The organism is Pedobacter sp. Leaf41 (genome assembly GCF_001422545.1).
Lineage (GTDB): Bacteria > Bacteroidota > Bacteroidia > Sphingobacteriales > Sphingobacteriaceae > Pedobacter.
In genome coordinates this window covers 115627-230969 of the sequence record NZ_LMLE01000008.1, presented here as the reverse complement: position 1 = coordinate 230969, position 115343 = coordinate 115627, and the positions used below count along the sequence as shown (strand labels likewise).

113 protein-coding genes (2 of these 113 only partly in view) are annotated in these 115343 nt (G+C 36.9%); 51 read left to right on the top strand and 62 right to left on the bottom strand.

Features of this window, described 5'->3' with window-relative positions; translation table 11 throughout:
- A protein-coding gene (locus tag ASE92_RS13385) for a hypothetical protein (protein WP_056850615.1) crosses the window boundary here: on the bottom strand, window positions 1-44 show its beginning. It extends 268 nt beyond the left edge of the window; only the first 44 of its 312 coding nucleotides appear in the window; it begins with the start codon at window positions 42-44; its stop codon lies off the left edge, out of view.
- Between the two features lie 676 nt (window positions 45-720).
- On the opposite strand from ASE92_RS13385, the gene ASE92_RS13380 reads away from it, so the two are divergent.
- From ASE92_RS13380 to ASE92_RS13370, 3 genes are all read left to right on the top strand, one after another.
- Window positions 721-2583, top strand: coding sequence for an ABC-F family ATP-binding cassette domain-containing protein (locus ASE92_RS13380; protein ID WP_056850614.1), 1863 nt, complete (start codon window positions 721-723; stop codon window positions 2581-2583).
- A 161-nt stretch (window positions 2584-2744) separates the two neighbouring features.
- Entirely contained in the window at window positions 2745-4607 is a 1863-nt protein-coding gene (gene mnmG / locus ASE92_RS13375; protein ID WP_056850613.1) for a tRNA uridine-5-carboxymethylaminomethyl(34) synthesis enzyme MnmG, read from the top strand.
- 121 nt (window positions 4608-4728) lie between these two features.
- Window positions 4729-6372: an Ig-like domain-containing protein gene (locus ASE92_RS13370; RefSeq protein WP_056850612.1), complete on the top strand. Its 1644-nt coding sequence runs from the start codon at window positions 4729-4731 to the stop codon at window positions 6370-6372.
- Here ASE92_RS13370 and ASE92_RS13365 read toward each other — a convergent pair whose 3' ends face one another.
- Window positions 6373-6888: a gamma carbonic anhydrase family protein gene (locus ASE92_RS13365; protein WP_056850611.1), complete on the bottom strand. Its 516-nt coding sequence runs from the start codon at window positions 6886-6888 to the stop codon at window positions 6373-6375.
- 103 nt (window positions 6889-6991) lie between these two features.
- Entirely contained in the window at window positions 6992-8578 is a 1587-nt protein-coding gene (gene nadB, locus ASE92_RS13360; protein ID WP_056850610.1) for an L-aspartate oxidase, read from the bottom strand.
- 407 nt (window positions 8579-8985) lie between these two features.
- Here nadB and nadA point away from each other — a divergent pair, with 407 nt between their 5' ends.
- The 5 genes from nadA (at window position 8986) to ASE92_RS13335 (ending at window position 13309) form a co-directional block, all read left to right on the top strand.
- Window positions 8986-10026, top strand: coding sequence for a quinolinate synthase NadA (nadA, locus tag ASE92_RS13355; RefSeq protein ID WP_369817424.1), 1041 nt, complete (start codon window positions 8986-8988; stop codon window positions 10024-10026).
- Window positions 10027-10109: 83 nt separating this feature from the next.
- Complete coding sequence (locus ASE92_RS13350) at window positions 10110-11348, top strand: dicarboxylate/amino acid:cation symporter (protein WP_200926421.1); 1239 nt, start codon at window positions 10110-10112, stop codon at window positions 11346-11348.
- 181 nt (window positions 11349-11529) lie between these two features.
- Window positions 11530-12570: a thiamine-phosphate kinase gene (gene thiL, locus ASE92_RS13345; RefSeq protein ID WP_056850893.1), complete on the top strand. Its 1041-nt coding sequence runs from the start codon at window positions 11530-11532 to the stop codon at window positions 12568-12570.
- A gap of 4 nt (window positions 12571-12574) precedes the next feature.
- Complete coding sequence (locus tag ASE92_RS13340) at window positions 12575-12919, top strand: hypothetical protein (RefSeq protein WP_056850609.1); 345 nt, start codon at window positions 12575-12577, stop codon at window positions 12917-12919.
- Window positions 12920-12949: 30 nt separating this feature from the next.
- A complete protein-coding gene (locus ASE92_RS13335; RefSeq protein ID WP_056850608.1) occupies window positions 12950-13309 on the top strand; it encodes a hypothetical protein in 360 nt (119 codons plus the stop codon).
- Between the two features lie 43 nt (window positions 13310-13352).
- Here the strand turns inward: ASE92_RS13335 and ASE92_RS13330 are convergent, their stop codons facing one another.
- Window positions 13353-14729 (bottom strand): DNA recombination protein RmuC, encoded by a 1377-nt coding sequence (locus tag ASE92_RS13330; RefSeq protein ID WP_056850607.1) that lies wholly within the window; start codon window positions 14727-14729, stop codon window positions 13353-13355.
- Between the two features lie 222 nt (window positions 14730-14951).
- Here ASE92_RS13330 and purU point away from each other — a divergent pair, with 222 nt between their 5' ends.
- Both purU and ASE92_RS13320 read left to right on the top strand, forming a co-directional pair.
- Window positions 14952-15791: a formyltetrahydrofolate deformylase gene (purU, locus tag ASE92_RS13325; protein WP_056850606.1), complete on the top strand. Its 840-nt coding sequence runs from the start codon at window positions 14952-14954 to the stop codon at window positions 15789-15791.
- 17 nt (window positions 15792-15808) lie between these two features.
- Window positions 15809-16648, top strand: coding sequence for a hypothetical protein (locus tag ASE92_RS13320; RefSeq protein WP_157255748.1), 840 nt, complete (start codon window positions 15809-15811; stop codon window positions 16646-16648).
- Here the strand turns inward: ASE92_RS13320 and ASE92_RS13315 are convergent.
- Complete coding sequence (locus ASE92_RS13315; RefSeq protein ID WP_056850604.1) at window positions 16645-17784, bottom strand: FAD-binding oxidoreductase; 1140 nt, start codon at window positions 17782-17784, stop codon at window positions 16645-16647. The genes ASE92_RS13320 and ASE92_RS13315 overlap by 4 nt on opposite strands.
- An 85-nt stretch (window positions 17785-17869) precedes the next feature.
- On the opposite strand from ASE92_RS13315, the gene ASE92_RS13310 reads away from it, so the two are divergent.
- Window positions 17870-18565, top strand: a complete 696-nt coding sequence (locus ASE92_RS13310) for a zinc metallopeptidase (protein WP_056850603.1) — start codon at window positions 17870-17872, stop codon at window positions 18563-18565.
- A 239-nt stretch (window positions 18566-18804) separates the two neighbouring features.
- On the opposite strand, the gene apaG is transcribed toward ASE92_RS13310, so the two are convergent.
- Together apaG and dusB are read right to left on the bottom strand one after the other, a co-directional pair.
- Window positions 18805-19191, bottom strand: coding sequence for a Co2+/Mg2+ efflux protein ApaG (apaG, locus tag ASE92_RS13305; RefSeq protein WP_056850602.1), 387 nt, complete (start codon window positions 19189-19191; stop codon window positions 18805-18807).
- Between the two features lie 34 nt (window positions 19192-19225).
- Complete coding sequence (dusB, locus tag ASE92_RS13300) at window positions 19226-20233, bottom strand: tRNA dihydrouridine synthase DusB (protein WP_056850601.1); 1008 nt, start codon at window positions 20231-20233, stop codon at window positions 19226-19228.
- 44 nt (window positions 20234-20277) lie between these two features.
- Here dusB and ASE92_RS13295 point away from each other — a divergent pair, with 44 nt between their 5' ends.
- The 3 genes from ASE92_RS13295 to ASE92_RS13285 are packed head-to-tail and all read left to right on the top strand — an operon-like array spanning window position 20278 to window position 22249.
- A complete protein-coding gene (locus ASE92_RS13295; RefSeq protein WP_056850600.1) occupies window positions 20278-21204 on the top strand; it encodes a CPBP family intramembrane glutamic endopeptidase in 927 nt (308 codons plus the stop codon).
- Entirely contained in the window at window positions 21185-21391 is a 207-nt protein-coding gene (locus ASE92_RS13290; protein WP_056850599.1) for a DUF2007 domain-containing protein, read from the top strand. Before ASE92_RS13295 ends, ASE92_RS13290 begins: the two co-directional genes overlap by 20 nt.
- 48 nt (window positions 21392-21439) lie before the next feature.
- On the top strand, window positions 21440-22249 hold the full coding sequence (locus ASE92_RS13285; RefSeq protein WP_056850598.1) for a phosphatidate cytidylyltransferase: 810 nt from the start codon (window positions 21440-21442) through the stop codon (window positions 22247-22249).
- Window positions 22250-22530: 281 nt separating this feature from the next.
- On the opposite strand, the gene ASE92_RS13280 is transcribed toward ASE92_RS13285, so the two are convergent.
- Both ASE92_RS13280 and ASE92_RS13275 read right to left on the bottom strand, forming a co-directional pair.
- On the bottom strand, window positions 22531-23190 hold the full coding sequence (locus tag ASE92_RS13280; protein WP_056850597.1) for a class I SAM-dependent methyltransferase: 660 nt from the start codon (window positions 23188-23190) through the stop codon (window positions 22531-22533).
- Window positions 23191-23232: 42 nt separating this feature from the next.
- Window positions 23233-23619, bottom strand: a complete 387-nt coding sequence (locus ASE92_RS13275) for an acyl-CoA thioesterase (RefSeq protein WP_056850596.1) — start codon at window positions 23617-23619, stop codon at window positions 23233-23235.
- 127 nt (window positions 23620-23746) lie between these two features.
- Between ASE92_RS13275 and ASE92_RS13270 the strand changes: the two genes are divergently transcribed.
- Complete coding sequence (locus tag ASE92_RS13270) at window positions 23747-26437, top strand: M14 metallopeptidase family protein (RefSeq protein WP_056850595.1); 2691 nt, start codon at window positions 23747-23749, stop codon at window positions 26435-26437.
- A 46-nt stretch (window positions 26438-26483) separates the two neighbouring features.
- Here ASE92_RS13270 and ASE92_RS13265 read toward each other — a convergent pair whose 3' ends face one another.
- Entirely contained in the window at window positions 26484-27128 is a 645-nt protein-coding gene (locus ASE92_RS13265; protein ID WP_056850594.1) for a hypothetical protein, read from the bottom strand.
- 122 nt (window positions 27129-27250) lie between these two features.
- Here ASE92_RS13265 and ASE92_RS13260 point away from each other — a divergent pair, with 122 nt between their 5' ends.
- Window positions 27251-27967 (top strand): DsbA family oxidoreductase, encoded by a 717-nt coding sequence (locus ASE92_RS13260; RefSeq protein WP_056850593.1) that lies wholly within the window; start codon window positions 27251-27253, stop codon window positions 27965-27967.
- A gap of 130 nt (window positions 27968-28097) precedes the next feature.
- Here the strand turns inward: ASE92_RS13260 and ASE92_RS13255 are convergent, their stop codons facing one another.
- Together ASE92_RS13255 and mfd are read right to left on the bottom strand one after the other, a co-directional pair.
- Entirely contained in the window at window positions 28098-28316 is a 219-nt protein-coding gene (locus ASE92_RS13255; RefSeq protein WP_056850592.1) for a DUF3820 family protein, read from the bottom strand.
- Window positions 28317-28476: 160 nt separating this feature from the next.
- Window positions 28477-31815, bottom strand: a complete 3339-nt coding sequence (gene mfd, locus ASE92_RS13250) for a transcription-repair coupling factor (protein WP_056850591.1) — start codon at window positions 31813-31815, stop codon at window positions 28477-28479.
- A gap of 183 nt (window positions 31816-31998) precedes the next feature.
- On the opposite strand from mfd, the gene ASE92_RS13245 reads away from it, so the two are divergent.
- The 4 genes from ASE92_RS13245 (at window position 31999) to xerC (ending at window position 35491) form a co-directional block, all read left to right on the top strand.
- A complete protein-coding gene (locus tag ASE92_RS13245; protein ID WP_056850590.1) occupies window positions 31999-32301 on the top strand; it encodes a DUF2752 domain-containing protein in 303 nt (100 codons plus the stop codon).
- Between the two features lie 5 nt (window positions 32302-32306).
- On the top strand, window positions 32307-32678 hold the full coding sequence (locus tag ASE92_RS13240) for a TM2 domain-containing protein (protein WP_056850589.1): 372 nt from the start codon (window positions 32307-32309) through the stop codon (window positions 32676-32678).
- Between the two features lie 380 nt (window positions 32679-33058).
- The gene (locus ASE92_RS13235) at window positions 33059-34156 is read left to right on the top strand and encodes a Nif3-like dinuclear metal center hexameric protein (protein ID WP_056850588.1); all 1098 of its coding nucleotides are present in this window, start codon (window positions 33059-33061) and stop codon (window positions 34154-34156) included.
- A gap of 117 nt (window positions 34157-34273) precedes the next feature.
- Entirely contained in the window at window positions 34274-35491 is a 1218-nt protein-coding gene (xerC, locus tag ASE92_RS13230) for a tyrosine recombinase XerC (RefSeq protein ID WP_056850587.1), read from the top strand.
- A 37-nt stretch (window positions 35492-35528) separates the two neighbouring features.
- On the opposite strand, the gene ASE92_RS13225 is transcribed toward xerC, so the two are convergent.
- The 4 genes from ASE92_RS13225 to ASE92_RS13210 all read right to left on the bottom strand — a co-directional run bounded on the left by ASE92_RS13225 (window position 35529) and on the right by ASE92_RS13210 (window position 38489).
- Complete coding sequence (locus ASE92_RS13225) at window positions 35529-35990, bottom strand: RadC family protein (protein ID WP_056850586.1); 462 nt, start codon at window positions 35988-35990, stop codon at window positions 35529-35531.
- A gap of 181 nt (window positions 35991-36171) precedes the next feature.
- The gene (locus ASE92_RS13220; protein ID WP_056850585.1) at window positions 36172-37452 is read right to left on the bottom strand and encodes an NERD domain-containing protein; all 1281 of its coding nucleotides are present in this window, start codon (window positions 37450-37452) and stop codon (window positions 36172-36174) included.
- Between the two features lie 206 nt (window positions 37453-37658).
- Window positions 37659-38042: a hypothetical protein gene (locus ASE92_RS13215; protein ID WP_056850584.1), complete on the bottom strand. Its 384-nt coding sequence runs from the start codon at window positions 38040-38042 to the stop codon at window positions 37659-37661.
- A 30-nt stretch (window positions 38043-38072) separates the two neighbouring features.
- A complete protein-coding gene (locus tag ASE92_RS13210) occupies window positions 38073-38489 on the bottom strand; it encodes a hypothetical protein (RefSeq protein WP_056850583.1) in 417 nt (138 codons plus the stop codon).
- A gap of 636 nt (window positions 38490-39125) precedes the next feature.
- Between ASE92_RS13210 and ASE92_RS13205 the strand changes: the two genes are divergently transcribed.
- Window positions 39126-40043: a site-specific DNA-methyltransferase gene (locus ASE92_RS13205; protein ID WP_200926420.1), complete on the top strand. Its 918-nt coding sequence runs from the start codon at window positions 39126-39128 to the stop codon at window positions 40041-40043.
- Here ASE92_RS13205 and ASE92_RS13200 read toward each other — a convergent pair.
- Entirely contained in the window at window positions 40018-41031 is a 1014-nt protein-coding gene (locus tag ASE92_RS13200) for a MamI family restriction endonuclease (protein ID WP_056850581.1), read from the bottom strand. The genes ASE92_RS13205 and ASE92_RS13200 overlap by 26 nt on opposite strands.
- Window positions 41015-41239, bottom strand: coding sequence for a helix-turn-helix domain-containing protein (locus ASE92_RS13195; protein WP_056850580.1), 225 nt, complete (start codon window positions 41237-41239; stop codon window positions 41015-41017). The genes ASE92_RS13200 and ASE92_RS13195 overlap by 17 nt, the downstream gene beginning before the upstream one ends.
- Window positions 41240-41546: 307 nt before the next feature.
- Here ASE92_RS13195 and ASE92_RS13190 point away from each other — a divergent pair, with 307 nt between their 5' ends.
- Window positions 41547-42170 (top strand): hypothetical protein, encoded by a 624-nt coding sequence (locus ASE92_RS13190; protein ID WP_056850579.1) that lies wholly within the window; start codon window positions 41547-41549, stop codon window positions 42168-42170.
- Window positions 42171-43334: 1164 nt separating this feature from the next.
- Here the strand turns inward: ASE92_RS13190 and ASE92_RS13185 are convergent.
- Window positions 43335-43754 carry a hypothetical protein gene (locus ASE92_RS13185; RefSeq protein ID WP_157255747.1) on the bottom strand — a complete coding sequence of 140 codons (420 nt, stop codon included), beginning with the start codon at window positions 43752-43754 and terminating at the stop codon, window positions 43335-43337.
- A gap of 73 nt (window positions 43755-43827) precedes the next feature.
- Window positions 43828-44967 (bottom strand): hypothetical protein, encoded by a 1140-nt coding sequence (locus ASE92_RS13180; protein WP_157255746.1) that lies wholly within the window; start codon window positions 44965-44967, stop codon window positions 43828-43830.
- 94 nt (window positions 44968-45061) lie between these two features.
- Between ASE92_RS13180 and ASE92_RS13175 the strand changes: the two genes are divergently transcribed.
- On the top strand, window positions 45062-45310 hold the full coding sequence (locus ASE92_RS13175) for a helix-turn-helix domain-containing protein (protein ID WP_056850576.1): 249 nt from the start codon (window positions 45062-45064) through the stop codon (window positions 45308-45310).
- 101 nt (window positions 45311-45411) lie between these two features.
- Here ASE92_RS13175 and ASE92_RS13170 read toward each other — a convergent pair whose 3' ends face one another.
- Together ASE92_RS13170 and ASE92_RS13165 are read right to left on the bottom strand one after the other, a co-directional pair.
- Entirely contained in the window at window positions 45412-45927 is a 516-nt protein-coding gene (locus ASE92_RS13170) for a hypothetical protein (RefSeq protein ID WP_056850575.1), read from the bottom strand.
- A 564-nt stretch (window positions 45928-46491) separates the two neighbouring features.
- Window positions 46492-48318, bottom strand: coding sequence for a hypothetical protein (locus ASE92_RS13165; protein WP_056850574.1), 1827 nt, complete (start codon window positions 48316-48318; stop codon window positions 46492-46494).
- Between the two features lie 485 nt (window positions 48319-48803).
- Here ASE92_RS13165 and ASE92_RS13160 point away from each other — a divergent pair, with 485 nt between their 5' ends.
- The 4 genes from ASE92_RS13160 to ASE92_RS13145 all read left to right on the top strand — a co-directional run bounded on the left by ASE92_RS13160 (window position 48804) and on the right by ASE92_RS13145 (window position 52188).
- The gene (locus ASE92_RS13160; RefSeq protein ID WP_157255745.1) at window positions 48804-49400 is read left to right on the top strand and encodes a hypothetical protein; all 597 of its coding nucleotides are present in this window, start codon (window positions 48804-48806) and stop codon (window positions 49398-49400) included.
- A 49-nt stretch (window positions 49401-49449) separates the two neighbouring features.
- The gene (locus ASE92_RS13155; protein ID WP_056850572.1) at window positions 49450-49647 is read left to right on the top strand and encodes a hypothetical protein; all 198 of its coding nucleotides are present in this window, start codon (window positions 49450-49452) and stop codon (window positions 49645-49647) included.
- A gap of 160 nt (window positions 49648-49807) precedes the next feature.
- A complete protein-coding gene (locus tag ASE92_RS13150; RefSeq protein ID WP_056850571.1) occupies window positions 49808-50551 on the top strand; it encodes a zinc ribbon domain-containing protein in 744 nt (247 codons plus the stop codon).
- A 152-nt stretch (window positions 50552-50703) separates the two neighbouring features.
- Window positions 50704-52188, top strand: a complete 1485-nt coding sequence (locus ASE92_RS13145) for a tetratricopeptide repeat protein (protein WP_056850570.1) — start codon at window positions 50704-50706, stop codon at window positions 52186-52188.
- Here the strand turns inward: ASE92_RS13145 and ASE92_RS13140 are convergent.
- The 4 genes from ASE92_RS13140 to rsfS form a co-directional block, all read right to left on the bottom strand.
- Window positions 52185-53264: a 3-oxoacyl-ACP synthase III family protein gene (locus ASE92_RS13140; protein WP_056850569.1), complete on the bottom strand. Its 1080-nt coding sequence runs from the start codon at window positions 53262-53264 to the stop codon at window positions 52185-52187. The two genes, ASE92_RS13145 and ASE92_RS13140, sit on opposite strands and share 4 nt — an antisense overlap.
- Window positions 53265-53335: 71 nt before the next feature.
- Window positions 53336-53980 carry a lactate utilization protein gene (locus tag ASE92_RS13135; RefSeq protein ID WP_056850568.1) on the bottom strand — a complete coding sequence of 215 codons (645 nt, stop codon included), beginning with the start codon at window positions 53978-53980 and terminating at the stop codon, window positions 53336-53338.
- Window positions 53981-54137: 157 nt separating this feature from the next.
- Window positions 54138-56243 carry an ATP-dependent zinc metalloprotease FtsH gene (gene ftsH / locus ASE92_RS13130; protein WP_056850567.1) on the bottom strand — a complete coding sequence of 702 codons (2106 nt, stop codon included), beginning with the start codon at window positions 56241-56243 and terminating at the stop codon, window positions 54138-54140.
- Window positions 56244-56270: 27 nt separating this feature from the next.
- The gene (rsfS, locus tag ASE92_RS13125; RefSeq protein WP_056850566.1) at window positions 56271-56645 is read right to left on the bottom strand and encodes a ribosome silencing factor; all 375 of its coding nucleotides are present in this window, start codon (window positions 56643-56645) and stop codon (window positions 56271-56273) included.
- Window positions 56646-56689: 44 nt separating this feature from the next.
- Between rsfS and ASE92_RS13120 the strand changes: the two genes are divergently transcribed.
- The 4 genes from ASE92_RS13120 to pfkA all read left to right on the top strand — a co-directional run bounded on the left by ASE92_RS13120 (window position 56690) and on the right by pfkA (window position 60745).
- Window positions 56690-57466: a biotin--[acetyl-CoA-carboxylase] ligase gene (locus ASE92_RS13120; protein WP_056850565.1), complete on the top strand. Its 777-nt coding sequence runs from the start codon at window positions 56690-56692 to the stop codon at window positions 57464-57466.
- A 7-nt stretch (window positions 57467-57473) separates the two neighbouring features.
- Window positions 57474-57923, top strand: coding sequence for a protein-disulfide reductase DsbD domain-containing protein (locus ASE92_RS13115; protein WP_056850892.1), 450 nt, complete (start codon window positions 57474-57476; stop codon window positions 57921-57923).
- Between the two features lie 142 nt (window positions 57924-58065).
- Entirely contained in the window at window positions 58066-59757 is a 1692-nt protein-coding gene (locus ASE92_RS13110) for a protein-disulfide reductase DsbD (protein ID WP_056850564.1), read from the top strand.
- Window positions 59758-59761: 4 nt separating this feature from the next.
- Window positions 59762-60745: a 6-phosphofructokinase gene (gene pfkA, locus ASE92_RS13105; RefSeq protein ID WP_056850563.1), complete on the top strand. Its 984-nt coding sequence runs from the start codon at window positions 59762-59764 to the stop codon at window positions 60743-60745.
- Between the two features lie 81 nt (window positions 60746-60826).
- On the opposite strand, the gene ASE92_RS13100 is transcribed toward pfkA, so the two are convergent.
- On the bottom strand, window positions 60827-61150 hold the full coding sequence (locus tag ASE92_RS13100) for a heavy metal-binding domain-containing protein (protein ID WP_056850562.1): 324 nt from the start codon (window positions 61148-61150) through the stop codon (window positions 60827-60829).
- A gap of 255 nt (window positions 61151-61405) precedes the next feature.
- On the opposite strand from ASE92_RS13100, the gene ASE92_RS13095 reads away from it, so the two are divergent.
- The gene (locus tag ASE92_RS13095) at window positions 61406-64483 is read left to right on the top strand and encodes a VIT domain-containing protein (protein WP_082455061.1); all 3078 of its coding nucleotides are present in this window, start codon (window positions 61406-61408) and stop codon (window positions 64481-64483) included.
- A 193-nt stretch (window positions 64484-64676) separates the two neighbouring features.
- Here ASE92_RS13095 and ASE92_RS13090 read toward each other — a convergent pair whose 3' ends face one another.
- Window positions 64677-65195, bottom strand: a complete 519-nt coding sequence (locus tag ASE92_RS13090; RefSeq protein WP_235527371.1) for a 5'(3')-deoxyribonucleotidase — start codon at window positions 65193-65195, stop codon at window positions 64677-64679.
- Window positions 65196-65397: 202 nt separating this feature from the next.
- Here ASE92_RS13090 and ASE92_RS13085 point away from each other — a divergent pair, with 202 nt between their 5' ends.
- The 6 genes from ASE92_RS13085 (at window position 65398) to ASE92_RS13060 (ending at window position 69922) form a co-directional block, all read left to right on the top strand.
- Window positions 65398-65952 carry a 30S ribosomal protein S16 gene (locus ASE92_RS13085; protein WP_056850560.1) on the top strand — a complete coding sequence of 185 codons (555 nt, stop codon included), beginning with the start codon at window positions 65398-65400 and terminating at the stop codon, window positions 65950-65952.
- A gap of 207 nt (window positions 65953-66159) precedes the next feature.
- Window positions 66160-66687 carry a ribosome maturation factor RimM gene (gene rimM / locus ASE92_RS13080; RefSeq protein ID WP_056850559.1) on the top strand — a complete coding sequence of 176 codons (528 nt, stop codon included), beginning with the start codon at window positions 66160-66162 and terminating at the stop codon, window positions 66685-66687.
- Between the two features lie 45 nt (window positions 66688-66732).
- Window positions 66733-67344 (top strand): hypothetical protein, encoded by a 612-nt coding sequence (locus ASE92_RS13075; RefSeq protein WP_056850558.1) that lies wholly within the window; start codon window positions 66733-66735, stop codon window positions 67342-67344.
- Window positions 67345-67518: 174 nt separating this feature from the next.
- Window positions 67519-68193: a tRNA (guanosine(37)-N1)-methyltransferase TrmD gene (gene trmD, locus ASE92_RS13070; RefSeq protein ID WP_056850557.1), complete on the top strand. Its 675-nt coding sequence runs from the start codon at window positions 67519-67521 to the stop codon at window positions 68191-68193.
- 137 nt (window positions 68194-68330) lie between these two features.
- Window positions 68331-68678, top strand: coding sequence for a 50S ribosomal protein L19 (rplS, locus tag ASE92_RS13065; RefSeq protein ID WP_056850556.1), 348 nt, complete (start codon window positions 68331-68333; stop codon window positions 68676-68678).
- Between the two features lie 71 nt (window positions 68679-68749).
- Window positions 68750-69922: a mechanosensitive ion channel family protein gene (locus ASE92_RS13060; protein ID WP_056850555.1), complete on the top strand. Its 1173-nt coding sequence runs from the start codon at window positions 68750-68752 to the stop codon at window positions 69920-69922.
- Between the two features lie 86 nt (window positions 69923-70008).
- On the opposite strand, the gene ASE92_RS13055 is transcribed toward ASE92_RS13060, so the two are convergent.
- From ASE92_RS13055 to ASE92_RS13045, 3 genes are all read right to left on the bottom strand, one after another.
- On the bottom strand, window positions 70009-70668 hold the full coding sequence (locus tag ASE92_RS13055) for a phosphatidylserine decarboxylase family protein (protein ID WP_056850554.1): 660 nt from the start codon (window positions 70666-70668) through the stop codon (window positions 70009-70011).
- A gap of 55 nt (window positions 70669-70723) precedes the next feature.
- On the bottom strand, window positions 70724-71266 hold the full coding sequence (hpt, locus tag ASE92_RS13050; RefSeq protein WP_056850553.1) for a hypoxanthine phosphoribosyltransferase: 543 nt from the start codon (window positions 71264-71266) through the stop codon (window positions 70724-70726).
- Window positions 71267-71380: 114 nt separating this feature from the next.
- Entirely contained in the window at window positions 71381-73528 is a 2148-nt protein-coding gene (locus ASE92_RS13045; RefSeq protein WP_056850552.1) for a transglycosylase domain-containing protein, read from the bottom strand.
- 131 nt (window positions 73529-73659) lie between these two features.
- Between ASE92_RS13045 and ASE92_RS13040 the strand changes: the two genes are divergently transcribed.
- From ASE92_RS13040 to ASE92_RS13030, 3 genes are read left to right on the top strand one after another with little or no spacing between them, the layout of a single operon-like run.
- Window positions 73660-74736, top strand: a complete 1077-nt coding sequence (locus ASE92_RS13040; RefSeq protein ID WP_056850551.1) for an Mrp/NBP35 family ATP-binding protein — start codon at window positions 73660-73662, stop codon at window positions 74734-74736.
- A 34-nt stretch (window positions 74737-74770) separates the two neighbouring features.
- Window positions 74771-75016 carry a NifU family protein gene (locus ASE92_RS13035; protein WP_056850550.1) on the top strand — a complete coding sequence of 82 codons (246 nt, stop codon included), beginning with the start codon at window positions 74771-74773 and terminating at the stop codon, window positions 75014-75016.
- 53 nt (window positions 75017-75069) lie between these two features.
- Window positions 75070-75708 (top strand): hypothetical protein, encoded by a 639-nt coding sequence (locus tag ASE92_RS13030; RefSeq protein WP_056850549.1) that lies wholly within the window; start codon window positions 75070-75072, stop codon window positions 75706-75708.
- A 111-nt stretch (window positions 75709-75819) separates the two neighbouring features.
- On the opposite strand, the gene def is transcribed toward ASE92_RS13030, so the two are convergent.
- From def to ASE92_RS13010, 4 genes are all read right to left on the bottom strand, one after another.
- Window positions 75820-76380: a peptide deformylase gene (gene def, locus ASE92_RS13025; protein ID WP_056850548.1), complete on the bottom strand. Its 561-nt coding sequence runs from the start codon at window positions 76378-76380 to the stop codon at window positions 75820-75822.
- A gap of 135 nt (window positions 76381-76515) precedes the next feature.
- Entirely contained in the window at window positions 76516-77748 is a 1233-nt protein-coding gene (locus ASE92_RS13020; protein ID WP_056850547.1) for a pitrilysin family protein, read from the bottom strand.
- A 26-nt stretch (window positions 77749-77774) separates the two neighbouring features.
- The gene (locus ASE92_RS13015) at window positions 77775-78227 is read right to left on the bottom strand and encodes a hypothetical protein (RefSeq protein WP_056850546.1); all 453 of its coding nucleotides are present in this window, start codon (window positions 78225-78227) and stop codon (window positions 77775-77777) included.
- A 103-nt stretch (window positions 78228-78330) separates the two neighbouring features.
- Complete coding sequence (locus ASE92_RS13010) at window positions 78331-80409, bottom strand: S9 family peptidase (protein ID WP_235527370.1); 2079 nt, start codon at window positions 80407-80409, stop codon at window positions 78331-78333.
- Window positions 80410-80828: 419 nt separating this feature from the next.
- On the opposite strand from ASE92_RS13010, the gene proB reads away from it, so the two are divergent.
- Window positions 80829-81908: a glutamate 5-kinase gene (proB, locus tag ASE92_RS13005; protein WP_056850545.1), complete on the top strand. Its 1080-nt coding sequence runs from the start codon at window positions 80829-80831 to the stop codon at window positions 81906-81908.
- Window positions 81909-82004: 96 nt separating this feature from the next.
- Window positions 82005-83252 carry a glutamate-5-semialdehyde dehydrogenase gene (locus ASE92_RS13000; RefSeq protein ID WP_056850544.1) on the top strand — a complete coding sequence of 416 codons (1248 nt, stop codon included), beginning with the start codon at window positions 82005-82007 and terminating at the stop codon, window positions 83250-83252.
- 193 nt (window positions 83253-83445) lie between these two features.
- On the opposite strand, the gene ASE92_RS12995 is transcribed toward ASE92_RS13000, so the two are convergent.
- A complete protein-coding gene (locus ASE92_RS12995) occupies window positions 83446-84828 on the bottom strand; it encodes an MBL fold metallo-hydrolase (RefSeq protein WP_056850543.1) in 1383 nt (460 codons plus the stop codon).
- 299 nt (window positions 84829-85127) lie between these two features.
- On the opposite strand from ASE92_RS12995, the gene ASE92_RS12985 reads away from it, so the two are divergent.
- Entirely contained in the window at window positions 85128-85385 is a 258-nt protein-coding gene (locus ASE92_RS12985; protein ID WP_056850541.1) for a hypothetical protein, read from the top strand.
- Between the two features lie 60 nt (window positions 85386-85445).
- Here the strand turns inward: ASE92_RS12985 and ASE92_RS12980 are convergent, their stop codons facing one another.
- The 12 genes from ASE92_RS12980 to ASE92_RS12920 form a co-directional block, all read right to left on the bottom strand.
- Entirely contained in the window at window positions 85446-86126 is a 681-nt protein-coding gene (locus tag ASE92_RS12980; RefSeq protein ID WP_082455060.1) for a type 1 glutamine amidotransferase domain-containing protein, read from the bottom strand.
- A gap of 82 nt (window positions 86127-86208) precedes the next feature.
- Complete coding sequence (locus ASE92_RS12975; RefSeq protein WP_056850539.1) at window positions 86209-86778, bottom strand: Crp/Fnr family transcriptional regulator; 570 nt, start codon at window positions 86776-86778, stop codon at window positions 86209-86211.
- A gap of 72 nt (window positions 86779-86850) precedes the next feature.
- Window positions 86851-87222 (bottom strand): hypothetical protein, encoded by a 372-nt coding sequence (locus ASE92_RS12970; protein ID WP_056850889.1) that lies wholly within the window; start codon window positions 87220-87222, stop codon window positions 86851-86853.
- Between the two features lie 288 nt (window positions 87223-87510).
- On the bottom strand, window positions 87511-88305 hold the full coding sequence (locus ASE92_RS12965; RefSeq protein ID WP_157255744.1) for a hypothetical protein: 795 nt from the start codon (window positions 88303-88305) through the stop codon (window positions 87511-87513).
- Window positions 88302-88973, bottom strand: a complete 672-nt coding sequence (locus ASE92_RS12960) for a vancomycin high temperature exclusion protein (RefSeq protein ID WP_200926418.1) — start codon at window positions 88971-88973, stop codon at window positions 88302-88304. Before ASE92_RS12960 ends, ASE92_RS12965 begins: the two co-directional genes overlap by 4 nt.
- 307 nt (window positions 88974-89280) lie before the next feature.
- Complete coding sequence (locus ASE92_RS12950) at window positions 89281-90090, bottom strand: hypothetical protein (RefSeq protein ID WP_056850536.1); 810 nt, start codon at window positions 90088-90090, stop codon at window positions 89281-89283.
- Between the two features lie 31 nt (window positions 90091-90121).
- Entirely contained in the window at window positions 90122-90874 is a 753-nt protein-coding gene (locus ASE92_RS12945; RefSeq protein ID WP_056850535.1) for a hypothetical protein, read from the bottom strand.
- A 3-nt stretch (window positions 90875-90877) separates the two neighbouring features.
- Window positions 90878-92815 carry a WG repeat-containing protein gene (locus tag ASE92_RS12940; RefSeq protein ID WP_056850534.1) on the bottom strand — a complete coding sequence of 646 codons (1938 nt, stop codon included), beginning with the start codon at window positions 92813-92815 and terminating at the stop codon, window positions 90878-90880.
- A 146-nt stretch (window positions 92816-92961) separates the two neighbouring features.
- Window positions 92962-94914 carry a sensor histidine kinase gene (locus ASE92_RS12935; protein ID WP_056850533.1) on the bottom strand — a complete coding sequence of 651 codons (1953 nt, stop codon included), beginning with the start codon at window positions 94912-94914 and terminating at the stop codon, window positions 92962-92964.
- A gap of 267 nt (window positions 94915-95181) precedes the next feature.
- A complete protein-coding gene (locus ASE92_RS12930) occupies window positions 95182-96120 on the bottom strand; it encodes a hypothetical protein (RefSeq protein WP_157255743.1) in 939 nt (312 codons plus the stop codon).
- Complete coding sequence (locus tag ASE92_RS12925; RefSeq protein WP_056850531.1) at window positions 96117-97112, bottom strand: hypothetical protein; 996 nt, start codon at window positions 97110-97112, stop codon at window positions 96117-96119. The genes ASE92_RS12930 and ASE92_RS12925 overlap by 4 nt, the downstream gene beginning before the upstream one ends.
- Window positions 97113-97167: 55 nt before the next feature.
- The gene (locus ASE92_RS12920; RefSeq protein ID WP_056850530.1) at window positions 97168-97371 is read right to left on the bottom strand and encodes a hypothetical protein; all 204 of its coding nucleotides are present in this window, start codon (window positions 97369-97371) and stop codon (window positions 97168-97170) included.
- Between the two features lie 261 nt (window positions 97372-97632).
- Here ASE92_RS12920 and ASE92_RS12915 point away from each other — a divergent pair, with 261 nt between their 5' ends.
- Window positions 97633-97878: a redox-active disulfide protein 2 gene (locus ASE92_RS12915; protein ID WP_157255742.1), complete on the top strand. Its 246-nt coding sequence runs from the start codon at window positions 97633-97635 to the stop codon at window positions 97876-97878.
- A 7-nt stretch (window positions 97879-97885) separates the two neighbouring features.
- Here the strand turns inward: ASE92_RS12915 and ASE92_RS12910 are convergent, their stop codons facing one another.
- The 5 genes from ASE92_RS12910 to ASE92_RS12890 all read right to left on the bottom strand — a co-directional run bounded on the left by ASE92_RS12910 (window position 97886) and on the right by ASE92_RS12890 (window position 101203).
- Window positions 97886-98692 carry a hypothetical protein gene (locus ASE92_RS12910; protein WP_056850528.1) on the bottom strand — a complete coding sequence of 269 codons (807 nt, stop codon included), beginning with the start codon at window positions 98690-98692 and terminating at the stop codon, window positions 97886-97888.
- A gap of 33 nt (window positions 98693-98725) precedes the next feature.
- A complete protein-coding gene (locus ASE92_RS12905) occupies window positions 98726-99571 on the bottom strand; it encodes a hypothetical protein (RefSeq protein ID WP_056850527.1) in 846 nt (281 codons plus the stop codon).
- Between the two features lie 40 nt (window positions 99572-99611).
- Complete coding sequence (locus ASE92_RS12900) at window positions 99612-100103, bottom strand: hypothetical protein (RefSeq protein ID WP_056850526.1); 492 nt, start codon at window positions 100101-100103, stop codon at window positions 99612-99614.
- 184 nt (window positions 100104-100287) lie between these two features.
- Entirely contained in the window at window positions 100288-100707 is a 420-nt protein-coding gene (locus tag ASE92_RS12895; RefSeq protein WP_056850525.1) for a VOC family protein, read from the bottom strand.
- Window positions 100708-100780: 73 nt separating this feature from the next.
- Entirely contained in the window at window positions 100781-101203 is a 423-nt protein-coding gene (locus tag ASE92_RS12890; protein WP_056850524.1) for a helix-turn-helix domain-containing protein, read from the bottom strand.
- 180 nt (window positions 101204-101383) lie between these two features.
- Here ASE92_RS12890 and ASE92_RS21385 point away from each other — a divergent pair, with 180 nt between their 5' ends.
- The 4 genes from ASE92_RS21385 to ASE92_RS21515 all read left to right on the top strand — a co-directional run bounded on the left by ASE92_RS21385 (window position 101384) and on the right by ASE92_RS21515 (window position 103070).
- Entirely contained in the window at window positions 101384-101920 is a 537-nt protein-coding gene (locus tag ASE92_RS21385; RefSeq protein WP_200926417.1) for an SDR family NAD(P)-dependent oxidoreductase, read from the top strand.
- A gap of 312 nt (window positions 101921-102232) precedes the next feature.
- Window positions 102233-102541: an alcohol dehydrogenase catalytic domain-containing protein gene (locus ASE92_RS21525; protein ID WP_235527369.1), complete on the top strand. Its 309-nt coding sequence runs from the start codon at window positions 102233-102235 to the stop codon at window positions 102539-102541.
- Window positions 102511-102909: a zinc-binding dehydrogenase gene (locus ASE92_RS21520; RefSeq protein WP_235527368.1), complete on the top strand. Its 399-nt coding sequence runs from the start codon at window positions 102511-102513 to the stop codon at window positions 102907-102909. Before ASE92_RS21525 ends, ASE92_RS21520 begins: the two co-directional genes overlap by 31 nt.
- Window positions 102906-103070, top strand: a complete 165-nt coding sequence (locus tag ASE92_RS21515) for a zinc-binding dehydrogenase (protein ID WP_235527367.1) — start codon at window positions 102906-102908, stop codon at window positions 103068-103070. Before ASE92_RS21520 ends, ASE92_RS21515 begins: the two co-directional genes overlap by 4 nt.
- A gap of 33 nt (window positions 103071-103103) precedes the next feature.
- Here ASE92_RS21515 and ASE92_RS12875 read toward each other — a convergent pair whose 3' ends face one another.
- From ASE92_RS12875 to ffh, 9 genes are all read right to left on the bottom strand, one after another.
- The gene (locus ASE92_RS12875) at window positions 103104-104333 is read right to left on the bottom strand and encodes a PQQ-binding-like beta-propeller repeat protein (RefSeq protein ID WP_082455059.1); all 1230 of its coding nucleotides are present in this window, start codon (window positions 104331-104333) and stop codon (window positions 103104-103106) included.
- A 50-nt stretch (window positions 104334-104383) separates the two neighbouring features.
- Window positions 104384-105010, bottom strand: coding sequence for a hypothetical protein (locus ASE92_RS12870; protein ID WP_056850522.1), 627 nt, complete (start codon window positions 105008-105010; stop codon window positions 104384-104386).
- Window positions 105011-105333: 323 nt separating this feature from the next.
- On the bottom strand, window positions 105334-105996 hold the full coding sequence (locus ASE92_RS12865; RefSeq protein ID WP_056850521.1) for a hypothetical protein: 663 nt from the start codon (window positions 105994-105996) through the stop codon (window positions 105334-105336).
- A 10-nt stretch (window positions 105997-106006) separates the two neighbouring features.
- Window positions 106007-107806: a tetratricopeptide repeat protein gene (locus tag ASE92_RS12860; protein WP_056850520.1), complete on the bottom strand. Its 1800-nt coding sequence runs from the start codon at window positions 107804-107806 to the stop codon at window positions 106007-106009.
- A 156-nt stretch (window positions 107807-107962) separates the two neighbouring features.
- Window positions 107963-109096 (bottom strand): MBL fold metallo-hydrolase, encoded by a 1134-nt coding sequence (locus ASE92_RS12855; protein WP_056850519.1) that lies wholly within the window; start codon window positions 109094-109096, stop codon window positions 107963-107965.
- A gap of 24 nt (window positions 109097-109120) precedes the next feature.
- On the bottom strand, window positions 109121-109873 hold the full coding sequence (locus ASE92_RS12850) for a LytTR family DNA-binding domain-containing protein (protein WP_056850518.1): 753 nt from the start codon (window positions 109871-109873) through the stop codon (window positions 109121-109123).
- Between the two features lie 9 nt (window positions 109874-109882).
- Window positions 109883-110293: a GxxExxY protein gene (locus ASE92_RS12845; RefSeq protein WP_056850517.1), complete on the bottom strand. Its 411-nt coding sequence runs from the start codon at window positions 110291-110293 to the stop codon at window positions 109883-109885.
- A 396-nt stretch (window positions 110294-110689) separates the two neighbouring features.
- Complete coding sequence (locus ASE92_RS12840) at window positions 110690-112228, bottom strand: YifB family Mg chelatase-like AAA ATPase (RefSeq protein WP_056850516.1); 1539 nt, start codon at window positions 112226-112228, stop codon at window positions 110690-110692.
- Window positions 112229-112714: 486 nt separating this feature from the next.
- Window positions 112715-114055 (bottom strand): signal recognition particle protein, encoded by a 1341-nt coding sequence (gene ffh, locus ASE92_RS12835; RefSeq protein WP_056850515.1) that lies wholly within the window; start codon window positions 114053-114055, stop codon window positions 112715-112717.
- Between the two features lie 437 nt (window positions 114056-114492).
- Here ffh and ASE92_RS21510 point away from each other — a divergent pair, with 437 nt between their 5' ends.
- A complete protein-coding gene (locus ASE92_RS21510; RefSeq protein ID WP_235527366.1) occupies window positions 114493-114729 on the top strand; it encodes a hypothetical protein in 237 nt (78 codons plus the stop codon).
- A gap of 6 nt (window positions 114730-114735) precedes the next feature.
- Window positions 114736-115343, top strand: the beginning of a protein-coding gene (locus tag ASE92_RS12830) for a DUF5916 domain-containing protein (RefSeq protein ID WP_235527365.1). It continues 1573 nt past the right edge of the window; only the first 608 of its 2181 coding nucleotides appear in the window; its start codon is at window positions 114736-114738; its stop codon lies off the right edge, out of view.

Here is a 115343-nt window from a genome sequence, read left to right as displayed (position 1 = left end):
TTAAAATTTACTGGATGTGCCCTTCTTCCTTGAACTTTATCCATTGTGGCAAATATTTGGGAGCCATTTTTTACAAAATATAGTATTCTAAGGCTGTTACTTCATTAACTATGATCGTAGAATAAACTCGTAAAAGCTCTCCGGGCTTTATAAATTTTGATGGTCGGTTCATAATATGATAGTTGTTGGTTTTTACAATTTACCGAAAATTTAGAATAAAATAAACATCTACTGTTGGCCCAGGAAAGAAGCGTGAAGACGCACTCCCTTTTTGACAGCAACCATTTTCAAATAATTTTTTCTGTTCGTCTGATAGTTAACAGTGTTGGTCGATAAATTACCCATGCTGGTATATTTCTGGCTATTCAGCTGCAACAATACAATCAGAATGTAGTCTTATATTAAAATGAAAGCTCAGGATTTTCAATATAAAATATAAGATAAGGAATTAATCCTTTCAAAAGATAAAGTTTAGTTTTAGTTAATGATTGAAGCAGCGGCGGAGCGATTCCAGTCGCTGTTTTCGTTTTTTGCAATTCATGTAGCAACTCCTTTATGATCTCTTATTTCATCGGTTTGCAATTCACCAGCTAATTACATATCAATATTTTGCCATTTTTGATTGATACATAGCTGCTTTGAGATATCTATACAACCTACCAAATATTTTATCCTTACTTTTGCACTAATTTTCCTTTATAAAACCGAAATACAAAAAAATTGAGCACACTAATTGCGGCAGAAGGCTTAGGTCATGGTTATCATGATGAATGGCTATTTAAAAATTTAACCCTTGGTATCAACTCTGGTCAGCGGGTAGCGTTGGTTGGAATTAACGGCGCTGGTAAGAGTACACTTTTAAAATTATTAGCAGAAAGGTTCCCTCCGCTCGAAGGCAAAATTGTTAAAAATAAAGCAGTTAAAATCGGCTTTTTGGATCAGGAACCACAGTTCACTGAAGGTTTCTCTATAAGCGACCATATTTTTTCTCTAGAAAATAAACAGCAACAGCTGATTAAGGAGTATGAGGAATTAATTGAGGATCCAAATCCCGACGAGAAAACGCTTAATCGTTTATATGAAGAACTGAGCGAACACAATGCCTGGGAATATGAACATGAAATAAAAACCATTTTGAATAGAATGGGGATTACTCATCTTCAACAAAAAATAGCAACTCTTTCTGGCGGACAAAAGAAACGTTTAGCTTTAGCAAAGCTATTAATTGAAGATCCTGAAATTTTAGTGTTAGATGAGCCAACCAATCATTTGGATATTGACACGATTGAATGGTTAGAAAAACTCCTAACTACAGGACAAAAAACCATCCTTCTGGTTACACACGATAGGTACTTTCTAGATAATGTGTGCAATACAATAGTCGAATTAGACCGGGGTAAGATTTTTAATTATAATGGGAATTATGCTTACTATCTGGAGAAGAAATCAGAAAGAGAAGCGCTTGATGCTACTGTTCAACATAAGAATCAGCAGCTATTGAAGAAAGAATTAGAGTGGATGAGACGCATGCCACAGGCTCGTGCAACGAAGTCTAACGCTAGGATTAATGCTTTTTATGATTTGGAGGAAAAAACAAAGAAAAAGTCTGACAATCAGACTATTAACCTCCAAATGAAAATGTCTCGTCAGGGTGGTAAAATTATCGAGATCGATCACATAGCTAAGTCTTTCGATGGTCGTCCAATTATTAATGATTTTAGCTATACCTTTAAAAAAGGAGACAGAATCGGTTTAGCAGGTAAAAACGGCACTGGAAAATCTACTTTATTAAATATAATTACTAGCCAATTAGCACCAGATGCAGGAACAGTTGATACTGGTGAAACGACAGTTTTTGGTTATTACAAACAAGGAGGTTTAGCTTTCGATCCTAAAGAACGGGTAATTGATATTGTGAAATCAGACGCTGAGTATATTAAGATGGCTGATGGATCTGTTATTACTGCTTCTGCCCTACTAACGCTTTTCCTCTTCCCGCCTAAGAAACAACATGGCATGGTTGAAAAATTAAGTGGTGGTGAGAAGAAGCGTTTGAACTTGATGAAGGTTTTAATGCAAAATCCTAACTTCTTAATTTTGGATGAACCAACAAACGATCTGGATATTGATACTCTAAATGTACTTGAGGAATTTTTAGAAAACTTTCCTGGTATTCTAATGCTAGTTTCTCATGATAGATACTTGTTAGACAAGATGAGTGATCAGCTATTTATTATGGAAGGTGAAGGGGTAGTAAAAATATATAATGGCAACTATTCTGAGTATCGTTTAAGTTTAGAACAACCTAAAACAAAAATCGAAGTCAAAAAAACCTCCAGCCCTATCGCTGCTGAAGTTCCACTTAAAAGCGTCAAAAAATTGAGTTTCAAAGAACAAAAGGAACTTGATGAATGCGAAAAAGGGATGGCAGATGCAGAAATTAAAATAGCTGAATTGACAAAAAGTTTACTAAAAATAACTGCTTCAGATTATGTTAAAATTCAGGAAATTTCGGATGAAATTGAAAAGCTAAAAATTAAGCAAGATGGTTATACAATGCGTTGGTTAGAATTATCAGAGTAAAAAAGATAATTTTATAGTCGTTCCTTCAGTATGTTTCACGTGGAACATTTTGATCGCTGCTGATACGATAATGGTTAATTCTTCATGGGAATTCTTGAATAGATTTAACATACCAGATGAATAATACAACTGTTCCACGTGGAACATAATAGAAAAAGAAAATGTTTTCAAAATACGATTTGATTGTTGTTGGCGCTGGACATGCAGGATGCGAAGCTGCTGCCGCTGCCGCCAACCTGGGCTCATCAGTTTTATTAATCACAATGAATATGGGTACCATAGCCCAGATGAGTTGTAACCCAGCAATGGGTGGGGTAGCGAAAGGACAGATTGTTCGCGAGGTAGATGCAATGGGTGGCTATTCAGGAATTATATCTGATAAATCAACCATTCAATTCAGAATGTTAAACAAGTCAAAAGGTCCGGCAATGTGGAGCCCAAGAGCACAAATTGACAGGATGCGCTTTGCAGAAGAATGGCGTTTAGCTTTAGAAAGAACGCCTAATGTAGATCTATGGCAAGATAGTGTTGTTGGTTTACTAGTTAAAGATAATACCGTCTACGGCGTAAAAACATCATTAGGAATAGAAATTGAAAGTACAGCAGTAGTGCTCACAAATGGAACCTTCCTAAATGGTGTGATGCATATAGGCGAAAAGAAGTTTGGTGGAGGCAGAACGGCAGAAAGAGCATCAACTGGCATTACAGAACAATTGGTGGAACTAGGCATGGAGGCCGGTAGAATGAAAACAGGTACGCCTCCACGAGTGGACGGAAGAAGTTTAGACTATACAAAAATGGAAGAGCAATGGGGAGATGAAAACCCCAGTAAATTTTCTTTCACAGATACCGAGGTTTCAACAGACCAACGTTGCTGTTGGATTACTTATACTAACGGAGATGTACATGAAACACTTAAAGAAGGCTTCGAAAAATCACCAATGTTTACAGGCAGGATTAAAGGTTTAGGCCCAAGATATTGTCCTTCCATTGAAGACAAAATTAACCGTTTTGCTGAACGCGACAGGCACCAAATTTTTGTAGAGCCTGAAGGATTGAACACTTGTGAAATTTACGTGAATGGTTTTTCAACTTCTCTTCCAGAAGATGTACAGCAAAGAGCTCTTCGATTGATTCCAGGTTTTGAGAATGCAAAAATGTTCAGACCTGGCTATGCTATCGAGTACGATTTCTTCCCCCCTACTCAATTATCACTTACCCTGGAAACTAAATTAATAAATAATTTATTTTTAGCAGGTCAGATTAATGGAACCACAGGTTATGAAGAAGCAGCTTGCCAGGGTTTCATGGCCGGTATCAATGCGCATCAAAAAATTAATGACAAACACGAGCTGATTATGAAAAGATCAGACAGTTATATAGGTGTTTTGATTGATGATTTAGTAACCAAAGGAACTGACGAACCTTATCGAATGTTTACCTCCAGAGCAGAACATCGTTTATTGTTGAGACAGGATAATGCAGACATTCGCTTATCTCCTATCGGACATGAATTAGGTTTGATATCTGATGAACGCTTAGAAAAGGTTAAACATAAAGTTGAAGCAGCAGAAGCTTTAGTTAAATTTACCAGAAGTCAAGGAATAGAAATGGCTGATGCTAATCCTATGTTAGAAAGCTTAGGTTCGAGTATCTTAAATCAAAATGTAAAACTTCATAGTTTAGCTGGTCGTCCACATGTGGGTTTACAAGATCTTATAAAAGTAAGTAAACCATTGGCTAAAGCCACCAAAGATTTAGATAATGAAACCATAGAACAAGCAGAAATCAAAATTAAATATGAGAGTTATTTTGAAAAAGAAAATGAGATAGTAGCTAAAATGTTGAAAATGGAAGACAAGGAAATCAAACCTGATTTCGACTACAATAAAATTGTTTCCATCTCAAAAGAAGCCCGTGAAAAGTTATTCAAAATAAAACCACGCACATTAGGCCAGGCATCAAGAATTTCCGGTGTATCACCATCAGATATTTCAGTTTTAATGGTCTACATTGGTAAGTAATTGATTATCAATAATTTAAGTAAAAATATATCTGCTTAAAATAAAGCGATATAAAAGCGTAAAAACTTTTTTTAATATCAGATTTCCAAAAACATCAAAAATTCGTCATAACGTTTAAAATATGCCAAATTTAAAAGCTCAGTATTTTAACAAAAAAATTTTAGCAGTTGTTATTATCTCTATCCTATTTATGGGTTGTGCAAGTATGCAAACACCACAGGGTGGACCGAAAGATTCTACTCCACCTAAAATTTTAAATATGACGCCAAAAAATCAAACTCGTAATTTTAATGCAAAAAAAATTACAATTGAGTTTGATGAATATTTTAAGCTTGTGGATGAATCAAAAGAATTTAGTATTTCACCAGAGCAGGAACGAGCGCCTATTTTAAAAATTCGTTCCAAGCGGCTAGAAATTGAACTTCAGGATACATTAGAGAAAAATACAACCTACACCCTAAATTTTGGAAAGGCAGTGGCCGATATCAATGAGAGCAATGTGGTCAAAAATTTATCTTATGTATTTTCTACAGGAAATGAAATTGATTCCTTATCTGTGAGTGGAAATGTAAAAAGCTCGCTAAACGATGAATTTGAGAAAGACGTGACTGTTTTCATCTTACCATTAGCACGTGACACACTTTTTGGAAAGAAAAGGCCATCAATATATACCTTGACTGATAGTTCTGGAAATTATAAGCTTAACAATCTAAGAGCTGGTCAATATAAAATTTATGCTCTTAAAGAAGGTAGTGGTGGTGGAGATAAAATATATCAACAGGTATCTGATGAAGTTGGCTTTTTGAAAGATCCAATCACGATTGATAAGAACCTGGATAATATCAATATGCAGGTGTTCAAAGAGCTGGCGACAGATTTTCGTGTTACAGATCGTAAACTTGCTAATGATGGCATCATTACCATTACAACAAACAAACAACTTAAAGAACCGAAAATCACTATTACGGATCCTCCGAAAGTAGATGTAGGTAAGTTTGTTCACTTTAATAAAACTAACGATACCGCCAAAGTATGGCTTACTGATTTAAGCTTCGACTCTGTTAAGGTAGCCATTCAAGATGAAGGCAAGGTTTTACAAACCCTTAATTTTAGCAAAGGAAAAAAGGATAATTACGTTCGCGATGTAAATATTAATGATAACGCAAGTGGTGGTAAACTTAATCCCTACCAAACCTACACCTTAACTTTTCCTTTCCCAATAACAGCAGCAGATGCTTCTAAGATTACTTTATTAGAGGATTCTGTTAAAAGAACAACCTTTCAACTGATAAAAGATAGTACTGATTTCTTGAAATACTACATCAGGTATCCATGGAAACAAAAACGAACCTATGATATAAAATATGCTGCAGGAGCTTTCACAGCAATTTTCAATGCTAAAAATAAGGAAATCAATAAAACCTTTAAGCTGGATCCAACAGATAATTATACCACATTAATATATAATGTAACTGTACCAGATTCAAGTAAAAACTATATTGTTCAATTTTTGACAGAGAAAAAGGATCTAATCAAATCATTTCCGATAAAAGGAAATACGAAGCTTCGTTTCGCAAATTATCCCGCCGGAAAATACATGATTAGAGTAATTTATGACGAAAACAGAAACGCAATCTGGGATACTGGAAATGTAAAAGCAGGTACTCAACCGGAGAAAGTATGGTACCTTAAAGCACTTTTGGATCTTAAACCGAATTGGGAAAGAGAAGATCCCTTAGCTATCCCAGCCCCACCGAAAGATTAATTATGGATTTGTAAACCAGCTGGAATACATAATATAATTATCTGGTAACTTATTTAATAAAGCCCTTTGCTCATCAGTAATGGGCTTTATTTTTTTTGCTGGGGTGCCGGCGTACAAATAACCTGTTTCACAAACCATGTTCTCTAACACTACTGATCCAGCAGCGATGATACAATACTCTTCAATAACGGCATGATCCATTACAATTGCACCCATACCTACCAAAACATGATCTTGAACTGTACAACCATGAACAATTGCATTGTGACCGACAGATACTCTATTTCCAATGTTTGTTGAGGCTTTTAAATACGTAGCATGAATTACAGCGCCATCCTGGATATTGGATTCATTTCCAATTGTAATAGCGTTTACATCGCCTCTAATCACCGCATTAAACCAAACCGAACAATTATTCCCTATAGTAACATCGCCCACAATTGTAGCGTTTTCAGCGATGAAGTTATCTTTTCCTATTTCAGGATATTTGTTTTTTACTGGAAGTATTAGTGCCATAGCTATATTTTCACATACTCCTGAATCTAAATCAGGTTTTTAGGGTAATCGTTTATCTCTTTTCTATATACTGAAATAAGTTCAGAAAAAACACAGCATCAGTTTAAAAAACAGTATCAATTAGTTCTTTAGCGTGATCAGGGTAATCAGTCGTAAAATGCAAACCTCTACTCTCTTTACGCTTCATGGCCGATTTTATGACCAAATAAGCAGTCTGAATTACATTCCTCAGTTCGCAAAGCTTCACCGAAACCTTGTTCTTTTTATAGAACTCCTCTGTTTCCTGATAAATTAAAAACAGTCTTCGGTGCGCCCTTTCTAAACGAAAATCAGAACGAACTATACCAACATAATCGCCCATCACTTTCTGCAATTCTCTTAAATTGTGGGTAACCAGAACGTCTTCATTGCTTTGCGTAACCCCTTGCGAATCCCATTCTGGAATATTTTCTGGAATCACATTATTTTTGAAGTTCTCAACAGCATCCTGATAAATGCGATGTGCAAAAACAGTAGCCTCAAGTAAAGAGTTAGAAGCCAAGCGGTTAGCACCATGCAAACCAGTTGAAGAAACCTCACCACAGGCATAAAGGTTTTTGATAGAAGATCTTCCGTATTCATCAACTAAAATTCCTCCGCACATATAATGGGATGCCGGCGTAACTGGTATATAATCCTTCGTCATATCAATACCAATAGATAAACATTTAGCATATATATTGGGAAAGTGTTTTAGAATATCAGCCTTCTTACGCATCGTGATGTCTAGATAAACAAACTCATCACCCGATTTTTTCATTTCATTATCAACTGCCCGAGCAACAATATCACGGGGCGCTAATGATTTACGCTCATCGTATTCATGCATAAACTCTTCACCATTTTTACGGCGAAGAACACCACCAAAACCACGAACAGCTTCAGAAATTAGGAAAGAAGGATACTCTCCGGGATGGTATAAAGCGGTGGGGTGAAACTGAATAAACTCCATATTCCTTACCTTTCCCTTTGCCCGGTAAACCATCGCCATACCATCACCTGTAGCAATTACCGGGTTTGTTGTGGCAGAATATACATGTCCGGCACCGCCCGAAGCCATAACCGTAACGTTTGCCACAATCTTTTCCACATCGTTAAGCTCTGTGTTAAAGGCATATATCCCATAACAGTTAATATCTTCAGTACGTTTATCAACAAACTCACCCAGGTGATGCTGAGTGATTAACTCCAGTGCAAAGTAATGTGTTAATATCTCTATGTTCGGATTCTCATGAATTTCCTTCAGGAGTACCCGCTCAATTTCATATCCGGTGATGTCTTTATAGTGTAGAACACGGTGTTCGGAGTGCCCGCCCTCTTTGGCTAAATCATAGAAGCCAGAGTTATCTTTATCGAAATTTATACCATAGTCAATAATCTCCTGAATGCGTTGAGGTCCCTCTTTTACAACGATTTCCACAATTTTTTCATCGCATAAACCGTCGCCGGCAATTAAGGTATCATGTATATGTTTCTCGAAAGAATCGTCTTTATCAACAACAACTGCGACACCACCTTGCGCATATTTTGTATTCGATTCATCTTCATTTGATTTAGTAACAATTAAAACCTTACCAAATTTGGCCGCCTTAAGTGCAAAACTTAAACCCGCTATCCCTGAACCAATTACCAGAAAATCTACTTTTCTCATCTAAAAAACATTTACTTTATCAACGCTGTTGATAACTATAGAACAACTGTTAGCTTTATGTAGAAATAAGACTAACAAATAAATTTGAATGTTTAAAGCTACTCTAAAAAGACAATTTGCCACAATCTTTTACTCAATTTTTAAGCACCTTTGTACGAGTAATTAACTTTTCACACACTTATAAACAATTAACATTCCAATATGGAGAAAAATTAACCAGTTTTTCGATAGTGCTGAAAATCAATCTTATCATATTACAAAAATGTAATCTAAATGTTAGTAAACGATTAACAACTTACATTAAAGAACGTTTTTAATAAACTTACCAACGTTACCAACACACTAATAAACAAACAAGATTTATTTATTTAAAATAACTTATTAATTATTGAGACGTGGAAAGCTTTATCTTTGACCAACGTCAAAATTCAAAAAAGGAAAATTTAAAAATGAACATAGATGTCTTAGAAGAAATAAACAAAAAAGGTTACGTAGAAGAAGAAATTGACCCTACACTTGACCTCTTTGTTGAAATCGAAAAACTGAAGAAGGAAAAGAATGCAATTATACTAGCACATTATTACCAAGAACCTGATATACAAGATATTGCAGATTATATTGGTGATAGTTTAGGCTTATCTCAGGAAGCAGCAAAAACTGATGCTGAGGTAATTGTTTTTGCAGGAGTACACTTTATGGCCGAAACTGCCAAGATTTTATCTCCAACAAAAAAAGTTCTATTACCAGATGTAAAAGCAGGCTGTTCTTTGGCTGATAGCTGTCCACCACATTTGTTTAGAAAATTTAAGGAAAAATATCCCGATCATTTGGTCATCACTTATGTGAATTGCACAGCTGAGTTGAAAGCCTTAAGCGATATTGTTTGTACTTCTACAAATGCTGTTCAAATTGTAGAAAGTTTGCCAAAAGATCAAAAAATAATTTTTGGTCCGGATAGGAATTTAGGCGCCTGGGTTGCCAAAAAGACTGGTAGAGATTTAGTGCTTTGGAATGGCGCCTGCATGGTACATGAGATTTTTTCGAAAGAAAAAATTACGAAGCTTAAAGAACGCCATCCTAACGCCAGGTTTATTGCACATCCGGAATGTGAAGAAGCCGTTTTACAAATGGCCGATTATATTGGTTCTACCACAGGGCTTTTGAAGTATGCCATCTCCAATCCAGCAACAGAATTCATTGTAGCTACAGAAAGTGGAATTATCCACCAAATGGAAAAAGCTTGCCCAGATAAAACATTTATTCCAGCGCCACCTAATAATAGTTGCGCTTGCAATGATTGTCCTTACATGAAGAGAAATACTTTAGAAAAACTATATTTATGTCTCAAAAATAGTTCCCCAGAAGTAACTGTTCCAGAGCATATTATCGAGCAGGCACGTAAACCTATTCAAAGAATGTTAGATATTTCTGCAGAACTGGGGCTCTAGAAAAATTGTCATGATGAGGTACGAAGCAATCTATTTTTTTTTGAGATTGCTTCGTACCTCGCAATGACAGATAAATGATCAGAATGAGAACAACTAATATCTTAAAAAATTACTCAGGCTTGCTTTGGCTACTCGCAGGGATTACTGCTGGAAGCATTATTGGGCTAATTTTTGGACAAAAGGTTGAAAGTATAAAACCCCTGGGTGATATATTTTTAAATTTGTTGTTTACTGCCGTTATTCCATTGGTGTTTTTTGCAGTGTCTTCGGCCATTGCAAACATAGATCGAACAAAAAAGTTGGGGAAACTACTAACCATTATGGTATTGGTTTTTTTATCGACTATCCTTATTGCAGCAATTCTAACCTTGGCTGCCACATGGGTTTTTCCTATTCACCAGGCGTTGGGCAATAATCCAATTCCAACTGAACCCAAAAAAATTCAATCGTTCGGAGAGCAAATGACACAGCTCTTAACCGTTGGAGAATTTTACGAGATTGGCAGTAGAAAAAATATGCTGGCGCTCATTATTTTCTCCGTTCTAGTAGGATTTTCTACCTTATACTCGGGAAAAGAAGGTGATGGATTTAAGAACTTTTTGGTGTCGGGTAATGAAGTGATGAAAAAACTCATCATCTTAATTATGAAACTTGGACCGATAGGGTTAGGTGCCTATTTTGCTTATCAGGTTGGTGTTTTCGGGCCGCAACTTTTTGGTACTTATGCCAAAGCATTGGGGTTATACTATGGAGTCGGGGCATTCTATTTCATTGTATTTTTTACATTATATGCTTTTATTGCGGGTGGTTTTAAAGCAATAAAAGTATTCTGGAAAAATAACATTGTACCGTCCTTAACTTCTATTGGAACCTGCAGCAGCATAGCAACAATTCCTGCGAATTTAGCGGGAACAAATAAAATGGGTGTTCCGGCTTACATTACCAATGTGACTATTCCATTAGGTTCAACATTACACAAGGATGGCTCGAGCATTAGTTCTATAATTAAAATAGCAGTAGTATTTGCTATTTTTGGAAAGGATTTGGTTCATGTAGATACCATCATTTTGGCATTGGGTATTACCGTTTTAGTGAGTATTGTAGAAGGTGGAATTCCCAATGGGGGTTATATTGGAGAGTTATTAATGATTTCAGCTTATCAATTGCCACCAGAAGCTTTACCTCCGGCGATGATTATAGGAACTTTGGTAGATCCAATGGCGACACTTCTAAATGCTACTGGAGATAATGTCGCGGCAATGCTGATTGCAAGGTTTACTGAAGGCAAAAATTGGATGGAGAGTAAGGGTTTGACATCCTGAGCATGCTGTCATCCTGACGAATGAAGAATTTGTTTGCTAAGAAGCACTGATTTGAAGTTAGGCAAATGGATCTTCTCTATACCTGGCATGACAAATTATTTTAAAAATAAAAAATAGGGGTTTTTGCCCTTTAGAAATGTATAATTATTAATAAAAGACCCTTAAGGGGTTTCGGATGGATATGTTTGAAAATAAAGAGCGTACAGATATTAACGAATTAGGTGAGTTTGGTTTAATCAAACACTTAACAACCAATTTTAAAATTAGAAACGATTACTCGGTAAAAGGTGTTGGTGATGATGCTGCTGTTTTGGATGCTAAAGGCAAACAAATATTGGTTTCTACTGATTTACTTTTGGAGGGGATCCATTTCGATTTGGCTTATGTGCCTTTGATGCATTTGGGTTATAAAGCAGTTCAGGTTAATTTGAGTGATATTTACGCCATGAATGGCAAAGCAAGTCAGATTACCGTTTCATTAGGATTGTCAAGCAAATTTCCGCTGGAAGCTGTAGAAGAAATTTATAAAGGAATTGAATTGGCTTGCAACAAGTTTAATATCGACCTGATTGGTGGGGATACTTCATCAAGCAAACAAGGTTTGGTGATTAGCATTACGAGTATTGGTTATGCTGATGCAGATAAAGTTACTTATAGAAATGGCGCTCAGGAAAATGATTTACTTTGTGTTTCAGGCGATTTGGGTGGCGCTTATGTTGGTCTTCAGATCTTAGAAAGAGAGAAGCTGATTTATTTGGAGAATCCACAAATTCAACCGGATTTGGAAGGAAAAGATTATATCATCGAACGACAATTGAAGCCTGAAGCACGCATGGATATTGTGGCACTTTTGGAAGATATGGATATTAAACCTACATCAATGATCGATGTTTCGGACGGATTGGCTTCTGAAATTCTTCATCTTGCTGAACAATCTGATAAGGGTGTTACCATTTATGAGGAGAAAATTCCATTAGATCCAATGACTTATGAAACAGCTCGTGAATTAGGTATCGACCCTACAGTTTGTGCCTTAAGTGGTGGTGAAGATTATGAGTTATTGTTTACAATCAGCCAGGAAGATTATAAGAAACTAAAACACGACGTAGATATTACCGTTATTGGTCACGTTACTGACAAAAATTCTGGATGTAAAATGGTTTCAAAATCAAACAATGTTCATGAATTGAAAGCACAAGGTTGGAACGCTTTTAATAAATAAAATATTGAAATCAACCATCCTAACCGTAGCAATATTTATAATTGTTTCAAGCTGCTATGGACGGGAAGCAACTTCATCAAAAAAGTTCGAAGATATTGCTCTAGTCAATAAAATAGACTTCTTCGATAGTAAATTCAATCAAATGAAATTAGGTTGCGGATTTTTACTGAAATTTAATCAAGATACCTTCGCAGTTACAGCAAAACATTTAATCAAATTCATAAAGTCTGATGAAATGGAAGGCGTCTCATTAGATAATGGAATCAAAAACTGGATGCTATTTAATTTAAACAAACCATCAGAAAATGTTGTGGTTGATAAATTATTGAATGAAAACAAGAACGAATAAATAGCTGAAAGAGCATTTTATGAAGATGACTTGTTAGTAATTAAGCAAAACAAAACACAAGTTACAGCCCTTGAAATTAGAGATACACCACTTAATGAGGGAGAAAAACTTTACGTTGTGTGTTGGACTAGAAAAATTGAAAGTGGTTTGCAGCGAGTTTATGAATTCGAATATTTTAAAACAGTCGGCAAACGAATTTTATTAAAAGACGTTATTGTTCCAGATCAATTTGGCGGTTTGAGTGGGGCACCTGTTATTGATGAAAATGCAAAGGTTGTTGGGATTGTATCTGGTAGAACAGCTGACGCAGATTCTAAAAAAACTTATTTTTCCCCAAGTTCTATCATTGAATTAAAGTCATTTTTAGATAAATTGGAGATTAATAAATAATTGAAATATTATCCTATCGATTGATATCACACCACCGATAAGCCTACTCCTCATCCAAATACTTAATATCGATCTGTTTATTATTTTTCACTTTGGCACCTAATTTTTTAAGGTTCTCAATTTTAGAAATCATATTTCCTGAACCCTCCTTTAATTTATTAAAAGCGCCATCATAAGCCTTTTGTGTCGATCCGATATGTCTTCCAATATCTTCCATATCCTTAAGAAAGCCAACAAATTTTTCGTAAAGAAAGCCCGCTTGCTCAGCGATTTCAAATACATTTCGGTTTTGCCTTTCCTGTTTCCACATACTGGCAATGGTGCGCAAAGTGGCCAACAAAGTTGATGGACTTACGATAACCACTCGCCTATCCCAGGCAAAATTAAACAGCTCTGCATCTTTTTGTACGGCAATACTAAATGATGATTCTATCGGCACAAACAATAAAACGAAGTCTGGAGAATTGATCTTATATAAATCCTGATAGTTTTTTGCCGATAATTCCTGAATATGATTTTTTATGGAGGTCAAATGCGCTTTTACATAGCCTTCACGCTCTTCTTCTGTTTCTGCCGATATGGAGCGCTCATAAGCTACCAAACTTACCTTAGCGTCGACTACAAGATGTTTATCATCTGGTAAATCAATTACCACATCTGGCTGAAATCGACCGCCTTCGGCGGATACTAGCGAGGCCTGAATGCGATATTCCTGATCTCTAACCAAACCAGAACGCTCCAAAACCTTTTCTAAAATAACTTCCCCCCAATTTCCCTGTTTTTTACTGTCACCTTTTAACGCCTTTGTAAGGTTGTTAGCATCTTCCTGAATCATTTTACTTTGGATCTGTAATTCAGAAATTACTCCTTTCAAAATATTCCGTTCATCAGATTCTGCCTTGTAAACCTTTTCTACTTTATCCTCAAAAGCCTTGATATTCTCTTTTAAAGGATTTAAAATCAAATCGAGGTTTGTTCTGTTCTGTTCTACAAACCGAGAAGATTTTTCCTCTAAAATTTTATTCGCAATCAATTCAAAATCTTTATTTAATTTTTCCTGAGATTGTTCGTAGCTTAATTTCTGTTCGGCTAATTTTTCCTTTTCTGCAAGATAAAAAGAGCGTGTACTTTCCAATTCACGATTGGCATCAGCCAGGCGATCGCGTTCAGCCTGAAGCTCGTCTATTAAACGTTGTTGCTCTTGTTGCAGCAATATCGTGATGTGCTCTTTTTCCGTAGATAAGTTAGCAACCCTTTCCTCAACTCTCGCCAGTGCAATTTTTAGCGAATCGTTTTCCGCTTTGGTTTTCTCAAAATCTTCTATCGAAATTAATGCAACAGATGGTTGCGGCTTTTTAAAGAAAAGTAATACCAAAACCAATAAAATAATAACGAGAAGGCCAATTGCAGCATATTCCATCAAGATAAAAATTTTAGTAAAAATCGGTATTAAAAAGAGATTTACCAAAATAATTTGCTTTTTCTAGCCGCTAAAGTTTTGGTCAGACATTGTTAGAAAGAACTAGTAATCTATCTTATCTGTGAATGTGCGGCTCACTTTTTCTTAAAGATAGCTGCTATTGCAATTTATTCTACCCATCTGCAAATCAAATTTCTTATCATTGAACTTTAAATACATTCAATGAACGAATTAACAATTCTCATCTCCTGCCCCGATCAAGTTGGTTTGGTAGCCAATATTACTCGTGTTTTAGCCAGTCAACAGCTCAATATTGTTGCGATGAGGGAATTTGTGGATGCAGCCAATAAAGCTTTTTTTACCCGAATAGCATGTACCGGAAGCATCGATAACAAGAATCAACTGGAGCAAAAACTATTGGAAACGTTGCCCAACGATGCCGAAGTAAATGTGATTGCCCAGCAAGAAAAGCAGATTGCTGTTTTGGTGACAAAGGAATACCATTGTCTGGCCGAAATCCTGATCAAAAATCAGTTTAAAACACTCGGAGCTAATGTTAAATGTGTCATCGGCAACTATGAATCGCTTCGCGATTTTAGTGAAAAATTAGGTATTCCATATTTCTTTGTGGATCATCTTGGAAAAGAGAAGGCACAATTTGAAGCAGAAATAAAAGAGGTTTTAAATCAATTTGATTTAGATTATCTGGTTTTAGCCAAATTTATGCGAATTCTTTCTGCCGATTTTGTTAAGGACTATGCCGGCAAAGTGATTAACATACATCATTCATTTTTACCCGCTTTTATTGGTGCGAATCCCTATCGGCAAGCCTTTGAGCGAGGCGTGAAAATTATTGGTGCAACCGCTCATTTCGTAACTGATAACCTTGACGAAGGACCAATTATTACACAGCACACTACCCATATCGACCATAACTTTGGCGTAAAAGAAATGGTGCGGGCCGGAAAAGAAATAGAGAAAAAAGTGCTATTGGAAGCGCTTGAGTTTATTTTTGAGGATCGTGTTTTTGTAAGTGGCAATAAAACTGTTATCTTTAAATAACACACAAAATTCCTATTATGAAACTATTATTGTGCCTCCTTATGCTCTGTTCTTTTGGAGCAAAGGCTCAAACTGATCTCAAATTCGATAAGTTTTTGGTTGATTGTGAAGACAAATGGATCGCTATCCAAATTGACTCTTTGCAATATTATTACGGTTATGTTTATATGGATAATTCAGCTGGATTAACATTCAGTCTCGATGGTGCATTTTCCATTAATTTTGCATCCAATTACGTAAAAATGAAAGTTAATAAGCTTAAAGTTAGGATAGCACCAAATAAGGTGATGGCAGCAGAAATTCCAAAAGATAGATATAAAGAATTGGCAATTATACCGGTACCGGATTGGTTGAAGTTTTATAGAACCGACGATCAAAATATAGATCGCTTATTTAGATGGGGACATACATACAACAAGTGGGGCAATGCAGAAAAAGCTTTGAAATTTCTAAAAATGGTAAAAAGCAAAGATAAAAAGTACCCGGGTTTAGATAGAGAATTCTACTATGCTTATAATGGCAAAAAACGTGAACTCCTGGCTAGTTTTTATCTAGGCGAAGCCCTTGCAGATGTATCTGAAGCCAGACAAACCAATTGTGAATTATATAAATCTTTAGTATTTAAACAAACCAATGCAAACGAATTAAAACAGGCTGAAGAAATGTATTACTATGCGATAAAGGAATGTACAGACGAAACGGCGAAGGCGGATATGGCCTATAATATTGCTTTTAAATACTATAAACTTTTAAATAAGAAAAAGCTCCAGCAGTGGAAAAATGAAGTTTTTAGATGGATTGTTCCGAATGACAGTTATGCGGAAAGAGTAGAAAAAATGACTAGCTCCTTAAATTAAATTCCGGATTGAAGCAGCAGTTCTGCTACATCCTCTCCGGTTTGCGATCCGATGGCGATGCCCATCCCGTTACACCTTGTTGCATAGAAAATATTTTCGGTTTCCTGTTTAATTAATGGTTCAAGCTGTTCGCCAAATGCCATTACCCCGCTCCACCTTAAATCTATTTCAAAATGTTGGTATGGTAAAATAACGGTTTTTAGCAATTCTTCCAAAGCGTTTTGAACAACCTTCGTTTCGCCAAATGCCGTGGTTTCTTCCGTCTTGAAGTCTATATTTCTTCCACCACCCAGCAAAACACGATCGCCAATATTTCTGAAATAATAGTATCCCTTATCATAATGAAAAGTTCCATTTATTTTTAGGCCTACAATAGGTTTAGTTACTAAAACCTGTCCGCGTCCGGGTAATAAATCAACCGTTGGTATTAATGATTTGATAAATGCGTTGGTGGCAACAATCAGCTTTTTACAAAAGAAACTACCATGAGGCGTAATAAGAATATTACCATTGCTTTCTTGTTGAATAGCATTTACACTGCAATTATTAAAAATCATAATACCCAAAGCCTGTGCATATTTTATTAAGCCAACCATCATCTTGCCGGTATCAATTTGAGCTTCATATCGGTTTGTTATGAGGTTACTTATTCCTTCAAGGCCAAATACATCGATTTTATTATTGTTTAAGGAAAATGCGTTCTTTCCTACAATGTCACCAATCAAAATGTTAAAATGTTCAATTTTTGATACACAGCTATTGATCAATTGGTGATCAGTACTTTTAAATAATTCGAAGCCGCCCAATGGCCTGTAATCAATTACATTATCACCTAATAACGAACGCATATTCAGCAATCCCTTCCAACGTTTTTCTATAATTCTATGTAGGCCTTCGGCAGTACTTGTTTTTTCTTGTTCAATCAGTTCGGAAACGCTTCCAAAACATGCAAAACCAGCGTTTTTAGTACTGGCACCAGATGGTAGAAATCCACGCTCTAAAACGGCAATATTCAAATTTGGAGATGATTTTTTTAGGTGAATGGCTGCATTTAAGCCAACGATTCCGCTACCAATTATAATTGCATCATAGTTAAAAAAGCTGCTTTGCTCCCAATAAGAAAAGTTATCTGCCATACCATAAATGTACTATAAAATGTATTGCAAATATTATGGGAACGCTTTTTGATATACTGCAAATTGAAAAACATACAGAAAAGAAATGGGAGTTTATTTAGTAATAATCATCCCGGTATTATTGCTGAGCATGTTTGTACAGTGGCGTTTCAGAAACAAGTTTTCTCGATATGCAGAAATGCAACTTAGCTCAGGTTTATCGGGCAAAGAGGTAGCAGAAAGAATGCTACATGATAACGGAATATACGATGTGAAAGTGATGAGCACAGAAGGACAATTAACAGATCATTACAATCCAACAGATAGAACCGTAAATTTAAGTACAGATGTATATTATAGTAGAAGTGTAGCAGCGGCGGCAGTGGCTGCGCATGAATGCGGGCATGCGGTACAACATGCAAAATCGTACTCATGGCTTAATCTTCGAAGCACGATGGTGCCTGTAGTAAGCATTTCATCAAATCTGCTGCAGTGGGTTTTACTCATTGGAGTGATGTTATTGGTTTTCGCAGTGACGCCGATTGTTTTAGCTATTGGTGTAGTCGGACTAGCTTTGGTTACCATCTTTAGCATCATCACGTTACCAGTAGAATTTGATGCTAGCAACAGAGCATTGGCCTGGTTAAAAAATAACCCGGGTGTAATGCAAACGCAAGAAGAAAATAGCCAGGCTAAAGATGCACTTTGGTGGGCTGCAATGACCTATGTAGTAGCTGCAGTTGGTGCATTGGCAAACTTGCTTTACTACGCATCAATGCTATTTGGAAGAGGCAGAGATTAAAATACTTACTTAAGAAAAACAACAAAGCGGTTCAGAATTTTCCTGACCGCTTTTTTTTTAAAATGAGTGTGAAGATTGAAGTCGAAGATTAATTTCCCGCAGATTAAAATAGCCAAGAACAGAAGATATTTTTATAGAGGTTATCAATCAAACCGTAAAATCATTTTAAATCTGCGATATTTATTTGCGTGATCAGCGGGGAAAATGATTACCTTCTTGGCACCTAAAAAATTAAGCGATTAATTTAATTTATATGGTGCCACCAATTGAAACTGGGGAATATCAACCTCAAATTCAGCTTCATCCATTAAACGTTTCATTAAATAAGCACCTCTCATACTGCCCATGTCAGTTTTAAGATTACAACCAGAAACATAAACATGTGTTTCACCAGGTTGGATAATGGGTTGTAAACCTACAACACCTTCGCCTTCAACTTCTCTGCGGCTACTGTTAGAATCAAAAATAAACCATTGACGGCGCATCAACTGCACAGCATAATCAGAAAGATTAGAAATCTCTACGCGATAAGCAAACATAAAATGCTCATTAACCGGATTTGAATATTCTGGCTGGTAAACAGTTTCAACTGAAACTTTAACCCCATCTGTAATTGCAGTAACCATGATCGTGACGAATGTATAAAAATCAATTCAAAAATCAAGCCATTACTTTTGTAGCTTCGTAGCTGGCAAATTTTTCTGACACTTCTTCCAAAATGCTATAAATATTATTGATATCTGGCTCTGCTACTAAACGCATTCTGTAGGGCTTAAAATCTGGTAGGCCTTTAAAGTAGTTGGCGTAATGTCTCCGCATCTCGAAAATACCAGTTTTAGGTCCCTTCCATTCCAACGATTTATCCAAATGGGTGCGGCAAACGTTTATGCGCTCTTCAATAGTTGGTCCGGGTAAATGTTCTCCGGTTTTAAAGAAGTGCTTCACCTCTCTAAAAATCCAAGGGTAGCCTATTGCCGCTCGTCCGATCATAATGCCATCAACTTCATATTCCATGCGCCAGTTGGCAGCTTTTTCCGGACTATCAACGTCGCCATTTCCAAAAATGGGGATTTTAATACGGGGATTGCGCTTAATTTCTCGAATTAAACTCCAATCAGCTTCACCTTTATATAATTGCGCCCTTGTTCTGCCGTGAATTGTTAAGGCTTGAATGCCAACATCTTGAAGTCTTTCTGCTACTTCATAAACGTTTTTACTATCATCATCCCAACCTAGGCGGGTTTTTACTGTTACGGGCAAATGTGAAGCTTTAACAACTGCTTCTGTCATTTTTACCATTTTATCAATATCGCGAAGTAAACTAGAACCCGCACCTTTACAAACTACATTTTTTACCGGGCAGCCGTAGTTAATATCAACTAAATCTGGTCCGGCAGCAGATGCAATTTCAGATGCTTCACGCATATGCTCGATATCTCCACCAAAAATTTGGATGCCTATCGGTCTTTCGTATTCAAAAATGTCTAGCTTTTGAAGACTTTTTGCTGCGTCGCGAATCAACCCTTCAGACGAAATAAACTCGGTGTACATCAAATCAGCACCATTCTGCTTACAAACGTAACGGAACGGCGGATCGCTCACATCTTCCATCGGGGCAAGCAACAATGGGAACTCACCTAAATCTATATTTCCTATCTTTACAGACATTCTTTATCTTCAAACAATTTATAAAACACACAAAGGTACAAATAATGATTTTTGTAAAACCTAACAAGGAGGAAATCAATCCTTTCTTACAACTACTTTTACTTTTATTTTACGCTTTGCTCGGTGGTTTTGTGTTCGGTCTTTTGGCTATCGTAATTATTTTAATAATTAATGGTTTAGGGATGGTTAGCAATTTGGAGCTACTTTTAACAGGCAACCCTAAATTTATTACCGAATTTAAAATTATCCAGATTCTAAGTTCTATAGGCACATTTATTTTACCTCCTATCGCCTTGGCGCTTACTGAAGGCAAAAAAGTTACTCAGTTCTACAGCTTTAAAAAGCCTCAAACTTTATTAATTTTTCTGGTTTTAATGATTATGATCGTGAGCATGCCTTTTATGGAGTGGACGGTACTGATTAACCAGAAGATGGTATTGCCAGATTATTTGAAGGCTGTAGAGCAATGGATGAAAGAAAAAGAGGATGCGGCAATGAAAATTACCATTCAGCTCATTACGGTTCGCAGCAACTTCGATTTTATTATAAACTTGATTATGATTGCCGTTTTACCAGCAATTGGCGAAGAGCTTATGTTTCGTGGTGGTGTGCAACGGTCGCTAACAAAAGCCTTCAATAGCCCTCATTTAGCAATCTGGCTTACTGCCATTATATTCAGTGCCATCCACGTTCAGTTTTACGGCTTTATACCACGTATGCTTTTAGGCGCTGGTTTTGGTTATTTATATTTTTATAGCGGAAGCCTTTGGTACGCCATGTTGGCTCATTTTATTAATAATGCTTACGCCGTTTGTGCGGCGTTCTACATGCAAAAACATAATATGCCTCTAAATAAAGCAGATGAGCCGATTGGTTTTCCATGGTATGGCTATTTAATTAGTGCAATAATTACCATAGCTTTGTTTAAATTTTTTAAAGATAGCGCAGAACGTGAGCGAAAATTGGATTAAAGTATACACCACCAGCAACCCATTTGCTGCAGAGGTTTTAAAGCAGGGTTTAACAGAAGCTGGAATTCCTGCGGTTACTATGAATAAGCAATTATCGGCTTACAACATTGGCGAAATAAATGTTTTGGTTAATAAATCGGATTTCGATAAAGCCATAGAATACATTGTAGAAAATGAAATTGAATAATAGGTTTTCGATTTTCCAGACTTCATTTTCCCACTTACCTTTTTCAATATGAAAACCAGGGCAATAACCGCTTTCTTTTTTACCATTGTGATGCTGGGCTCCATTTTTTTGGGGAGCTACGCTTTTACTATATTTTATCTCGTATTAAGCATTTTATCGCTTTTTGAGTTTTACAAATTGATCAAAAATTCAGGCATCCGGCCTCACCGTAACATAGGTTTGGTAGCCGGGGCACTTATCTTTTTGATGGCTGCCGGCTTGCATTATTTGCAGTATGATGTTAAATATCTACTGCTTTGTATCCCCTTAATTTTTTCGGTTTTTATTACCGAGTTATATAAGAAAAACAAAATTCCTTTTGCCAACATTTCCTATACATTTGTCGGCTTTGTGTATGTAACTATTCCATTTTGCTTTTTCCATGCCTTAGGTTTTTTAAGAGACTGGAACGAATATAACTTCCATTTACCGCTTGCTTTTTTATTGATGCTTTGGGCAAATGATACGGGCGCTTATCTTTTTGGCGTAAAGTATGGCAAGCGTAAACTTTTTGAGCGCCACTCGCCAAAGAAAAGTTGGGAAGGCTTTTTTGGAGGGATGTTCACCAGCGTTTTGGTTTCATTTGGATTATCGTTTCTTTTTAAGGAAAACCAAGCCTGGGTTTGGGCCGGAATGGCGGTGCTTATTGCCTGTTTTGGCACATTAGGCGACTTGGTAGAGTCGATGTTGAAACGTAGTTTGGATACAAAAGACAGTGGCGGCCTATTGCCTGGGCACGGTGGCCTACTCGACCGTTTTGATGGTTTGTTGCTGGCAGCTCCCGTTGTTTACGCTTACCTGTACCTAATTTTGTCATAGGTATTTTCGGTAATTAACCGGCTGCAAAATAGAATTCGATCAAATAAAGTTCAAATCTTTTTGTAGCGCAGAGCCTGTACACATCACTCAATTATTTCCCGTGTTACGCTTATACGCTTCGCATCGTCGGTACCCTCCTTGCTGCAGGGTATCGCTTCACCCGGGGCTAGTTGGCCAAAAATGGTGCTGTTATTTAATGTTGTGTCGTCAGTAATAAACTATCCGATACCACAATCCTGCTTATTCAAGAGAACTTACTCTTCCGTTATTCGTAGCGTGTTCTATTTGCTTGCCGAAACCACATAATAATCTCGTTCTACCATAAACCCCAAACTACTTTTAATTTGCTCTGTTTTTTTAATCGATACGCCAATGTTAAATCCAGCTTCTTGCAACAAAGCAATAATCGCATCCAAATCGTACAGGATAAAACCATATTTAGTAAAAGGGAGTTTTTCCATGAAACTTTTATCAGCGAAACACAAAACAAAACTTCCGCCAGGTTTTAATACACGCTTTATATCCAACAGGTATGCGGCAGGATTTTCCCAAAAATAAATAGTGTTTACCGAAAAAATTTTGTCGAACTGGGCGTCTGAAAAGGGTAAACTAATGCCGTTTGTTAATTTAAAATCTACCTGACCAATAAAATCCGTATTGATTCTCTTAGCTTCAGTAATGATGGTTTCCGAAATGTCGGCACCAACATATTTTAAATCCAGTGCTTTACTCAGTAAATTTGCAATGTGCCCTCCATTTCCATGGCCGATTTCCAATACGGTTTCTTCGTCGCATAGATTTAAAGCATCAATAGCAGAATTAGTCATTTCGATATTGCTCACATTCATCATTTCGCCGGTTTTTATACCGTGTTCACCTTCAGGCTGACGCAATTGCCTTGCGATATTTCGTAGTTCTTCTTCAGAAGGTTGATGTGACATAAATCAAAGCTAAAATGATTGACCTGAAATAAATGCTAATAATTATTTGATCACCTGAATTGGCTTTTTATTTTCATCGATGGCAACAAAAGTAAAATCGCCATGAACCGCAAGTGCCCTGCCTTCGGCATACATTTGCTCTATGTAAATTTCTACATTAACCTTTAAACTGGTATTGCCCACATGGCTTACTTTACCAATCAGTTCCACAATAGTTCCTGCTGGAATGGGTTTTTTAAAATCAATTCTATCGGTGCTAACGGTTACCATAATTTGCCTGCTAAAACGCGTAGCTGTAATAAAAGCCACTTCATCCATCATGTGCATGGCGGTTCCGCCGAATAAAGTATCGTAATGGTTGGTAGTATTTGGAAAAACAGCTTTAAAAATACTGGTTGTCGAATTCTGAATTCTCTCGTCTAAGGTCATGATGATGATTTAGTCGGCAAATTTAGTTAAGCATGTTCGAAAAGCCTAGCTTGTAACAAATTTAGAGCATGCAAAAAATCGATAAGTTTCTACATTATATTTGATCATCCAACAAACAACCTTAACTATGACTAAATTTTACTTTAAAAAGTTCTGTTTTGCCTTTTTGATATTGAGCAGCAGTGCCATGGCGCAAGATGTTCCTACACCAAAATCTCACTTTGGCTTCACCATCGGCGATGATTATCAACTGGCCAATTACACGCAAACGGAAGCTTATTTCAAAAAGCTTGCAGAAACATCCAAGCGGGTGAAACTTGTAGATATTGGTAAAACTGAGGAGGGAAGATCGCAATACATGTTAATTGTTTCGTCGCCTGCTAACCTTGAAAAACTAGCCAGGTACAAAGAAATTTCGCAGCAATTGGCACATGCAGAGCTTTCGCCTACGCAAGCAAAAGCTTTGTCGCAAGAAGGTAAAGCAGTAGTTTGGATTGATGGTGGATTACACGCCAATGAAACCGTAGGCGCACACCAGTTAATCCAGACTGCCTATGAATTTGCTTCGAAAACAGATCCGGAAACGATGAAGATTTTGGATAACGTGATCATTTTATTTACCCACGCCAATCCAGATGGGCAAGAGTTGGTGGCTAATTGGTATATGCGGGAGAAGGACCCTAAAAAACGAGTGCTTTCGGGTTGGCCAACCTTATATGAAAAGTACGCCGGGCATGATAACAACCGCGACTTTTTTATGTTGAACCTGAAAGAAACACAAAACATGGGTCGCCAGCTTTTTGTAGAGTGGATTCCTCAAATCATGTACAACCACCATCAGGCTGGTCCGGCAGGAACGGTGGTTGCAGGCCCGCCTTATCGCGATCCGTTTAACTACGTTTTCGATCCTACACTATTAACGAGTTTAGATGCTGTTGGTGCCGCAATGCACACCAGATTGAATGTTGAGGCAAAGCCAGGATATACGCAAAGAGGCGGTTCGGTATTTTCTACCTGGTACAATGGCGGATTAAGAACTACCACCTATTTTCACAATATGATTGGTCTACTTACGGAAATTGTAGGTAGCCCTACACCATCAGAAATTCCGCTTGTACCATCGCGGTTGTTGCCAAATAGCGATTCACCAAATCCCGTTACGCCACGCAAATGGTATTTCAAAAATTCGATCGATTACTCCGTATCCTTAAATTATGCGGTGTTGAACTACGCACAGCGCCATGCTGATGAGTTGTTGTTTAACATTTATCAAATGGGAAAAAACTCCATTGATAGAGGCAAAAAAGATACCTGGTCTTTCTCTCCAAAGAAAATTGAAGCCATTAACGCAGCTGCGCAAAAAGGAGGCTCAGGTGCTGCTGATATGGGTGATAGTGAGTTTGGCGCCAGAAGGGCAATGAATGTTAAGTATTTTGATACGGTGATGAATGCTCCGGTAAATCGAGATCCCCGTGGTTATATTTTATCGGCAGATCAGCCGGATTTCAATTCTGCCATCAAGTTTTTAAATGCATTGATTAGGACAGGAATAGTGGTGAATAAGGCTACCTCCGCGTTTACGGTAGCAGGAAAAAAATATCCGGCAGGAAGTTATGTGGTTAAGACGGATCAAGCATTCCGTCCGCACGTTTTGGATATGTTCGAGGCACAAGATCACCCGAATGACTTTAAATACGAAGGCGGTGCACCTATTCCTCCTTACGATGCTGCGGGCTGGACTTTGGCTTATTTAATGGATGTGAAATTTGACCGCATTCAAGATGATTTCACCGGACCGTTTGAGAAAAATCCTTATGGCAACTTATTGGCTTCAGAGAATAAAATTGTAGGTTCTAATTATGTTTTAAGTGCCGCACAGAACGATTCTTATACAGCAGTTAACGATTTGTTGAAGAACAGGGTAGAAGTTTACCGATCGAATGAGAACGGTGATTTTTATGTTCCTGCTGCCGGCAAATCAGTGCTAGAAAAAGCCAATGTTAAATTAAAAACGGGTGCGGCTCCTAAAGATAAATCTAAAGTGTCTGCTGCGAGAATCGCCCTTTGGGATACTTACGGTGGGTCAATGGCTTCTGGCTGGATGCGTTTTATTATGGAGCAGTATCATTATGATGCTAAAGTTATTTATCCTCAAGATATTGATGCTGGGAATTTAAAGTCGAAATACGATGTGATTATTTTTGTTGGTGGTGCCATTCCTGCTGTTCAGGCTGGTGGGTTTAGCTCAAGAAACTTTGGACCAAAAGCCGAAGATATTCCCGAAGAGTTTAGAAACCGATTGGGTAGAATATCAGCAGATAAATCCATTCCACAGTTGAAGAAATTTTTAGAAGATGGAGGAAACATTGTAACGATTGGCAGCAGTACAAATTTAGCTTATCACTTAAAACTTCCTGTACGCAATGCGATGATGGAAATTGTAAACGGAGAGGAAAAAAGATTACCTGCAGAAAAATATTATGTGCCTGGTAGTGTTTTAAATGTTGCTGTTGATACTAAGCAACCGGCGGTTTGGGGAATGGAAAAGAAAGCTGATATTTACTTTGATAACAGTCCTGTTTTTAAATTAACCGGCGATGCAATTACTGCAGGAAAAATTAAACCTTTAATGTGGTTTGAATCTGCTACGCCTTTACGCAGCGGGTGGGCATGGGGACAAGCTTATTTGCAAGATGGTGTAACTGCTTTCGAAGCAAATGTTGGCAAAGGTAAATTATACGCTTTTGGGCCAGAGATTGCCTTTAGGGCGCAAACCCACGGAACTTTTAAAATGATATTTAACCAATTGTATAAATAAAAATAAACGGAAGCTAACTTAAAAGTTGGCTTCCGTTTGCTAAAGTTTATTTAGAGTATGGAAAATTTCTCGACACTTTTCTCATCATTCGTTCTACCAGTACATCGGTAGAAGACATTACGTTATCATCCATAGTTTTAAAAAAACGCCAAAGCAAATCGCCAGATGCGCCACTATTTAATGTTAGTGTTAAGGATCCAGTTCCGGTTTTACCCCCAAGGCCACCAAATAACACTGCTGATGCTATTGCGCCTGCCTCACTTTTGGTTTGTTCCGTTTCAAATTTTCCTCCTAAAACGGCATCAACTCCTAAAATTTTAGCAATTTCATCTTTAGTAGTTTCATCCAGCTTATCTGCAACACCCGCTTTTTTCAGGAGAATATTTGTTTTATCTGGGTCTTGAAATTCAACCGTATAATCTGTTGATTTTCGCAACAAGAATGTGTACATGCTGGATTGGATAGATTTAGACATAGTTTTTTCCTGATCGCGATTTGCTTCGGCACTAAAGCCTTTTGGCTGTTTCTTGTAAGAAATTTTAGTACTAAAAGGTAAAATGGCCACCAGTTTGTGTGTAGCCTTTTCTGTGTTAAGTTTTGGGCTTTCAAAAACTTGCTTTGAACCTTCAAATTGAGCCTTCGCAGTAAAGCAGGCGCTCGAAACCAAGAGCATTAAAATTAATTTTTTCATTGTGAAATATTTATTTGGTAACTCAAACATATAAAATTTTATACAATCTTTACGGTTAATATAGTTTGATCTTTTTACTTTAGAACAACGATCCTTTGCCATTTAGGATTTATTTTTACATCATGAAAGTCGAAATCTGGTCGGATGTGATGTGTCCGTTTTGCTATATTGGTAAGCGTCATTTTGAACAAGCAATTGAAAAACTGCCTTTTAAAGAAGAAATTGAGGTAAATTGGAAAAGCTATCAGCTTAACCCCGATTACCATAATACCAATAATGAGACCATTTACGGTTATCTGAGCCGAAGCAAAGGCATGCCTATTGAACAAGCCAAACAAATGACGCAACAAGTGGTAGATATGGCCTCAAATGCTGGTTTAAAAATCGATTTCGACACCAACATCCCTGCAAATACTTTTAATGCACACCGTTTAATCCATTTAGCTGCGGAGCATAATTTACAAGATTTAGCAAAAGAAAAGCTTTTTGAAGCACATTTCGTAAACAGCCGCAATATTGGTGATAATGACGTTTTGATTGATCTTGCTGTAGAAATTGGTTTAAATCGAGTAGAGGCTGAAGAAGTTTTAAGCGGAGATCAATTTGCTGAGGCAGTTCGTTATGACATTTACGAAAGTCAGAATTTAGGGATTAGAGGCGTTCCCTATTTTGTAATGGATAGAAAGTACGGCATTTCTGGGGCACAACCTGTACAAGCTTTTACTGATGCGTTAACACAAAGCTTTACAGAGTGGAAAGAAAACCAGCCAAAATCAACTTTAACTTCGTTAAATAAAAATGATGATGCCATTTGCGATGAAAATGGTTGTGAGATTTAATCTGTTTCCGGCAGATTACGCCAAGAGCGCAGATTTATCTGCGTAATCATCTTAATCTGCGGGAGCTGTTTTGAAAAATCGAATATTCATAGTTAGCTGTTATTCAAACCTTGAATCAATTTTAGCATTTTTACTTATGCTGATTTTTCAATGGCGTTAACAAATATTCCAATCCGTTAACGCGAATCTCAAACATGGTGGCCATTAAATCGCCCAATTTACCCTTCGGGAAGCCTTTATCTTTATACCAAAGCAAATAGCTTTCAGGGATATTGCAAATTAAGTAGCCCTTATACTTTCCATAAGGCATTTGCATTTTCACTAAATCGAGTAATAAGGTTGGGTCCATTAATTAAATTATTTAAGCAATTATCTAAGTTGTAGGCACAAGAGAAAAGCAATGAGTGGTCTAGGAAAGACACAAACCATGGGTAAAGTCATTTCTACATTTGATATTATGTGCCTCGGTCGGTGTCCACACACACCGAAATAAACAAATCTGTACTTAGCTAATCAATCAGCTCTAAAGTTTGAATAGCTTCTTCAACAGTGGTTACATTATCAAAAGCGATGCGCAAGGTGTTTTTAACCTCTTTTAAATTGCACATCCGGGGATGATTTTGGGCGAAAGTTAAAATCTTCGTAAAAGTATTCGAATCGAAATAAGCAGATTGTTTATCACTCAAGAAATAACCTCGTAAACTATTTTTCTTGAAGCTGATCTTCTCAAAACCCAACTTTTTGCCTAACCACTGCAATCTGACCACACTTAACATCGTTTTCACCTGTGGCGGAACCGGACCAAAACGATCTGCTAAATGCTTTTCAAAAACAGCCAGTTCTGTTTCATTTTCCAGCTTGGAAAGTTCGGTATATAAATTATAACGTTCGGTGATGTTGGTAATGTAGGCATCAGGAATGTAAAGTTCCAAATCGGTATCAACCTGCGTAAACCCGACATAAGCACGAGCAGGCTCATTCTCAAATAAACCTTTAAATTCTGCTTCTTTCAGTTCTTGAATGGCTTCATCTAAAATTTTGTGATACATTTCAAAACCAATTTCAGCGATAAAACCACTTTGCTCTGCGCCCAATAAATTTCCGCTTCCGCGGATGTCTAAATCCCGCATCGCCACATTGAAACCGCTTCCTAAATCAGAAAATTCTTCGATAGCACTTAAGCGTTTCCTGGCTTCTGAGGTTAAGGTAGAAAGTGGTGGCGACAATAAATAACAGAAGGCTTTTTTGTTGCTCCGCCCTACTCGACCACGCATTTGGTGTAAATCGCTCAGGCCAAACATATGTGCATGATTGATGATGATTGTATTGGCATTCGGAATATCCAAACCAGCCTCAATAATGGTGGTAGCCACTAAAACATCTTTTTCGCCGTTAATAAAATCAAGCATCACATCCTCTAGCTGATCACCATCTAACTGGCCATGGGCAATACCAATGCGGGCTTTAGGAACCAATTTCTGAATCAATCCGCCCAACTGCATTAAATCATTCACACGGTTGTGGATGAAGAAAACCTGTCCGCCACGATCCAATTCGAATTGAACAGCCTCCTGGATCAGTTTATCATTAAAAACATGTAATTCAGTACTTACCGGTTGTCGATTTGGCGGTGGCGTACTGATGATTGATAAATCCCGGGCACCCATTAACGAGAAATGCAACGTTCTTGGAATCGGTGTCGCAGTAAGCGTTAACGTATCTACATTTACACGAACAGCTTTAAGCCTTTCTTTTGCCGTTACGCCAAACTTCTGTTCCTCATCAATAATCATGATGCCCAGATCTTTAAATTTCACATCTTTACTCAACAAACGGTGTGTACCGATGAGAATATCAACTTTCCCGGCAGCAGCTTCAGCCAAAGTATCTTTAATCTGCTTGTTGGTTTTAAAGCGATTAATATAATCTACTGTAACCGGAAAATCTTTTAAACGGGAAGAAAATGTTTTGAAATGCTGTAAAGCTAAAATGGTCGTTGGAACCAGAATTGCAGCCTGTTTTCCTTCGGCAACGGCTTTAAAAGCAGCACGAACAGCAATTTCCGTTTTACCAAAACCCACATCACCACAAACCAAACGATCCATTGGGTGTGGTGCTTCCATATCCCTTTTCACATCCTGCGTTGCTTTCAGCTGATCTGGCGTATCTTCATAAATGAAAGAAGCTTCGAGTTCGGTCTGCAAATAACCATCGGGAGAAAAAGCCGTTCCTGCCTGAGTTTTGCGTAAAGCGTAAAGCTTAATCAAATCACGGGCAATGTCTTTAACTTTTTTTTTTGTGGTTTTTTTGAGTTTATCCCAGGCGTCGGTACCTAGTTTATTCATTTTCGGTACGCCGCTTTCCTTGCCGCTGTATTTCGCAATGCGATTTAAAGAATTAATGTTTACGTACAGCAAATCATTATCGGCATAAATCAGGCGAATCATTTCCTGCGTTTTGCCGTTTACCTCAACCTTTTCCAATCCGGCATATTTCCCAATACCATGATCAATGTGGGTTACATAATCTCCGGATTTCAACTCACGAAGATCTTTCAGCGTAATCGCCTGACTTTTTTGATAGCCTTTCTTTAGCTTGTATTTGTAGTAACGATCAAATATCTGGTGGTCGGTATAAAAGGCAGTTTGAATTTTTGGATCTACAAAACCTTCACGCAACATGCTGTTGATGGGTGTAAACTTGGCCGTTTTGTCTATATCTTCCAAAATGGCGTATAAACGCTCAATCTGTTTTGGCGAATCGGTAAAAATAAAATTTACAATTCCCTCTTTTTCATTTTCTTTTAGATTGTGAATTAAGAGATTAAAATCTTTATTGAACGATGGTTGCGGTTTGGTTTCAAATTCGAAACGATTGTCGGTTTTATAAAAGAATTGTTTTCCAAATTCAACCAAAGGAAAATCATGTAAATGATCACCTAATAGTTTTTCATCGCTGAAAGCAAATTTCGGATCAATCCAATCCGGGTTTTTGTTTTTATCATCAAGAGAAAGTGCTTTCCATAATTCGACAGCTTTTTTGTAGCCTGCTTTAACAATGTCAAGGGTAAATTCTACATCCTTAAACCATAACTGCGTATCCTGGTCAATATAATCGAGAATGCTGATGTTACTTTCGGTTAAGAACTTGGCTTGTACATTGGGTACAATCGTAAGCGTTTTTACATCGGCCACCGAAAGCTGACTTTCAATTTCAAAACTTCTGATGCTTTCTACTTCATCGCCAAAAAATTCGATGCGGTAAGGTAAATCAGAAGAGAAAGAAAATATATCTACAATACCGCCACGAATGGAGAACTGCCCAGGCTCGTAAACGAAATCCCGTCTATCGAAATCATAATCAATTAAAAATTCATTAATAAAATCGATACCCAGTTTAGCACCAAGGCTTATTTCTAAAGTATTTTTTTCTAATGCAGAACGATCAATCACCTTCTCGGCAATCGCTTCGGGGTAGGAAACCACGATTTTCCCATATTCCGAATCGTGGTTCAGCTCATTTAAAACTTCCGCTCTGGCCAGTACATTTGCGGTATCAACCTGCGTAAAATCAAATGATTTGCGGTAAGAAGATGGAAAAAGCAACACCTGTGTATCTAAAACGCTTTCCAAATCTGATTGAAAATAGGCTGCTTCTTCCCGATCTGGAAGTACAAAAAGTATAGGCTTATGGAGTAAAAAATAAGAGGAAAGTGCTACAATAGCATCGGCAGAACCCACCAATCCCTTCAATTGTATCTTTGGGTTTTTAGTAGAGTTTAACGCTTTGGTAAATTCAGTTACCCTCTCGTCGTTTTTGTAACGGGTTATTAAATCACGAATGTTCAAGGCACAAAAATAAGCTTATCTTTTATATTTAACCGCAAACTTTGTTAAAGGTTTTTTAAGTTTGTTCGTTATTCTTCGGGTGTTAATCGTAATTCGTCGGTTTATATTTACGGTTGGTCGAATAAACGGCTATCCCTGTAACAAAGCACGGCTCAAATCCTCTAAAATATATAAATTGAAAGCATGAAACACATTAAAAACTTTCCAGTGGAACTTGTGTTTTGGCTGACAGCTTTAGTGTTATTGGCAACAGCTAATGGTCATGAGCATCACTTTACACTTTGTCCGCTGGCAAATTTAGGCTACGAAGGTTGGTGTCCGGGATGCGGTTTAGGAAGGTCGATAAGTCATATTTTTCATGGCGAGTTTACCAAAAGCTTCTCCCAGCATTGGTTTGGCTTTCCAGCACTTTTGATTATACTTTATAGAGTTTATACATTGATAAAAAATAGAAATAAATTTAAAATTCAAACAACAAATACATAGAAACCATGGATATATATCAATCACCTTTAATGTCGTTACCAGGTATAACGCCAGAAGAATATGCTTACTTACAACAAGCAACAACAGGTTTAAACGAGCAGCAATTACGCAATTTCTTAATGATTTATGGTAGCCGCAGAAAACAACCGTCAGAAATTTTATTACTAGCCTTAATCGGTTTCCTTGGCTTCGCCGGAATACACAGGTTTGTAATTGGCCAGATTGGAATGGGTATTTTATACTTTTTCACTGGCGGGCTATGTATGATCGGAACGATAGTCGACGTAATCAATCATAAAAGCCTTGCTTTTGAATACAATCAGAAAGCAGTTTTTGAAAGTTTGCAAATGGTAAGAATGGGCAGCGGATTTCAATAATTAGTAAAACATTAATCATTTGAAAAGCAAGGACAGAAACCTTTTTTAGATTAGTCACGCTATACACTATAAGTCCGCACCCGAAGAAAAATCGGGTTTGCGGGCTTTTTGTTTCTATCGGGTTTAGATGGGAAAGATTTATACTGCTTTGCTTCGTTTTACCACCCCTGCCCCAACTAAAAAAGTAGGCGATTAGACAGTACTAAAGATCATTTATTGTTTAAATTGATTAATATATTTTTTTACCACTAAAACCAAATATCCCTCCATTCACAGTTTTCCACTATCCAACTCTCCTCCTTAATTTCAAGGAGGGGCCAGGGGGTAGTTTTAACGTTTATTCTCTTCCCAAAAAACCCCAAATTATATATCTTTATACCATGAGATTATCAGAATTAACAAATTATCTGGAAAGCATTGCGCCATTGAATTATCAGGAAGACTACGATAATTCTGGTTTAATTGTTGGCGATCCAAAAATGGAAATCAGGGCGGCATTAGTTGCTTTAGATTGTATTGAATCAGTTGTTGATGAAGCCATTTCCACTGGCTGTAACCTCATTATCACGCATCACCCCATCGTATTTAAAGGATTAAAAAAACTTAATGGTAAAAACTATGTAGAACGGGTAGTGCTGAAAGCCATAAAAAACAACATTGCTTTATACGCCATACATACTAACCTAGATAGCGTTCATACTGGTGTAAATGCCAAAATCTGCGAACGGTTAGGTTTAACAGGTACAAAAGTATTGGTTCCAAAACCAGGCTTATTAAAAAAACTGGTTACTTATTGTCCTCAGGCACAAGCAGAGCAACTCCGTTCGGCTTTATTTTATGCTGGCGCAGGCAATATTGGCAACTATAGCGAATGCAGTTTCAATGCTGAAGGTTTTGGTACTTTTAAAGGGAACGAAGATTCTGATCCTTTTGTTGGTGAAAAAGGTGTTCGGCATAGAGAATCTGAAGTACGGATTGAAGTGGTTTATCCTACCCAGGCAGAACGGAAAATTTTGGTGGCTTTGTTCGAAAACCATCCTTATGAAGAAGTAGCTTACGATATTTATAAATTGGAAAATAAACATCAACTGGTAGGATCTGGCATGATGGGCTGGCTGGAATACGATATGGATGCTTATGATTTTTTACACTTGGTAAAAGATAGAATGCAGGCCAAGGTGGTAAGACATACGGGCGTGATTGCGAAAAGAATAAAAAAAGTAGCCGTTTGTGGAGGTTCTGGTAGTTTTCTGCTGAAAGATGCAATCGCCGCAGGAGCAGATGCTTTTATTACCGCAGATTTTAAGTATCATGAGTTTTTTGATGCGGAAGAAAAAATCATCATCGCCGACATCGGACACTTTGAAACTGAACAATTTACATCTAATTTATTGCTTGAAATTATTCAGAAAAAATTTACTAACTTTGCAATCCGTTTAACGGAGCAAAATACAAACCCCATAAATTACTTGTTTTGATGGAAGCGCCTAATAGCGCTCCAAACCGTTAAAAAACCGATTCTTAATCCATTTTTATTCATTGAATAGTCCCTAATTGAGTCCCTGTTTTATATCTTTGTTTAAGCAAATTTACATATGGATACAGCAGCAATATTGAACCCCCACTGTAACATTCCTTTTCTTTCCAAGGAGAAACATAGATGGTGCATCAGATTCTATTATCATGTCGATGGGGCAAGAAGATCTAAAAAGCAACACTTCGACCTCAATTCTAGTCGATATATACAGAAAACCTCAACCCAGTACAAGGAGATCAATAAGATTGAACGTAAAGCATATGCCGAAATTCTATTGAGCCAAGTGAAAGAAAGTTTGCGTTTAGATTACTTCAATCCTTATACGCTGGAGTTTGAATGTTCTGATTTGTCAGAAAAGCCATTTCTAGAATATCTAGATAAATTTATAGACCACAATCCGCATTTGGAGCGTAGTGATTCGACCAAAAGGCTATATCGTTCTTATAATAGTATTATAAAAGCATATTTTATTAAAAAAGGATATTCTAGCATCAAATTGAATCAGGTTACACGAAAGCATATTGAAACGTTTCTGATTGATCGCAAGTCGGATTCTGGCAGCACAGTCCAGCGGGATAATTATGTTACTTATCTAAGGAGCTTCTTCAACTATTGTGTAGATTATGAAGAGTTATTGCCCAAGAACCCATTAAAGTTGCTTCATCGCATTAATGCTAACACAAGTAAAACCAATAAAGCTTATCCGCGTGAATTGTTAGTTAAAGTCTTTGAGGAGGCTGAGAAGCTGGATGAATGTTTCTTTTTACTCCTTAAATTAATTTATTATACCTTACGTAGACCACAGGAATTATTGAACGTTAGATATAGGGATATTGATTTTCAAGCAAGAACCATTGACTTTGATAGTGATATCATTAAAACCAACAAAAAGCAATACAGTAAAGTTCGTCAGGAACTATTAGGTCGTATAATGTCAGGTATTCCTAAGGGAACAAAGCCTAATCACTTTTTATTTGGTACGGTTAATGAGAAAGTCACGAAAACAGAACACAGAGTAAAAAGTATCTTTGGTGCGTTTCAAACTCCACTTCATCACTTCCAGGATAAATTTAAAACTTTAAAACAGCGTTTGGGCTTAGAAGATGGTTACACTTTATACAGCATGAAACATAGTGGAGTGGTTTACCTAATCGAAGTTGCGAAATGGACTGACAAACAAATAATGGATTATACTGGGCACACAAACGTTGCGATCTTAGGAAGATATGCAAGGGATGCAAAACGGTCTCGTGAGGATCATCCTGATACTATTTAATATTAATGCCCTGGGCGATTAGCCCAAGGCATTTCTTTTACATCATACATTCATCAGCAAAACTAAAATAATTATGATTGGTAACGATGATATGATCACATACTTCAATATCCAACAGCTTACCACCCTCTTTCAGTTTCTGTGTCAACCTTTTATCAGCTTCACTCGGTTTTAGATTTCCGCTTGGGTGATTATGGCTAAGTATTAATTTACTGCTGTTCGTTTTTAATGCAACAGCAAAGATAATTTTTGGATCAGCCATAGTACCTGATACACCACCCACTGATATATCAACGATTCCTAAAACTCGGTTGTTAGTATTTAGTAGAATTACTTTAAACTCTTCCAAATGCTCAATACTTCCTAATCTCCAATGTTGAATCAGAATTTGATAGGCGTTCCGAGAGCTGTTAATCTGCGGACGTTCTGTAATGTTGTAGTTTGATTTGTAGCTTACTTCAACTTCGGCCACTTTAAATGAGTTTTGTTCTTGTACCATAAGATTAATTAATTATGGTACGATGGCAAGCTTTAAGATCAACTAAACAAAGGAGGAACGGAATAAATAGGCTGTGCGGTTGCCACGTGAGCGTTTATGCCGTAGTTCCTTTAAGTGTGTTGAGATTAGAAGCTTATATTTGTATGATGATTAATATAATAATTAATCGCTGTATCGCCAATTAATACTCATAATCGGTAAACTTTCCGATGTCAAGTTGTTTAAACCAACCCAAAAGCTTAGCATTACTCATTATATCGTTTTCTTCATCGGATGAAAATGGTCGTTCATAGTTTGCATAACCACATTTTAAATATCCAAGACCATTTGTTCCACCAATAAGTATATACTCCTTGACTTTATATCTAGTGTAAACAGCAAAACTATCCATTGCCAAATTGCATAAATCATTAACCATCTCTTGCGGCATATCCTTCGAATGATAGAAGAAAACGAAAGCTTTGTCCTCGATTTCATTATAACCCCTCGCAAACAGCAGTTTCCCTCCTCGCTCCTCATATTTCTTAAGGAAGTTAAAAAACTGGCCAGATATCATACGTCTTTCCATTCTGCTTAGAGTCATTAACTTTAATGCGATTATTTCGCCTTGTAAACTATTAAGCACTTCTCTCTTAACCAACTCATCAATAAAGTAACTTTGCTTGTCTTTATTCTTTTTATCCTTAACTTCAGGTCTTTGGATGAATCTATCCCATTTGCCATCAAGTTGTAACATAAGGCCTTGATAATCTTCCTTTTTAATGTCGTCTGGATAGCTGTTATGATTTAGTATATATTCGGCTAATAAATCATTCTCCTTTCCTGAAATTATAACTTGTCCTTTCTCAAGATCAGTGGACTTCATCGCATACTCTATAAACTGTAAAGAGGTCGATTGATCAAAATCGTGTTCTTCTCCAGGTAACATTAATACTGGTCGACTTTTAAATAACGCTTCTCTGGCATCAAGATAATTCGTGAAATCTATAATGGTATCCATTTCTTGCAATATACCTTGCCAAGAATCTTTCTCCATTATAGTAACGTGTTTGCCATTCTTTGTATAGTGTGATGGATTATAAAACTTCAACCCTAGACCGAGGTTAACAATTATTCTATAAACCCTTTTATATCTTTCTCGTTGAAACAATTCAATTTGTCGATCCGGATGCTTTATAGATATAGATTCAGCTCGAAATAGCTTACGTTCTGCTCCATAAAGCTGGCTAAGAGCTTTATCTGTAGTATTACGGAAGTACCTTTCGTACTGACCTTTAAATTCGTAATTCTTTACAGAGATAATGATTACGATGTCGTTAAATAAAATTAATAGGTCGCTAATTTCCTTCCTATCCCCCAATTCATCTTTAGGACTAGGATAGCACCAATATTTAAGAAAACTGTTTGAGGCAACGTCATTGACGAATTTCTCACCTATTTCACCTTTATCATTGATATCCATATAATGATTTGTATAAAAAGATAGTTTATCATAGGCTCTTGTTTAACGAACGGCTCCATTCTATCTCTAAACTATTAAACGTGATAAATTCGGTTCAGATCCCATCAATATATTACTTGCTTAAGTATCTAATATAACTATCACCAACCCTTTCTTTTAGCTTTGCAAATGTAATGTTCCTTGCCTCGTTATGATATCTAGTGATATTAACGGATAATGCAGAAGTACCATGCGAACAAATTATGCTGCCATTGTAAAGGGAAACCTATATTATTGTTTCTTTTTAAGGTTGTAACCATATGGCGAGCCCCTTTAACATCATTCCATGTTGATTGGGATTCCCAAAATCGGCCAACTTTATAGTGAGTGTGTTTTATGTTATCTAAACCCAAACTTCGGGCGATCTTATCTGACTTCTCAAAATTGTAACCAATACGGCCACCACCAACAGCTCCGAATACTGTGGTAATTACTGCTATTATTGGGAATAGGTCAGAACGTTGGCTCTTCTTAATGTTCATGGTCATAAATCCAAATGAAGAAATGAAACCTAATATTGCTCCCATTATTGAACCCGATAGTGCATTCATCGCTTATTAATTTAACGTTTAAACGATATCTTAGGACTTCTTTTTAAAGGTATAATCAATTCCAAACTTCTGCTTTTCCTGTTCTTTCAAATCATATCCCGCTTTGCTCATAAAGTTTAGGAAATCTGTAGGTGTCTTAAATTCAAGTTCTTTACCTTGTTCATCAACGATTTTAAAGAACTCTGTCTTAAATTCTTCGCCAATTTTAGGTTTTAGAAGTTGTTTGCCTGCAACATAAAATTCCCCATTGCTAACGGATGATAGTTTGACTTCAAAGTATTCTGATTCGACAGTAATAGTGGTGTCTTTTCTTATCTGTTTTTCATCCATTCCAACAACATTGGTTGTAAGGATATGTATAGGTTTTTCTTTATTATTACAGGATGTAAATGTTAATAGCGCGACAATTAATAGTATGGCTGTTGATATTAAGGGAGTTATTTTCATATGAAAGGTTAATTTGTTACTAAAGTATATAGTTACAGGTAATTAACCATACGGGAAACCGTAAATACTCATATTTGAGTATATGAAATCAAAAGTTGACAGGGTGTGTAGGAAAATATATAACCACTGTTTCAATAGAGGTTTTATGTAGGAATTCTTTGAGGGTGTTGAGATTACAAGCTTAAATTTGAACAGTAATTACTTAAATCAATTATATTTGTATAAACCAGCTAAAATCAACAAAAAGAACTCTTGAAAGACGTCACGCACTTAAAATTATTATCACTTTGTGATAAATTGAATAGCATATTAATAAGACTCGAAAAACCACTTTTATGGTCAATCAAAGTTGATGGTGATCTAGTAACATTGGTGCAAATGAACACAAAATCGGATTTGACTCAAAGGATTTTAGTAGATTCAACATCTATTGCATGCCACTCCTTTTTAATGGGCTATTATTTAGCAGTCAGAAACCTATCAATGATTGTCTAAATTTCATGCTCTAGTAAATATATTCTTAGTATAGATATATATCCTTTACAATATCTAACTTATTGATTCTTGCAATGGTGGATAACTTAGTTTGGAAAAGTGGTAATCATGTAATAGATTTGCATACTATAAATAGCATATATGGAAAGCGTAATTCTTGGAGACTGTACAGAATCATTAAAAAAGTTAGAATCATCGACTGTTGATTTAGTAATTGCAGATCCTCCATATTGGAATGTTGTAAATGAAAAGTGGGATAGGCAATGGAGAACGGAGCATGATTATGTTAAATGGTCGCTGGAATGGATTAGTGAAATATCAAGAGTCTTAAGACTCGGAGGATCATTCTATCTCTTTGGGTATTTCAGGACACTAGCGCATCTGGTACCGCATTTCGAAAGTTTAGGATTAGATGTTAGACAACAAATTATAGTTGACAAAGGAATGAGATCAGTATCTGGCAGAGCGACAAAGAACTATCGCTTATTCCCTAATGTTACAGAAAGTATATTGTTTATAACCAAAGATAATAAACAGTTTATAAAACCATATTTAAAAGAGCATCAAGCGTTGCAAGGACTGTCATCTAAACAGATAAACGAAGGTCTTGGTGTCAAAAGCAATGGTGGAGGTATGTGGAGTATATATACAGGTAAGAATATCTGTGAGCAGTTTCCAACAAAGGAATTGTGGGAAAAGCTGAAAAGTATTCTCAAGTTTGATCTTGAATACAAAGATATCGCTCAGACATTCAATGCTCAAATGGGAATCACAGATGTATGGCGAGATATCGATTTCTATCGTGAAACCAGAGTTCATCCGACACAAAAGCCTTTGACGTTAATAAGTAGATTAATTGCTGCTAGCAGCAATGAAAATAATTTAGTACTAGATCCTTTTGGTGGCAGCGGATCGACAGCAATTGCCGCACTCCAAATGAATCGTCGCTTTATAACCATTGAATCTGATCTTAATTATTATAATGAGATTATTAATAGAATAGATGTTGTTAAGAATCCTCTTGGTAGTCAGCTCACCTCCTCAAGTATGGTGTTTTAGCGACTGATATTTTATCGGTATCCCTAAGCGACAGACATGTTCTTGTAGATTCATCGATGTACGGTAACGCTTTCTTTATTTCTCTTATATCTTTACTTTGGCCAGAGTTCATGAGGGTGACAAGGCCATCATAATCAAATCCTTCTATTAACTGGGTATTAATATCATCAGGTGAATTGCTTAAAATAACAGAATATAGTTCTTCCGGATTTAAAATGGAGGTTGGCATCATTTCGGAGGCAATGTCAGACCGATCAACGTGTGGCTCGATATAATGAGTTATGTCGATAATGGGTTTGGTATTAGCATCAGTAACCACACATTCAAATACTTTAACTGGATTACATAAAAAGAACTGATAGGAATAAGGCCAGAAGTTCTTAGGAGCAGGGGTTTTATTAGCACTTAATTTTTTGTGCTCTAGGAACATCTTAAGATAATAATTAGTCATCAGTGAGGCGAAATGTTTGTGTCGAGGATCACTGTTCCATATCTCAAAAGCCTGAAATCTTATTGTATCATAGTTGCCAGAAGAGAAGCGGGGATAGTCTGCGATCGTTAAAAATATACGGTCAACAGTTTTAGTAAGTAAAGCTAACTCATCTTCAGATCTAATGGAAAATAGCCATTTGCTGTCATCCATTCTTCTTATATCCTCAGAGCCACACACAGAACATACTTTTTCCACTCTTAATACCTTTTCCTTACAAGCTTTACAAGTATCAAGCTGATCAACACGGCTGCATGACTTAACTTCAGTTCCGTCACGTAAATCATCACCCCTTGCGCCAGTGCGTGAACCTTCTATTCCAGTTATCAATGAAGCCAAGTGCTGTCCAGGGTATCCAACCTTCATATTAGGAGTTTGTTTGGTAACATTTGACCAACCCAGAGCCTTAAGTCTTGGATCTAGGACAAGCTCTTTCAATAATATAGATATTTTAGCTTTGTTATCGTCTATAGTTATTAACTTAGGGTTTGGTTTCATTAAATAGGTCTGAGAGTGTTACGTTAAATGCATTTGCAATTTTCTGTACATTAACTAAAGTGATATTCTTTTCTCCTCTCTCTATCATTCCTATGTAGGTGCGATGAAGATTGGCTTTAAAGGAAAGTTCTTCTTGAGAAATGCCAATTGACTTTCTTAATTCTCGAACCTTGTTACCAAATGCAATCAGTACTTGATGTGATGCCATAATGCAAAATGTAAAGCTAATGATAGTATGCAAGGCGTGCCACAGACTATAGTTAGCATTTCTAGTTTTCCCTATTGAAACTAGCCATCTGTTGATAAGATCACAATACGCGTACCGTAAACGCGTATGGAACGAAGGTCGTTGCAGTAAAGTTCGCAGAACGATGCAACGTTATGTTTTATGCAACTAAATACGAAGACCCGAACTAAAATTCATTGTGTGATCTATTTCATAAATAAATACTGCCTATAAAGCCTCGGGTATTGTTATTGATATGTATTTCTGCTATCTTTTGCATCTATAAAACATGAAACAATACTTAATAACCATTGTGTTGGTATCAGCATATATTCTAGGAGATGCTCAAACACAACTGAACGACAGTAATATTGCAAAGACAATGCAAAAGCTATCAGATACAACGGTAATTATACAGTATCCAAGTGTATGGTCTCATGAGCCCTTTCTTCTTTTCTTAAGCAAGACAGGAGATACAATAACTGCTTATGAATATAGAAGACCAGAGATTCGTAAAGTCAAAGGTTTAGTACCCTCTGCGATCCGTAAAGCAATGTATTATAAGGATTTAACAGAATATATGAATGAACCTGTATCGGTTAACCGTTATTTCGTTGAAAAGGATATTGCAGTCGATACCTTGAGAGATCTTTGGATTGATATACTTAGTTTAAAACTATGGTTTATGAAAGATGATGCTATCGAAGGTTCAGGATGCCCAACGGTTAAAGGATCAAACGTAAGCATTGATGATGCTGGAGGCATATATATATTACTGATAAGCAAAGCTGAAATTAAGCCGTTAAACTTTTACGCTCCAAAGGAGTTTGAAAGGATCTGTCCAGGACGGAAAGGGAGACAAACCGCTATTAAATTATCTAGTTTAATAGGTAAAGTATTCAAAGGGCATTGATTCCTAATTTTAACTATTATCGTTGGTTTTGCAATGATCGAAATTTGCTCACCGCTTGCGAACTGAGAAAATGTGTGAGAACTGGTAATTGCGTAGCAATGAGGTTCGATCTATGTTTTAACACAAGCGATTGGCGAGATACTTGTATCAAGTATCATGACGATCGTGCAGCATTTTCGATTGCGCAGGTGAGCTGAAGAGTGGAATGCGATTAGCTTTATCCAGGATGCAGCGAAGCAAAATCCTAGATAAAGATAGAGAAAGCATTCATGAGGCAACCGCTTCGCCAAAATTAAAACCATGACAGAAACGTAGTGAATGGCGTGTGTTTTAAGTGGCGTTAGTCTTGCCGAATACCGATCTTCCTAATCGGGTATGCACTGGCTCAACCGATGCACCACTGACTAAAAGTAACCGCAGAAACTTAAAAGATAGCTGATCGTTGCTAAACCATTGCAATAAAGACTAGACCAATCCCATTCCCGCTGTAAGCAGCAAAGTTGGGAAGGGATTGGTTTTAGGATGGGTTGACCTCTAACATGAATAAGAAATCTAAGTCGGAATGAAAAGAATTTTAAACGGTATGCATGAGTGAATCTGGATTGAAACAGAGATAATCTTGCATAAACTAAGCATAAGAGCGCAATCTATATACCGCAAATCCTGCAAAAGGGAGAAATAAGAAACAATAATTATCAATCGGGCAATTAATCGGATTATACGTTACTGTTTGGCCATACTGAAATGTAGTTTGCCCAGGGCCATTATTGTTGAAGTTAGTAGTAAATCCGCAATGTTGCGTTATCACATATGGATTAAGATTGGTTACAACGGCAATTCGTATTTGACTATTGATTGGGCATCCCGCCATTACGGGTAATGTGAATGAAGCAGATTGGTCATACTGTGGTCTGTTACCAAGTAATCCTCCATAAACTGGACCTATATAACGTGTATACACTGTTGTTCCGACTAAACATCCTTCAGCAGCGTATAGTCGTTTGAAAAAGAAACAAATGCTGAATAACATGTAAACTGCAAGATTTTTTACCATGACCTGATCTTCGATTCAATAATTTAATTCGAGAGCTTGAGCGGTTTTGGTAAAATTAATCCATAAGTATTAGCTTCTAGCGGTTCATTTTGTTCATTGACGGTTATACATTAGCTGATAACCGTCATTATAAAATCAATTTGCTTTTTTTCCGATTTGCTTATCACGACATAGCCAGCTCTGCCTGCCAAATGATCCCATGATTTCTGAGGACTTTGCCAATAAACGAATAGAAGATCGCCAATAGGGTATTCCTTCCGAATATATGAATCTGAAGATGAGTCGTAATCATCTTGGGTTGTATATGTTCCATGTCGTATGAATTGAGCAATGTCTTTAGGATCGACTAGTTCTGAAGATAATAAATCATTCCATGGCGCATATTGATCGCCTCGTAAGTCTTGGAGTAGATGCCAATACAAGGGGCAGTATGTTTCGTTTTGTAAAGGTGTTTTAATTGATTTACTTTTAATCATGTAAATCAATACTGAAAGAAAGAAAATTATAAGTGATATTCCGATAGCTAACATAAGGAGTTTTTTAAACTAAATGAACGGTGTGTAGATTTTATAGTTGGCTTCTTGCCCAACTTTAATTATCTAGTTATTCATTATTTATCGAGTCTTGAATCGGTATACTGGTGTAAATATATCTATCACCAGGACACATCAATCTCCCCTGCGATGGATCCAGCACCTGTTGAGTTAACTCAAATCGAGTCCTTGATAGCTCAACGAACTGTCCTTTTATGACATATTCCTCGTAATTTGTAACTTCATCCTCTTTGCCTTGATCAACAATGGAACTCCACGGTCCATATTGCTTTTGTAAAGCTTCGAAAACGTCACTGTTACCAGTCCGCAACTTGCTTGCATCATTACTATCATCCACAGAATCATCATATGGAGGAAGCGTAATTATTATCCTCGCTAGTACCTTTTTATAATAAATGAACCTAACATCTTCCGCCTTCCTTCCTTGGATATAATATTGTTGAGGAAATATAGCTGTAGTATATGTCAAATACTTTTTCCCTTTTATTATTGTTGGTAATTTTTGGTAGCAGAACTTATCTATGTCTTCAAATGTTGATCCAAGCTTTATATTCCCTAAGCCATTATCACGATCAATCTTTAAGGTTGATTTTAGTACTGCTTGGGCTAATATCTCGGCTACTGTAGATTCGGTTTGTAATGGTACAGTGGTTTGCGATTTCGGAATAATATCAGCGTTTATAATTTTGTTTGATGTATCAGGTTTTTTATCAAGTAAAGTGATCATTTTAAATATTGCATATTCCCGATTCCAATCAGCAAATGTCTCATATTTATTTGATTCAGCAACGCTAATGCTGCCTATGTTAAGCCATGTACCTGATGAATCTTTTCCATATTTGTCCTTATAAACGTGCCTAATTCTGATATCAACATATTCTTTCGACCAGTTACTTTCTATCCAAGATTGAATTCCTTTGTCTCTTATTAGATTAAATATGGTTAAGTCAACCTTCTCAAATGAAAAGTCAGTTGGGTAACTTGCTGTATTAAATCCTTCAATTCCATATTTAGGAATTGGAAAGTTATCAATATTGATCTCGCCCTTATCCTTCAATGGGGAGATTACAGTCGTTCCAACTTTTACATTCTGGCATGATATAAATATCGATGTGAAGACTAACAAGTAAAAGAAATTTGAAAAGAAGGTAAAGCGATTGGCGTATGCCTTAAAATTGAAGAGCATCATAGTGAATTTATTTGAGTCCATAAAGAGTTATAAAAGTAATAAATACTTAGTTATTGCTAAGTGACAGGTCGTAAAATAATTTATTCTTTAGCATGTGGCTAAAGAAGCGGTAAAATCAGAGATTGAATTGTTTGTGATCAGTAAAGCGAAAGCATTACGAGAGCACTCTAATCTCAGTCAATCTGAACTTGCTTTTAAGCTGGATGTGTCAAATGGCTTTATCGGGCAAGTAGAAAGTAGTAATTCTCCTTCCAAGTACAATTTAGACCATATAGATAAGCTTGCAGTTATATTCAACTGCTCTCCTAAAGACTTTCTTCCTGATACCAATGTGAACAAGTAGGTTTGATCCCTTTCGTTTCAAAGCTAATCCAACCAACTGATTTTAACTTACGGGAAACCGTAAACTGAGAAATAAATAAAGCGCATTGCTGCGCTCTATTTTTATGATTCCAGTTTGTCAACTGTAGCAATCGAAACGTAATTGTTTTCTCCTTCGGCAACCCTGCGGTAAAAGAAGTTATGATGCTGATCAGCTTCCTTAAAGTTGATCCGTAGTGCATATTCAATACCACCAGTATTATCATGCGATTGGGTAATTTCATATGCTTTACGAAGGAAAATATTCGTTAAACCTGAGCCAAAGCGTTCTAGGGCTTCCCCACCAAGGTCTATAAATATGAATGATCGGCCATCCTTGCTGTTTGATAAGGTAATGTTCCAGAAATAATTTAAATGCTCCGAAATCATGTTGCTTTTGTATTCGTTCTTTACATGGTCAACCGTTGCATAGGTTCTGTACTTTGCTAAATCAAACTTTCGTAATTGTTCGGTTGCAGCATCAACGATCAGGTTGTATGCTTTTTGTACTTCTTGGTTTACCAATACTTGTTGTTCATTTATAACAACGAATTGTGTTTTTGGCTGAGTAGCCTTTTGCGTTCTTGCTTGCGCTTTCATCTTAATAGAATTTTAAATGTGAAACTTGGTTAAATGAAAAATGCCTCCGAATGGAAGCATCTGTTTGTAGATTGGTATATAATAGAAATGCACCGTTTTTAAGCGGTGCATTGTGTTAGATTCGATTTTAATGTGATTGTATTGTCGAAGATTATTGATCGATTTTGGTCAATCTAAATCTTGTTAAACGGCAAATGTCGAGTCGGTTTAATAGTCTGTAATGGAAATTTATAAAGTAGAAATTGGTAATCTATGAGGTAAAAGTGGTGGTTTCAGACAGCCTTCTTGTTTAAGTTATAGATATAAATTTTCAGTTGGAGAGTTGCAATTCTTTGTATGTCCCGCTAGAGTCGATGCGGGGGTCTGATATGATAGAGGGGGGGTGTTCAATACACACAAGTTATTTTTAGCCAGCTATTTAAAAATAGAAAAATATTTTATTGATTATCGACTTAAAGCCGGTGTGGTTGTATTGACTGGTGAATGGCATAAATTTCTTATGAACGACTCTCTTTTATATAAAAGCTTGAAGTAGAAAATAAATTTATACCATTCTATAGTCTGTTATGCAGCAATGCTGATAAGATATTTCTTAGCCTCGATTTCGAACGCTTGCTGTCTTTTACCTCCATCCCCATCTATTTTACATTCTTTCAAATGAAATAGTTCAAAATCTTCTAGGTCGGTTGCCTTTGCATTCTTGATCCTTCCATTAGTTCCGATAATGTTAAATTCCTTATAAAGTTCCTGAAGCTTATTCTTGATATATTTCCTAGAGTATCTAATACCAATCTTAAATTCTTCAATTAGAGCAACTATAAGTTTTCCTCGTTGGTTAGCGTTGCTTTGGTTGATTAATGCTTGTTTCATTTTGTCGTTGTGATAGTCTGTTTCTTTTAATTGTGTGTCGTTTAAGATATCTATTGCCTGGAAAAGGATGGAGTATTTGCCTTTTAGAGTCTTAAAAGCTTTTTTGGCATTTCCATAGCTGAACTGTAGTAGATTGTTTCTGTATTCCATTATCAATTGGTGCACCTCCCTATTTATCTCGTTTTGTTGCTTACCTTTCACTTCTACTGTTGGTAATTCCCATAAATACACTCCTGTTTCATACCTTGCGTTAACCCAACATTCTTTAATCGTATCGATGTTATTGTATGTATTTCGAGTAAATTCCTCATACAATTCTTGGTTGGACTTCATATGGCAATATTCTGCCCACTCATCAATTATATTGGCGAACGGTCCCACTAGGTCTAATAACCTTTTGGAAATTGGTCTGAATTCCATCAATGCTTTTTTACGATATTGGTTATAATAGGTAACATGTTCGCGTCCCTCCATTTCAACTTGCCATTGAATTTGTTTTATACTCTTGTTGTATTTGTCAGGTTTGTTAAAAGAATTGGTTATATGGTAAGCATTTAATGGCTTTAGGTTTCTTAATCTCCCCATACTTTGAACGCCCTTAATTCCAATATTCATTATGCTGTGGCTAACTTTTACATCTGTAACAAAAATCATAGTTGTGTCTTCATCATCGAACATATCCCACCCCTCAATATAACGACAGCTATAAAAGTTAAACTTTGCGTATTTGCCTTGAATAGGTCTATCAATTATCTTATCGCCAAACTCATGTAAGTTTGCTTTGTTTCTTTCTGAATCAACACAGTAAATATTAAAATCTTTTATTCCAGTAGTTCTAACCACATTTCCACATGAAGTTACCGTATTAAAGAAAATGTGAACATTACCCTTGAATTCCCATCCCTGAAGCATGTTCGCCAATATATCTTGCGGTTTCTCTCCGTATATTATGCTCATCTTTCCAAGCAAATCCTTGTACATTATCTTGTATTTCTGTAATGCCACTATTCTTGGGTCAGTATATGGAAAAGGTGTAGCTGAACCCATGGCCTTGTTCTGAAACTTAAAGAAATGATTAAAAGGTCTTAAAATACCATTGCGAAACTTTTCGCTAGCAAAGCAATGTGATTCGTCTAGCAGGCAGAAGAATTCGTTATACAATTTCTGCTCTAGACCAGATTTAATTGCTGCTGTAATAATTAATGGAAAGCTTTCGGGCGTAACGAATATTTTCTTTTTAGGAAGGTCGCTTAATAAAAACTCTTCAATTCCCTTACCCTCTCCAGTATAAATGGCATGGACATTAATCTTTTCTGTTGTGCAGAATGCCTGTTTGTCACCGATAGTATTTACTTGTGGATTTACGATAATACTATGTCTATCTGCTAAAAGCTCTGCGGTCGTTAAACCGTTGCCTGTTTTACCCTTATCTATGTCACTGTTGTTTGGTATTAAACCGTCTGGGAAAACACTTTTTAGTTTTGCGTTTTCATTAATTTCAATTTGAATTGTGTTGTGCACTGTATAAGCAATTACTCTTTATTAATTTCATATCTGAATAACTCGAAGCAACTGCATTATTGTAGAAATCTAGATTAAGCAAATTGGAGATTTATGACATGTTATTGAAAGTAAAAGGCCTCTTTTGATAGGCCTTTATCCTTTAATTAACATTTAGTTTGCTTATAACTTGTTAGTTACAAATTTCGTCAATATTAGTAAGAATTGAAAATTCCTATTAATAAATCTATATAAGATGATAAGCCTAAGATCTATTAAAATGTCAGAATAGTGTACTAATTATGATTAAAATTATCCTTTTCAGCAATAGATGTTGTTAGTAAAATCAAAAATATCCATATTTGCATCGATTCAAGAAATCAATTGTATGATTTAGTGAATATCCGTCAAGTGTTTTATTAAAATCATGGATATGATTTTGGTTCATAGTGTAAATAATTGCTTCGTATCGTCATAATGTGGCGTTAAAGCTAAACTTTTGTTTAATGGGATTATTCCCGAATCTATACATTATGGATAGTAATGAAATTTATGGCGGCTCTCAAGCTGTCTTGGTTCCCTCTAAAGGTAGAGCCGAAGAAACTACTAATTCAATTGCAGTTTCCCACCAGAATTTGTTAGATGGTAACTTCTTTCCGCAACATATTAAGTTGCTGAATGAGAATGATCTGACCCCAATCCAAGAAGAAAGACTTATTGTATTAGAAGAGTTTTACACAACTTCAAAGTCGCTTCAAATAATTAGTGCATTAACTGTACGTGGTACAAATGCTTGGAAACCCTTGATGGAGAGGGTTTATTCATTTTCGGTTGCGTCAACAGATGATGCTAAATATAATGAAGCTTTGGAGGCTAAACTAGAACTCGGAAAGAGGTATACAACACGCGACATTATGAGAGTAGTAAATGGTGAACGAAGAATTTTAGGATCGAAGCCACATCTAGTTGATATTTTGAATAGCTGTTTATCTGATGTTTCGAAAATATTCATGGTTCATATTGATTATGAGGAGCGAGCTGATTCAAAGGTCAACTTCCCTGTGTATGTTACTCCATTTATCAATTTAAGTGCACAATTGTAGAATCTATGCCCCGTCTAATTATTGATGGGGCAACTTAACCTATACCGAAATGGAAAGAGATAATTCAAGAAGTAATGGTCATGTAGATTCACTAAATACTCAAATGCTTATTGAAGCTATTGGGATATTAAAGAAATTGGAGGAAGTATTCTATCCTAAGAAATCAAACTATATAACCAAGAAACAGCAACTGGAGGCAAGAGCCAAACAACAGATATATAGCAATCTATATGCAAAGAAAAGATAATAATTCATTATCTTTGCAAGCTTACATAAGGACTGGGACAATTTGGGATTACGAGAAGATGATTCAATGAGGCCCAAATTGAGCCCCTTTACAAAAGAGAGCCATCCTAAGTGACTGATATTAAGAAGATTATAATTATACCCATAAATTACTTGTTTTAATGGAACAAACCGTAGAACAAAAGCTAAAGGCTTTATACGAATTACAAAATATCCACACCAAAATTGATAAAATTCGCCAGGTACGTGGTGAGTTACCAATGGAAGTTGCCGATTTAGAAGACGATGTTTTAGGATTAGAAACTAGAATCTCAAAAATTAAAGGTGAACTTGATGATCTTGAGGATTCGATCGTAAACCGTAAAAATACAATCAAAGATGCTCAGGCAGCAATCAAAAGATACGATACTCAATTAAAAGAAGTTAAAAACAACCGTGAATACGATGCTTTAACTAAAGAAATTGAGATTCAAGGATTAGACATTCAGGTTTCTGAAAAGAAAATCAAAGAGCATGGTTTCGAAATCACTTCTAAAACCGAAATCTATGAAGCTGCTAAAGCTGAATTAGAAGGTAGAAAAAAAGATTTAGATATTAAAAAAGGCGAGTTAGATGTAATTACTGCTGAAACTGAAAAGGAAGAGCAAGATTTACAAAAGAAAGCTGATAAAGCAGAGCCAACTATTGATGAGAGATTATTGATCGCTTATAAACGTTTGCGCAAAAACGCTATTAACGGCCTGGCTGTTGTAACGATCGATCGTGATTCTTGTTCAGGTTGTTTTAACCAGATTCCACCTCAACGTCAATTAGATATTCGTCAGCGTAAAAAAATCATCGTTTGCGAGCATTGTGGTCGTATTTTGGTTGATGAGGCTTTAACTCACGAAGTAGCAGAAGCTTAATTTCTTCTCCAAAAAATTTTAAAGAACGTCTTGATGAAAATCAGGACGTTTTTTGTTTCTACACAAAACAAGAATGATATTTATGCGTTAAATTAAATATTTGTTTTCAATTGAAATTCCTTTGCTGTGCAATAATAACAAGACTATCCCAAATGATTAAATTTTTGCGCTTACTTACCTTATCAACTTTACTGGTTTTTCCACTTTCGCTTTTCGCCAATTTTGATTTTAATGCCAATTGCTTAAATGCCTACAAAAGTATATTTGAACTTAAGCTGGGCAATGCAAGAGCGTATATCTCTACAGAAAAAAAGCAACATCCAAATAATTCCATCATTCCCCTTTTGGAAAACTATGTTGATTATTTTATTATTTTAACATCCGAAAGCAAAGCAGATTTCGATCGTTTAAAAGGAAATAAATCATCGCGGTTGGATCAAATAAGTGATGATGATAAAAGCTCTCCGTACTATTTATACGCACAGGCCGAAATCAATTTACAATGGGCTTTAATTCGCGGTCGCTTTGGGGAATATTTCAACGCCGCGATGGAAATAAAAAAAGCCAATGGATTGCTTCAGGATAACATCAAAAAGTTTCCAAACTTCCACCTGAACATGAAAGGTTTAGGCTTAATTAATGCTGTTCTGGGAAATCTTCCTGATGGCGCACTAAAAAGTACTTTATCAACTTTTGGGATAAGAGGAAATCTTCAAACGGGCTTAAATATGTTCGAAAAGCTGGCTGATAATTTGCCAAAGTCATCTTATGAACCGTTTTATGAAGAAGTGGTTTTTTACTATGCTTATGTATTAACTGATGTTGCCCATAGCAGTTCGGCTTATTCAAAGACAATGAAATATACGGATCGAATAGCAGATACAAGTCTATTAAAAAGCTATTTACGAAGCTATGTTTGCATCAAGAACGCACACAATGATGAAGCCATTGCCATTCTCGCAAAAAAACCGGAGGGCTCGCTTTACCAACCCTTTCCTTATTTGGATTATTTAGAGGGATTAGCGCACCTAAATAAGCTAGATCTATCTGCAGCTACCTATTTCAACCGCTTTTTAAGCAGCAATAAGGGCGTAAATTATATTAAAGATACCTATTTACATTTGGGCTGGATTGCGTTATTAAAAGGTGACAAAAATGGTTACTCCGCATTTGTGGCTAAAGCCATTAACAATGGTTACACCTATAATGAGAAAGATAAGCAAGCAAAAAATGAAGCGTTATCTCCACAACCAGCCATCGATTTGTTAAAAGCAAGGTTGTTGTTTGATGGCGGCTATTTAACCAGGGCATTGCAAATTTTAGGCGATAAAAAAACTGCAGATTTTTCTTCTGAGAAGGATAAAACAGAATTTAATTACCGTTTGGGTAGAATTTATGATGATTTAGGAAAAGACGAAGATGCCTTAGATGCTTATCAGGCCACAATCAACCTTGGTAAAAATTCAAAATATTATTTTGCTGCAAATGCTGCTTTGCAAATGGGCAAAGTTTATGAAAAGCGTAAGAACATTGCGAAAGCAAAAGAGGCTTTCAATAATGCCGTTTCCATGAAAAACCACGAATATGAAAGCAGTATTGAAAGCCAGGCTAAAGCGGGTTTGAAAAGGCTTAACTAAAAACGGTAAATAAAGGCGTTGATGTGCATTCCAGCACCAACAGAAGCAAAAACGGCTACATCACCAGGCTTCACTTTATAACCTTTCACTTGTTCTTTCAATACCAGATCTAACAAAGTTGGTACTGTTGCAACCGAACTATTACCCAACCAGGAGATCGTCATCGGTACCAGATTTTCTGGAACAGTATCTTTACCGTAAAGCTTAAACAATCGCTTCATAATCGCGGTATCCATTTTACCATTGGCCTGGTGAACGAATACAATATTAACATCTTCTACACTTAGTTCGGCCTTATCGAGTGCTTTTTTAATTACCTGAGGCACTTGTACCACGGCAAACTCATAGAGCTTACGCCCATTCATTTTCAGGTAATAGTTGCCACTGGTTTCTTCCGGGTTAGAGCCTTTACCCATGATGAGTAAATTACCATAATTAACCGCGTGAGTCTCAGTTTTATGGGCTAAAATTCCTTTCTTCTCCGAATCTTCTTCTTTTGCCTCATAAATTACTGCTCCTGCTCCATCAGAAAATATCATGCTATCGCGATCATGCGGATCGATAATTCTGCTTAAGGTTTCGGCTCCAATCACCATCACTCTTTTAGCGTCACCACTCTTAATGTAATAATCTGCCTGGATTGAACCCTGCACCCAACCCGGACAACCAAAGATGATATCATAAGCTACGCAATCGGGATTTGAAATGCCCAACTGCTGCTTAACTTTCGCGGCCAGTGAAGGTAAAATATCTGTACGATTACTTCCCAAGGGAATGTCTCCAAAATTATGACAGAAGATGATATAATCTAATGTTTCTTTATCAATACCAGCATCATCGATTGCTTTTTCAGCTGCTTTAGCGCCAATATGGTTACTCAATTGTTCTGGACAAACATACCGCCTTTCTACAATTTCGGTAATTTCAGAAAACTTGTGTATAATTTCGGAATTCTCCTTTTCTAGTCGATTCCCATTCTCAAAAAAAGTTGAATTTAGGAATTTGTTACCAGAGATAATATTTTCAGGAATATAACTTCCAGTGCCGGTGATAACCGTATTTATTACTTTGCTCATAATTATAATACCGCATACTAAAACGGTATGTAGTATAAAAATATGGTTAATAAATAAGAAATAGAAATTTTTTAACTAAAATCGTCAATTAAAAACACAAACAATTCTTTTGGCCCATGCGCACCTAATACCAATGTTTTCTCAATATCCGCCGTTCTACTTGGTCCGGTAATATTGCTGATCATCGATGGAATTTGATTTCCGTATTTATTTTTAAGCAGCTGGAAGGCATCTTTTAAATCTAAAACCAGTTGACTCGTTCTGGCAATCACAATGTGGTGATGCGGGAAAATGCTTAGCCTTCTGCCGGCTGCACTTTGGTTGGTAACCATTACGCTTCCGTTTCTGGCAACCAATGCTTCGCACAAGGTGATGCCCACTTCAGCTTGCTCAAAATCTTTATCTGTTTGGTAAAAAGGAAATTCATACTTAGCCAGAAATTCCTGAAGTTCAGGTTCCCAGCAGTAAATTTTGCGCCATTTAAACTTATCTGCCAATTGAAGCATGTTTTCAAAAAAATCGATGCCATCTTCACAAAAGATAAAATTTCCGGAAATAGCAGTCAACTGTTCGGCAAATAGTACCTCAAGTTCTTGCGTGTTTTTTTTGTAAAGAGGACTTTCCTCCGCATTAGGATATGGATTTTCTCGCTTCTCCAAAAGCGCTTTCCTTATCTTTTTTAGTATTTGTTCTTTAGCGGTGGTATTATCCTTCATTTTTTTGTACTTGCTTTTGTTAAGATGCAAAACAAGTTCTGTGTCTTGTAGTTGATTTGTTAATCAATGTATCTAAACAAATGAAACCCTGAACTTTTAAGGTTCAAGGTTTCAAACTTATGTATAATTGTGTTTATATGCAATGGAGCATATCTATTTACTCTTTCTCAGAAGAGGGATTTAAACCAGATACTTCTTTGTTAATATCTGTATCGCTAACGCCATCGTGAAGCAATCCTTCTGCTGCCGGAGTCTGATCTCCAGTTCCATTCACGAATTCATCGTATGTGGTTCTGGTATCAAAAGGACGTTTGCCTAAGATTTCCTCCAAATCTGCCTGGAATAAGATTTCTTTTTCCAATAATTTTTGAGCTAATTTTTCTAACCCATCCTGTTTATCCAACAACAATTGTTTGGTTTTGATGTACACATCTCCAATCAGTTTACGAACTTCAACATCAATTAATTCAGATGTTTTTTCAGAATATGGCTTGTTAAAATTGTATTCGTTCTGAGGATCGTGAAACGAAACGTTACCTACAGCCTCGTTCATACCATAAATACTCACCATGGCATAAGAAAGTTTGGTAATGCGCTCCAAATCGTTTTGAGCCCCGGTTGAAATTTTACCGAAAGTAATGTCTTCAGCAACACGTCCTCCCATTGTCATACACATTCCGTCGATTAACTGCTCCGTTGTATATAAAAACTGTTCTTTTGGTAAGTATTGGGCATAACCCAAGGCTGCAACTCCACGTGGAACAATAGAAACTTTAACCAATGGGTCTGCATGTTCCAGGAACCAACCTGCAATAGCGTGCCCAGCTTCATGATAAGCAACGATTCGTTTTTCTTCTGGCGAAATGATTTTATTTTTCTTTTCTAATCCACCAATTACCCGGTCAATTGCATCTTGGAAATCTTGCATATCAACCTGCTCTTTGTTTCTACGTGCTGCGATTAATGCTGCTTCGTTACAAACATTGGCAATTTCTGCACCTGCGAAACCTGGGGTTTGAGCAGATAGTTTTTTTGCATCAACTTCCTGCGCTGTTTTAATAGGCTTCAAGTGAACATTAAAAATATGCTCACGACCCACTAAATCTGGTTTATCAATAGAAATTTGTCTATCGAAACGACCGGGGCGCAATAAAGCAGAGTCCAATACATCAGGACGGTTGGTTGCCGCTAAAATGATAATACCTGAATCCGTTCCGAAACCATCCATCTCTACCAATAATTGGTTTAATGTGTTTTCACGCTCATCGTTTCCACCCATTACGCTGTTTTTTCCACGAGCACGACCAATTGCATCCACCTCATCAATAAAGATGATACACGGCGCCTTGTCTTTTGCTTGCTTAAATAAGTCCCTCACACGTGACGCACCTACCCCTACAAACATTTCCACGAAATCAGAACCTGATAAAGAGAAGAATGGAACTTGCGCTTCACCGGCAACAGCTTTAGCCAACAAAGTTTTACCAGTACCTGGCGAACCAACAAGCAATGCACCTTTTGGAATTTTACCTCCAAGGTTGGTATATTTTTTAGGGTTTTTAAGGAAATCTACAATCTCCATTACCTCTTGTTTTGCTTCTTCTAAGCCCGCAACATCATTAAACGTAATGTTAACCTGACTTTCTTTATCAAAAAGTGTTGCTTTTGATTTACCAATGCTGAAAATTTGACCGCCACCGGCACCACCGCCGCCCATTCTACGCATCATAAAAATCCAGAAACCGATTAATAAAAGCAATGGCAAACCGATGTTAACCAACAAACCTAAGAATGGATTACTACGGCTATCTTTTTCAGCCAAAATTCTTGGTTGATCAGCAGGAAGGTTTTTTTGCGACTCTGCCAACTGCTTATCCAGGCCATCCATTGTACCAGCATTGAAGTATACAATTGGGCCACTATTGGCAGTAGAAAACTTACTTGTGCTTTTATATTTCTCGTATTCTGGTTTATCTAAAGCAGATTTTTTAATATAAACTTCCACTTTAACTAAATCTTCGCTTTTATAAGCGACCAATTTTTCAACGTCTCCAGTCAAAAGCATTTTGCTTTCGAATTCTGGATAATCAACTTTCTTACCGCCATCTCCAGAAAATAAAACCTGAGCAGCTATGATAGCAACTATAATTGCAGCATAAACCCAGAAAATATTAAACTTTGGTCCTTTTTGTGGTTTTTTCGGGATATTAGGAATTCTCTTTCCCGGTTTTTTGTTTTCGTTTGTATTTTGATTATCGTTCATTTGTCTTGTTCAAAATGGTTCCAGAGGTTATGCGCTTTTGTAATTTGTACTCTCAGCATCTCCCCACAATTCTTCTATGCCATAAAAATGGCGTTTTTCAGTTTTAAAAATGTGCACAACCACATCAAAATAATCAAGAATAATCCAATCTGCCGATTCGAAACCTTCCTTATGTCTTGGGTCGGTTTGAGTCGCTTTATAGATTTCTTTTTCTACACTATCGGCAATTGCTTTCACCTGAGTACTAGAATTTGCACTCGTTATTATAAAATAATCTGCTACAGATGTATGAATATTTTTTAGATCTAACCGCACTATATCTTCTCCTTTTTTCTCTTGAATGCCATGAACGGCCAACTCAGAAAGGTATGTAGAAAGGGCTACTATTTTCTTTTTTACCATTAAAATGCTTTAATTTTGGAATTACAATATTATAAATTCAACCCTTGCAAAATAACACTTTTTCGACACTATTTGTTGGTCAAAATTTAATCAAATTAAAAGAGGTTGATTCTACGAATAACTTTTTGAAAGAACTGGTGTCAAAATCCGAGCCATTACCGGAAGGAACTGTAATTATGGCAGATAATCAATTCGCTGGTAGAGGGCAACAGAATAGCGTTTGGCAAACGCAGGTGGGTAAAAACATCAGTTTGAGTATCTATCTTAAACCCTCATTCTTGCCTCTTGATAAACAGTTTTATCTCAATATGGCGGTTAGTTTGGCCATTAGTGAAACTTTATCATATTTTATCACAAGCGGAATAAGTATTAAATGGCCAAATGATATGTACTATTTAGATAAGAAACTGGGTGGCGTTTTAATAGAAAACGCACTGACAGGTACAATCATAAAATCATCCGTTATTGGCATTGGTTTAAATATTAATCAAACAGATTTCCCCGAAGAAATAACGCAGCGTGCCAGCTCTGTCTTTCAGATTTTACAAAAAGAGTTTCAGCTGGAAGTAATTATGGAGAAATTATTCGTCTTTATGGAGAAATACTACCTAGTTTTGAAATCAGGAAAATTTGAAAGCCTTAAAAATCGATACCTCGAAAAGTTATACGCCATAAATAAACTGGCATATTATAAAGAAGATGGACGGGTTTTTGAAGGTGAGATTATAGGTGTTGAAGATGAGGGGCGATTAATCATGAAGGTAGGTAATGATCAAAAATCTTTTAACTTTAAACAAATTGAATTTACACACACAAAATAAACACACAATGAAAAAAATCACACTGGCGTTATCAATGGTATTGTTTACTGTTGTTGCGGCATTTGCTCAAATCGAAAAGCCAGTTACCTGGTCTTACGCAGCAAAAAAGGTTAGTAAAACTGAAGCTGTTTTATATTTAAAAGCAACAATTGACGATAGATGGCACATCTACTCTCAAAATGTTAAAGACGGAGGTCCGGTAAAAACAACTTTTACTTTCTCCCCTTCGAAAGATTTTTCATTAGTGGGTAAAACTGCTGAGCCAAAAGCCATTACAAAATACGAAGACACCTTTAAAATGAATGTAAGTTATTTTGAGAAATCGGTAATCTTCACGCAAAAAGTTAAATTGAATAAAGCCGCAACAACTGTTAAAGGCAAAGTAGAGTTTATGGTTTGTAACGATAGACAATGCTTGCCGCCGGAAGAAGTTGAGTTTAGTATCCCGGTTAAATAATTGATATTAAAAGTATTACCTAACAGTCCCGAATTTTTCGGGACTGTTTCTTTTTAAAGTAAAATCTGAGGTCCATTCGGCATTAGCGGGATGTCTTTATGAAATTATTCTTAATTTCACGCCTCAAACACAAAACACACAAATGAAAAAGGTTTTTTTATTGTTATTAATAGCATTAACGTTTCTGGCGTTACCTGCTCTTAAAAGTTACGCTACTGTAACACAAGATACTACGAGCACGGCTCCGCCCGACGATATCGTTTTTACAGAGGTAGGCTCTGCACAAGATAGCGCAGCAAATAAAATTATTGCAGATACCGTTAAAAAAGATAAACCAATTAGCCAAAACAACGTCGAGAAGCCTTCGTCTTCAACTGATGGAGCCGAAAAACTAACCCTTTGGCAAACCTTTATCAAAGGTCTTTTCGGTGGCTTTCTAGCTTTTTTAATGCCCTGCATCTTCCCCATGGTACCACTAACAATTAGTTATTTTACTAAAAAAGCGGGCAGTAGAAAAAAAGGCATCGGACAAGCCATCATCTATGGAATTTCGATCATTGTTATTTATGTGGTATTTGGCTTACTCATTACCGTTCTTTTCGGTTCAAGTAAGCTAAATGAATTAAGTAGTAGTGGCTGGTTCAACTTTGCATTCTTTATTCTGCTTGTTGTATTCGCCATTTCTTTCTTTGGCGCTTTCGAAATTACCTTGCCTAGTTCGTTTGTAAACAAGATCGATCAGAAAGCAGATACCAGTAAAGGTTTAGGAGGCATATTTTTTATGGCGGCCTCTTTAGCTTTAGTTTCATTTTCGTGTACAGGCCCAATAATTGGAACCTTGTTGGTAGAAGCAAGTTCAAAAGGCAATGTGCTCGGTCCGGCGGTAGGCATGTTCGGTTTCGCCCTTGCTCTGGCTCTGCCTTTTACTTTATCTGCTATTTTTCCAGGCTTTTTAAACAGCATGCCTAAATCTGGCGGATGGTTAAACAGCGTAAAAGTATGTTTAGGCTTTCTCGAATTGGCTTTAGCACTTAAATTTTTATCAGCTGCAGATTTGGTATGGCATTGGGAGTGGTTCGATAGAGAAGTTTTCCTTTGCCTTTGGATTGTGATTTTCGTGTTGATGGGAATATATCTTTTAGGGAAAATCAAATTCTCACACGACAGTGATTTACCTTATGTTTCTGTACCTAGGCTGTTTTTAGCTATTCTTTCCTTTTCATTTGCTGTATATATTTTACCTGGATTATGGGGTGCTCCAGTGAGCACATTAAGCGGTTTAGCCCCGCCAATGAATACTCAGGATTTTGTTTTAGGAGGAAATGCTCAAGCTTCAACGCCGCCTACAGGTTTTCCTGCCAAAGTGAAATATGCTGAGAAATTGCACCCACCCCGTGGCTTTAATGCGTTTTTCGACTTAAATGAAGGACTTGCTTATGCTAAAGAAGTTAAAAAACCTTTATTAATTGATTTTACTGGCCATGCTTGTGTAAACTGCAGGAGAATGGAAGATCAGGTATGGATTGATCCGGAAGTTGGCCGATTGATCAGAGAAGAGTTTGTTCTTATTCAGCTTTATGTTGATGAGCGATCAATAGAAGTGCCAGCTAATCAGGTGCATTATTCAGAAATCCTTCGTAAACAAACCAAAGATTTAGGCGCCTGGAATGCAGATTTTCAGGCAACTACCTATAATTCCAATTCTCAGCCATTTTATGTATTGGCTGGTCATGATTTGAAAACCCTTGTGGCTCCTCAAGGCGCAATATTCGATGCAAAAGAATATGCGCTATATTTGCAGAGTGCCTTGGATATTTTCAATGGAAAGAAATAATTAAATGAAAAAGATAAAGAACATTGGCGTTTTAACCTCTGGTGGAGATTCGCCAGGCATGAACGCTGCCATTAGGGCCGTAGTTAGGGCCTCAATTTATTATGATATTCAAGTAACAGGTTTTATCCGCGGTTATGAAGGGCTTATCAGTAATGATTTCATCGCCATGGAGCGGAAATCTGTTGCGAACATCATTCAACGTGGAGGAACGATTTTAAAAACCGCCAGAAGTGAGGCTTTTAGAACCAAAGAAGGCCGACAGATTGCCTACAATAATTTAAAAGAAAAAAATATAGATGCCCTAATTGTGATTGGTGGAGATGGAACCTTTACTGGTGCCAACATTTTTGCACAGGAGTTCGATTTTCCGATCATTGGCCTGCCAGGAACAATAGATAACGATCTCGCTGGTACCGATTTTACCATTGGTTATGATTCTGCGATTAACACCGTTATTGATGCGGTTGACAAGATTAGAGACACTGCAGAATCTCATGACAGGCTTTTTATTGTCGAAGTAATGGGCCGCGATTCTGGTCTGATTGCTTTGCGAAGCGGCATCGGCGTAGGCGCCGAAGCGATTATGATCCCTGAAGCGAACATGAACGCAGATGATATTTTACATAAATTAGAACATAGTAGAAAAGATAAAGCATCGAAAATTATCATTGTTGCAGAAGGCGACGATACCGGAGGTGCATTTAAAGTAGGCGAAATTCTGCAGGAAAAATACCCGCATTATGATACCAAAGTTTCTGTTTTAGGGCACATTCAACGGGGCGGAAAACCCACCTGTATGGATCGCGTATTGGCGAGTCAATTGGGGGTTGCTGCGGTAGAAGGTTTAATCAATGGGGAAAGCTGTGTAATGGCCGGTCAGGTTAACCGGGAAATTACCTTTACCCCTTTCGATCATGCGATTAAGCACATAGATGCAGAAAAAGTAAGCTCTAAATGGCTGAAATTGATTGATATTTTATCTTTCTAAAAATTTTGAATAAAATAGAAAAGTCTTTCCCGCACCGGAAAGACTTTCTTTTTTTGCTTAGTTTTCGCCTTAAGCAATATTTTAACCCTCTAAAATAACCGCAGTGCCATTAGCGCTAACCATAAGCATGCTACCGCCGCTACCTACCGTTTCATAATCCAAATCGATTCCAACTATTGCATTTGCCCCTAAAGCAGCTGCATATTGCTGCATTTCGTTCAAAGCCGTATCTTTTCCTTCTCTCAAAACGCGTTCGTACGAGCTCGACCTGCCACCAACAATATCTGTTATCCCGGCAAATAAATCTTTAAAAATATTTGCACCGATAATGGTCTCTCCAGTAACCAGACCAACATATTTTACAATTTTTCTGCCCTCAACCGAAGGCGTTGTGGTTAATAACATAATTTCAGTTTTTATAATTAGAAGCAAATTTTATTTAATTGTTACATTTTTCTGGAAAAGCATAGCCTGTATCCTTTTGGTTGCTGCAGTCCCGCTTTCACTTCAATCTTTTAATTGAAAAATTAAAAGTATTTATGCTCAATCGGGTTTATTTCACGGGGGTTTCTGCTCCTATTTCGCAGCGCCGGCCTGGGGTCGAAAAAATAAATTTATGTAATAGCGAAATATTCTGCATCACTATTAAAAATCAAAGTCATGCAAATATCTAAATACCTACTCATTGTCCCACTATTCTTCATTGCCATTTTTGTAAAAGCACAAATGCCTGTTTTAAAGGTCCAGCAACCCAGTAGCGATGCTGAAAAATCGGCGGTAAAAATGAGCAAACTTAATATCGATGTACAGATTACGGGAAACATTGCCACCACGGTAATGACAATGACTTTCCATAACAATAGCAACAGCATATTAGAGGGAGAACTTACTTTTCCAATGCCTGAAGGCGTTACGGTTAGCCGCTACGCATTAGATATTAATGGCAAAATGCGTGAAGCCGTTCCTGTTGAAAAAGCAAAGGCAACGGAGGTTTTCGAGAGTATTGAAAGGAGACGTGTAGATCCTGGTTTGTTAGAGAAAGTAGAAGGAAATAACTTCCGTACCAGAATTTATCCATTGCCAGCTAACGGAAGTAGAACAATCATCGTAGGTTATGAGGAAGAGCTGAGTTTTAACAAAGGAGCCTCACTTAAATATCATTTACCACTCGATTATAATGAAAAGATTGAAGATTTTTCTCTTAAAACTACAGTTTTTGAAAGTGTGCTCAAACCAGAATTAAGCGAACAGCCCGATGGTAATTTTGACATGCAGGCAAATGGCAATACTTATGTTGGCGAAATCAAAAAAACAAACTATCAACCTAAAAACGGCTTAACCATTAATCTTCCAAAACGAAATGATTTGCCTGAAGTGCAAATGCAAAAAGCTTCAAATGGATATTATTTCTTGGTGAACGTTTTTCCCAACATTGAAATCAGGCCAAGACAATGGGCAAATCAAATTGGTTTGATTTGGGATGTTTCTTTGAGCGGATTACAGCGGGATACTAAAAAAGAGATTGAGCTTTTAGGTTTAATCATCGCCCAAAAACAGAATTTGACAGTTCAATTGGGCTTGCTTAACAATGAATTTAAAAAGGAAGGCTCATATGTAATTGTGAATGGTAACTGGTCTGCCTTAAAGGCAAAACTCGAAAGCCTGGTTTATGATGGCGGGACAAACTTCAGCGCAGTAAACTCGAGATTGCTTCCTGCTGAGGAATATCTTCTTTTCACCGACGGCTTATCAACTTTCGGGAAAAATACCATTGCATTAAATAAACCTGTTCATGGTATCAATAGTGCTTTGAAAGCAGACTATAGCACTTTAAAATACATTAGTTTAAAAACAGGCGGACAATTTATCAATCTGAATGCAACAACTGTAACAAATGCATTTAAACAATTAAGCCAGGAAAATCTGCAGTTTTTAGGGATTAAAAACGCAACGGATATTCGTCAAACCTATCCATCAATGCATGTAAATGTAAACGGACATTTATCTGTAGCCGGGATTTTGAACGGTTTAAATACCGAATTTGTATTGCAATTTGGCTATGGAAATATAGTGGTAGCAGAGCAGGTAGTTCGTTTAAATGCAACGGAACATGCTTTAAGTAGCATAGATGTAAGTCGTGTTTGGGCGCAAAAAAAGATTGCCGAAATGGATATTCAGTATGAGGCGAACAAAGACGACATCAGTTTATTAAGCAAACAATTTGGTATTGTGACACGAAACACCAGCTTAATTGTGTTAGAAAATTTAGATGATTATTTGCGTTACGACATTGCACCGCCAGCAGAATTGCGTCAGGCTTACGATGCCGTTTTAAAACAACGTAGAATGGATATTCAGGAACGTAAAACAAATTTGTTAAACGCTGCGGTAGTGATGACAAAAGATTTAAAGACCTGGTGGAATACCGATTTCTATTACAAAGAACCCGCGAAACATAAGGAGCAATATCCTACACCAGATAACAGAATCGCTCGTGGAGCGCCAGCTCCACCTGTAGTTGTTGCTACTCCTGTTGGAGATGCACAGAGATCGAGACCCCAAGCTACTCAAGCAGCGCCACCAAGGGTTGATGCGGTAAGAATGCCGCCGCCTCCGGTTGCAGCACAGCCGGAAGCAAAGGCAGATGATCGTCAGGCTTTACAAGAAATAATGGTTGTTGGTAATGCGGCACAAGCTAAGCGAATGGAAACGGCGAGTGCAACCACAATAATCAGATCTCAGGCAACTGCAAGCTCCTCTTTACAAGGCCGGGTTGCTGGAGTAAGTGTAACCAACAGTGTGGCTAGGGTTGTAGAAACACAGCCGGCAATCATTATCCCAGAATTTAAAAGTGATAAAGATTACATGAAAAAATTGATAGGCAAACCAGATAGCGCTTATCAATCTTATTTGAAAATGCGCCCAGATTACATCACCACACCCATGTTTTATTTCGATGTGGCCAATTGGTTTTTCCAGCAAAAAGACAGCGTTAGGGCTTTAACAATTTTAAGCAGCATTGCCGATCTGGATCTGGAAAATGCTGATTTATATAAAACCCTTGCCTACAAATTGAAGCAAACCGGCAATTATCAGGAAGAAATTTTTATTACCAGTAAGGTTTTGCAATGGCGCCCGATGGATGCACAAAGTTACCGCGATTACGCATTGGCTTTGGCCGATGCTGGTCAATATCAGATGGCTTTGGATAATTTGTACAAAGTTTTAACGCAAAGTTATAATTCACAAATAGCCGATCGCGACCAGGGCATTGAGGAAATAATCATTCCGGAAATCAATAACCTGATCAGTAAACACGGAGATAAATTAAATATTAGAAAAATAGACAAGCGTTTAATTTCGGCGTTGCCAGTTGATGTTCGTGTCGTGTTAAATTGGAATAAAAATGATACCGATATCGATTTGTGGTTAACAGATCCGACTGGAGAAAAGGGTTATTACGGAAACAACCGGACAAAAATTGGCGGCAGAATTAGTAACGATTTTACATCAGGATATGGCCCAGAGCAGTTTATGATCAAAAAGGCTATAAAAGGGAAATATAAAATAGAGGTGAATTATTATGGCGATAGGCAGATCAACATCAGCGGACCTACAACCGTAACCGCGGAGATTTACACCCGTTATGCAACAGGCAAGCAGCAAAGAAAAGTAATTGTGCTACCAATGGCCGCCGATAATCGAAATGGCAATTTGGTTGGAGAATTTAATTTTTAAAATGGAATTACGGTAGAATTGACCATATAAGGCATTTAAGATTTCATATAAGCTCAGTTGCCATATGTTTTCTTAAATTTCTTATATGGTTTTTCAGGTTTCTTCATTCGAATGCAGTGGAGAAATCTTTAAAAAGAATGGAGAAAGATCTCTCCGTTTCGCTGTGCTTTGGTAGTGATGACGGTTTAACTTATTAAAGCAATAAGCCCGCAACTTCCTCCCATGTATTTACGCGTTCGTATTCAGTAACTAATAAATTATGTGGCGAAGTAAATAACAATGACCTGCCAGGAAAATTGACGAAGTTTTTAATCCTATCGTCAATCATAATATCGGTACTCACAATTTTTTGTCCACAAAAAATAATGTGTTGCCAGTCGATAAAAGGGAAATGGTCTGTTAGCCAATCGTATTTATCTTTTAAGCAGTTTGGAAATTCCATTGCGGCAGAAACAATAAATACATCGTACTTTTCTTGCAACGCTTTAAGTACCCTTTGGCTATCTGGAATAACCTCGAGGTCGCGGAAAAAACCAGGTTCGTTGATGTATTCAAACCATTTTCGTTCCACATCCTTCGGCACATGGTGATAAATTTCATTGCCGGCATCGATTTTCAAATCCAATGGAACATTATAATCGCGGTTGTAAAGCTGAATAAATTTCTTAATCGGATCGGCAATTACCTCATCCATATCAATGGCTATTTTCATAAAGGTAAAGATAAATGAACAAGGATGAAGGAACAAGGATAAAAGATCAAATCCTATTTTAGGCCACCTAATTATCTTCGAGACTTTACTCCTTGTTCTTTAATCATTTTTCAATTTGCAAAGTATCAATTCATTACTTATCTTTGCAGCCCCGCAGCATGTAGCTCCGGGAACTATGTTGAATACATAAATACGAAAAGAAATGGCAACTAAAATCAGATTGCAAAGATTCGGTAAAAAAGGAAAACCTTTTTTCCACGTTGTGGTAGCAGATTCTCGCTCTCCACGTGATGGTAAATTTATTGAGCGTTTAGGTTCATACAACCCAAACACCAATCCTGCTACTATCGAAATTAACTTCGAAAAAACTTTAGCTTGGGTTAACAGTGGTGCACAACCAACTGATACAGCTCGTGCTATTCTATCTTACAAAGGCGTTTTATACAAAAAACACTTAGAAGGTGGTGTTAAAAAAGGTGCTTTAACACAAGAACAAGCTGACGAAAAATTCACTGCTTGGGTTGATGCTAAAGCTGGTAAAATCTCTGGTAAAACAGAAGGTTTAGCTACTTCTAAAGCAGATGTGCGTAAAGCAGCATTAGCAGCAGAAGCTAAGAAAAAAGAAGACAGAGCAGCAGCAATCGCAGCTAAAAATGCACCAGTTGCAGAAGAAGTTGTTGAAGAAGAAACTCCAGCTGCTGAGGCAACTGAAGAAGCTCCTGCAGCAGAAGCTACTAAAGAAGAAGGAGCAGAATAATTTTAATTGTTTTGTTCAAAGAAATAGCGTTTCGAGTTTCGGAACGCTATTTTTATATAAGCGGCTTTTTATTCGGTATCGTCATTACGAGAAACGAAGTAATCTCATTTTTGAAGATGGCGTAAATCAGATTGCCGGCTTACATTAGGCAGTTTTCTTCTGATGAAAACAGGTTCTCAATGACGATAATATATTAGGTTTGGGGTTATGAAACACGAAGAAGCATTTTACGTAGGTTACGTTACAAAAACAAGGGGTTTAAAAGGAGAAGTTCAAATCTTTTTTGAATTTGATGAATACGAGCAGCTTACATTTGATGTCATGTTTGCAGATATGAATGGAAAGCTTGTGCCTTACTTCGTGGCCGATGCGAAGCTACAGGCAAATAAAACGGGTTACTTCAATTTCGATGACGTTAATCATATCGATAAGGCACAACCATTGTTAAAGAAAAAGCTCTATTTGCCGTTAAACCTCATGCCAGAACGTGATGAGAACGAATTCTTCTATACAGACCTCAAGGGTTTTACTGCCGTTGACAAAAGCCTTGGTGAGCTTGGTGAAATTCTGGAGGTAAATGAATATCCCCAACAATTTATTGCCACCGTTTTGTACCAGCAAACTGAAATTCTTTTTCCGCTTAATGAAGATTTTATTGTGGAGATAGATGATGAGAAAAAGATTTTGACCCTGGATTTGCCGGAAGGCTTACTTGATATTTATCTGGAGAATTAATCTCTATCAGATAAACCTTTTTCGTGTATTTTTCGTTTAACAATCATGAAAGGTTTATTCATTTCTTTTTTGATGCTGCTAATCTTTGCAAGCTGTAATCAAACCAAAAAGCCTGAAAATAATTCAGCAGGGGCTGAAGTTATCAAGCAAAAATCCCAGCAAGATTCTATTAATGCTGTTGCTGTTAAAGCACTCAAAGCTTTAAAAGAAAAGAACTACCAGGCATTTGCGTCATATTTTCACCCCATTGATGGCGTTCGTTTTTCTCCTTACGGATTTATCGATCCTACACACAAACATGTTTTAGCGAAAGATTTTTTAGAAGCCATAGATAAAAACTGGACGCTCACCTGGGGCCACTTTGATGGTAGTGGCGAGGCAATAAAGATGAAGGTTAAGCCCTATATAGAAAGGTTTGTTTACAATGCAGACTATTTAAACGCAAAAAGGAAAAGCTATGACGAGTTTATCGGCCAAGGCAATACCATCAATAATTTAAAGGAAAGTTATCCTCAGCTCCATTTTACTGAATACTATTTTAAAGGAAATAACGAAAAATATAAAGGGCTTGACTGGAATAGCCTTCGTTTCGTTTTTAAAAAGCATGAGCAAGCCTATTATCTGGTAGCAGTAATTCACGATCAATGGACGATTTGATTCCCTCTTTCTCCAAAATATCACCTGGATTAGTTTTATGGAATAGCAGATTATAAATTTCGATTAGCAAAATTTGTATAGAAAATGATGATTATGCTACTGGTGATGTGTTTCTGTTAAGCCATTGGATGCAACGCTTATCGCCAAACGCCAAACTATTCTTACCTTTGCTCCATGCGTTTTGATATTATAACGGTTCTTCCGGCTTTGTTAGAAAGCCCTTTTGCACATTCCATTTTGCAGCGTGCTCAAAAAAAAGGTATTGCCGAAATTGTGGTTCATAATCTTCGTGATTATGCGACTAACAAACAAAAGAGTGTAGATGACTATCAGTACGGTGGAGGAAGCGGGATGGTAATGAGTATTGAGCCCTTTGCGGCCTGTATCGAAAAGCTTCAGGCAGAAAGGGAATATGACGAGATCATTTTCATGAGTCCGGATGGGGTTACGCTAAATCAAAGCACAGCCAATGAGCTTTCCATTAAAAAAAATATCATTATTCTGTGTGGCCACTATAAGGGAATAGATCAACGGATCCGCGATATTTTTGTTACCCGTGAGATCTCTGTAGGCGATTACGTATTAAGTGGAGGAGAATTACCTGCGGCAATTGTAGTTGATGCCGTGGTGCGGTTAATTCCCGGTGTTTTGAATGATGAAACTTCTGCCCTTTCTGATAGCTTTCAGGGAGAGTTGCTGGATGCACCTGTTTACACCCGGCCGGCTGATTGGAGAGGCCATAAAGTGCCTGATGTTTTATTGAGCGGACATGAAGCAAAAGTGAATGAATGGAGGCATGAACAGGCATTGGAGCGTACTAAAACCCGCCGTCCTGATCTTTTGGAATAGAAGCATTTAACATGTAACAATGTGGATTTCTAAAAGATTGTGGAAAAAATAAAATTAGTTTTTATAATTAAAAAAAAATCCCTAATATTGCAATCCGAATTTCACGGGTTGAAATATCGATTTAATAGCTTAAAATCATGGATTTAGTAAAATTTGTTGAAGAGCAGGCCATCGCGAAAAAAGATTTTCCTGCGTTCAAGTCTGGCGATACAGTGAGCGTACACTATAAAATTCGCGAAGGTAATAAAGAACGTATTCAAATTTACCAAGGTGTTGTAATTCAACGCAACAGTGCAGGTGCTAACGAAACTTTCACAGTTCGTAAAATTAGTAACAGTATTGGTGTTGAGCGTATTTTCCCTGTTAATTCTCCAAACATCGAGAAGATAGAAGTAAATAGCTATGGTAAAGTTCGTAGAGCGAAATTATTCTACTTACGTGCTTTAACTGGTAAAGCTGCTCGTATCAAATCTTTGAGAAAATAATATTCTTTATTGAAAGATATAGCCTTCACGATTAATTTCGTGGAGGTTTTTTTGTTTATACCTTTACCTATATGTTAGATTCCGCATTTTTCGAACAGGTTTTTTGGGGCAATACCGTAAAAGCCTATTCCCTTTTTGGAGGAATACTTTTGTTCGGTTTGATTTTCAAGCGCATATTTTCCAAATTGTTGAGCAAACTTTTGTTTAGATTGTTCAGAAGTTTCTCTCAACAATCGCACGATGCAGCCTTTGTTTCACTGCTGGTGAAGCCGATCGAAACCTTCATCCTGCTCGCTACACTTTATCTTTCCATTAATCAGCTTAAACACCCATTAGAGGCGGCCGTTTTCCATTACAGCAAATTGGTAGGCAAAACGAAAGAAGTTATTCCGGTAAGCATTGGTGATTGTGTAGACAGGATATTCCTATTCATGATTATCCTGTCGGTTTTCTGGATCATCCTGAGGATTATCGATTTCATCAGTCATGTTTTATTATTTAAAGCCTCACTAACTCAGAATAAATCTGATGATCAATTGGTTCCGTTTCTTAAGGAACTTTTTAAAACGCTGGTGATTTTTATCGGCTTTTTTACTTTGCTGGGCTTTGTTTTCGAGGTGAATGTATTAACACTGATCACAGGTTTAGGTATTGGTGGTATTGCTATTGCGCTTGCTGCTAAGGAGAGTTTAGAAAATTTGATTGGCTCTTTTACCATCTTTTTAGATAAGCCTTTTGTGGTTGGCGATTTGGTTAAGGTTGATGGTGTTGAAGGTACGGTAGAGAAAGTGGGCTTTAGAAGCACCAGAATTCGTACGGCCGAAAAAACGATGGCCACTATCCCTAACCGCGGTATGATTGATGGCGTTTTGGAAAACCTTTCGTTACGTGATTCGAGAAAAGTGAATTTTATAATTGGATTAACTTACGAAACAACTGCAGAATCTGTTAAAAATATTATATCAGAAATCGAGGCATATATCAACCAAAAGCCAGGAACGGTTGATGTACATGCATCTTTTAAAAGCTTTGGTGATTCAGCTTTAAATATTGAAATTAACTATTTCATTACCAACCTTGATTTTAATGAATTTTTAAGAATCAGGCAGGAAATAAATCTTGAAATTATGGATATCGTGATGCGAAATAGATCTGATTTTGCCTATCCAACGCAACGCTTAATTAGCGACAGACCGATTAATAATGATCATGAAAAGGAAGTGGGAAATGATGCAATTGATTAAGCACTGAAATCCAATTAAAATATTTGGTTAAAAGAAAAGCCGATTTGGAAATCCCAAATCGGCTTTTTAATGCGGTATATTGGTGCTTAACTTAAAGTTGCCAGAGTAGTAATTCCACCTTTTACCACCTGATTAAGCTCTACGTTTACTTTTGTTCCAACAGGTAAAAAAACGTCTACTCTTGAGCCGAATTTAATAAACCCGAACTGTTCGGTTTGTTTTACCTGATCTCCTTCTTTAACATACCATACAATTCTACGGGCTAAAGCACCTGCAATTTGGCGGAACAATACAGGCGTTCCATTTGCATGTTGAACTACAGTAGTGGTACGCTCATTTTCAGTAGATGATTTCGGGTTCCAGGCTGCTAAATATTTTCCTGGGTGATATTTGAAAAACTTAACAACACCAGAAATTGGATTACGGTTGATGTGGACGTTTACCGGCGACATAAATATAGAAACCTGTAAGCGCTTGTCTTTAAAATATTCACCTTCTTCTGTTTCTTCAATTACAACTACTTTACCGTCTGCAGGGCAAATTACCAGGTCTTCTCCGGCAGAAAAACTGCGGCTGGGATTACGGAAAAACTGGAGTACAATGATGAATAACGCGGCCGAAAAGATATAAATGAACCAACGCAACCAGGTCATATCGTAATATTTATAATCCACAACAGCGTTGATGACGAAAATAAGTAAAATAGTTATCGCTATGGTGGTATAGCCTTCTTTGTGTATGGTCATTACATTAAAAATTATTGCACAAAGGTGCGAAAAATAAATTAATCAGTCCGAAAAATTATCCTTCAGTCGCCCTGTAAATATCGTTTAAGTTTCTGCCCAGGCCATTGTAATCTAAACCATAGCCAACTACAAATTCATTTGGTATTTCAAAACCAACATAGGCTAACTCTTCCACATCGTATTGCAAAGCGCTGGGTTTTACCAGGAGCGAACTAACTTTAACCGAAGCCGGATTTTTCTCTTTTAACGTTTTAATGATGTGGTTAATGGTTAATCCGGTATCTACAATGTCTTCTACAATAATGATGTCTCTGCCTTCAATATCGTCAGGTAAACCAATAAGTTCTTTTACCTTACCGCTGCTGGATGTTCCTTCATATGAAGCCACACGCATAAAAGCGACTTCGCAAGGCACATCAATCTCTTTTATCAAATCAGCCATAAAAAGAAAACTTCCATTCAGCACGCCAATAAAAAGTGGACATTTCCCTTCATAATCCAAATTAATCTGGATGCCCAGCAGACGAATCCTTTTATTTAAATTATCGTTCTCTAGAAAAATCTCGAATTCCTTATCGTCTACCTTAATTTTGTGCATTTATGTTTTTTGTTGAAATGTTGTAATGTTGTAATTTTGAAATTTTTGACAAGCTTCGGTATATAATTATTTAGTTCTAAAGAGATAAAACATGAAGTGTAAACCGCAAACTGACTACCCGCCTTCTTCCTGCTCTTTTTCCTTTCGCCGTTGTTCTCTCCGTTCCTGTCTAAGCTGTTTTTTAGTTTTTGCGGTATCGGCAGGTTTAGCGGTTACGGTATCTTTTTTATTTCCGCCCCCAAAAATCCTGTCGAATAAATTTTTGTTTTTGTCCTGCATCATTACGGGCGGCATTCCCTCTTCATCATCTTCAAAAACATTGGTGTCAATTTCTACAGTGTCTGGTGCCAGATAACGGCGCAAACCTTCACGCAAACGAACATTATAAAAACCATAACCCGACGTATCTCCAGGAGTTAAGCCTCTTCTCGCCATAATGTTTCCCATAAACCTGAAATAGTTGAACATATAAGGTTTCAAGCTTCCATCGGCCATAAACTTGTACATCGATGCCTTAGGTTTTGGAACAATACTGGCCAGGAACAAGCCATCGCCAATGGTTAAATCTGCTGGCTGCTTTCCGAAATAATACCTCGATGCTTCACCAATACCATAAATGTTTTGACCAAGCTCCATAATATTAAAATATACCTCCAGCATGCGTTGTTTGCTCACTAAATGATTGTGTTCAATGAGCCACACAATTAATATTTCTTCCGCTTTGCGGGCTAAAGTTTTCTGGCGACTTAAATATATATTTTTAACCAGCTGCATGCTGATCGTACTTCCGCCCCGTTTAAATTTCTTCTCCTTGTAATTTACTGCAATCGATTTTCGAATTGATTCTTCCACAAAACCATTGTGGGTATAAAATGATGGATCTTCGGCAGTTAAAACCGCGTTGATGAAATTCTTAGAAATCGCACTTAAAGGAGTAAAATTTGGGTTTGATGGGCCAATGGTGATATCACGCATCGGTTTTCCATACTCATATGGCGTGTAAATAAATGGAGCATTAATTTTTTGAAGATTGGTTTTTCCCCATCTTAAAATCTTGAAATTTACGGGAGTTAAGGTAGAGCTGAATTTTACACTGTCTGGCACTTTGGTGTCCAGATAGAAATTAAGATTGTATTTTACTTTTCCTTCCACTTTCAAACCATCTAATGATTCGAACAAACCTTGAGGGAAACCATCTAAAATCGCCTGCGCATCTTGTTCTTCGGCATTTATTTTAAGCTCGTAAATTTTGTTTTTACCTAACGTGTATTTAACGTATGGATGAATTTGGGCATTTTTAAGATAAGCAGTCGATGAACTGTCCAAAGCAACAAAATTGGGTCCAACTAAAACATCAGCATCAAGTTTTGCACTTTGAACAACAATGTCATTACTCGCTATTCTCGCCTGGTTAAGCAACATATTTTTAACCGACCATGAACCCGATATTTTGTAGTCGTCGCCACTGTATCCCGCATCTTTTAGCTCGGTTTCAAGCGTATCGAAACTTACTTTTGCATGGAGCTTATTATTCAAATAAGGTAATTCCAGTTTTTTTCCATCAGCATAGGCCATAAATTTTAAGCGCTTACTACCTGGGTTTACAAGTCCGTCGACGTGCCAGGTAGATTCACCTTCATTTACATTGATAGTAGATTTTAAATCACCATCATCTATTGTCGCTGTGGTAGCAAAACTCAATTTTGCGGTATCGTGATCGTTGAACTTGAAAACCATATTTTTCATGTCCATATCATCAGGAATTTTATACAAAACCTGGTTCAATAAATTATTGGCAATCTCGGGTAAGTTGGCCTTTCCTTTATTCTCGGTACTGTCTTTTTTCTTTCTTTTAAGGATGAAATCGATATTACTGATCGAATCTTTGAATACTACATTCACAAAGCCATCGCTTAGTTCTACTTCAGCTAGCTTAACGTTTCCAAAAATCAATGGAAATAACTTTACACCAACACTCAATTCACCGATATTGGAAAGCGTGTCTCGATCTTTCGGAACCACCGAAATATTGGTCATTTTTACTGTGCTCATCCCTGCAAAGCCTGCAGATCCAATTTTCACTTCTAAACCATAATCTTTATCGGCTTTTGCAATGGCTTTGGCCACCATTTTTTTTAGCAGCGCTTCCCTTTTACTATAAGCATAAGCGCCAATAGCAAGGAAAGCAATTAAAAAAACACCTAAAATCCACGCTCCAATTTTTAAATATTTTTTACGGATTTTAATTTTCGGTATGCGCATATAGTCGTTAAAATGGTTAATTGCTTAAACGTAACAATTAAATGTTTATTTCGTGTTAAAATTACAGTTTAAAACCCTAAATAAAAGTATTTATGGCTATGTTTTGTTAATTTTGAATTTAAATTAATACCATGCCAATTAGCCCGCAACAAGTTTTAGATGCTTTAAAAAATGTAGAGGATCCCGATCTTAAAAAAGATTTAGTGACGTTAAACATGATTAAGGATTTACATATAGATAACAACCAGGTAAACTTTACACTAGAGCTTACTACGCCTGCTTGCCCGATGAAGGACATGCTGAAAAATGCCTGTACAAATGCCGTTAAGCATTTTGTATCTGCAGATGCTGAAGTAAATATCAATGTAACTTCCAGGGTAACCCAACCAACAAATTCATCTTCACTAGATAACATTAAGAACATCATTTTAGTTTCATCTGGAAAAGGTGGTGTTGGCAAATCTACTGTATCGAGTAATTTGGCGGTAACCCTGGCGAAGGATGGTGCAAAAGTGGGTTTAATAGATGCCGATATTTATGGCCCTTCGGTACCTACCATGTTTGATTTGGTTGATGCCAAACCTGGTGCAGAAGAAACAGCTGATGGAAAAACTAAGATTATCCCGATTGAAAAGTACGGGATAAAGTTGTTATCGCTTGGCTTTTTTGCAGATCCTGGTCAGCCAGTCCCGTGGCGTGGGCCAATGGCTTCTAACGCGGTAAAACAATTATTTAACGACACCAATTGGGGTGAACTGGATTATCTAATTGTCGATCTTCCACCGGGCACCGGCGATATTCACATCACCATTACCCAAAGCTTCCCAATTTCTGGAGCTGTTGTGGTGACTACGCCGCAGCAAGTAGCCTTGGCTGATACCCATAAAGGTTTGGCCATGTTCCGTATGCCAGGAATTAATATCCCTATTTTAGGAGTGGTAGAAAACATGTCGTACTTTACGCCAGAAGAATTGCCTGATAACAAATACTATATTTTTGGAAAAGGTGGAGGAACTATTTTAGCAGAGCGATTTGATGTTCCATTTTTAGGTGAAATTCCGATAATACAGAGCATTGCTGAGGCCGGAGACAATGGTAAGCCGGTAGTGCTAAACCAAAATCCGCTTTTGGATGTTATCTTTGGAGATATTGCAAGCAAAATTGCGCAGCAGATATCCATTAATAATGCACAAATGGCTAATTGCTAAAAAATTACTATTTTTATATTTTAAAATACACATAATGAATTTAACAGAGCAAGTAGAACAGGCATTAGAAACTATCAGACCCTATTTGAAGGCTGATGGAGGGGATGTTTCTGTTGAAGAAATTACATCAGAAGGAATGGTAAAGCTTAAACTTTTAGGCAGCTGCGGTTCTTGTCCGATGAGTTTCATGACTATGAAATCGGGCATTGAACAGGCAATTATGAAAGCCGTACCTCAAATTACTTCAGTAGTGGCCGTTAACATGGCAGAGCAAGTTTAGCTTTAACAATATTTAACAAGGAAGTTTTATTTTTTAAAATTACTTTTGTCTTAATGAGATATTGTATTGCCCTAATTTGCCTTCTTTTTTCTACCGCTGCTTTTTCACAACAAAGATCAGCAGAAGAAAAACTTATACAATTTTCTGGGATCATTACTGATATCGATAGTACAAACGTAATTCCTTACGTTACCATTACCAATCTTTCTGCAAATGGTAAACGTGTAGCCGCCGATTATAGGGGTTATTTTACTTTTATTGTTAATCCTGGTGATACCATTCTTTTTACGGCCATAGGTTATAAAAAATTCTCAACAGTTATACCAACCGGAACACCTGATAGTAAGTACACGATTATGGTTAAGCTGAAAGCTAATGTAATCGATTTGCCTTCGGTAAGGGTTTTTCCATGGGCTACTACGGAAGAGTTTACCCGCGAGTTTCTATCCATGAAATTAGCGGATGATGATATGGCGATAGCGAAGAAAAACCTCTCCAGATCATCGATTAATGGCTTAATTCAAACGCTACCGCGTGATGGACAGGAAATCGGAAGTCAGAATTATCGTTATAATTTTGACAGGATGATTAACAAGAACATGGTGCAAACCAACCCTCTTTTAAATCCTTTTGCCTGGGGTAAGCTGATGCAGCAAATCTTCGATGGGGATAAGAAAAGAAATGAAAATTAAGTCGGGAGTTTTTAGTGTCTGAGTCAAAAAGTCCTAGATGCCTAACTTAGCCATGGGCACAAAAAAAGGGATAACGTTTCCGTTTTCCCTCCAAAATCTTCCGGTAAAAACCTATCGTTTTTTACTTTTATTCGGAAACTTCATTTTATAATCTGTTTTGATGTTTCCTTTTGAAATGGCATCTAATTTACTCTTTAACATTGTTTTACGTAAAATGCTAACTTTATCGGTAAAGAGTTTACCTTCGATATGATCGTACTCATGTTGAATTACCCGAGCAGGTAAGCCATCAACATCTTCAGTATGTTCTACCCAGTTTTCATCAAAATAATTCACTTTAATGTTGGGTTTGCGCATAATGTTTTCCCGAATATCCGGAATGCTTAAACAACCTTCATTAAAGCTCCAGGGTTCTCCGGTTTCTTCTACAATCCTGGCATTTATAAATACTCTTTTATAGCCTGGCGTTCCATCTTCCTCTTCCCCTGTATCCACTATAAATAAACGAATGGGTAAGCCAATTTGGGGTGCAGCCAAACCAACGCCATTTGCATAGTACATGGTATCAAACATGTTTGCAATCAACTCTTTTAATTCAGGGTAATCTTCATCAATATCGGTTCCTACCTTTTTTAAAACAGGATCTCCGTAAGCTACTATTGGTAATTTCATTGTGTAATATATTTTTTCAGACAATAAGCCTGAGACTAAATTCCAAAGGTTTGTCAGTCTGAGCCTGTCGAAGACTCTCCGATTGCTCCTTCGACGAGCTCAGGATGACAATCTACCACTTTACAAAAATAGCAATTATTCCAGTATCGGACTGAATGTAAAAATATTCAATTGCTCTGGTGCTAAAACGTCATCTACAATTTGAGCCATTTCTGTCGTGCTCACTTTATTAATTCGCTCAAAAACCTGCGCCAACGAATCAATTCTATCATGATCAATCAGGCTTTTTGCCATTGAAATAATTAAGCCGATCCTGTTCTCTTCACTTAAAGCAATCTGGCCGATAAATTTATTTTTTGCTTTTTGTAACTGCAACTCATTCAAAGGGTGATCCTTTAACTTTTTCATCTCTTTAAAAATTAAAGTTAATGCCTTCGTATGTTTTTCTTTATCCGTACCGAAATAGATCGAAAAAATTCCGGTATCGCTTAGCGGCGAAAAATTAGATTCGATGGTGTAGGCAATGCCGTATTTTTCTCTGATTTGAAGATTCAACACCGAACTCATTCCGTTGCCCCCGAAATAGTTATTCAGTAACATTAAACCTGCCTTATTTTTGTGGTGAGTGGAATACGTTTGCCCACCAACAATACAATGCGATTGCATAATAGGCTTATAAATGTCGGTCGAAGTCGGATTTAAAATAGCAGGTTTTTTTCGGTTTAGCGAAGGGGAGTTTTCTTCTACATCACTAAAATATTTTGTGCCCTTTTTTACCACGCTATTAAAACTGTAATCGCCCAAAACAGCTACTGCAATTTCATTTGTTCGATAATTTGCTTTGCGGAAATTGATCACATCCTCACGGGTAAAATTGCTTACGCTTTCTACGGTGCCGAGGATGTTATTACCCAAAGCATTTCCTGCAAAAAGCATGTCTTCAAAATCATCATTAATGGCTTCTTCCGGTTGATCGAGATAAGAAGCAATTTCATCAAGAATTACGCTTTTTTCTTTATCCATTTCTTCCTCAGGGAAAGTAGAATGGAAAATGATATCGTTAAAAAGATCAAGGGTTCGATCTAAATAAGGATTCAAAAATGAAGCATGGATGCAGGTATATTCTTTGGTTGTATAGGCATTTAAATCTGCGCCCACACTTTCCAAACGGTTTAAAATCTGATTCGTACTGCGTTTCTCTGTTCGCTTAAAAATTAAATGTTCGATAAAATGGGCCAAACCTGCTTTGCCTTCGGGTTCATCACGAGAACCGGTATTGATAATGATGCAGGCATGAGATATAGTAGAAGCCGAGGGCACATGCAACAAGCGGATGCCGTTCGGTAAAGTATGAACATTGTATTCCATTGGCGGGCAAAGATACGGCTATTTGGTTACAAAGCCTCGGTATCTGGGTATTGCAATTGTAAAGCAGAAATCAATTTATCTTTAGTAGGATGCTTCAAGGCCAGAAAAATAAAATTTGCAGCGGCGAACAGCAGGAAAAAAGAATTGTGTGTAATGAAGAAGCCGACAACATTAAAAAGTGCCCCTCCTTCTAAAAGAGCAGCGCTAATGATAAAGGCACTTTGAAACAAATTGATTTTCGTTTCTGCTTTTTCCGTTTTATCAATTTTAGCGATCAGGTTTTTAAAGAAAAAAATGCTTGCTGAAATGGTGATCAGCCCCATAATTGGGAAAATCGGGTTGAATGGTGCGGTAGTTGCTGGGTTAGCATCAAAAAACATGATTTCGCGGTTTAAAAAAATTGTTACTAAAACGAAAAGTAAAACGCCGCTGCATAAAGCAAGGTGAATAATTTGGAGTGTTTTTAATTTGGTATTCATTATGGATTTATAATATGTAGGATTAGATAGATTGTCATATTGAGCCTGTCGAAACACTATCTTGATGTTCTTCGACAGGCCCAGAATGACAACGAAGATGAAATTATTTAGTGATACCTTCCAACGAAAATAAAAATGCCCATCTCAAAGCTACGTCTTTCAAATAATCGAACCGGCCTGATGCGCCTCCATGTCCAAATTCCATATTGGTTTTTAGCAACAGAACGTTTTTATCCGTTTTGTTTGCCCTAAGCTTGGCTACCCATTTTGCAGGCTCAAAATATTGAACCTGGCTATCGTGTAAACCCGTGGTAACAAGCATATTTGGGTAGGCTTTTTTCTCTACATTTTCATACGGCGAGTAGCTTTTCATATAATCGTAGGCATCCTTTTTCTTTGGATTTCCCCACTCATCGAATTCATTTGTAGTTAATGGAATGCTTTCATCGAGCATGGTATTTACCACATCAACAAAAGGAACATCTGCAATAACACCGTTCCATAAATCTGGAGCCAAATTTACAACTGCACCCATTAACAACCCACCAGCACTGCCACCATTGGCATACAAATGCGCTTTCGAAGTGTAATTTTGTTCCACCAGGTATTCTCCGGCAGCAATAAAATCGGTAAAAGTATTTTTCTTTTTCATCAATTTACCATCCTCATACCACTGGCGCCCCATTTCTTGTCCGCCACGAATATTTGCAATGGCAAACGCGAAACCACGATCAAGCAAACTTAAACGCTGGGACGAAAACGACGCCTCGGTACTCGAACCGTAAGAGCCGTAAGAATAAAGCAGCAACGGCGCTTTCCCGTTTTTATCAAAGCCTTTCTTATAAACGATGGCAATAGGAATTTTGGTTCCGTCTTTAGCCTTGGCAAACAAACGTTCGGTAACGTAATTTTTTGGATCGTAGCCACCCACAACCTCCTGTTGCTTCATTAACTTTTTTTCTTTTTTCTGCAAATCATAATCATAAACAGAATTCGGCGTAGTTAAAGAAGTGTAGTTGTATTGAAGCGTTTTGCCGGTATATTCGGGGTTCGATCCAATGCCTGCTGCATAGACTGGCTCGTCAAATTTGATGTAATAATCTTTGCCGTCTGTCTTCAATACATGCATTTCGGTTAAACCGTTTTTGCGTTCAGATAGCACTAAGAAATCCTTAAATTCATCACCATATTCTAACAAAACATCTTTCCGGTTTGGAATCACTTCTTTCCAGTTTTCTTTTTCCGTCTTATCTAAATCGCATTCCATCAGGCGAAAATTCTTTGCATTCCAATTGGTAATGATGTAGAATTTATCATCAATAGGCAAAACATCGTATAGCACATCTTTAGATCGTGGCGAGAAAATTTTAAAAGCAGCCTTTGGATGATCAGCATCAATCATTCTAAATTCATTCGTAAGTGTCCCTGCAGATGAAATCATAATGTAACGACCGTTTTTCGATTTTCCTACGCCGATATAATTGGTATTGTCTTTCTCATCATAAACTACCATATCAGCCTTTTCATCCGTTCCAAGCACATGTTTTTTGATTTTTTCGCTCAGCAACGTGACCGCATTTTTCGAAGTATAAAACAATGTTTTATTATCATTAGCCCAGGCTACCCCACCCTCCGTATTTGCAATCGCATCCTTATAAATTTCTCCGGTTTCGAGGTTTTTAACCTGAATGGTGTATTGCCTACGCGAAACCTTATCTACACCAAAAGCCAGTAATTTATTATCAGGACTCACACTAAAACCGGTTGCGCTATAATATGAGTGTCCTTTTGCCAATGCATCAACATCTAGTAAAACCTCTTCTGTTGCGCTTAAACTTCCCTTCTTCCTGCAATATTTATAATACTGCCGGCCATCTTCGGTCCGCGTATAGTAGAAATACCCATTCCTAAAAACCGGAACTGATTCGTCTTTTTCCTTAATCCTACCCTTCATTTCCTTAAACAAATCAGCCTGAAACTTTTCGGTACCCTTCATCATGGTTTCCAGGTAAGCATTCTCGGCTTTCAAATAATCGACAACCTTTGTACTGTCTGGTCCTTTTTTAAAATAATCAATCATCCAGTAGTAATTATCTACCACGGTATCGCCATGAATAACTCTTTTATGTGGAATAATCTCTGCAACAGGCGGTTTGGCATCAGGCCATTTTATAGGTTTCATTTCTTTTTGTTTGGGATTGTTGCATGCTACAACTGTACTCAGTAAAAGCATGCCGGGTAAAATACGTTTCATCATGTTGGTTTGGTTCAGGTTGATGCAATTTAACGATTTTTTAGGTTAGATTTTGATCTGAAAAAGAACGGTCTGGTTTTTCATGGAGGAATGCAGTCCCGCCATCCGCTCTTTGGTTAGATTAATTAACCACAGATAAAAAGGATACACACATATAAAAGCGGTTTAAAAACCAAAATCTGTGTTTATCTGCCTGCATCTGTGGTTAAAACCCCACCCAACTATTATCATTTTCGCAAAAATCTGCCCTGATCTTAATATTCATTCCAATTGAAAAAAATAGATGCTAAATTGCCACATCAATTTTCTAAAATGCCCTCCCTCCTGGGGAGGGTTGGGAGGGGCTAATGAAATTAGGGTACAAAAAAATTATTGTTAAAGTAGGTTCCAATGTCATCACGCAGGCGAATGGCTTACCTGATGAATCTCGAATTCAGCATTTGGTAAACCAATTGGCCGAGATAAAACAACAAGGGATCGAAGTTATTCTGGTTTCATCGGGTGCAGTGGCTTCTGGCAGAAGTTTAATTAAGGTTTCAGAGAAGCAAGATGCCGTTACTACCCGCCAACTTTTAGCGGCCATTGGTCAGGTAAAACTGATCAATACTTACGCCAATTTCTTCGATCCGCATAAAATAAAATGTGCCCAGGTTTTAGTAACCAAAGAAGATTTTAGAGATAGGGCGCATTACCTCAACATGAAAAACTGCCTGCAAATTTTGCTGCAAAATGACGTAATCCCTGTTGTAAATGAGAACGATGTGGTTTCAGTTACCGAACTTATGTTTACAGATAATGATGAATTGGCAGGTTTAATTGCTTCAATGTTAAATGCCGATGCCTTGATTATTCTTTCGAATGTAAATGGAATTTATAATGGCGACCCGAAACTTGCAGGATCAGAAGTGATAGAAGAAATTACTGGTTCGGTTTCAAATTTGGCCTCTTTCATTCAAACAGGAAAGTCGCAGTTTGGCCGGGGCGGAATGGTTACCAAATCGACCATGGCACAAAAAGTGGCGAAACTTGGTATTGCGGTTCACATTGCAAACGGAACAACTGATCATGTTTTAACAGGCCTACTTAACAATGAAATTGTACATACCCGATTCGTTCCAGAGAAGACAAAATCAGGAAAGAAAAAATGGATTGCACATTCTGAAACTGCTGCAAAAGGAGTGGTTAAATTAAATGATGGGGCAAAAAATGTATTAACCTCTGGCAAGGCTACAAGTTTGTTGCCCATCGGGATTATGGAAATACAAACTGATTTTTTAAAGGGCGATATTATTAAAATTATCGATGAGCAAAATCAGCTCATCGGTTTAGGAATTGCAGAATACGGTTCGGATAAGGCAAAAGAAAGAATCGGACAGAAAAAACAAAAGCCGCTGGTGCATTATGATTATTTTTACTCAGCTATTTAAGTCATCAGAAGTTTTATATACCATCGTCATTGCGAGGTACGAAGCAATCTGAAAGTTTAACTATAATTTACAATATCTGGTCATTATACTAATAAAATGAACTACAAACATTACTTCGAAAAGGCAAAATACGCAACCCGCACAATGGTTGGATTGAGTAAAGAAATCATTAATGAAGTGTTGGCCGATTTAGCTGAGGCATTGGTTTTAAATACGGTTGAAATCATTGCCGAAAATGCAAAAGATTTGACCAGGATGCCTGCTGAAGATCCTAAATACGACAGACTAAAACTGACTGATCAGCGCATCGCAGATATTGGAAATGATATTAAAAGTGTTATCGCATTAGGGAGCCCTCTCGGTGAAATTCTTTCAGATAAGACATTAGAAAATAAACTTCAAATTCAAAAAGTTCGGGTGGCGCTTGGCGTGATCGGCGTAATTTACGAGGCTCGGCCGAACGTTACCGCAGATGTATTTTCGCTTTGCTTTAAAACGGGTAACGTAGCTGTTTTAAAAGGAGGAAGTGATGCTGAATTTTCCAATTTAGCCATTGCTAAAATAATTCATAGCGTTTTAGCCAAGCATGAAATAAATGCTGATGTTTTAACCTTATTACCCGCTGAACGGGCAGCAACCGAAGCGTTGCTGAATGCCAGAGGTTTCGTTGATGTACTCATTCCCCGTGGAAGCCAGTCGTTGATTAATTACGTTCGCGAAAATAGCAAAATTCCAGTTATAGAAACTGGCGCAGGGATTGTGCATACCTATTTTGATGAATCGGGCGATTTGGATAAAGGCAAAGCTATTATTTTCAACGCTAAAACAAGACGGGTTAGCGTTTGCAATTCGTTAGATTGTGTGTTAATTAACCAAAAGAGATTAGCAGATTTACCAGCACTTTTATCGCCTTTGGCCGATGGGCAAGTGGAAATTTTTGCTGATGAGCAAAGCTATGAAATCCTTAAATCTACTTATCCTGAAGCACTTTTAAACCAAGCCACCGAAGAACATTTTGGAACGGAGTTTCTGTCTTTAAAAATTGCAATTAAAACAGTTGATGATTTTGATGCGGCATTAAACCACATTGCCGATTACAGTTCAAAACACAGTGAAGCGATTATCTCTGAAGATTCCGAAAATATCACTAGATTTTTAAATGAGGTCGATGCGGCTGCCGTTTATGCCAATGCTTCAACAGGGTTTACAGATGGTGGGCAATTTGGTTTAGGCGCCGAAATTGGCATCAGTACACAAAAACTTCATGCCCGTGGACCAATGGCATTGGAGGAATTGACGAGTTATAAATGGGTGGTTCGTGGTGATGGGCAAGTGAGGAAGTAAGCTCTTTTGCTGTCATTCTGAGCGCAGCAAAGAATCTGAAAGCGATGGAAAACTGACACACCATCATTGCTCGGGCAGGAAGAAATCCGCAACAATGGGCTTATGCAAGCGGATTAAGATTGCTTCGTGCCTCGCAATGACGTGATGTTCAGAATTATTCGTCCGCTGAACTAATGACTATTGAACCAATGAACTAAATTTCAAAAACTTCTCCTCTTTCTGGTGCAACCACATTAAAACCATCTTCCAGTAAAGTAGCTGCCAGTGTTTTTAAACTTTTATCTTCGCCGTGTACCAGAAAAACCTGTTTTGGGTGGCCGGTTTCCTTTACCGTTCGTACTAAATCATCATGATCTCCGTGGCCGCTCAATAAATCGGTTTGGCGGATGGTAGCGTAAACCATCATTTCGCGGTCTTTAATTCTAACGATCGGCGCACCACTTAAAAGTTTATAGCCAAGCGTTCCTTTGGCGCAATAGCCAATAAAAAGAATGGTGCAATAATAATTTTGAATATTGTAGTAGAGGTGATCTTGAATACGTCCCCCCTCCAACATCCCAGCCGACGAAATGATGATGCAGGGATCGAAATAATTGGAAACATCCTTGCTTTCTTTCATGGTTTGAACGTAAGCCAAATGCTCAAATTCAAATTCATCACCCATGGTTTTATAAAAATCTTTGGCCTCCTGGTTAACTAAATTATGGTGTTTCCGATAAACGTCTGTTGCCTGGATTGCCATTGGGCTATCCACAAAAATTTGCACAGGTGGTAACAGTTTTTTTGTGAAAATTTGATTCAAGGCAAAAACCAGCGATTGCGTTCTGCCGATGCTGAAGGCAGGGATAATTAATCGCCCCGGGGTTTTGATACAGGCCTCTTCAATTTCCTTTACCAATCGCTCTTCCAATGTTTGGTCTTTGGTGTGGTAGCGGCCGCCATAAGTAGATTCGCAAACAAAATAATCAACTTCGGGGATGGGCTCGGGCTTTACCAGAACGGGATAATTATCTCGACCAATGTCGCCAGAAAAGGCAATTTTTTTCTCTTCCCCGTTATCATTTATGGTTAAAACTGCTGCGGCGGCACCCAACAAATGGCCAACGGGAATAAAAGTTAAACTGATATCTCCATTTATTTTAAATGGTTTGTTAAATGCAATGGTTACGAAACGGTCAATTGTATCCATTACGTGTTTATGCAGGTACAAAGGTTTTGGTCCGCTAAAATTTCCCCGTTTGGTGCGGGGCTTCCGACTTTGTTTTCTTAAAAAAAGCTCAACAGAATCGAACAATAAAATGGAAGCTAAATCTGCTGTTGGTGGTGTACAAAGCACTTGGCCATCAAAACCAAGGCGTACTAAAGTGGGCAAATTGCCCGAATGATCGATGTGAGCATGGGTTAAAATAACCAGATTTATATCAGCGGGATCGAAGGGGAATTGTTGGTTGTCTTCCTGATAAGTTTCCTTTTCGTAATCTAAACCGCAATCTATCAGTATTTTATAATGCCCAACCTCGAGCAGGTGCATACTTCCTGTAACTTGTTGTGCAGCGCCCCAAAACGTTAACTTCATCTTCTATTCTCTCCGTAATTGTTTGGTGTAAAGTAGTACAATTGATGCAATTTTTAAACAATAGGAAGTAATTTTTTGGTTAAGGGCATTCCTGAATATTTCGATTTTAAGGAATTGAAGGTGAAAATTATTTTTTGGAAAGCAATTGCCGTAGCTTTTTCTGCTTTTGTTGAAGCACCTGCCAGCCGGTCAGGCAGGAAAAGCGGGGCTGCAAGTCTTCATCAAAACCGAAGCTTTCATTTCCAAATCTTAAATGAAAAATCCTTTAAACCGTTATCTTTGCAGAAAAAACATCAACAATGCAAGAACCGTTTGATATAGAAATAGGGAAGACAAATTATTCTGTTTTTCCTGAAGGAAATGATTCATATACCATTTTTAAAGATGGCAAAGAGTATATCCAGATACAGAAAGATACCTCATCGATTTGGTTAAAAATGGATTATAAAACCGAACTTCCAATTTTTGAGGAAGACGAAGAAGTAAATGCAATTGGGCAAGCTATTGAGAAATATGTACCCGAAGAAGATGAAGACGATGATGCCTTTATCGTTTAAATAGCAAACTGCAGGACGCATGGAGCGTTGAAACTTTTTGCATCTTGCAGTTTAACTTTATTAGATTAGTTTCAGCAGTTCTTCTGCAACTTTTTCTGATGAAGCTGGGTTTTGTCCTGTAATCAGCAATCCATCTACCACCGCATAAGGGTTCCAATCTTCGATTTTTGTGTAAAGCCCACCATTTCTTTTAAGCACATCTTCTACTAAAAAAGGTACCACGTTGGTAAGCTGAACGGCTTCTTCTTCAGTGTTGGTAAAACCGGTAACGTTTTTCCCTTTCACCAAATATTCTCCATTTATTTTTACTTCCTTTAACACACCTGGTGCATGGCATACAAAGGCAACAGGTTTATTGGCTTCATAAAAATCTACAATTAACTTTTGCGAGGCGCCGCTTTCTGCTAAATCCCATAACGGACCATGACCGCCTGGATAAAATACAGCATCATAGTCTTCCATTTTTACTTCCGCCAAAGGGCTTGTATTTTTCAATTTTTCTAAAAGAACAGTGTCTTTATCCATCCTTCTGGTGGTATCAGTTTGAAAAGATGGATCTTCGCTTTTAGGATCAATTGGCGGTTGGCCTCCTTTTACAGATGCTAATACTACCTCAACATTTTTATCTGTTAAAGCGTAATATGGAGCAGCCAGTTCTTCCGACCAAAAACCTGTTTTTAAACCTGTATTTCCTAATTCGTCGTGGCTCGTAAGCACGAATAAAACTTTCTTGTTCATCATCTATTATTTAATTGTAGAACAAATTTAGCTGAATGCTTAAACCCTTTAAAGGACCAGAATCACTAATTTTATGTGCGTTGAATCACAATTTGCCTGAAAGTCTGCTTAACGTTTCGCGGGAAATACCCAAATACGCGGCGATGATGGTTTTAGAAACTCTTTGTAAAAGCTGCGGATATTGCTTTGTAAATTGTTCGAATCTTTCTTTTGGACTGGTAGTGAGCAGTGATAAAATTCTTTGTTGTAAAGCGACATAGCCAGAGCTGTTTTTTACCCTGAAAAAATGTTCCATCTTATGGCTTTCGCTGCAAATTTGATCTAAATTTTCTTTAGCAATGGAAAGTAATTCTACGTTTTCTAAACAGCTGATGTTGGTAATTGATTTTACGTTATTATAAAAGGCCTGGAAGTCAGAAATCCACCAGTTTTCCATTGCAAATTGAATGATATATTCTTTGCCATTGATGTCGGTGTAGGTTGCTTTAAGCAATCCCTTTACAACAAAATAGATGTTTTTAACAGCCTCATCTTCCTGAATTAAATACTGGTGTTTTTTTAGGCTTTTGGATTTAAAATGGCTGTTGATGATTTCAAATTCCTTATTGTTTAGGGGTACGATCTCTTCAATATGCTTTCTTAACTCAACACTCATTTGGTAAAGCTAGCTAAAAACAAAGGGCAAAAAAAATCCTGACCTAAGTCAGGATTTTTATTCTTTATGCAATTATCTGGTGGCGTTCGCCGTCCAATTGCCATTCGAATTGGCCACACCGATCTTCAAAGTGCTGGCATCTATTGTAATCCCAATAACCCCGGTACCCACACTAATGTAGGTATTTCCGCTCTCTTGGAATTTAACTCCAGTGATATCGGGAATGTTGTTACCAAAGAAGAAGCTGTAGGTATCATCAACTTTTGTAACGGTAACTTTGCCATCTGTACTGGTTATCCGTGTATCGCCTTTACTGTAGGTAACGGTTCCTCTGTAGGTACCTACAAAAAAATCTCTATCTGCCGGATCTGTATCCTTTTTACACGAAACCATTACTGTTAATGCTATTAAAAGCATGCTGAAAATTTGAACTGTCTTTTTCATAATTATGTTTTTCAAGTTTGAATTTGCCGCGGTATACAACAAATTCGGTTAGTAAAATGTAACAGCTGGTTTACAATGGTTGTGCCAAAATGTTGAAAGCCTAATCAAACAACAGTGTGTTGAGCAATTTTTTGCAAAAAATTTACAATCGTAAAGTGTTGATTAATAAATATTTAATTGTTTATCCGAAGTAAGTTCAATTCGTTGGCAAGTTGATGTTCACGAAAATGAAACAGAAGCAATTAGAATCTAAGATAGTATACATCTTTCGGGATAAGCTTCGAAAATTTACAGAATTTGATATAAGCCGTCGCTCGGTAAGTGTAGGTATTTTTTGCCCGCAATTTCTAATGTTGTTGGGTGAGTCATATCATCGCATTTGAATTTTAGATCGCCAAATTGGTAATAAGCCAAATAATCCGGGCTAGGCAGTTTCCCATTTTTCCAGCCGATTAATACATCTTCATCAAATTTTGGCACGTATGTTTTAGTTTTTTCAAATTCATTTTTAAAAAGCGCTGTTTGTCTCACAACCAATGTATTATTAATGATCTTGAAAACATTGCATCCAGCTGTATTGGCAATCGAATTTTCACATTTTCGTAAGCTATACTGTTTAAGCAAACTGATTTCGTATTTGTCAACGGCTTTCCATCTTAACGAATCTGTTAGGTTTTGCAAATTCTCCGATTTTTTATCCAAACTGTCTTGCACAACAACAGTTTTAAATGGCTCCGATTTATTATAGTCTGGGAAATAATATTTCGCTCTATCAAAATATAAATTTCCTGCTCTATCAACATAGAAAGGAAGTTTCCAATCAAACTTTTTCTCTATTACTAACTTATTGTTAATATCAATTATTTTAAAAGGAAGATTACTATTGTTAGGTTTGAGAAGTAAGCGATCACTTTTTAAAACGAGAATTTCACTTGATCCATCCATGCCCACAATTTTCTTAAACTTCGTTTTGTCTTTCAACAGATTGCTAAGCAGCGGCACTTCAGGATGTGCATCTTTTTTTGGAAATGGATTACATCCAAGTAGGCAAATAAAGCAAACGAAAATTAAATATCTCATCATTTATCTTTTGTATAATTAGATTTCCCATCAATATCAACAATTTGTCCTAAATACCTGGGTTTTCGGTGGCGCAATACATCCAATGTTGCTTTTGCAATGGAAAAGTTTTCTCTAAAGGCATAATATTTATAGCCCCTATAAATCCCGGTGTTGGCACTAAAACCATAACATTTTACACCGAGTTTCTCGCCAATGTAGATGCAACGATTTAAATGATATTGCTGTGTAACTAAAATTGCTGTATCCACCTTAAAAACATGCTTTGCTCGATACATGGTTGAGTAGCTATCAAAACCTGCATAATCGACGTAAATTTTATTGGTATCAACTCCATTTACGTAGCAATATAATTTCATTACCGTTAGTTCATCATATTCATCTCTGCCATTATCGCCTGAGAGTAAAATTTTATCAACTTTATTATTTTTGTATAAGGAAATGCCGGCATCCAGCCTATCTTTTAAATACTTGCTAGGTTTGTTATTGCGTACACCTGCACCAAAAATAATGGCCACTTTCGTTTTAGGAACAGCATTTAAGTCCGAGTAAATTTTATTTTCCGATTTATCTTTTACCAAGTAACTTGAGGCAAAGACAAACAAAATCCCGATTAGAATAGCAATTAATATCAACTTTAAGAAGGTTTTAATTTTGAGCCGTCTCATCATAATTTAAAAGATAAAAAAAGTGATACCAAAACAAGCACGACTCCGATAAATAGCATCACCAAAGCAGATTTTTTTAATTTTACCTGGCACCTTTTGCTAAATTTTAGGTATTCAAAAAAAATGAAGATGCTGAAAAACAAGGTATATACCAGGCTCAAACCAATGATTAAGTCTAATTCACCAACAAAAGAAAACTGATCTTCCTGAATATTTTTTGGCAGTAAGTAAAAAGCGAAATGATACAAAAGCCAAAGTCCAGCTGCTAGAAACAGCAACCTTATGAGAAGATATTTGGAGATTTGATTTTTCATTTATCGAACGGATAATTTGTATATCTCTTAATCTTGCCTGTTTCGGTGTTAATTTTAACAATATCGATGTAATCTCTTTTTGATTCCCTCTCTTCACCGAAAATATAATAACTAGCTTCTGGTCCAACTTCAATTCCGTATGTAAGCATAGAGTAAAGATGTTCGTTTTTTCGATTGTTAATGAAGATCTGTTCAGCCTCTTTTAACTTAATTTTACATTTGGCAGCGAAGGCTTCGTATTCTGCTGCAACAGGCTGAATTGTACGGATATGCTTTGATTTTTCCGGATCTAACCAACCATCAAATTTCTCTATTATTCCAGTTGATACCACATTGTTTATCACGCAGTTTTCAGAAAAACGGCAATCGCTTGAGCCTACATAGCCAAACATTCCGTAGTGTAGATAGGCGTAATGGCCATAACCAGACACGTAATATTTAAGCTGGCTTTGCAGCGTTAAAATAATGGTATCCGTTTTTAGAAATTTTTTGTATGGAAAGTTGATCTTCAAATTTTCCTTGTCTTTAAATGCTGTTTTAACCGAAGTATCGTTGGTTATTTTGCCATCTCTTAAAATTTGAAACCGTAGGGTTTGAAGCTCTGTTGGCGTAAATTTTAAGAATGTTAATTGTGGATTTTCGGTAATGTATTTAGCCGTATCACAAGCTTTTGATAGTGCTTCGGCATCGCTTTCTGCATTTGCCTTACTACGCTGCATAGACCACCAAACTAATCCAACAAATATAGCTGCTAGTAGTACCAATACACCAACTGCTATGAGGGATCCTTTAAAAAATCGTTTCATTTCTTAAATTTTCCCTTCTGTTTTAAATAGCCTATTTATATTCCATTCCATTGTATTTCAGTTTCCTTGTCTTAATTGAAACGGTTTTTTTTTCTTCGCATTCGTCATTAACTACCTTGCCTATGGTTTTGGTAATCTTATCCTTAACGATTAAGCCGTTAAAATTTTTGCTTTTATTCTTATTGTCGATAATAATTGTGGAGTTCACTTCCTCAAATTCTCCTACACACTTCATATCCCACTCCCCACCAAATTTTTGTATGGTAAAATTGTTAAGCACTTTTTTTAACGACTTATTGTTTTTGATAAAAAGCGACAAATCGGTATGATGGTGTGGGTTTGGCTGGCTGCTGCCCGAATAATGTGCCTCAATGCCGAAAGCTCGGGTTTCGCTGTTCAAAGTGAAAATTCCTGTATCTACATTGATGCTCGTTAGCCGAATGGCATCAGATATAAGGGCTTCTTCTTCGAAATGTTTATACAAAATTTTGCCTGTTGTATTGTTAACAATTAACACATAAACATCATACTCTGAATAGAAATTGCCATAGCCATCGGGTTCATTTTTATGGTATTTAGCCACCACCACTGCGGCTTGTGTTTTAGCATTTGGTAAAACTTTCTCTGCATACAATTGCGTGTTAATATCTTCGTTCTTTAGGCCCAATTGCTGTAATACCCTTGGCAGCAAAATACTATCATCGGCTTGCGTTTCTTGTGCGAAAAGGTTACCAAAAGAACAAACTAACAAAGTGATAAAAAGTAGTGCTCTAATCTTTAGCATAATTTAATGTCCATATTTTTTTAAAAATAATTTAAAATCCATCGATTGATATTTATCCTTTAAACAGAACCTAAATTTTCTGTTTTTATCTGGTTCATCATCGATGTTGCAAAATAGAAATGGCACCACTTCTTTACCAGTATTATCGATTATTCCGTAGAAGTAATTGCTGCCATCTGCAGTTCTTGTTCCCGCTATATAGTATCCGCTTATTTCAAAAAAAGGATCAATAAATTCGTATTTAAAAGGGGTTAATATCTGGATATCTTCATTAACTAAAGCTTTTTTATTATTTCCGTCTTCAGCCACAAAAAGTTTGGGATATTTTAGATCAGATGCAACAAACTCATCAATTGCAGTAATTTGTTTTATGCCTTTGTTGGGCAGTTTTTTCAAATTAAGATCATATAGTTCATCTTCTCCAGTATATTTGTGGGCAATGATGAACTTGTCATACTTTTCAAATCGTGAATATTCAAAAGGCAAAATTACCTTCTCTCGATTAAGCACAACACCATAAGCTGTTCTATCTCCAACTGTTTTTTCAAAAACATCGTAACCAGGTTTCAGTGTTTGATCAAAACCTTGAAATTGCTTTAAAGAGACCATTTTTTTATCATTAACATTTAGCCAGAATAATTCCTCATTGATTAGGAAATAAGTATTGCTTAACTGTTGGAGTTGTTCATATCGAGCTTCGATTATTTTATCTCCTTTTTGATTAGATATGCCATATTTGTGCCCCTCTCCTGCTGTAAAAGCCGTGTAAACGATGTTGGGGTTTGCCGTGTCGAAAAATTTTCTGTCGAGACGATGATTAATGAATTTTACCATCTTATTGTTTTTGAGGTCACGGTATTTTGTCGCCACAAATATTTCAATGGTTTTGATGTCATCGGGAAATTCAAGAATCACAAATTGATGTGCAGGCTCAATCACCTTTCGACCGACTTCTGCAATCTTGTTATATAAATCAATATCGCCCATTGCTTGGCTTTGCTCTTTGTTTTGAGCGAGCCCAGTGACGAAATTCTTAAATTCGACCATGTCGGTTCTTGCATCCAAATGATTTTGATTGATATTATTGAGCACTTCTTTGGCTTTCTTTTCGTCACCCTCTTGAAGTACCCTGGTGAAAATATCAAACAAATCATTTAAACCGTTTTTCACTCCGGCTTTTATTTCAAGGATTGGATTGGAACTAAAGGCACTGGTATTCATCCGAATATTTTGAGTGTTGAAGGCTTGATATCCGATTATATTACTGTACAATATTGATGGGATTTTTAACTCAGTGACATTACTTTTAACACGCTTCACAATAATATTTTCATCTTGAAAAACGAAATTTTTAGCTGATTTCGAAAACTTAAATTTCTCAAATTCCAATGGCATTTTTAAGCTGATATCTGTTTCGATGCTATCAACCCGTTTCAAGCCAATTTGCTTTTTGGGGATACTCTTTCCATTGAAATAGTATGCTTTTTCGCCTATAGCTATATTTGAAATATAGGGCTTAAACAGACTATCTTTTTGTTCTAAAATATGATTATTTTCGGTTAAGTTGTAGCGACTTTCGAATTCAAATTCGGTTTGGCTATCTTCGCTAAAATCTTGATTAAAAAATAGTTGCTTGCAATAATCATTAAATAGCTGCGCAATTTTTTCGGTATCAGTGTTTATTGAAAATTCGGCTACAGGTTTTTCTGCTTTTGATTTTTGACCAGGGGAGATATGTGAAGTTAATTGAGTTTCGAATGTTGCCGTTTTGATAAGTTGGTTAAGTTCGGCGGTATCTGCTTTTAATTGATGTTTTAACTCATCAAAGTTCATGGCCTGTAATTTGGCAATGAACTTTTTTGCCGATTCGCTTTGCGGTACCTTTTGGCCATTACAGGCGCATAAAAAAAATGCAAAAAAAAGCAGGAGATTTATCTTCATCTAAGGGTTATAAAAGGTATTCCACTTAAATATAAAAAGGAATTACTTTAAATATCCAGATGATTATCATTCGTAGGGTTTGAATTATTATTCGCAGTAAATACGAAATTATCTAACAAATATGTATGCTATTGCTGTTTGCAGAATTAATATTTGCCCATAGATTCATTTTGGCTAATCGGAATGTTTAAGTATACAACTGTGCCGCCAGTGGTTGTTTTGTTTTGAGTAATTCCGGCATTTTGATTGCGTTCCCTGCCTAAAAATTGCAATCTTTCCTTGCTAATGATACCTGAAAGCGATTGATGATTCTGAGGTTTGTTTTCACTAATAGTTTTACCGCTATCGGTGATGGTGACGGTTAAATTTTGGTCAGAAATGGAGAAATTCACATTTACAAAGCCATTTATATCGTTCAAATTAATGCCATGTAAAATCGAATTTTCTACAAAAGGCTGTATCAGCATCGGCGGAAGCATAATCATTTCCAAATCTTCATTTTCCGGGATATTAATCTCGAAATTGAAAATGTTATTGTAGCGCATTTGCTGTAAACTCAAATAATTTTCTAGCGTTTCTATCTCCTGGCTTAATGGCACCAACTTTTCTCTACTCAACTCAAGGCTACTTCTCAATAACCTGCTAAATTGATTGAGGTATTTAATTGCTTCGTCCTTCTCATCCAATCGAATAAAACTTTGCAATGCAGATAAGGTATTGAAAATAAAATGAGGTTCCATTTGCGTCCGCAGTAATTGTTGCTGCAACTGTACATTTTCTTTCTCCTGTTTTAGCTTTCGTTGTTTATATATGCTATAGAACAAGAAGATAACAATGAGCAAAATCAAAATAATAAGGGCTGTAATTACCAAGGTTAATTTATTTCGCTCTAGTTTCAAGGTATTTATTTTGATATCTTCGTTCAGTCGGTCTATCGAATTATCCTTCGCTTGAATTTGATAAAGTGCTCCCATCTCGGCCACTGCCTGCGTATTTTCTATCTCATAATTCTCTTTCTGGAGCGCTATGACTTCTGTCGCGGTTTGGAGCGCCTTATCTTTTTGACCAATTGCGGCATAATAACTTGAGCTTGCCTCGCCTCCTCTTATTAAATCTTCGTACTCTAATAGCCTGCCACTTTGCTTAAATACTTCATTTGCTTTTTTCAGGTAGCGTGCTGCATCGGGGTAATTTTTAGCCTTTACATAATTAGTTACAATATTGGTATAGGTAGTGTAAATGTTGCCCGCCGCGGTAGGTTCAGTTGGGTTTTGGCCATAAATTTGTTCATCAATTTCTGCATTTAGCAAAGAGTATTTTAAAACAGAATCGACGTTACTGGCCTTATCGAAATAAAGCAATTTACTATCATATAAAAACCTCGGGTTAAAATCATCAGGGTACGTAGCTTGCAATTTTTCTAGTTTTGCGAGGTAGTTCTCCACATTTTTTCTGGGAAAGTTTGCGGTGTAAATTAATGAAATTAACTGTGTTAAAACCCGCTGTTGGTTGGTAATATTTGGAGGCAGTTGTGGCATTAATTTTAATGCTGCCAAATTCATTTTTAATGCCAAACTATATTGCTGTAAACTTTTGTTGCTTTGTGCTGCGGCCAGTAAAATAATAGCCTTGGCCATCGGTTTCAAGGTTAAGGTCGTGTCTGAAAGTACAATCATCGCCGCTTTGTTGTAATAATAATTGGCCTGGTGTTCAGACGGTTCTGCATTGGCCAGATTTCCCATCCCGTTATAGAGATTAGCCTTAATTTCTAAAAACTTGTTACCTGGCTCAACCAAATCAAGGCCTTGCTGTAAAAACATTTTAGAACTATCAGGATTTTTTCGGGCAAACATTTTACCCAGGTTGTATTTGGTTTTGGTATTTAAATCGGTGTCGGCCAGTACAATTGGGTTACTGTTGTACTGATTCCATGCCTGCACAATAGAATCTGCATTTGCTTTATTTGGCTGTTTTGCCAAGAGTAATGAAACCTCTTCCTTGTACTTTAAAAGTTGCTCATTTTTAGCAACAGTTGGTTTTTGCCTGCATGAAAGAATAAGCAAGATTGCCAGGCAAAAATAAAGAAAAGGTTGTTTCATTTGATGACGGGTAGAGCAGTAAGCATTTGATTTCAAGTAAACAGATATAATGTTACATTTTTTTACAGAAATAAGCTTAAGTTTTGAGAAATATTTAAATTTTCGACTTAGTATCTATACTCTTATTGTAGACATTTCAGGCTCAATCGACTGCATTTTTAGCCAAGCTTTGGTTGCTTATCTTTAACAATTTCTATTTAATCCCAGCGATTAACCTGGAAGGGAATCATTGTCACTAGCACAAATAATTAATAGTTACCCTTTCCTTTACTTCCCAAAATTAGTGATCGCATACGCATCGAATCGGGTTAATTCTAAATCGGTTTTATTGTTTGGAATATGAAAATATAAATTCAAAATTTGGAAGGTTTTGCCATGCTTAGATCTCGGATTTGAGGAAATTGCTGATGGTGAAATGATCGAACCGTCTTTTTTAACTAAGGTGGCAATTTTTCCATCACCGTAAAGGTTTAGTTTACAACTATCTTTTGGCAGCAACTTCCAGGTATTAGAAAATAACGCTTCCCGCTCCTCTAAAATCCACTCCTTTTTAGCGCCTCTCAGCTGAGCAGTTTCGTATTCAGCAACTTTCATTTTTTCAATGGCATCGCCTTTGTCCGAAGCATTTAAATCTGATTGCAGCTCTTCGTATGCTTCATATAGCTGATTGAAAAGCACATCATTGGCCGTTAATTTTTTTGAATTTTTCCAGCTATCTAAGTCAGTACGAACTTCTTTTGCTTCAAAAGAAAAGGATTTGGTGATGTAACCATTTTTAATATCCTGGGCAGTTACGTCTTTTCCAGTCAGTACATAGTGCACCAGTACATCTTCTTCATCGTTTATCGATGGCATTGAAATGTCACCACTGTAATAAATCGCCACGAAAAGAATAGGCTGATCACTTACTGTAGGGTTAAAATTCTTCAGATCCAAAGTAACTTTAGCTGTTTGGCGGCCTTTCTTCTGTAAGCCAATATCGGCAACATAATACATTTGATGGCCAAAAAAGGCGAGGCCTCTACCTACTGGATAGTCGTTGATGGTAATCTCTACAGGATACAGGTTCGTTCCTGCTATTTGATACATCTCTTTATTCGGATCGTATTTCAAATTCTCAAGCAATTCGGCATGATCATTTATTTGAGATTTGCAAGAAGATAAACTAAACATCATCAGGATAAGAAGGGTGTAAATTTTCATCATTTTATTCTGTTAAACGGCAGCGTGTAGATGTCGTTATTGAGTATAGTTTTAAGCACGTTTTCTGGTGAAGAGTAAATGTTGGCATCGCTGGTTTGAAAAACGAAGTTCTTTTCCCCAGAAATTTTTGCAATTCGCTCCTGTTCGTTTTTGCTCAATCCTAAGAAAAAAACTGATTTAAACCCTTTCGAATACATATAGCCGTTTTCTTTACCCTCTCGGTTTTCAGAAAATTGAACATTTTTGATAAGCTTTTCAAAGTTATCTCTCTTGTTTTGGTCAGCAAGTAGCAAATCATTGTGTTTGCTTGTATAGGCTTTGGGAAAGCTCCAGGCCACTATCGGGCTTACCATTATTTTACTAAAAACTTTGCTCACTAAAAACCGGCTGCTTAAATCCGGATAGAATAAAAAAACTTTTGAAAACGAAAGACTCTCATATAAATATGCCTGCAAACCGGCCATCCCTCCACTGCCATCAGCAATTATTCTAACTTCTTCCATGTATTGGCCTTCAGCATTTAAAATTTCTTTTACGGCTGTGCCTGATGCATAGTCAGCCATTTTGCCGAACTCCTTTTCTTCTTGTTGAAACAAGGAATTTTTTTGATCGGATTTCTTGAAACTGGTGTTTCCAAAACCAATTCTATCTACGGCAATAATATGGAACTTAGTATTAAGTGCCTTGTTCTTAAAATAGTCTAGAAAATAACCTGCATTTTTATCGCTGTTATGTAGCAAAACTAAATAGGGTTTCTTCTTGCCAAACTGATCGCCTTTTTCGCTGAAATTCTTTTTATTGCTAATATATTTTATGCTGTATCCGCGTATGTAAACCGAATCATATAGCGGTGCTTGCATTTTTAAAACTGCGAATTCTTTATTTATTTCTTCTTGGCTAATCGCCTTGTTAAAGAAATGGAATTTGCACCAAATGAAAACGTACCAGCCAACTACTAATACAACGGCAAGAAATGAGGCTTTTTTTCTTTTCAAATTGAAACAGTTACACTAAAACAGTGAATTATTTAATAAAGCAAATTGCTAAAGCCTACCTAATAAAAGGCACTATGGTATTGAATGGCTGGTTGGTAACGCTCCCGTAAAGCGATAATAAAAACAACAAACCAATGATAAGTAAGAAAATAGGTTTGTATCTAAATTCTGTGCCTTTTTTTACAGTGTGTCTGTAATAAAAATAAGTTCCGGCCAGGTAAATTGTAGTAAAGGCCAACATCATATAAGTAACTGTCATTTTTGATGATATTTAGGTTTAACTTAAACTGAAAGACCCATTCAAAATTATTTGAGGGCCTTTTGTAATGCTATATTAATCATTATTATAGAATTGATTAATGCACAATTGATAAACGCAGTTAATGATTTATAATTCGCTGAACTTTAATTATAATTCGCTTTTTTAAATAGGAAATGAGGATTGCAAAAACGCTGGTCTTTATTATTTTTGAGCAGAGAAAATCAATTCCTATTGATATATTAATTATCTCCCTTGAAAATGAGTGAAAATAAGTTTGCGGAAATGAGCAACAAGCAGTTACAAAAAAGCGAAAAGGTAGCTAAAGCATCCACCTCTACTCTTGTTGTAATGTTAGTGCTTCTGTTTGCGCTGAGCATGTATTTGAATTTCAAAAAAGGATTTACCCCCTTAACTGTAATACCAATCAGTTTATTGCCTATAGTTATTTCAAATCTTAGCAACATCAAACAGATGCAGGAAGAGCTTAAGTCGAGAAATTTATAACACCTTTTTATTGCTCCAATATAGCTGTTGTATCTGGCTCTGCTCCTTCTGATTCTCCCTCGTCTGTTTCTTCATTTGCACTTTTTATATCTTCATTGGTATATTGATAGTATTCATCAAAGGTTTTAGTTTGCCGATTGTAGATGAGCACATATTTAGCGCTTTTTGTTTGTTTAATTATTCCATCACTTGGAGCGGGTGTAAGTTCCATTTTATCCATGAAAATTAGCGCACCCTTTTTAAAGCTTTTTATGGTGGGTAATTCTCCACTTAGTGCTTTCCAATACAATATATTTCCTTTTTGGGGGATGATGTAAATTGCGCTACTGGCAAAATCTGATTTTTCGAGCAAAAACGCCATTTCTTTTTCCCCTTGACCGGTAAAATCGCCATAGGCAATAACACGATAAGCACGATCTTTAATTTTGGTGAAAAAGTATAATTCGTTGTTCTCTTTGCTGAAATAGTTATTATCCATAAAGATTTTAACAATTCCCCGTTGAAAAGCAACTGGTACATCATCGTACTGCGGGATGGTAAATGTAGCATTTCTCCATGTGGCGAAATCTTCAGGTGATGCCCAACCATCAACAAAAACGCTGTCTGCCGGATAAGTGGTATCATCACCATCGACATTATAAATATCTTGTCGCATTCTATAGCCACCATATAAATAGGCAAAACCGGTTGCGCCCGCCACAACAATTATGGCCACGATCATCCAAATAATGGTTTTAGCTTTATTTTTACGCTTTGGTTGAGGGATAATCTCTGCTTGTTGGATCGGCTCGATATTAAAATTAGAATTTTCCATGGTAAAATAATTTTAGTAGATAGTGTGCCTAATTTATTCAGCCTCTTCCCGGCTAATATCATATTGACCAGTTGGATCGTTAAAGTATTTTTTATCTGTAGAGTTTAATAGAAACACATCTTTAAATGTCGATTTTTTATCAAGCTGCAACTCTTCCAGTGTAAGATATTTGCCATTGTACAATACTTTATCGCCAAATTCATATATGTGTGCATTATGAACTTGCTCTTTTTTATCATTGGCAATAATGAGTAAATCAAAGCGAAGGTATTCTCCTGATTTTGCATCACTATCAGTGCTAAAGTTGGCGCTAAAACCCTTAGAAGTTTCCAACTGAATGGTTCGATCTTTTAAAGCCCATTCGTAAGAAGATTGACTAAAATGATGAGAAATGAAAATGGAATATTTTGGAGCCCCATACTTTTCTTTCATTTTAGCAAGAAAAGCTTTTTTGGCTTTAAGGTCGTAAATTTCGCCCTCGGCATGATAAGCTACGGGTTTCTTATTTTTGTCAGTGAGGATATTCAGGTTGCTAAAATAATAGCCATTAAATTTGGCCAAACTATCTGAAGTATGGCTTTGATATAAATAGCCAAAATCTTTTTGAGGAACCGTGATTTTCATTGCATCCAGCAGCGAATTACTAATCTTATATTTTAACAATTCATCGGTAAGTTTCCCGTTTTCGGCACTGTCGTAGCGCATACCATCGCTAAGAATTACATTGTTTCCGTAAAGCTTAGCAACACCCTCTTGAAAATTGACCTTTTCAAGATCAAAGCCTCCCTTTGCCTCGAGTATTTCGGGTTGCTTATCTTTGGTATTGCAAGAAAAAAATGTTACCAACGCAATTAAATAGATAAAAGTTAAGTTCTTCATGAGATTTTTAAGGGTAGATTTCGGTTTAATACTATTGTGTTCAATCTTCTGTACTGTCTTGTTGGCAATACAACATGGTTTTTGTAGCCCCGCTTGATTTTGTGGAAACACTTTTAGCAGGTGCTTCAAAAACATAGTCGATTTTAACCTCGTTTACCGTAGCCGTTTTGTTAGGAAAAATAACTAAATCACGGTGGTCATCTTCTTTTTGATCGCTGCCGTAATATAAATATTCGAAGCCAAGGGTTTGTTTAGAATGGTTGAATATATAATTTTTTCTACCGTACGATATTGATATCCCTTCTTTTTCTGTAGGAAACAATACCACTTCTTTGGTAAATTGATTACAATCTGTAATCGTCAAAATAGTTGGCGTATACCAATTAATAGGCAATAGGAGTATAATCAATAAAAACATCCAATCGTCTTTTTTGCCTTGCTTCTTTACCAACTTGGTATAAAGTGGTTTTAAGGAAATCAAGACAAGAATTGCAACGAGTATTATCGTGTAGGTTTGAGCTGTAACAATCATTTTTATCGATTTTTATTTAAAAATAACACTGCTAAAGCTAAAAGATGGGCTGGTTTATTATTCGTTAAAATTTAATTCTTATTTGTAGAGAATGAATTATTATTTGAAAAAAAATCCTCGCCTACGTGGGCGAGGATTGGAATTTTGCGTATCAAACGCGATTTATATAAGTTTGATTAAGCAATTATGCAGCATATTCAATCATCCATTCGATACCGAATTTATCTCTAAACATTCCAAAGTATGATCCCCAAGGACTATCGCCCAGCGGAAATTCTACAGTTCCACCAGCTGATAAAATGTTGAATATTTTATTAGCTTCTTCTTTGCTTTCTGCGCTAATAGAAATTTTTGATCGATTTTCATTTTCATTAACCTGTCCAAGATAAGTGGGCACATCATTACCCATCAGCGTATTTGGGCCAATTGGCAAAGCGATGTACATAATTTTTTCTGCATCGTTTTCTTCAACAGGAAATTCGTCGCTTGCCATGTCTTTCATGCGCACTATCGATGTAAAAGCTCCACCGAATGCCGATTTGTAAAAATTGAAAGCTTCTTCGGCATTGCCGTTGAAATTAATGTGTGGGTTAATAAGTGCCATAGCTGGTTGTTTATAGGTCTTACTTGGTTATTTAATAGGGACTTTATTTTTGATAAAGCCGAACGAATCTTTGTTAAGTTAAATTGCTGTTGCGCTGTAACTCTTTTGTGGTTGCTTTAAGAAACCCTTCTTTATCTTTTTTCACCTCCGTTATTATCGCCAGGCGATCTTTGGGTAGGCTAAAATATTTCTCGGCCCATAAATTTATCTCAACCATCAGCGGAAGCAAGTCAATTCCTTTCTGTGTGAGTTTATACAATACTTTTGCCTTGCTATCCGGGTGTTCTAATTTCGTGATTATTCCGTTCTCTTCCAACATCTGAAGCCTGGAGGCCAATATATTGGTCGCGATTTTTTCTGCTGATTTTAAAAAGTCGCCATAAGTGCATTGCTTGGCAAACATTAAATCTCTAACAATGAGTAGCGACCACTTATCTCCCCAAATATCAAGGGATGAACTTACTGGACAACTGGATCTTTTTTTTAATTCTGACATAAATAAAATTTATTCACTTGCATTTTGCAAGTTTATTATATGTTTGCACTTTCATTTTGAAAGCGAAAATACGAAATTCAACATAGAAAATGGAACTGAGAGGAAAACAATACTGATTACTGGAGGCAGTGCAGGCATAGGGCTTGAAGCAGCAAAACAGTTTTTGGCATTAGTGCAAAAGTGATCATTACTGGCCGCGATCAGAATAAATTGACGTCGGCTAAGAAATTGTATCCCAGCTTAGTTACTATTAAAAGTGATGTGGCTGATGAAACGGACGCTGTTTCGCTATTTTATGATGTGAAAGCGCTTGGTGGAATCGACATCCTTTACAATAATGCCGGTGTTGGTGTTAAGCCTTCAAACCTTGGAATATCCGGCAGCAAACATTTAGAAAATGCGATTTATGAGACGAACATTAATTATTTTGGTGTAATCCGATTGAACAATCTTTTTTTAGATATGCTAAAATCTCGTCCTGAGGGTGCAATTATTAACACTACATCCTTATTAAGCTATGTTCCATCTTTACAAGAGGCAAGCTATTCGGCTACAAAAACGGCTTTGGCATTTTACACCAGATCGTTAAGAGAACATCTGAGAATAATTAAAAGTACCTTGAAAGTATTTGAATTGCTACCACCCTTGGTTGCAACGGAACTCACAGCGGGCAGAGATGAGAAGAAAATGAGTACGGAGGTTTTATTTAAAGGTTGAATTAACGGGCCTCAAAAAACACCAATTAACCATTCGCATTGGCGATTCAAAAGTGCTTTACATGATAAATCTTTTTTTCCAGAAACTTGCCTTTAAATTGGTTAATCCAAAAAAAGCAGAATCCTTTTTACAGTAATAATCACTCTAAAATAATGAAAGCATACACCATAAAAAGTTATAGTAAAAAAGAAAAGCTAAAGGTTGTTGAAATATCAATTCCCGAGCCTAAAGCAGATGAAGTTTTAGTGGATCTATGCAACTAGTATTAACCGGCTAGATAACAAGATTAAAAACGGAGAATTTAAGTTGTTAATGCCTTACAAATTGCCATTAATTTTGGGACATAATGTAGCTGGGGTGGTGGTAAAAATAGGATCGACAGTTACGCGATTTAAAATAGGCGATAAAGTATTTGCTCGTCCGGCTGATTTTAGTATAGGAGCATTTGCAGAATACATTGCAATGAATGAAAGAGATGTAGCCCTGAAACCCAAAAACATTTCGATGGAGGAAGCAGCCTCTATACCGCTTGTTGCCTTAACAGTTTGGCAAGCTTTTGTTGAAAAGGCGAAACTTAAAAAGGCCAATGCGTGTTTATTCAAGCAGGTTCGGGCAGTGTAGGCACAATTGCTATTCAATTCGCTAAGCATTTGGGGGTCACTGTGGCTACTACTACAAGTGCGCAAAATGCAGATTTAGTAAAGAAATTGGTTGCTGATTTAGTGATTGATTACAAAACTCAGGATTTTGAAAGCATCCTAAATCAGTATGATTTGGTACTAAACAGCCAGGATGAAAAAACACTCAGCAAATCCTTAAAAAGACTTAGTCGGGGAGGTAAAGTAATCTCTGTTTCCGGTCCTCCACATCCAGCCTTTGCGAAGGAAAGTAGCTTATCATGGTTCATGAAATTAGCCCTATACTTTTTGAGTAGAAAACCATTAATCAAGCCAAGAAGCTCGGTGTTGATTATTCGTTTTTATTTATGAAAGCCAATGGCAAGCAGTTAGCGGAAATAGGAAAATTAATTGATCAAGGTATAATAACTCCCGTATTAGATAAAGTTTTTCCTTTCGAGGAGCTGAACCAGGCAATGGATTATGTTAATAGTGGAAGGGCGAAAGGCAAAGTTGTCGTTAAAATAAAATAATAATTTGTTGCATCAGATTAGTGAAATTTTAATTTAATTCTTCGAATTTTTCAGCAGTTTGATAAATGCATCGTTTTTATTATTATCATCGAGCTTTTGATGGGCAAGCAAAATGGATTCTTCTTTGGTTTTTAAATTCAGTTTAACGAGCCCAGCTTTACTATAAAATAAAACTTCATTTTTGCTCAAAAACTCGAGGTTAGAAAGGGGAAGATTAGCCAATTGTACCTCACTCCTTTTATCACCAGTTTTAAGATCTAATTCAAAAAGTAATCCTTTTTCGGTGTAACCCCAAATGGCATCGGATTTATCAAGCAAATAAGCGATTGACGCATTGAAGTTGGTTTTCCAAAGTTTTTCACCATTCGCTGTGCTCAATGCGTACACAGATGCTTCAGTGGATGAGGTTGTGCCAAAGTAAATTTTACCGTCTTTCGTAAATATTTTTTCCTTGATATTGTATTGTCCTTTTTCCAGCTTGAACTCCCATAAAATCGATAGGTTGTCTGGATTTAGCGCAAACAATGTTTCACTTTCATCAGGGATAAAAACGTTTTTGCCATCGGTAACAGGTTTTCCATACATAGCCTTTTTGAAACCTCTTTTGTAAAGTGCCTGGCCTGTTTTAGCATCAAAACTTAAAAGGTAGGGAGCATTCTGTGCGAAAACTTTATTTCCGAAAGTAAGGGTTGGAAGGTGGTTGTAAGGATAATCCAACTTATAGTTCCAAATCAGTTTGCCGTTTTTGGCGTCTATTGAATAAATATTTTGATTCCTGCTTTGAGCACTCAATGAAATTGCGCCATTAACCACTTGTGCCGATTGCCCTTTAAGTATTATTTCGTCTTTTATAATTCCCAACCTCGATTTCCAATAAATTTTACCGTTTTGATTGTTTAAAGCAAAGATTTCGCCATTGATAAAGGGAATATATACCGTTCCATTTTCTATATAAAATTTATTATTTCCGCTAATGTGCCGGTCAGCATCCGATGCTTTTACTTCCCAGTTTATTTTTTTGGTTTTCAAGTTCATCGATTTTAGAATGCCATCTGTGTTGTATATCAGAATGCTGTTTGTATCTAAGGCTGTAGCTTTAATTGATGAAATCAATTGGTCGAAGACCATATCATCCATGGTAAGGATATTATTGTTAGAGAAACTTTTGTCTTTGTTTTTTGATACTGATATGGTAGGAGGCTGTGCGACTGCTACTTTTATTATGCAACATAAAATGATGGACAATTGAAGTGTTAATCTCATATTTTAGAAAGGATATTTTAAACGAAATTTAACTAAATACATTGAAGAAGTTATTTTTCCTGCTTGTTCTCTACCTTTTTATCCATTAAGTTTTCACCAGAAATGGTCATTTTGAAAGCATACAAAATAATTCCCTGGTTACCTGTACTCATCCCATACATCCAGGTATCGTTGCCACGTACAAAGGTAGTTGCATAGGCCTCTTTCACAATTTGCTCCGTTTTATTAGCTGTATAAGTACCATCAGTTTCTGGCGCATTATAAATCATCTTTTTAAATATTTTGGTGTTACCTAACTGAATAAAATCTTCGATATACGTTTTAACGTACTCCCGCATATCATCACTCGGTTTTTTAGTGTTTTTATCTCGCAAAGCGGATAAATTTATCTTATCATTTTCGAAGGTGTAGCGAGCCGGGAAAATATCCAATTCAGGGTTTTGGTTTGATAGAAATATCGCAATTCCCAGATTATCTTTTTTGAGATAGTCGGGGTTTAATTTTTTCGCACTTTCGAAAGCAGTAACTAATTTTTTTAGAACTGGATAGTTAGCATTTTGTGCCGAATAACTCAAAACCGCTGCTTTAACATCCTTTTGAATTTCCGAATAACTTGATTGCGAAAATGCGATTGTTCCACTCGCCAGACAAAAAACTAAAATGAGTATCTTTTTCATTCTTTGAGTATTAGTATGATTAAATAAAGGAAATTAAAGAGTTTGATGAGGAGGCGTAAAACACAGTACATACTGGATATAGATACTGAAATTTTACGCCGCCTGTACCATCAAATGAGAGACGTTACATTCCTAAAACCAAACAGCTGTTAACAGAACCAAAAACTATAAATTCAACATTTATTCCTCAGAGATTAAGGATGTTTTTGTTTAACAATGCTAAACTAAGCAAACTGTGTTATCAAATTAGACCCGTTTATTATTCGTTAATGCTCATCCATTATTTGTTGCAGATAAACAATTATCTGACTTGCCAGATTGAGTTAATAATAGAAGAATTGCTTAGAGTTAGGGATTTTGATTTCAGTTCTTCCAGGTGTAAATCCATCCATTTTCGGGACGGATTTAAAAGGATATTTAAATAATTTTTCTGTTGCAGGGTATAATTGAACAGAATCTTCGCAATCTTCGTTATCATAACTAACATGTACCTTCTTTGTCGAAAAATTGATATCGTAAGTATGATGAAAACCGCAATTATAATCGTCGTTATATGTTGACCCAATTAAAAACCAATCATTATTCTGGTAACGATAAATGTTTTTGTGCTTGCTGGTATGCCTTGTATTGTGCCAAAACGTTTGCTCAATAATGAGGGTATTATTCTTTATTTTAATGGATAAGTCAATCCCGTTATCGGTACAAAAACCACAATCCTCACTGTTCCATAAAACAGATGTGTTTTTCTTCCAAAGTTTTAAAGTGCCATCAATTACTTTACAAATAAATAATTCTCTGGTATAACCTGTTCGGTCTATTTTTTTAGTGGTATTGAAAGCCAATACCACCTCATCAATACCATCTTTGTCTAAGTCGCCCTTAGTTTCAAAAACTTTTGTTCGTCCGGCTGGTACCACGAAGTTTGGCAAAACTTGTGCTGTAGATTCTAATGATAGTAAAACGAAAAACAAAAATAAATACCTCATATTTAATTAGTTATTGATTGCAAATCTTCAACATGTGTTCATCAATTTCAAGGCCCATTTTTGCGGCGGTAAGTATATCAACACAAAAATCTTTATGTCCCAAAATCTCTTTAATAGATCCTCTAACGTAGTAGGCAAAACCTAAACCTTTATCCAGCTCGATAGCCTTGTTACAATCTGCTAAAGCAAGAAGTAATGCATCTTGCGATTTCTTAATGGATGATTTATCGTTTACTATCCAACCAAAACTTGCCGGTTGATTGGCTATTTTTGCCGCTACACGATGAGTAGATTTTTTTACATTATCAGTAAGGCTTACGCGAGCTATAGCCCGATTGACGTAAGCAAGTGCATAATCATTTTTTAACTCAATACTTTTATTAAAATCACTCCATGCCAGCTTATATTTTTCAGTAGCTAAGTAGATATTTCCACGGCGGTTGAAATAAGTTTCTTTCTCAAAACCCTTAACATCTGCCGCTAAAGATAATGCGGTGTTTATCGCGTTGAGTGCTTCTTCTACGGCTCCGGCATTTAAATAGCAATCAGATAAACCGGAATAAATAGATGCTAAAGACGAATTGTAATAGCGATAGATGTCAGCATTTGTGGCCGTAGCAAAACGAGGGTTTATTTCGATTTCATGAAGAAGATTTTCCTTGTTCTCTAATGATGCTTTGTAATTTGCAGTAGCATTTTTATAGTCGGACAGCGCCAGATAAGCATTGCCTTTAAAGGATAACATCATGGCATTTTTAGGGAATTTTTCCAATCCCTTAGCGTATTGGGCTAAAGCTTTATCATACTGTTTTAGGTTATAATGAGCGATGCCCCTTTGATAATAATAGCTTGGCTTGGTTTCATCGCAGAAATCGGCGGAAGATTCGGAAATCGTTTTTAATAATTCAGGATCGTAATTTTTTTTACTGATTACTATTGCCTTAGCCGCTAAATAATCTGTACAGGCAGCATCTAAATCTTCTAATTCATAATAAATTTTCGCCCTATTTAAATATCCAGTGTAGGTTAAGGGATCTAATTTTATGGATTTGGTGTAATCATCTAGTGCTTTGTCGAACTGCCCTATGTTTGCATAAATTGATGCTCTTCCATTGTAGAAATGTGCTTGCTTGTCGTTTAAAACAATGGCTTTATTGATGTCGCTCAAAGCATTCTCCACTTGGTTTTGATTGTAATAAACACCTCCACGGTAAAAATAGGCGTCGTAGCCTTCAGGTGACAGAACAATTGCTTTATTAAGATCGGTAAGGGCTAAAGCATGATAACCATTGCCAGCATTGTAGGCCCCACGGGCGGTGTAGTATTCAGCATTATCGGGCGCTAGTTCAATTGCCTTGTTATAATCTGCAAGGGCACCAAATTTATCGTTAAATTGAGCCTTAGTGTTTGCTCGTGTCAAAAATAGTAATGCATCTTTTGAGTCGAGCGAAATAGCTTTGTCTATTGATGACAAAGCTTCCGCTCCATCATTTTTTATGGCTTGTATACGGCCAATGTTTAAATAACATCTGGCGCATTTAGGATTAATTAATAATGCATTTCGATAATACTTTTCACCAACCACTAAATTATTGTTTCGAAGATGGTAAAATCCTAATAATCGCAAAAGCGGCTCACTTTTGGGTGCGAGTTTTAATTCCTTCTCCAAGTAAGGAATCACCTTTTCTTCCTGACCAATTTTAGTTAGCGAATCTGCCTTATTTTCAAAATAAGTTTTTGATTGTGCAACCGTGAAATTTGCAACAAACAGACTTATTAGTATTAATGGAATAATTAACTTCAATCTCATATAATAAAGCAATACCAACTAATTAAGATTTTTAATGTTCTTTAATATACTCAAGAACCAGAAAACAGTTTTAAAACTTTATTAATTGCCCACCGAAAAAATGGTATTGTAGCGGTTGCATTATTATTCGTTCTAATGATGCCACGACCTTAATTGCTACTTTATGCCAATCCACCAAGGCTTAAAAATTTGGTTGGGTTTTTTAAGGTAAACAAACTCGCCAATCATCGGCGTTACCAATGGGGTTTTGGTGACTTTATTTAGTTCTGTAATTTTTACTAACGGTTCATCCCAGGGATGATTTGCGAGTACAAATTTCGATGAATGCACAGGGAAAAGACGTTTGGCATTTAAATCTTGCGCTGCTTTTAATACCTCTGTAGGCTGCAAGTGAATGTATTTCCACTTAACATCATACTGGCCATCTTCTAAAATTGCTAAATCTATTGGGCCGAACTTTTTGCCGATGTTGGCAAAGTGGGTGTCGTAGCCGCTATCCCCACCTATATAAATCTTCATAGTCGGGCTTTGAAAAACATACGACATCCATAACGTATTATTTCTTGTAAAACCCCTGCCCGAAAAGTGCCTTGTAGGTGTCGTGTGTATAAAAAAACCATCCCCCAAATCAATGGTTTCATCCCAATCTTTCTCGTAGATGTCTTCAACATTATATCCCCAGTCTTCAAAATCGGCACCTACTCCCAAACCGCAGAACACCTTTTTTATTTTCGATTTGAGCTTGATTAGCGTTTCATAATCTGTATGGTCGTAATGATCATGTGAGATGATTAAATAATCGATGTTTGGCAAATCTTCTACTTTGTAACGATCGGTGCCTTTAAATGCTACAACTGTACCTGGAATTGGGGAAGCATTTCCACTAAAAACAGGATCAACTAATATGCGCTTACCATCCAGTTGAATAAAATAAGAGGAATGACCAAACCAAACTAAAATGTTCGAATCAATGGGTAAATGCAGCAAATCTACCTTCGTCGATGGAATACTATCTACGGGAGTTAATCGCGGGTGATCTCCAAAAAGTTTATCATAAATAATGCCTATGGTGCTATAACCTTCTGTAAGTTCAGGTGTACGATTGAGGTTATGGAACACGCCATCTTTAAAATGCGGCGATTTTTTCATTCGTTCAAGCCTTACGCCTTTGGCGGCCTTACCAAAAAGTGGCTTTTTCATGTATAAATAAGTAACAGCTGATAGTATCAAAATCAATGAAACTAAAATAATGAATATCCATTTGAAGATTTTTAATACTTTATGTTTCATGATTGAGAGACTTATTGCAGTTCTTTATTCGATGTGGTTAATGTGTTGTAAAATGTAATCTTTTCTACGCCCTGAAACGGGGATTTCGGTTTTATCTTTCAATACAATTGTACCGGATTTTAGAAATTTATCAACGTATAAAACATTTACTAAATAAGATTGATGGGGACGTAGAAACCACTTCTCGGGCAAAAGCTCGTCATAAAATTTAAGTGGTTTAGAGATCATAATCCTTCGGCCTTCGGTTAGGAAAAAGTTGGTGTAACCCCCTTCACTCTGGCAATAGATAATTTCACGAAGTTGCAAAACCTGCAAAAATTCTAAGGTGTGTAATACAATTCTACTGTCTAAATTACTTTCTCCATAGCCGGATTGTGATTTTAAAATAGAAATCTGTTGCTTTTGCTGTGTAATATTGGTTTCATCATTCGTAGCAATTTTAGCTAACGCAGCTTTAAATTCTGCATCATCCAAGGGCTTTAGAAGATAATCCAGGGCGCCAAATTTTATCGCCTTAACAGCAAAGTGATTATATGCGGTGATGAATATAATGCGAAAAGGTATTTCATTCAACTGGTCTAAGATATCGAAAGCTGTGCCATCTGTAAGCTGGATATCCATTAAAATTAATTCGGGATTTGTTGCTTTAATGAGCACTAAACTTTCAGCTACGCTTGTTGCATAACCAATTAAATTAAACTGTGTTTCTTGTTGCAAAAGCCATTCAATTTCCTTGCGGATGGCAGGTTCGTCTTCAATTATAAGCGTTCTAATCATTCGGGGCGTTTAATCTTCTAAAAATCGGTAAAAATCATTGATATATGTCTTTTGTCCATCACTAAAAATATTAACACAGTTAAAATTAATGATCAAACCTTGCGGGGCTTCTAACAATTTCATGTAGGTTATTATCTGTGCTTCAAAAATGGGTTCTATAGTTTTGAATGCCTTTATTTCAACAGCTAAGCAATTTTCTACAAATAGATCACATCTTAAATTGGTTGCTACTTCTATTTCTTTGTATCGAACCGGCATGGAGATTTCTGTTAGAAAATATATTTTTCGGAGGCTAAGCTCATGTTTCATACATTCATGGTAGACACTTTCTAACAAACCAGGGCCAAGAGATTTATGTATTTCTATAGCGGCACCAATTACATTGTAAGTAATTTCCTTTAGATATTTTTCGGTCATCATCTCCGTTTTTACATTTTAGATTTTTCTATTCATTTGAAACATAGAAATATAGGATATATAGGCTCTATGGTGTTTGCTCCTCACTATATAATCTATATCCCTATATGGTTATTACTTTGCGATTAATTTTGAACCATAAAGAAATATAGGATATATAGGCTCTATGGTGTTTGCTCCTCACTATATAATCTATATCCCTATATGGTTGATTACTTTGCAATTAATTTTGAACCATAAAGAAATATAGGATATATAGGCTTTATGGTTTTTACTTATCACTATATGATCTATATCACTATATGGTTATTTTTCTATTAATTTAGATCACTAAAATTGTATTGGTTCATCACTCTATTGAAATTAAGCAAACACTTCACTCTTTGTCCATTATTGAAATTATCCTGCCCAACCATCTCTGTCTAAACTTCTATAGTTTATTGATTCTGCTAAATGTTCCAATTCTACATTTTCACTCCCATCTAAATCTGCAATGGTTCTAGCCACCTTTAAAATTCGGTCGTAAGCCCTGGCAGATAACCCCAACCGCTCCATCGCCGATTTAAGGAGCGTGGTACCGGCCTCGCTGATCGCACAAACTTTCCGCACCATTTTTGGGCTCATTTGCGCATTATAATGTAAATCTGCTTTATCCGCAAAGCGATGATCTTGAATTTCTCTCGCTTTAATCACACGGGCTCTAATAAGTTCGCTTTTTTCGGCTTCGCGGGATGAAGCCAGTTCTGAAAAATTAACAGGTGTAACTTCTACATGTAAATCAATACGATCTAAAAGTGGCCCCGATATTTTGCTCAAATACTTTTGAACCACTCCAGGTGCACAAACGCATTCCTTTTCCGGGTGGTTGTAAAAACCGCAAGGACAAGGATTCATTGATGCCACCAACATAAAACTAGCAGGATATTCAACAGAGAAACGAGCCCTGGAAATAGCCACTTTCCGATCTTCCAAAGGCTGACGCATTACCTCCAAAACCGTTCTTTTAAATTCTGGCAACTCATCCAAAAACAATACCCCATTATGGGCTAATGAAATTTCTCCTGGAGCAGGATTCATTCCTCCGCCAACCAAAGCAACATCCGAAATGGTATGGTGCGGCGATCTATACGGTCGAACGGTCATTAATGCATCTGCGGCAGATAATTTGCCTGCAACGGAATGGATTTTGGTAGTTTCTAAAGCCTCATATAAATTTAACGGAGGCAAAATGGTAGGTAAACGTTTTGCCAGCATGGTTTTGCCTGCACCTGGCGGACCAATTAAAATCACATTATGCCCACCTGCGGCAGCAATTTCCAAAGCTCTTTTTATGTTTTCCTGCCCTTTCACATCAGCGAAATCATGTTCATAATTGCCAATATTTTTAAGAAATTCTTCTTTTGTATTTACTTTAACCTGTTCAAGCGCTTCGCTTTTGTTAAAGAAGGCAATCACCTGTGCCAAAGTTTCTACACCGTAAGCAATCAAACCATCAACAATTGCCGCTTCACGAACGTTTTGTTTGGGAAGGATGAAACCTTTAAAGCCATCTTCCTGTGCTTGGATGGCGATGGGTAATGCACCTTTAATAGGCTGAATACTTCCATCCAATGAAAGTTCGCCCATAATAAAATAGTTTGCTAAATCCTCACTGGGAATTTGTCCGGATGCCGCGAGTATGCCAATCGCAATAGGCAAATCATAAGATGAACCCTCTTTTTTAATGTCAGCTGGGGCCAGATTTACTACAATTTTCTGTTTAGGCATCCTAAAACCCGCCACATTTATGGCGCTTGCCACACGTTGCAGGCTCTCCTTTACGGCATTATCAGGCAGGCCAACCATGTAATATTTTGTACCAGCACTTATGCTTACCTCAATAGTAATCGTTAAGGCATTTACACCATAAACGGCACTCCCGTATGTTTTTACAAGCATTAATGAATCTTGAAAATTGAAAGGGATGTTATGTTTTTAGGGGATGGAGATTGTTATTCTAATATATAAAGAATTATCTAATTCCATCGTTTAAAAACTAAGGCAATGAAATGTAAAGTGTTTTGTTACGACTAGTTAAAATCGAGGATGGATACTACTGCCTTGTGTCGATTTCATTGCAGTCTGCTTTAGTTCACTGTTTTTAATTGAGCAATTAGGGCTAAAGCCAAACGGATGAAAGAACCATTGTTCGTCGGTTAAAACCGACGGCAATGAAATGTAAAGTACTTTGTTACGAGTAGTTAAATAGAGGATGGATACTACTTCCTTGTGTCGATTTCATTGCAGTCTGCTTTGGCTCACTGTTTTTAATAAATAAATTAAGGATTTAGCCAAAAAAATAGAGCAAACAAAAAAATCCCAATAATTTCTGATTGGGATTTACATATTAAGCCTCGCTATTTTGACTTTTAACTTTTGAGAACCCTACCTTCTGCCCATTGGCATTTTAGGCATACCTTTCATCATCGCTGCTGCGGCTGCCGGATTCGAAAATTGTTTCATCATTTTACGCATATCCTCAAACTGTTTAATCAGCTTAGTTACCTCTTCTACTTTGCTACCCGAACCTTTGGCAATACGTAAACGACGGCTTTGTTGAATTGAATCTGGATTTTCTTTTTCAAACGGCGTCATCGAATTAATAATTGCCTCGATCGATTTAAACGCGTCATCCTGAATATCCACATTCTTCATCATCTTACCCACACCCGGAATCATGCCCATCAAATCTTTCATGTTACCCATCTTCTTAATTTGTTGAATCTGGCTATAGAAATCGTTGAAATCGAATTTATTTTTGCGGATTTTCTTTTGCAATTCTGCGGCTTCCTTCTCATCAAACTGCATTTGTGCCCGTTCAACAAGCGAAACCACATCACCCATGCCTAAAATACGCGATGCCATACGTTCTGGATAGAAGACATCCAAAGCTTCCATTTTCTCGCCCGTACCAATAAATTTAATTGGTTTGTTCACTACCGATTTAATCGAAAGCGCCGCTCCACCACGGGTATCACCATCTAATTTGGTTAAAACCACACCCGTAAAATCAAGGCGATCGTTAAAAACTTTGGCCGTGTTTACCGCATCCTGACCCGTCATCGAATCCACAACAAATAAAATTTCGTGTGGCTGTGTTTTGGCTTTAACTTCCGAAATCTCGTTCATCAAAGATTCGTCGATCGCTAAACGACCTGCAGTATCAATAATGATAACGTTATTTCCGTTTTGTTTACCATGGGCAATACCTTCAAGGGCAATGCCAACAGGATCGTTCGATTCGCGGTTTGCGTAAACCGATACACCAACCGAAGTTCCTAAAACCTCCAGCTGATCTACTGCCGCAGGGCGATACATATCACCGGCAACCAATAAAGGCTTTTTGCCCTTACCTTTTAAGTGTAAAGCCAGTTTACCAGCGAAAGTAGTTTTACCCGCACCGTTTAAACCCGCAATCAAAATAATGGTTGGGTTGGCTTTAGTTTCCAATTCCGTAACCTCGCCGCCCATTAAGGCCGCAAGCTCATCATTCATTATTTTGGTTAGCAATTGGCCTGGTGAAACCGAAGTTAATACGTTCTGGCCCAAAGCTTTTTGCCTTACCTCATCCGTAAAGGTTTTGGCTGTTTTATAGTTAACATCGGCATCTAATAATGCTTTACGAATCTCTTTCATGGTTTCTGCCACGTTGATTTCCGTAATGCTGCCTTGTCCTTTTAATACTTTAAATGCTCTGTCTAGCTTGTCCTGTAAATTATCAAACATGTTTTTTTAAGCTAAAAAGCTAATCGTAGTTAACGAAAAGCCACTGTTTTTAATAAAAGGCAAATGTATCAAATTTTGATTGTAAATCGCTGCACCACAAAGTCAAAAATCTTTTTTTGGAAATGAAAGTTCAGTATTATTTAAGAGACATCAGTCCTGCCATACACTTCGATCTTTTTAATTTAAACCTCGTAGGTTTTGAAAACCTATGAGGTTTATAAAAAGTATCTCCGTTTCTGTCACGTTTAGAAACAATGGCTTGCTGCCCAACATTATCACAAAAAGCAAATCCTGCAAGCTAACTTTAAGTAAAGTGCTATCCAAATGTGTTTAAAACCCCTTGCGCTTCAATTTGTTAGCCAATATTAATTCGATATTTCTTTTCATGTGCAACTTTTTTAACATTAGCTAGTCTTATACATAACTAACCTAAACAAATGAAACGCTGGGCAACTCTTATCTTTATATTCATGTATTCGTATTGTGCTGCCCAAGATCCTGCTAAACAAAAGGAACTTAAAGCGGCGAGAACTGTGGAAACTCCTAAAATTGATGGTGTTTTAGATGATGCCTGCTGGGTAAACGTACCAATTGCTACTGATTTTTTCGAAATAAGACCCGTACCTGGTAGAGTGGAAACGAAAGATCGACGCACGGAAATGAAAGTGCTGTAAGATGATGTGGCCATTTACGTTTACGCCCGGATGTACGATGATAAGGATAGCGTTTCACACGAGTTGGTTTCGAGGGACAACATTGGTAATGCCGATTTTATTTCAATCATTGTCGACCCGTTTTACGATAAAATGAATGGTAATGGCTTTTTCGTTACTGCTGCAGGTGTTCAGTTTGATGCTAAATACTCGCAAGTTGGGGATGAAGACCCGAATTGGAACGCCGTTTGGGAAAGTGCCGTAAAACTAGATGATTTAGGCTGGACCTGCGAAATGAAAATTCCTTATTCGGCCTTACGTTTCTCAGGTAAGGAAATTCAAAATTGGGGTTTAAATTTTAGTCGCCGAATTCAACGAACCAATATCCAAACCTTTTGGAATTTTGTTGATCCAAAGGTTAATGGTTTCATCAATCAGGAAGGGCTTTTAACAGGCTTAAAAGACATTAAACCACCACTTCGTTTGTCGTTCTCCCCCTACGTTTCTGCTTATGTGAATCACTATCCAGCAAATATTCCCGGAGTAAAAAATACCACCTCTCGCTTCAATGGCGGTATGGATGTAAAATATGGCATCAACAACAGCTTTACGTTAGATATGACCCTAGTACCCGA

Excerpts from the sequence above, each read along its gene's own strand:
- mnmG (WP_056850613.1), top strand. The coding sequence starts at position 2,745 with ATGTTTTCAAAATACGATTTGATTGTTGTTGGCGCTGGACATGCAGGA.
- ASE92_RS13370 (WP_056850612.1), top strand. The coding sequence starts at position 4,729 with ATGCCAAATTTAAAAGCTCAGTATTTTAACAAAAAAATTTTAGCAGTT.
- ASE92_RS13365 (WP_056850611.1), bottom strand. The coding sequence starts at position 6,888 with ATGGCACTAATACTTCCAGTAAAAAACAAATATCCTGAAATAGGAAAA.
- nadB (WP_056850610.1), bottom strand. The coding sequence starts at position 8,578 with ATGAGAAAAGTAGATTTTCTGGTAATTGGTTCAGGGATAGCGGGTTTA.
- ASE92_RS13350 (WP_200926421.1), top strand. The coding sequence starts at position 10,110 with ATGAGAACAACTAATATCTTAAAAAATTACTCAGGCTTGCTTTGGCTA.
- thiL (WP_056850893.1), top strand. The coding sequence starts at position 11,530 with ATGTTTGAAAATAAAGAGCGTACAGATATTAACGAATTAGGTGAGTTT.
- ASE92_RS13330 (WP_056850607.1), bottom strand. The coding sequence starts at position 14,729 with ATGGAATATGCTGCAATTGGCCTTCTCGTTATTATTTTATTGGTTTTG.
- purU (WP_056850606.1), top strand. The coding sequence starts at position 14,952 with ATGAACGAATTAACAATTCTCATCTCCTGCCCCGATCAAGTTGGTTTG.
- ASE92_RS13320 (WP_157255748.1), top strand. The coding sequence starts at position 15,809 with ATGAAACTATTATTGTGCCTCCTTATGCTCTGTTCTTTTGGAGCAAAG.
- ASE92_RS13315 (WP_056850604.1), bottom strand. The coding sequence starts at position 17,784 with ATGGCAGATAACTTTTCTTATTGGGAGCAAAGCAGCTTTTTTAACTAT.
- ASE92_RS13310 (WP_056850603.1), top strand. The coding sequence starts at position 17,870 with ATGGGAGTTTATTTAGTAATAATCATCCCGGTATTATTGCTGAGCATG.
- apaG (WP_056850602.1), bottom strand. The coding sequence starts at position 19,191 with ATGGTTACTGCAATTACAGATGGGGTTAAAGTTTCAGTTGAAACTGTT.
- dusB (WP_056850601.1), bottom strand. The coding sequence starts at position 20,233 with ATGTCTGTAAAGATAGGAAATATAGATTTAGGTGAGTTCCCATTGTTG.
- ASE92_RS13295 (WP_056850600.1), top strand. The coding sequence starts at position 20,278 with ATGATTTTTGTAAAACCTAACAAGGAGGAAATCAATCCTTTCTTACAA.
- ASE92_RS13285 (WP_056850598.1), top strand. The coding sequence starts at position 21,440 with ATGAAAACCAGGGCAATAACCGCTTTCTTTTTTACCATTGTGATGCTG.
- ASE92_RS13280 (WP_056850597.1), bottom strand. The coding sequence starts at position 23,190 with ATGTCACATCAACCTTCTGAAGAAGAACTACGAAATATCGCAAGGCAA.
- ASE92_RS13275 (WP_056850596.1), bottom strand. The coding sequence starts at position 23,619 with ATGACCTTAGACGAGAGAATTCAGAATTCGACAACCAGTATTTTTAAA.
- ASE92_RS13270 (WP_056850595.1), top strand. The coding sequence starts at position 23,747 with ATGACTAAATTTTACTTTAAAAAGTTCTGTTTTGCCTTTTTGATATTG.
- ASE92_RS13265 (WP_056850594.1), bottom strand. The coding sequence starts at position 27,128 with ATGAAAAAATTAATTTTAATGCTCTTGGTTTCGAGCGCCTGCTTTACT.
- ASE92_RS13260 (WP_056850593.1), top strand. The coding sequence starts at position 27,251 with ATGAAAGTCGAAATCTGGTCGGATGTGATGTGTCCGTTTTGCTATATT.
- ASE92_RS13255 (WP_056850592.1), bottom strand. The coding sequence starts at position 28,316 with ATGGACCCAACCTTATTACTCGATTTAGTGAAAATGCAAATGCCTTAT.
- ASE92_RS13245 (WP_056850590.1), top strand. The coding sequence starts at position 31,999 with ATGAAACACATTAAAAACTTTCCAGTGGAACTTGTGTTTTGGCTGACA.
- ASE92_RS13240 (WP_056850589.1), top strand. The coding sequence starts at position 32,307 with ATGGATATATATCAATCACCTTTAATGTCGTTACCAGGTATAACGCCA.
- ASE92_RS13235 (WP_056850588.1), top strand. The coding sequence starts at position 33,059 with ATGAGATTATCAGAATTAACAAATTATCTGGAAAGCATTGCGCCATTG.
- xerC (WP_056850587.1), top strand. The coding sequence starts at position 34,274 with ATGGATACAGCAGCAATATTGAACCCCCACTGTAACATTCCTTTTCTT.
- ASE92_RS13225 (WP_056850586.1), bottom strand. The coding sequence starts at position 35,990 with ATGGTACAAGAACAAAACTCATTTAAAGTGGCCGAAGTTGAAGTAAGC.
- ASE92_RS13220 (WP_056850585.1), bottom strand. The coding sequence starts at position 37,452 with ATGGATATCAATGATAAAGGTGAAATAGGTGAGAAATTCGTCAATGAC.
- ASE92_RS13215 (WP_056850584.1), bottom strand. The coding sequence starts at position 38,042 with ATGAATGCACTATCGGGTTCAATAATGGGAGCAATATTAGGTTTCATT.
- ASE92_RS13210 (WP_056850583.1), bottom strand. The coding sequence starts at position 38,489 with ATGAAAATAACTCCCTTAATATCAACAGCCATACTATTAATTGTCGCG.
- ASE92_RS13205 (WP_200926420.1), top strand. The coding sequence starts at position 39,126 with ATGGAAAGCGTAATTCTTGGAGACTGTACAGAATCATTAAAAAAGTTA.
- ASE92_RS13200 (WP_056850581.1), bottom strand. The coding sequence starts at position 41,031 with ATGAAACCAAACCCTAAGTTAATAACTATAGACGATAACAAAGCTAAA.
- ASE92_RS13195 (WP_056850580.1), bottom strand. The coding sequence starts at position 41,239 with ATGGCATCACATCAAGTACTGATTGCATTTGGTAACAAGGTTCGAGAA.
- ASE92_RS13190 (WP_056850579.1), top strand. The coding sequence starts at position 41,547 with ATGAAACAATACTTAATAACCATTGTGTTGGTATCAGCATATATTCTA.
- ASE92_RS13185 (WP_157255747.1), bottom strand. The coding sequence starts at position 43,754 with ATGTTAGCTATCGGAATATCACTTATAATTTTCTTTCTTTCAGTATTG.
- ASE92_RS13180 (WP_157255746.1), bottom strand. The coding sequence starts at position 44,967 with ATGATGCTCTTCAATTTTAAGGCATACGCCAATCGCTTTACCTTCTTT.
- ASE92_RS13170 (WP_056850575.1), bottom strand. The coding sequence starts at position 45,927 with ATGAAAGCGCAAGCAAGAACGCAAAAGGCTACTCAGCCAAAAACACAA.
- ASE92_RS13160 (WP_157255745.1), top strand. The coding sequence starts at position 48,804 with ATGGGATTATTCCCGAATCTATACATTATGGATAGTAATGAAATTTAT.
- ASE92_RS13155 (WP_056850572.1), top strand. The coding sequence starts at position 49,450 with ATGGAAAGAGATAATTCAAGAAGTAATGGTCATGTAGATTCACTAAAT.
- ASE92_RS13150 (WP_056850571.1), top strand. The coding sequence starts at position 49,808 with ATGGAACAAACCGTAGAACAAAAGCTAAAGGCTTTATACGAATTACAA.
- ASE92_RS13145 (WP_056850570.1), top strand. The coding sequence starts at position 50,704 with ATGATTAAATTTTTGCGCTTACTTACCTTATCAACTTTACTGGTTTTT.
- ASE92_RS13140 (WP_056850569.1), bottom strand. The coding sequence starts at position 53,264 with ATGAGCAAAGTAATAAATACGGTTATCACCGGCACTGGAAGTTATATT.
- ASE92_RS13135 (WP_056850568.1), bottom strand. The coding sequence starts at position 53,980 with ATGAAGGATAATACCACCGCTAAAGAACAAATACTAAAAAAGATAAGG.
- ftsH (WP_056850567.1), bottom strand. The coding sequence starts at position 56,243 with ATGAACGATAATCAAAATACAAACGAAAACAAAAAACCGGGAAAGAGA.
- rsfS (WP_056850566.1), bottom strand. The coding sequence starts at position 56,645 with ATGGTAAAAAAGAAAATAGTAGCCCTTTCTACATACCTTTCTGAGTTG.
- ASE92_RS13115 (WP_056850892.1), top strand. The coding sequence starts at position 57,474 with ATGAAAAAAATCACACTGGCGTTATCAATGGTATTGTTTACTGTTGTT.
- ASE92_RS13110 (WP_056850564.1), top strand. The coding sequence starts at position 58,066 with ATGAAAAAGGTTTTTTTATTGTTATTAATAGCATTAACGTTTCTGGCG.
- pfkA (WP_056850563.1), top strand. The coding sequence starts at position 59,762 with ATGAAAAAGATAAAGAACATTGGCGTTTTAACCTCTGGTGGAGATTCG.
- ASE92_RS13100 (WP_056850562.1), bottom strand. The coding sequence starts at position 61,150 with ATGTTATTAACCACAACGCCTTCGGTTGAGGGCAGAAAAATTGTAAAA.
- ASE92_RS13095 (WP_082455061.1), top strand. The coding sequence starts at position 61,406 with ATGCAAATATCTAAATACCTACTCATTGTCCCACTATTCTTCATTGCC.
- ASE92_RS13090 (WP_235527371.1), bottom strand. The coding sequence starts at position 65,195 with ATGAAAATAGCCATTGATATGGATGAGGTAATTGCCGATCCGATTAAG.
- ASE92_RS13085 (WP_056850560.1), top strand. The coding sequence starts at position 65,398 with ATGGCAACTAAAATCAGATTGCAAAGATTCGGTAAAAAAGGAAAACCT.
- rimM (WP_056850559.1), top strand. The coding sequence starts at position 66,160 with ATGAAACACGAAGAAGCATTTTACGTAGGTTACGTTACAAAAACAAGG.
- ASE92_RS13075 (WP_056850558.1), top strand. The coding sequence starts at position 66,733 with ATGAAAGGTTTATTCATTTCTTTTTTGATGCTGCTAATCTTTGCAAGC.
- trmD (WP_056850557.1), top strand. The coding sequence starts at position 67,519 with ATGCGTTTTGATATTATAACGGTTCTTCCGGCTTTGTTAGAAAGCCCT.
- rplS (WP_056850556.1), top strand. The coding sequence starts at position 68,331 with ATGGATTTAGTAAAATTTGTTGAAGAGCAGGCCATCGCGAAAAAAGAT.
- ASE92_RS13060 (WP_056850555.1), top strand. The coding sequence starts at position 68,750 with ATGTTAGATTCCGCATTTTTCGAACAGGTTTTTTGGGGCAATACCGTA.
- ASE92_RS13055 (WP_056850554.1), bottom strand. The coding sequence starts at position 70,668 with ATGACCATACACAAAGAAGGCTATACCACCATAGCGATAACTATTTTA.
- hpt (WP_056850553.1), bottom strand. The coding sequence starts at position 71,266 with ATGCACAAAATTAAGGTAGACGATAAGGAATTCGAGATTTTTCTAGAG.
- ASE92_RS13045 (WP_056850552.1), bottom strand. The coding sequence starts at position 73,528 with ATGCGCATACCGAAAATTAAAATCCGTAAAAAATATTTAAAAATTGGA.
- ASE92_RS13040 (WP_056850551.1), top strand. The coding sequence starts at position 73,660 with ATGCCAATTAGCCCGCAACAAGTTTTAGATGCTTTAAAAAATGTAGAG.
- ASE92_RS13035 (WP_056850550.1), top strand. The coding sequence starts at position 74,771 with ATGAATTTAACAGAGCAAGTAGAACAGGCATTAGAAACTATCAGACCC.
- ASE92_RS13030 (WP_056850549.1), top strand. The coding sequence starts at position 75,070 with ATGAGATATTGTATTGCCCTAATTTGCCTTCTTTTTTCTACCGCTGCT.
- def (WP_056850548.1), bottom strand. The coding sequence starts at position 76,380 with ATGAAATTACCAATAGTAGCTTACGGAGATCCTGTTTTAAAAAAGGTA.
- ASE92_RS13020 (WP_056850547.1), bottom strand. The coding sequence starts at position 77,748 with ATGGAATACAATGTTCATACTTTACCGAACGGCATCCGCTTGTTGCAT.
- ASE92_RS13015 (WP_056850546.1), bottom strand. The coding sequence starts at position 78,227 with ATGAATACCAAATTAAAAACACTCCAAATTATTCACCTTGCTTTATGC.
- ASE92_RS13010 (WP_235527370.1), bottom strand. The coding sequence starts at position 80,409 with ATGAAACCTATAAAATGGCCTGATGCCAAACCGCCTGTTGCAGAGATT.
- proB (WP_056850545.1), top strand. The coding sequence starts at position 80,829 with ATGAAATTAGGGTACAAAAAAATTATTGTTAAAGTAGGTTCCAATGTC.
- ASE92_RS13000 (WP_056850544.1), top strand. The coding sequence starts at position 82,005 with ATGAACTACAAACATTACTTCGAAAAGGCAAAATACGCAACCCGCACA.
- ASE92_RS12995 (WP_056850543.1), bottom strand. The coding sequence starts at position 84,828 with ATGAAGTTAACGTTTTGGGGCGCTGCACAACAAGTTACAGGAAGTATG.
- ASE92_RS12985 (WP_056850541.1), top strand. The coding sequence starts at position 85,128 with ATGCAAGAACCGTTTGATATAGAAATAGGGAAGACAAATTATTCTGTT.
- ASE92_RS12980 (WP_082455060.1), bottom strand. The coding sequence starts at position 86,126 with ATGATGAACAAGAAAGTTTTATTCGTGCTTACGAGCCACGACGAATTA.
- ASE92_RS12975 (WP_056850539.1), bottom strand. The coding sequence starts at position 86,778 with ATGAGTGTTGAGTTAAGAAAGCATATTGAAGAGATCGTACCCCTAAAC.
- ASE92_RS12970 (WP_056850889.1), bottom strand. The coding sequence starts at position 87,222 with ATGAAAAAGACAGTTCAAATTTTCAGCATGCTTTTAATAGCATTAACA.
- ASE92_RS12965 (WP_157255744.1), bottom strand. The coding sequence starts at position 88,305 with ATGATGAGATATTTAATTTTCGTTTGCTTTATTTGCCTACTTGGATGT.
- ASE92_RS12960 (WP_200926418.1), bottom strand. The coding sequence starts at position 88,973 with ATGATGAGACGGCTCAAAATTAAAACCTTCTTAAAGTTGATATTAATT.
- ASE92_RS12950 (WP_056850536.1), bottom strand. The coding sequence starts at position 90,090 with ATGAAACGATTTTTTAAAGGATCCCTCATAGCAGTTGGTGTATTGGTA.
- ASE92_RS12945 (WP_056850535.1), bottom strand. The coding sequence starts at position 90,874 with ATGCTAAAGATTAGAGCACTACTTTTTATCACTTTGTTAGTTTGTTCT.
- ASE92_RS12940 (WP_056850534.1), bottom strand. The coding sequence starts at position 92,815 with ATGAAGATAAATCTCCTGCTTTTTTTTGCATTTTTTTTATGCGCCTGT.
- ASE92_RS12935 (WP_056850533.1), bottom strand. The coding sequence starts at position 94,914 with ATGAAACAACCTTTTCTTTATTTTTGCCTGGCAATCTTGCTTATTCTT.
- ASE92_RS12930 (WP_157255743.1), bottom strand. The coding sequence starts at position 96,120 with ATGATGAAAATTTACACCCTTCTTATCCTGATGATGTTTAGTTTATCT.
- ASE92_RS12920 (WP_056850530.1), bottom strand. The coding sequence starts at position 97,371 with ATGACAGTTACTTATATGATGTTGGCCTTTACTACAATTTACCTGGCC.
- ASE92_RS12915 (WP_157255742.1), top strand. The coding sequence starts at position 97,633 with ATGAGTGAAAATAAGTTTGCGGAAATGAGCAACAAGCAGTTACAAAAA.
- ASE92_RS12910 (WP_056850528.1), bottom strand. The coding sequence starts at position 98,692 with ATGGAAAATTCTAATTTTAATATCGAGCCGATCCAACAAGCAGAGATT.
- ASE92_RS12905 (WP_056850527.1), bottom strand. The coding sequence starts at position 99,571 with ATGAAGAACTTAACTTTTATCTATTTAATTGCGTTGGTAACATTTTTT.
- ASE92_RS12900 (WP_056850526.1), bottom strand. The coding sequence starts at position 100,103 with ATGATTGTTACAGCTCAAACCTACACGATAATACTCGTTGCAATTCTT.
- ASE92_RS12895 (WP_056850525.1), bottom strand. The coding sequence starts at position 100,707 with ATGGCACTTATTAACCCACACATTAATTTCAACGGCAATGCCGAAGAA.
- ASE92_RS12890 (WP_056850524.1), bottom strand. The coding sequence starts at position 101,203 with ATGTCAGAATTAAAAAAAAGATCCAGTTGTCCAGTAAGTTCATCCCTT.
- ASE92_RS21525 (WP_235527369.1), top strand. The coding sequence starts at position 102,233 with ATGCCTTACAAATTGCCATTAATTTTGGGACATAATGTAGCTGGGGTG.
- ASE92_RS21515 (WP_235527367.1), top strand. The coding sequence starts at position 102,906 with ATGAAAGCCAATGGCAAGCAGTTAGCGGAAATAGGAAAATTAATTGAT.
- ASE92_RS12875 (WP_082455059.1), bottom strand. The coding sequence starts at position 104,333 with ATGAGATTAACACTTCAATTGTCCATCATTTTATGTTGCATAATAAAA.
- ASE92_RS12870 (WP_056850522.1), bottom strand. The coding sequence starts at position 105,010 with ATGAAAAAGATACTCATTTTAGTTTTTTGTCTGGCGAGTGGAACAATC.
- ASE92_RS12865 (WP_056850521.1), bottom strand. The coding sequence starts at position 105,996 with ATGAGGTATTTATTTTTGTTTTTCGTTTTACTATCATTAGAATCTACA.
- ASE92_RS12860 (WP_056850520.1), bottom strand. The coding sequence starts at position 107,806 with ATGAGATTGAAGTTAATTATTCCATTAATACTAATAAGTCTGTTTGTT.
- ASE92_RS12855 (WP_056850519.1), bottom strand. The coding sequence starts at position 109,096 with ATGAAACATAAAGTATTAAAAATCTTCAAATGGATATTCATTATTTTA.
- ASE92_RS12850 (WP_056850518.1), bottom strand. The coding sequence starts at position 109,873 with ATGATTAGAACGCTTATAATTGAAGACGAACCTGCCATCCGCAAGGAA.
- ASE92_RS12845 (WP_056850517.1), bottom strand. The coding sequence starts at position 110,293 with ATGATGACCGAAAAATATCTAAAGGAAATTACTTACAATGTAATTGGT.
- ASE92_RS12840 (WP_056850516.1), bottom strand. The coding sequence starts at position 112,228 with ATGCTTGTAAAAACATACGGGAGTGCCGTTTATGGTGTAAATGCCTTA.
- ffh (WP_056850515.1), bottom strand. The coding sequence starts at position 114,055 with ATGTTTGATAATTTACAGGACAAGCTAGACAGAGCATTTAAAGTATTA.
- ASE92_RS21510 (WP_235527366.1), top strand. The coding sequence starts at position 114,493 with ATGAAACGCTGGGCAACTCTTATCTTTATATTCATGTATTCGTATTGT.